Source organism: Microbacterium sp. LWO14-1.2, from assembly GCF_038397715.1.
Lineage (GTDB): Bacteria > Actinomycetota > Actinomycetes > Actinomycetales > Microbacteriaceae > Microbacterium.
The window spans coordinates 1119468-1230685 of the sequence record NZ_CP151633.1 but is presented as its reverse complement, the minus strand read 5'-3'; the positions used below and the strand labels follow the sequence as shown (position 1 = coordinate 1230685).

The following is a 111218-nucleotide window of genomic DNA, read 5'->3' as shown; positions in this document are numbered from 1 at the left end:
CTCGGTCGTCAGCAGATCGCCGACCCCGCCGAAGCTCAGGGTGCCTGAGCGACCGATGAGCAGCGTCTCCGCATCGTGCTTCCGTGCGACGCTCGCGATCTCGGATCCCAGGATGCCCGATCCGACGACCGCGATGCTCCGCGCACGGTCCATCCGGTCGCGGAGCGCGAGGGCGTCGTCCATGGTGCGCAGCGTGAGAGCATCCGGCAGTGCGGGGTGAGGCCGAGGTGCTGTCCCTGTCGCGATGACCAGCTCGTCGAACGCGAGCGGTCCGGCTGTCGTCTCGAGAACGCGCGCTCCCACGTCGAGTCCGGTCGCGGCGCACCCCAGGCGGACCTCGATGCGGTGGGCTGCGAGCTCCTCGGACGTGCGGATGCGCGCGTCGTCCGGTTCCCACTCGCGCGCGAGGATCTGCTTCGACAGCGGAGGCCGGGTGTAGGGGAGGTGCTGCTCGTCGCCGAGCAGGACGATCGCGCCCTCGAAGCCTTCCAGTCGCAGCGTCTCCGCGGCGGTGAGCCCGCTGATCGATGCGCCGACGACGACGACGCGGTCGCGAGCGGCCACGGTCAGGCGAGGGCGATCGCGCGCGCCGGGCAGAGCCGCGCGGCGCGGGTGGCAGCGTCGGCATCCGCCCCCTCGGGCGAGGGGTCGAGCAGGAGGACGATGCCGTCGTCGTCCTGATCGAACACCTCGGGCGCCACCAGGGCGCACTGGCCTGCTCCGACGCATGCGCTGGTCTGAACGACGATGTCCATCCGTACTCCTCGGGTCTGGTCGGTTCGATCGGTGCGGGCCGATCGATGCGGTCAATTCAAGTGCCCGGTCCCTGTTCGTTCCACGTCTCGTGCGCGCAAAACATGGACTGGACGGTCGCTGTCGTCATCTGCGAGTCACAAGACAAACATTTATGTTGTGAATACGAACATCTTGCGTGTACGTTAACCTTCGTCCCTGTTCGACACCTCAGCAGTTCGAAGGAGAACCGATGTCCGACTCCCGACCCGACGCACTGACGCGTCAGGGCGCTCCGATGACGTCTACGCTTCGCACCGGGTCCATCGGCCTCGGCGGAACCCTCATGCAATCGATCGCGCAGATCTCGCCGACGCTCGGCATCTTCTACACGATCGCCTTCACGACGTCCCAGGCAGGGGTGAGCGCGCCGCTCACGTACCTCGCGGCGTTCGTTCTCTGCCTGATGATCGCGATTCCGCTGCGCGGTCTCGCCAGACACCTCCCGTCCGCCGGGGGGTTCTACACCTACGTGTCGAGCGGCATCGGCCCGCGTGCGGGCTTCATGACGGGCTGGTTGTACGCGCTCATGGTGACGATCGTCCCCGCCGCGCTGGCGTCGTTCACCGGCGCGATCCTCCAGGACGCGTTGAGCGCGAAGTACGGCATCGGGATCCCGTGGTGGGTCTACGCGGTCGTCATCCTCGCGATCTGCTTCGCCTGCGCATATCGAGGCATCGTGATCTCGATCAAGTTCCTCGTGGTGATGACGGTCTTCGAGATGCTGGTGGGACTGTCGTTGGCGGCGTGGGGCGTGTTCAACCCCGGCGTGGGCGGCGTGAGCCTCGAAGGGTTCAACCCCGTGAACATCCAGAACGGCTCGGGGTTCTTCCTCGCCGTCGTCCTGTCGATCTTCGCGTTCACCGGGTTCGAGAGCGCCGCCGCTGTGGGCGAGGAGTCCCGCGATCCGAAGCGCATCATCCCGCGAGCGATCATCGGGTCGCTCGTGCTCATCGGGGTGTTCTACGTCGTGACCGCATGGGGCCTGCAGATCGGGTGGGGAGTCGACGACCTCGCCTCCCTCGCGGAATCGCCGACCGCGCCGGCCTTCGTGCTGGCCGACCGCGTCTTCGACGGTGGATCTCTGATCGTGCTGATCGCCCTCGTCAACTCGGGTCTCGGCGTCTGCATCGCGTGCACGACGAGCGCCACCCGCACCGTCTACGGGATCGCCAGGACCGGTGCCCTGCCGAGCGTGCTCGCCACCGTGCAGGAGAAGCACCGGACGCCGGTCGTCGCCGTCTACGTCCAGTCGGCCCTCGCCTTGCTCGTGTGCCTCGCTATCGGCATCCCGATCGGGCCCTACAACCTCTTCAACGTGTTCGGCACCGCCGGGACCTTCGTGTACATCCCGATCTTCGTGCTGATGAATATCGCCGCATACCGGTTCTTCCGCACGCGGCGTCCGGAGGAGTTCAACCCGTGGGCCTACGTGGTCGCGCCGATCGTGTCCACGATCGCGCTGGGGCTGATCGCCTTCTACAGCCTCAACCCGCTGCCCGCGTTCCCGATCTCGCTCGCGCCCTTCATCGCCGTGCTGTACGTGGTGATCGGACTCGCGATCCTGTTCGGGCGCAATCTTCGACCGGGGAAGCGCGCGTGGATGGCTCAGGCCGGAGAGCTCCCTGATGTTGACTGATCTCGAGAAGTGTCACGCACCGACCGAGAGGGCCACACCATGAACGCGGAGCACCGACAGCAGGAGATCCTCGCGCAGCTCGCCGACCAGGGCGAGGTGAGCGTCACCGACCTCAGCGCGCGGTTCGGGGTGTCCGAGATGACAGCTCGGCGCGACATCATCCAGTTGGCGGCGGCCGGGTTGCTCGTCCGCACCCACGGAGGGGCGGTATCCGCCGCGAGCCGCAGCTTCGAGCCGCTTTTCGCCCTCCGCAGTCGCACGAACGCCGATGCCAAGAGACTCATCGGTCAGGCCGTCGCGCGCGAGATCATCGATGGTCAGACGATCGTGCTCGACGGCGGTTCGACCGGAGTCGCGATCGCCGAGGCGCTCGTGGGACGCAACCTGACGGTGTGCGCTCTGAACATCCGGGTCGCCGATGTGCTGTCGACCGACCATGCGACCCGACTGATGATCCCGGGCGGGATGGTGCGGACCGGAGAGTCCAGCATCGTCGGCTCGGATGCCGAGGCGGCGCTGCGGCGCTACCGCTTCGACAGTTACATCATGACGGCGTCGGCGATCGACGTCGGCGCCGGACTGACCGAGTGGAACGTCGAGGATGCCGCGGTCAAGCGTGCGGCGCGGGAGGTCTCTCGCCGCACGGTGGTCGCCGTGGACTCGTCCAAGTTCGGACGCGAGGCGTTCGCCCGCATCTGCGGCCTGGACGAGGTCGACCTCGTGGTGACCGACGCCTCCGTCGCGGGCACCCACAAGAACGAGATCTCGGCTGCGGGGGCCGAGCTGCTCATCGCCTGACCCCGCTGGTGGAATCATGAACACTTCTCTCCCTTCCCACGTCGACACTCTCGTTATCGGCGCCGGCCCCGGCGGGTCCGCCTTCACCGGCGTTCTCGCGGCGGGTACGGACTCGACGGTCCTGTTGGTCGAAGCCGGGCCGGACTACGGCCCGCAGGCCGACGGCCGATGGCCCGCGGACATGCTGGATGCCCGGACCATCCCGCTCTCGCACGACTACGACCTGCACACCACGCGCACCTCGGGTTCCGGGACCCTGGACCTGCCGCGGGCCGCGATCGTCGGGGGATGCTCGGCGCACAACGGGTGCACGGCATCGGTCAGCGCGCGATTCGACTACGACGAATGGGCGGCGAAGGGGAACCCCGGGTGGTCCGCCGCGGAGGTGGAACCCCTGCTCGACCGAGTGCGGGACGCCTTTCGCGTGCGCCGTTACACGATGGGCGAGCTGACGCCGCCACAGCGGGCCTTCGTCGACGCGGGCCTCGCCGCGGGTCTGCCGTTCGCCGACGATCTGGATGACCTCGACGCCGGCGAGGGGATCGGTCCGATGCCCGTGAACGTGGTGGACGGCGTCCGCTGGAACAGCGCCTTCGCGTTTCTCGACGACGTGCGCGACCGGCCGAACCTCACGATCCGCGGTGGGGCGCGTGTACGCCGCCTGACCTTCGACGGCACGCGCGCGACCGGCGCCGAGATCGAGGTCGGCGGCGAGGTCGTGCGCGTCCGCGCAGAGCGTGTGGTCGTCGCCGCTGGGGCCTACCACTCGCCGGCGATCCTGCTGCGGTCCGGTGTGGGGCCTGCGGAGGAGCTTGCCGAGCTCGGGATCGAGACCGTGGTCGATCTGCCCGGAGTCGGCAAGCATCTACTCGACCACGAGTGCGTGCAGTTGGACTTCGCCGGACGCCCCGGCCTCGTCGAGGAGCTCGCCGCGTTGGGTTGGAGCCCCGACGAGCAGACCATCGGCAGGATCCGTTCGAGCCTGTGTGACGACGGCCCCTACGACATCCACGTGTTCATGGTGGCCGGCGCGAACAGCGGGCACCCCGGCCTCCCACCGATCTCCCTCTACGGCGGCGCCATGCGGGCGCGCTCCGAGGGGACTGTCACCCTCGGACCCGATCTCGACGTCGTGAACCCGGTGATCGACCATCGCTACGGCTCCGACCCGGAAGGGCATGATCGCACGGTGCTCGGCGAGGCTCTCGCGCTCCTCGACCGGATGGTGGCGCACCCCGCGCTCGCCGAGATCCTGGGCGAACGCGTGGGGGACGGGGATCCTCTCGACGACATCGTCAACTACTGCCACCCCGTGGGCTCATGCAAGATGGGTCCGCGCGAGGATGCGACGGCGGTCGTCGACAGCTCGGGTCGAGTCCACGGCGCGGAGGGTCTGTACGTCGCGGACGCGTCGATCATGCCCTCGATCACCCGAGGGAACATCAACCTGCCGACGGCGATGATCGGAGCGAACATCGCCCATGGACTGCTGAAGAAGGAGGCGGGTCGATGACGACGGCATCCCCGTTCGAGCTGAACATCCGCGAGCAGCCGGAAGCGCTGCGCGAGCTGGCGAGACGCGGTCCGGAACCGCGACTCGCTGAGATCACCGCCCGTCCGTGGGAGCGGATCGTCCTCACGGGGATGGGCAGCTCCCACACGGTCGGCATCCCGACGTGGCGCGCGATCGCCGCGACGGGACGCCCGGTATGGAATGTCGATGCGGGGCAGCTCCTCGACACCCCCGGGCTCCTCACCCCGGACACTCTCGTGATCGCGACCTCGCAATCCGGTGCCAGCGCCGAAATCGTCGAGCTCCTCGCTCGTGGACGGGGCGGCGCGACTCTGATCGGCATCACGGCGTCCGACGACAGTCCGCTCGCGCGGGCCGCCGATCTCCACCTGCCGCTGCAGAGTGGACCGGAGGCGACCGTCAGCACCAAGAGCTACCTCAATTCGATCGTCACCCATCACCGGATCGCCGCCTCCTTCGGCGCCGTCGATCCGCGCCTCGTCGAGCAGCAGATCGCGTCGGCGGCGGAGCACGTCGAAGCGCAGGTCGATCTCGATCTGCTCGGGGTCGCGGAGGCCGCGCTCACTCCGCCGCGACCACGAGTCGGCATCGTCGGATGGGGCGATGCCGCGGCGACCGCGCTGTTCGCCGCACTGATCATCAAGGAGTCGTCCAAGGTCCCCGTCGAGGGGTTCGTCGGGGGCGAGTTCCGGCACGGTCCGTACGAGCTCGCCGGTCCAGGCTTCACAGGCGTGCTGTTCGGCGCAGGGCGCGACGACGTCGACCGCCCGCTCGGCCGGATCGCTCACGACCTCGTCGCCTCGGGCGCTGATGTGGTCCTCGTGGGAGATCTACATCTCGACGGGGCGACGACCATCGAGACGAACGCCGACGGGTCGATGGCGGCGCTGATCGAGCAGTCGGTCGTCGCGGAACGGCTCGCGGTGGCCTTCGCGCACGGCAACGGTGTCGTCCCCGGTGCCTTCGCCTACGGCAGCAAGGTCACGGCGACTCTGTGAGCACGGTGAGTGAGACGACGGATGTCAGGGTGGGCGTCGACCTCGGCGGCACGGGAACGAGGATCGTGCTCGTGGGTTCGGAAGGGGCGACCGTCGACCGCGTGTCATTCGCTACGGTTGCGGAGCGTGCGGTCGCCGTGCCGAGTCTCGTATCGGCGATCCGCACACTGCTGGCGGGGCGGACTCCCGTGTCGATCGGCATCGGGGCGAGCGGTCCCGTCGACCGGTGCGGCGTGATCCGCAATCCGGCCACTCTCCCCGGGTTCAGCGGCGCGGACCTTGAAGGCGAACTGGGCGACGCGTTCGACGTGCCGGTGTCGATCGACAATGACGCGGTGACGGCCGCCATCTACGAGCAACGACTCGGCGAGGCCGTCGGTGCCGCCGGGACGCTGATGGTCACTCTCGGCACGGGTGTAGGAGTCGCCGCGCTCGACCGAGGCCGCCCGATCCGCGGCACCGACGGTGAGCATCCCGAAGCCGGACACCGTCTCGTCGCCGAGCCGACGCCGCCCTGCTATTGCGGTCGGAGCGCGTGCTGGGAGCAGGCGGTGTCCCGAACCGCGCTGCAGGCTGCTGCGGAAGAGGTGTGCGGTCCCGGTGCAGCCGATGCGCTCGCAGAGCTCGCGAGTCGTGCTCGCGGGGGTCAGGAGCAGGCGCTGTCCGTCTTCGAGTCCTTCGGCAACGCCCTCGGCGCGGGGCTCGCCGACCTTCAGACCGTGGTTCGCGCGAATGTGATCGTCATCGGCGGAAGCGTTGCGCAGTTCGACGACCTTCTGCATGAGGCCGCTCAGCGTGCTTACACGCGAATCGATACGTACGCCCCCGTGCCGGAGATCAGATTCTCCCGGGCGGGGGACGTCGGCGGGGCAATCGGGGCCGCGTTCCTCGAGCCGCGATGGTATCGCCCGGCCACCGGGTGAACGCCGCCACCCTGTCACATACGAACGGGCCCGAGCGCAAGCCCGTGACTGCGGAGGCAGGTCGGTGCCAGGCTGTGATCATGAAGCTCGTCTCGTACGCAGGTCAGCAGCTGGTCACCACCGACGATGTCGCAGACGCCCTCGTGGTGCTGGCGGCGGCGATCGCGAACGAGGGCGAGTCGGAGGCGCTGCAGATTCCGATCATCGTCGACGGCGAGAAGGACACGGCGGAGCTCGTGGTGGGCCTCGGCAACGATGTGCTCGTCGGACCGAGCGCATCGGAGGGCGTCGACCCGGACTTCTCCGAGCATGCCGCCCGCCTCCGCGGACACCACCGGTTCCCGCGACGCGATGCCGACGGCGAGGACCAGCCGCCCATGGAGTGGGGCATCGACGTGATCGACGATCTCGACCTCGACCTGCGCCCCTGACGAGCACCGCCCGCGCGTTCTGAGAAGAGGACCGACATGTCAGCGACGACGGTGTTGTTCATCGGCGGGACGGGGATCATCTCGTCCGCCGCCAGTGCGCTCGCCGCCGAGCGCGGCATGGAGGTGACGCTGCTCAACCGCGGCCGATCGCAGCGTGAACCGGCCGAGGGCGTCGAGGTGCTGACCGCGGACATCGCCGACGACGCGGCTGTCGACGCCGCGCTCGCCGGTCGTGAGTTCGACGTCGTGGCCGACATGATCGCCTTCACCCCCGACCAGGTACAGCGCGACATCGACCGCTTCGAGGGGCGTACGGGGCAGTACGTCTTCATCAGCTCGGCGTCGGCGTACCAGAAGCCGGTCGCGCATCTTCCGATCACGGAGTCGACGCCGTTGCGGAATCCGTTCTGGCAGTACTCGCGCGACAAGATCGCCTGCGAGGACCTGCTGACAGCGGCCTACCGGGAACGAGGCTTCCCGGTCACGGTGCTGCGACCCTCGCACACCTACGACGAGTGGACCATCCCCGCCTTCGGCGGCTGGACCGCGATCGACCGCATCCGGCGAGGCGAGGAGATCGTCGTGCACGGCGACGGGACCTCGCTGTGGACTCTCACCCACTCGCGCGACTTCGCCGTCGGGTTCGTCGGCCTCCTCGGCAACCCGCTCGCGCACGGCGACACGTTCCAGATCACGAGTGACTTCGTCTACACCTGGAACCAGATCTACGGGATGCTGGGGCGCGCCGCCGGCGCCGAGCCGCGCCTCCGGTATGCGACCAGCGAGGCCATCGAGGCAGCGATCCCCGATCGCGCAGGCCAGCTCACCGGTGACATGGCGCACTCCGTCGTGTTCGACAACACGAAGATCAAGCGGCTCGTGCGCGACTTCGCGCCGACCATCGGACTGCACGAGTCGGCCAGTGCGATCATCGACTGGCACGACGCTCACCCCGAGCTGCAGCGCGTCGACCCCGCGATCAACGCCCTCTTCGACAGCCTCCTCGCCTAGTTCGGCGCGAGCACCGCGAGCACGTTGCCGGCCGGGTCGCGGAACCAGGCGATGTCGGGCCCGCGACCCGGCTGGCCGTGCGAGATGCCCTTCGCGTCGGTGCCGAGCTGCGGGTCGTCGTAGATCTTGGTGACCACGCCGCGCGCGTTGAGCTCGTCGACCGCCGCCTCGACGTCGTCCACCGGGAAGTTGAGAACGGTGAAGCTCGCCGGCTCGTGATTCGGCTTCGCGTAGACGAGGATCGATGCGCCGTCGCCGAGCGCGATGTCGAGGAACCCCATCTCGTTTGTCGTCACGTCCATGCCGAGGACGTCGCCGTAGAAGGTGCGGGCGGCGTCGATGTCGTCGACGCTGAATCCGCTGAACGCGTGGGTGCTGTCGAATGCCGTCATGCGTTCAGCATGCGCCTCTGCAGCGGCGGTGTCCACCCTGCATCCGGGTGACCCGCGAGAGGGTGGACACACCGCGAGAACTCATAACTTCCGCATGGAGGTTTCTGCTAGTCTGACCGCGGGCAGAACGAGCTGCCCACCCGCACTACGAAGGAAGGTCACCGTGGCCCTGCCAGAAGCATCGGTCCAGCTCTACACGCTCGCGGCGGAGTTCTCCGCCGACATGGAGGGGTCGCTCGACAAGCTCGCCGCGATCGGCCTGCGCAACGTCGAGGCGTTCGACTTCGTCGGCCGGCCCGACGAGATCCGCGCAGCCCTCGACGCCTCCGGTCTCGCCTCGCCGACCGGGCACGCGCCCCTGCTCTCCGACGAGCTGTGGACCCCGGACGGCTCGATCCCCACCCCCGCGCCCGAGGTCGTCTTCGAGGCAGCGGCGAAGGTCGGCATCAAGACCGTCATCGACCCCTTCGTCGTCACCGACCGCTGGCTGACGCTCGAGGGCGTCACCGACATCGCCGAGCGTCTGAACGCCCTCACCGAGACCGCCGCCGGCTTCGGCCTCGAGGTCGGCTACCACAACCACGCGCAGGAGTTCCTCGCGGAGTTCGACGGGCAGACCGCGTACGAGCGCTTCATCGCCCTCACCGACGAGCGCGTCGCCATCGAGCTCGACCTGTACTGGGCGCTGGTCGGCGGACAGGACGTCACCGCGCTCGTGTCGCTGCTCGGCGACCGCCTCGTCGCCGCCCACGTGAAGGACGGCGTCGCACCCGAGACCAACCCGTTCGCGCCCGGCGCCGAGGCCTTCGGCTCCGACTCCCTCGACCAGCGCCACGCCGGCACGGGCGACGTGCCTCTCGCCGAGGCGCTGCGCGCGGCATCCGACCTGAAGTACGCGATCATCGAGTACGACAACGCCCCGGGTGACGTGTTCGCCGACATCGCAGCGAGCTACGCGTTCCTCATCGAGGGCGGTTTCGCCCGATGAGCGCCGTCGGCATCGGCATCATCGGCGTCGGCGTCATCAGCGACACCTACCTGCAGAACCTCTCGTCGTTCCCCGACACCGAGGTGCTCATCGTCGGCGACCTGCTGGTGGACCGCGCCCAGGCGCAGGCCGAGAAGTACGGCGTCCCCGCGTTCGGCTCGGCGGAGGACGTGCTCGCACACCCCGACGTCGACCTCGTCGTGAACCTCACCATCCCGGCCGTGCACATCGAGGTCTCGCGTGCGGCGATCGCTGCCGGCAAGCACGTGTGGACGGAGAAGCCCCTCGGGCTCGACCGCGACGGCGCGGCCCTGCTGCTCCGCGAGGCGGAGGCGGCCGGACTGCGGATCGGCTCCGCGCCCGACACGCTTCTCGGTCCTGGGTTCCAGGCCGCGCGCCGCGCGATCGAGGCCGGCGTCATCGGGCGGCCGCTGTTCGCCCAGACGACGTTCCAGACGCAGGGCCCCGACCTGTGGCATCCGAACCCCGGCTTCCTCTTCGCCCAGGGCGCCGGCCCGCTGCTCGACATGGGGCCGTACTACTTCTCCGCCCTGGTCAGCCTGCTCGGCCCGGTCGACCGCGTCGCCGCCGTCGGATCGAAGGCGCGCGAAGAGCGCGAGATCCACACCGGACCGCTCGCCGGCACGACCTTCCCCGTCGAGGTGCCGTCGACGATCCAGATCGTGACCGCGTTCGAGGGAGGTGCTCAGGCGCAGAGCCTGCTGAGCTTCGACTCGGCGCTCGAGCGTCACGGGATCGTCGAGATCCACGGCACCGAGGGCACGATCGTGCTGCCCGACCCGAACACGTTCGCCGGACGTATCGCCTACGTCAAGCCGCTCGGTGTGATCCGCGACGGGATGTCGTTCGAGCAGGAGTGGATCGAGATCGAGCACGCGGACATCGAGGTGGGCCGCGGTCTCGGAGCCCTCGACATGGTGCGCGCGATCGCCGAGGGGCGTCCGCACGTCGCCTCGGGCGAGCTCGGCTTCCACGTGCTCGATGTGCTGCTCTCGGCGCAGGACTCCGCCCAGTCGGGCACGACGGTGACCGTCGAGAGCACGGTCGCACCCGTGCCGCTCCTGCCGGAGGGCTTCGATCCCTTCGCCGCCACGCTCTGACGCGTACGGAACCTGCGGGTCCGTCGGCTCACGCCGGCGGGCCCGCTCCGTCGTTCAGTGAGAGTCGCGGCGTCCGGCGAGCAGCGCGTCGAGCATCTCCAGGGCGGCCTCGTGATCGACGGACGGGTCGAGGAGCCACTGGGTCTGCAGGCCGTCCGAGGCGGCGATGACGAGGGACGACACGAGCACGGCATCCAGGTCGTCGCGGATCTCGCCCGACGCCTGCAGCTCGCGTACGCGCTCGGCCATGTGGTCGCGCAGGCGTGAGAAGCGGTGCGTCGCGAACTCGTAGGCCGCGGGGTGTCCCTCTTCGAGCGCGTTGGCGACGAGCGTCGAGTAGAGCTGCACGAGGCCGGGGATGTTGCGGTTCTCCTCGGCGGAGACGCGCATCATCATCGCGGGACTCAGACCGGACGGCTCGGGGTGCTCGGTGTCGTTGCGGCGCTCTGATTCCCGGTACACCGCCACCAGCAGCTCCTCCAGGGAGCCGAAGTAATGCGTGAGCGCGGCGTGCGTGACGCCGACCTCCTGAGCGATCGCACGCAGGCTGGTCCGTCGAGAACCGCGCTTCGCGAACACCTCGATCGCCTTGTCGAGGATCTCCTGCCGCCGGGCGATGCCCTTCGCGTAACGCCCCGGGCTGCGGGGTCCGTCGTCGGAGGGAGCGGCCATGCTCCCGATGATACCCACGCCATGGAGAAAACCTCCGATTGGAGGTTCGCTGCGGGCTAGGGTCGGACCTGGTTCACGAGCTCTCGGTCGGCGGCCAGGCGCGAGACATTGTCGTCGATCAGCGCGCTCGCGCCGATCGGGCGGTTTCCCGCGACGTGCGGGGTGATCTGCAGGTTCGGGGCGTCCCACAACGCATCGTCGGCCGGGAGCGGCTCGGCCTTCGCGACATCGATCGCGGCCGCACGCAGCCGTCCCGACGACAGGGCGTCGATCAGCGCGCCCTTGTCGACGGTCGCTCCACGCCCGACGTTGACGAAGGCGGCACCGGGCTGGAGGGCGCCGAAGACGGCGGCGTCGAACAGGTCGGCCGTATCCGGCGTCGCGGGCAGCAGGGACACGAGGATGTCGGTGTCTGCCAGCACGGCATCCGCATCCGCGTCCGCGTGCACCTCGAAACCCGCCCGCTCACCGGCGCTCCGCGCGATGCCGCGCACCTCGGCGCCGAGCGCGCGCAGCACCGGAGCGAGAGTGGCCGCGATCGAGCCGAAGCCCCAGATCGTAACCCGAGCGCCCGACAGCGTGAACTGCGCCCGCGTGCCCTTCGCGCTCTGCGCCTCGTTGAACTCCTCGTCCCACCGGTGGTCGAGCTGCGCATCGCGCAGGCGGTCGAGGCGGCGGACGACCGCGAGGATCAGAGCGAGCGTGTGCTCGGCGACGGGACCGTCATGCAGCGAACGGCCCGAACAGATGCGCACCTCGGGAGCGAAACCCGACCGCAGCACGACATCCGCCCCTGACGCGAGGGCCTGCACGAGGCGTAGGCGGGGCAGCATCCGTGCGGCCTGTTCGAGCCACGCACCGGAGTTGTGCCAGACGACGAGCACCTCGGCGTCGCGATGCTCCTCCGGGATCTCGCGCTCGATGTCATACACGACGGCGTCGACGTCGCCGCTCAGACGCAGGTCGATGGTGTCGGGGATCAGGATCTTCATTTCGCCTCCGGTCTCACCGTAGTCATGCAGAGGATGCCGCGGGCCCGCGCCACACGGAACGCCGAGCGAGGAGCGGGAAAGGGGTCGTGCGAGGGTCACGGCGTTTCGTCTCGCTTCGCTCGCTCAACGACCCGGGAGGAGCGCTCGCTCAACGACCCGGGAGGGGCGCTCGCTCAACGGCCCGGAAGAGGGCGCTCGCTCAACGGCCCGGGAGGGGAGGGGCTAGGGGAGGGCGGCGATGGCCTGGCGGGCTGCGCCGAGGGCGACGTACTCCCCGGGCTCGGGTACCTCCACGGGCAGTCCCAGCACCGGGGGCGCGATCCGTCGCACGGCCTCCGACTGCGCACCTCCGCCGATGAGCAGTGCGCGTTCGAGCGGGATGCCGAGGGCGCGCAGTGCGTCGAGGCCGGCGCCGAGTCCGCGCAGCATCCCCTCCACCGCCGCGCGCGCGAGGTTTTCGCGCGTCGTGGAGGCGAGCGTCATGCCGCTGAGGGTCGCGGTCGCGTCGGGGAGGTTCGGTGTGCGCTCGCCCTCGAAGTACGGCAGCAGCGTGAGGCCCGCAGCCCCGGGGGCGGCTGCGAGGGCGAGGTCGCTGAACTCCTCGTGATCCACGCCGAGCAGCGCAGCCGTGACATCGACGACCCTGGCCGCGTTGAGCGTGGCGATCAGCGGAAGGAAGAGTCCGGAGGCGTCGGCGAACCCCGCGACCGTGCCCTCGGGGTCGTTCACGGGTTCGCGACTGACGGCGAACACCGTGCCGGACGTCCCGATCGACACCACGACGTCGCCCGGCTGGGCGCCGAGGCCGAGCGCCGCACCGGCATTGTCGCCGGCGCCGGGTCCGACACGGCGACCGTCGGCATCCGTCACCCACTCGTCGGGGCCCAGCACGCGGGGCAGGATCGCATCGTGGCCCAGCGCCGCCACGAGCAGTTCTCGGTCGTACTCGCCGGTCGCGGGGTTCCAGTAGCCGGTGCCCGAGACGTCGGAGCGGTCGGTCACGAGCTCGTCGAGCATCGGGTTCTCGGGTCCGAAGCCGCGCAGACGCCAGGTCAGCCAATCGTGCGGGAGTGCGACCGCGGCGACTCGGGCGGCGTTCTCCGGCTCGTGGTCGCGCAACCAGCGCAGCTTGGTGATCGTGAAAGACGCGACGGGAACCAGCCCGGTGCGCACCGCGAGAGCGGCCGCGCCGAACTCGTCGATCAGGTCGGCTGCCGCACCGGACGAGCGGGTGTCGTTCCACAGCAGGGCGTCGCGGACGACACGGCCCTGAGCATCGAGCGCGACGAGTCCGTGCTGCTGTCCCCCGACCGACCAGGCCGCGATGTCGTCGAGCGAGCCGGCCTCTGCGATCGCCTCCTGCAGTGCATGCCACCAGGCCTCGGGGTCGACGGAGGTCCCGTCGGGATGAGCTGCGCGACCGGTGCGGACGACCGCTCCGGTCGCGCTGTCGACGACGACCGCCTTGCACGACTGGGTCGACGAGTCGACCCCGAGAACCAGGGGCATGGCGATCAGCGGGCGCCGAGGAGGTGCTCGGTGGCGAGCTGCTGCAGTCGCACGAAGCCGAAGCCCTTGCCGCCGAAGTACGCGTGCGCGTCGAAGTCCTCGTAGGCGCTGCGGTCGGCGAGGAAGTCGTCGTACGACTCGCCCTCGGCGAGGGTCGGCGTCGAGAGTTCATCGACGCGGGCGGCCGCGAGGGCCTCCTGCACCTCCGGGTCGGCGCGGAAGGCGGCAGCGCGCTCCTTGAGCAGGAGGTAGGTGCGCATGTTCGCGGCGGCGGAATCCCACACGCCGTTCTCGTCTTCGGTGCGGCTGGGCTTGTAGTCGAAGTGGCGGGGGCCGTCGTACGCGGGCACGCCGCCGGGGCCGCCGTTCTCGAGCAGGTCGACGAGCGCGAACGCGTTGTGCAGGTCGCCGTGGCCGAAGACGAGGTCCTGGTCGTACTTGATGCCGCGCTGGCCGTTGAGGTCGATGTGGAAGAGCTTGCCGTGGTACAGCGCCTGGGCGATGCCCGCGGCGAAGTTCAGGCCGGCCATCTGCTCATGGCCCACCTCGGGGTTGAGGCCGACGAGCTCGGGGCGCTCGAGCGAGTCGATGAACGCGAGCGCGTGGCCGAGGGTGGGGAGCAGGATGTCGCCGCGCGGCTCGTTCGGCTTCGGCTCGATCGCGAAGCGGATGTCGTAGCCCTTGTCGGTCACGTAGTCGCCGAGCAGGTTCACGGCCTCGCGGTAGCGCTCGAGCGCGGCACGGATGTCTTTCGCGGAGTCGTACTCGGCACCCTCGCGGCCGCCCCACATGACGAACGTCTGGGCGCCCAGCTCGGCGCCCAAGTCGAGCTGGCGGAACACCTTGCGCAGGGCGTAGCGGCGCACGTCGCGGTCGTTCGAGGTGAAGCCGCCGTCTTTGAAGATCGGCGCGCTGAAGAGGTTCGTGGTCACCATGGGCACGACGATGCCGGTGGCGTCGAGCGCGCCCGTGAGGCGGTCGATCTGCGTCTGACGTTCGGCGTCGGTCGAGCCGAAGGCGAAGAGGTCGTCGTCGTGGAAGGTGAGACCGTACGCCCCGAGCTCGGCGAGCTTCTCGACCGCGTGCACGACGTCGAGCGCCGGCCGGGTGGGACCCCCGAACGGGTCTGCACCGTTGTACCCGATGGTCCAGAGGCCGAAGGAGAACTTGTCGTCGCGAGTGGGGGTGGGCATGGCTGCTCCTGTGCAGGTCATCGGATAAGTTGTGTTTGACAACATATCTCATGACAGGGGGACCGTCCACCCCCTACAGTGAAGGGATGCCGTCTCCGACGAGTCCCGCCAGCGGAACCCGCCCGCACAATCTCGCGCGCGTGCTGCGGCTCGTCCACGAGGAGGGCGCCCAGTCCCGCGCAGCGCTCACCGAGCGCACGGGTCTCAACCGCTCCACGATCGCCGACCTCGTCGGCGAGCTGGTCCGCCGCGGGCTGGTCGACGAGCGGGTGCCCGATGTACCCGGTCGGGTCGGGCGCCCATCGCCGGTCGTCACGGCATCCGCGCGCGTCGTCGCGATCGCGGTGAACCCCGAGGTCGACGCGATCGAGATCGCCGCCGTCGGGCTGGACCGCAGCATCCTCGTCCGTGAGCGCCTGCCGAACGAGTCCCTGCCGACGCCCAAGGCGGTCGCCGGGGTGATCGCGGAGCGGATCGCGGCCTGGCGCGCCGATGCCCTGGCCGACGGCCGCATCGAGGCCGTCGGCATCGCGGTGCCCGGTCTCGTGCGGGCGAGTGACGGCGTGGTGCGCAATGCGCCGCACCTCGACTGGGTCGACGTGCCGCTTGCCGAGCTCGTACGCGCGGCGGCCGACGTCACGGTCGCGGTCGACAACGATGCGACGCTCGGAGCGATCGCCGAGCACCGCTACGGGGCAGGCCGGGGCATCGACGACCTCGTCTACCTGAACGGCGGTGCCTCGGGTATCGGCGGCGGGCTCATCATCCGAGGATTCCCCGTGACCGGTGCGGGCGGATACGCCGGCGAGTTCGGTCAGAACCGTCCGCGCATCACCGATGATGCCGACCGCCGCACGGCCGACGGCGTGCTCGAAGCGGAGGTGAGTCGGCGTCTGCTGCTCGACGTCGCCGGGCTCGACCAGGCCGACGACGACACGCTCGACCGCGAGCTGACGGCCTCCGACTCCTCCGAGGTCGAGGCGGAGGTCACGCGTCAGGCGCACGTGCTCGCGAGCGCGCTCGCCAACGCGGTGAACGTGCTGAACCCCTCCGTGATCGTGCTGGGCGGATTCCTCGCGACGCTCGCCGACCTGCAGGGCGAACGGCTCGCCGCCGACGTCGCCGCGCTGGCGATGACGGAGAGCGCCGAGGGGCTCGAGATCCGACCCGCCGCCCTGGGAGCGGACCGCCTGCTGATCGGAGCGGCCGAGCTCGCGTTCGCGGAGCTGCTGACCGATCCGGGCGGCCACGTATGAGCGGCCCCGTCGTGAGCGTGGTTGACCTCGCCATCGTGGCAGTGTCCGTGTTCGGCGGCATCGCTTTCACCGTCTGGCGCCTCCGCAGAGGCGACAGGTTCACGGTGTTGCGGCTGCTCAGCGGTGTCGCGGCGAGTGTCTACTTCGCCGCCTTGATCGCTCTCACCTTCCTGCCGCTCGGCCTCGGGCCTTCCGATTACGAGAAGCCGTGGTGGATCTGGATCGATGTCGTGCCGTTCCAAGACATCGTGGACGACCCCGTCGGGTTGACGCTCAACGTGGCGCTCTTCGTTCCGCTCGGTCTGCTGGCGCCGGTGCTTCTGCGCACGTCGACGTGGCTGCGAGCGGCGCTGCTGGGGCTCCTCGTGAGCGGCACGATCGAGATCGTTCAGTTCATCGGGGACGTCACCGTGGGACTCGGCAGAGTCGCTGACATCGATGACCTCATCACGAATGTTCTGGGAACCGTGATCGGTTACCTCGTCCTGCGGCTCGCGATCCGGGTCCCGGCGTTCCGCCGCGTCGCAGGTCTTTTCTCATGGCCGGCGCCGGGAACGAGTGAAGCCGTTGTCGCGGAGGATCCCGCCGATGGCGGAGGCTCGCAGGGTTCGCGCGTCGGCGCTCGAGGCGACGTGGCTCCGTGAGCCCGAACCGCTCTCCCTGACGGGAGCCAGCTCGGGCCTCCTGCGTGCGAATGAGTCGCGAGGGGCGGAGAGCCGATCGCATCGGACACGGATGGTCGGGTCGCGGGCTACGCTCGAGCGGCACGATGGTGAGGAAAGGAGGACCTCATGATCGGAACGCTCAACGCCCTGGTCGATCGGATCGAGGCCGCAGCCGGCACGGAGCTCGATGTCGCGGACTTCGCCCGAGCACACGGAACGACCGAGTACCACCTGCGCCGGATGTTCTCGGCGCTCGCAGGCATGCCGCTCTCGGAGTACATCCGTCGGCGACGCATGACGCTCGCAGGTGCGGAGCTCGTCGCGGGGGCGTCGAGCCTGCTCGACGTCGCTGTGCGACACGGCTACGGATCGGTGGAGGCGTTCGCGCGGGCATTCCGTGCCGTGCACGGCATCTCACCGGCGGACGCGCGCCGAGACGGGGGACCTCTCCGCACACAACCCACGCTCCGGTTCCGCCTGAGCGTCGAAGGGAGAAGTCCGATGGACGTCACCATCACCACCGCACCCGAGCTCGTCCTCGTCGGCCACGCCGTCGAGGTCCCGCTCATCCACGAGGGAGTGAATCCGCACATTCAACAGCACATCGCAGGGATCCCCGCCGAAGAGCACGCGCGGCTCAAGGCGCTCAGCGACGCCGAACCTGCCGGCGTCCTCGCCGTCACCGGCGACACCCCGCCGGACGCGCCGGAGGGCACGATGCTCACCTACCTGCACGGCGTCTCCGTGCAGCCGGATGCCGAGGTGCCGGCCGATCTCGACGCGATACGTGTCGACGCAGGGTCGTGGGCGGTCTTCACCGCGAGCGGTCCATTTCCCGAGACCCTGCAGAACCTCTGGGCGGCGACCGCGACCGAGTGGTTCCCGTCGAACCCCTGGCGGCTGCGGCCCGGACCATCGATCGTGCGCTACCTCGAGTTCACGGGGACGCATGCGTCGTGCGAGCTGTGGCTGGCGGTCGAACCAGCCTGATCGCGAGGGCGGGTGGGTCGGCTGTCGGCCCACCCGTTGTCCGGCCCCCGTGGCACACTGAGCGCATCGCCGACTCAGATCGCCAACCGACGCGGAGGTGCACGATGCCGATCGACCCGAAGAAGACGCTCGACGCATACCGGGCGAAGCGGGGCGAGTTCCGCCTCGTCGAGGTGCCGCCGCTGCAGTACCTGATGGTCGACGGCGCGGGCGACCCGAACACGGCGAAGGAATACAAGGATGCCGTCGCCGCACTCTTCCCGCTCGCGTACACGCTGAAGTTCGCGGCCCGCGCCGAGCTGGACCTCGATGTGGTGGTGATGCCGCTCGAAGGGCTCTGGGATGCCCCCGACAAGGAGTCGTTCACGACCAAGCGCGACAAGTCGGCCTGGCTGTGGACGATGATGATCATGGTGCCCGAGCAGGTGACAGCGGAGATGTTCGCGGCGGCCGTCGACAAGGTCGAGGCCAAGGCGGCGGCGAAGAAGGAGCCCCTGCCGACCCTGCGGTCGGTGCGACTCGAAACCCTCGACGAGGGCCTGAGCGTGCAGACGCTGCACGTCGGGTCGTACGACGACGAGGCCCCCGTGCTGGCCGAGCTGCATGAGCGGTTCATCCCCGAGAACGGCCTGCGCATGACGGCGCGCCATCACGAGATCTACCTCGGCGACGCCAGGCGCGTGGCCCCCGAGCGGCTGCGCACGATCCTCCGGCAGCCGGTCGAACGCACCTGACTGCCGCACGACGCCGTCGGGATCAAGCCCCTCCGGCCCATCGCTCCCACGGCGATATCCTGCATCGATGACGACAGCGAAGTCCGCCGCGCACGAGGCCAGGGGGTCGGACGCCTTCCGACGCGTCGCTCGGGCCGGCTTTGTGGTGATCGGTCTCGTGCACATCATCATCGGCGCGCTCGCCGTGTCGATCGCCTCGGGCGGTGGCGGGGATGCCGATCAGGACGGCGCGATGCAGCAGATCCGATCGACGCCCGTGGGAGGGCTCATCCTGGCTCTCGTCGCGGCCGCGCTCGTCGCCCTCGCGGTGTGGCAGGTCGTGAGCGGCGTCGTCGCCGTCGGCGGCGAGGTGAAGAAGTGGGGGCAGCGCATCAAGCTGTTCGGCATCGCCCTGGCCTATCTCGTGATCGCCGGTCTCGCGACCATCTACGCGTTCGGCGGCACCGCCGAGTCCGAGAAGTCGTCGAAGTTCGTGAGCGAAGTGCTGCTGGGCGCGCCGGGAGGAATCTTCCTCCTCGTCGCCATCGGACTCACGGTGGTCGGCGTCGGCATCGGCTTCGTCGTGAGCGGCTTCACGACCGGTTTCCGCAAGACGCTCGACCTGCCGTCGGGCGCGGGGCGGCCGCCGATCGTCGTGCTCGGGGTGATCGGCTACATCGCCAAGGGGATCGCGATCGCCGTGACCGGCGTCCTCTTCGTGGTGTCGGCTTGGACGCACGACCCCGACAAGGCGGGTGGTCTGGACGCCGCGCTGCGCAGCCTCACCGACCTGCCCTTCGGGCGCACGGTGCTGTGGGTCGTCGGTGCGGGCCTCGCCGTGTACGGCGTCTTCTCGATCGTGCGTGCCCGCTACGCCCGTATGTGACGGCCGTCTCGCTCGGCGGTTCCTCTATCCTGACCCCATGGTGAGAAGAAAACGGCGTCGCCCCTACCGGAAGATCGGACTCGCCCTGCTGATCCCGGGTGCGCTGCTGATCCTCGCATCCATCCCGCAGTTCTTCTTCGGCATACCCGTGTCCGAGGGCGTCGCGCCCGCGGGGCTCTCGCTCGGACCGCTCCTCGTCATCGGCGGCACGGTGCTCTACTTCTCCGAGAAGCCGCAGCCAGGCGAACGCTGGAACGACGACTCCTCGACCTTCCGCTGGCTCGACGTCGGACGGTGACCCGGCGCGACGCTCAGGTCGCGGCGGGCTTCTCGCTCCACAGCAGGAGGAACGCGCCGAGTCCGATCATGAGTGCTCCGCCCGTCGCGCCCATCGCCTCGATGCGCCGCGGCGAGCGCCCGAACCACTGCCTGGCCGAGCTCGCGAGCAGCACCCAGATCGCGTCACACGCGACACCGATCGCGACCACGATCACGCCCAGCACGAGCAGCTGCAGAGGAACGGATCCCGTGTGCAGGTCGACGAACTGGGGGAGGATCGCGAGGAAGAACGCGATCGACTTCGGGTTGGTGATGCCGACGACGAAACCCTCCGCGAGCAGTCGCAGGCCCGAGCGACGCGGCTGCGGTCCCGTCGCGATCGCCGCGGCATCCTTCCGGTGCTGGATGGCCTGGATGCCGAGGAAGACGAGATACCCCGCGCCGAGCACCTTCACGATCGTGAACAGCACGATCGACTGCGCGATCGCCGTGCCCACGCCGAGCGCCACAGCCACGACGAGCAGGATCGAGCCGAGCGCGGTGCCCAGGATGCTGAGGAAGCCGCCGATGCGTCCGAGCGCCATGGCGCGCCCGATCGTGAACAGCACCGTCGGGCCGGGGATCACGACCATGATGAACGCCGCGACGACGAACGTCGCGAGGGTGTCGGCGCTGAACATGGTGCGAGCCTAGCCCGCGATGCCGTCGCTGCCGGCAGGTGAGAAGCTAGAAGGATGAGTACGACGCCCGCCGCCGACGTGATCGCCTCGCCGATCGACAGCCCGCTGACGGATGCCGAGGTGCGGCGCCTTCGCCAGGACTTCCCGATCCTCGGTGTCGAGGTGAACGGGCATCCGCTCGCGTATCTCGATTCCGGTGCGACGTCGCAGCGTCCGCTCGCGGTGCTCGACGCCGAGCGGGAGTTCGCGACGACGCTGAACGCCGCCGTGCACCGCGGGGCGCACACGCTCGCCGGCGAGGCGACGGAGGTGTTCGAGGACGCCCGTGCCACGGTGGCCCGCTTCATCGGCGCCGACGAGGGCGAGATCGTCTGGACATCCAACGCGACCGAGGCCGTCAACCTCGTCGCCTACGGAATCTCCAACGCGTCGCTGGGGCGCGGGGGAGCAGCCGCCGAACGGTTCCGCATCGGTCAGGGCGACGAGATCGTCACGACCGAGATGGAACATCACGCGAACCTCATCCCGTGGCAGGAGCTCGCCGCGCGCACAGGGGCGACGCTACGGGTGATTCCGCTCGACGACGACGGCGCGCTGCGGCTCGTCGCCGCCGCCGAGCTCATCGGCGACCGCACCAAGTTCATCGCCGTCACGCATGTGTCGAACGTGCTCGGCGTGATCAACCCGGTCGAGGAGCTCGTCGCCATGGCCCGCCGGGTCGGCGCCCTCGTGCTGCTCGACGCGTGCCAATCGGCGCCGCACCTGCCACTCGACGTGCGCGCCCTCGACGTCGACTTCGCCGTGCTGTCCGGTCACAAGATGCTCGGCCCGTCGGGGATCGGCGCGCTCTACGGACGCCGGGAGCTGCTCGAGGCCCTGCCCCCGTTCCTCACCGGCGGCTCGATGATCACGACCGTCACCACGACCGAGGCCGAGTACCTCCCCCCGCCGCAGCGCTTCGAGGCCGGCACGCAGCGTGTGTCGCAGGCCGTCGCCCTCGCCGCCGCGATCGACTACCTCTCGGCGGTCGGGATGCCGCGCATCGCCGCCCACGAGGCCGCCTTCGGCCGTCGCCTCGTCGATGGCCTCACCGCGATCGATGGGGTGCGCGTGCTCGGCGCGGGCATCGACCTGCCGCGCGTGGGGCTCGCGAGCTTCGATGTCGACGGCATCCACTCGCACGACGTGGGGCAGTACCTCGACGATCTCGGCATCGCGGTGCGCGTCGGCCACCACTGCGCGCAGCCGCTGCACCGCCGACTGGGCATCACCTCGTCGACCAGGGCGAGCACCTATCTCTACACGACCGAGGATGAGGTGGATGCCGTGATCGCGGGCGTCGCCGGAGCCATCGACTTCTTCCGGAGGGGCGCATGAGCGACCTGCAGAACCTGTATCAGGAGCTCATCCTCGACCACTCGCGCACCCCGCATGGCTTCGGGCTGCGCGAGGAGATCGCGGCGCAGTCGCACCAGATCAACCCCACGTGCGGTGACGAGGTCACCCTGCAGGTGCACCGCGCGCCCGACGGCAGTGTCGAGGCGATCGCGTGGGAGGGGCACGGCTGTGCGATCTCGCAGGCGTCGGCGTCGCTGCTCGCCGAACTCGCGGAGGGGCTCACGGTCGAGGAGCTCGAGGTGCGCATCGACGCGTTCCGCACGGCCATGCGCTCGCGAGGCAAGATCGAGCCCGACGAGGAGCTGCTCGGGGACGCGGCGGCGCTCGGCGGGGTCTCGCGCTACGTCGCTCGGGTGAAGTGCGCGATGCTCGCGTGGGTCGCCGCCGAGGACGCCCTGCAGAAGAGCTGACACGGCTGCGTCGTGACCGGGGTGCAGGATGGGATCATGCCCCTCTCGCTGACCCCGCTCGATCCCGGCCGCTTCGACGACTGGCGCTCGGCGACGAGAGAGCGCCTCATCGCGCTGCGTCAGGACTCGGGGATGCTGGTGGGCGACGACGCGGTCGTGCAGGCCGACGCGTTCCTCGACCAGCTGCTCTCCGACGGTGCCGAGACGCAGACGTCGGTCATCCTGTCGATCCGCGACGGCGATCGGGAGCTGGGCACGGTGTGGCTCGCGTCGATCTCCGGCATCCTCATGATCCTCGACCTGTCATTCGCGGGCCGGCCCACCGTCTCGCAGCAGGATGCGCTGTTCACCGCCCTGGTCGAGATGGGGCGTGGGCACGGAGTCGACCGGCTCAGCATCTCGGTGTACGCGACCGACGCGGCGAGCCGGTCCTTCATCGACGGGCGGGGGTTCGCGTGCGCATCGATCCAGATGCTGCTCGAACCACTCCCCGACCGCGACCGCCGGCCGCGGGTGGGGGTGGAGCCGATGACGGCCGCGCGGTACCCCTCCTTCGCCGCCGCATCGGAAGCGGCCTTCGCGGAGGAGCTCGCCGCCTCGGGCCGGTACTCGATCGACGACGCCCGCGTGGAGTCGCACCGTCAGATGGTGCAGGAGCTGCCCGACGGCGTCGAGACGAAGGGGCAGGAGCTCTTCACCGCGGCGGTCGACGGCGAGGAGGTCGGCATCCTCTGGGTAGGCCTGCGGACCAGGGGCGGTCGACCGCACGCCTTCATCCTCGACATCGAGGTCGCCGAGTCGCAGCGGCGCAAGGGATACGGGCGCGAACTGATGCTCGCCGCCGAGCGGGTGGCGCGAGACCACGGGGCTGACTCGGTCGGACTGCACGTGTTCGGCTTCAACACGGGAGCCATCGCGCTGTACGAGAGCCTCGGCTATCGCCGGGTCGAGGAGCGGCACCTGCTGACCCTGTGATCCGCCCGACGATCGGCGTCATCGGGGAATAGGCGTCGCCCAGACACGTTGGCCCACACATGACCACTCTCGGAATCATCGGTGCAGGACACATCGGCAGCCAGGTCGCGCGCGCGGCCGTGGCCCACGGCTATGACGTCGTGATCGCGAACTCCCGCGGCCCGGAGACGCTCGCCTCTCTCATCGCGGAGCTGGGGGACAGGGCGCGCGCGGCGACCGCCGCGGAGGCGGCTGCGGCGGCCGACATCGCCGTCGTGACCATCCCGCTCGGTCGGATCGACGAGCTTCCGGTCGACGAGCTGGCGGGCAAGATCGTGCTCGACACCAACAACTACTACTTCGAGCGCGACGGCCGTATCGAGGCGCTCGACAAGGGCGAGACCACCACGTCGGAGCTGCTGCAGCGACAGCTGCCCACCTCGCGCATCGCGAAGGCGTTCAACCACATCATGGCCCGCGACATCACGACCGACGGTGCTCCGGCGGGGAGCGAGAACCGCCGCGCCCTCGCGACGGCCGGCGACGACGCGGACGCCGTGGAGTTCGTGACCCGCTTCTACGACGAGCTCGGCTTCGACACCGTCAACATCGGCCCGCTCAGCGAGTCGTGGCGCGTCGAGCGCGACCGCCCCGCCTACGTGGTGCGGCAGAACGCCGAGGAGCTGCGCGCCAACCTCGCCATCGCGAACCGCCTGCCCTGATCTCGATGTCCACGCACCGTGGGATACCAAACTTGTCCCTCCGGTGCGCGGATGAGACAATCCCGATATGGCGGAGGTGGGGGCTGCCGGCGAACTCGAGTCGGTGAGAGTGACGCGTATTCTGCGCGATGACATCGTGCTGGGGAGGCGGGCGTCGGGCTCGCGGCTCGTCGAGCGCGACATCGCTGCGGAGCTGAACGTCTCCCGGTTGCCGGTGCGGGAAGCGATCCGCACGCTCGTGGCCGAGGGCGTCGTCGTCGCACGCCCGCGCACCTGGGCGATCGTGCGCGAGTTCTCCCGGCAGGATCTGCAGGACTACGGCGAGGTGCGCGAGGCGATGGAGACGATGATCTTCGTCTTCGCGGCCGAGCGTCGCACGCCCGAGGGGCTCGCCCGGTTGCGCGCCGCGTACGAGCAGGAGCTCGCAGCCGCCGAGGCCGGCGATGTCGAGGGCGCGCGCATCGCGGCGAGCCTGTTCCACGAGGTCGCCGCGCACCTCGCGGCCAACGACATGATCGGCGAGTTCATCAGCGTGTTCGCGACGCGGCTGCGCTGGCTGTTCGGGCAGCACGACGATCTCGTCGAGACGGCCGAGGAGCATCGCGTGATCCTCGAGGCCGTCGAGGCGCAGGATGCTGACGCGCTGCGGGAGCTGATCCCGCAGCACACCGCGAACGCGGTCGCATCCGCTGCGAAGCGCCTCGACGTCGAGTCCGAGACCGCGTGATCCCGCCCCTCGGATACCCCTAGGGGGTATAGTGGTGTCGTCATCGACGAAAGGATCGACATGACCACGACCACCTACACCGTGACCGGCATGACCTGTGGGCACTGCGAGGGCTCCGTGCGCAGCGAGGTCTCGAAGCTGCAGGGCATCACTGCCATCGACGTGAGCGCGGCCTCCGGTCGACTTGTCGTCACCTCCGAGTCCCCGCTCGACGACAGCGCCGTCCTGGCCGCCGTCGACGAGGCCGGGTACAGCGCCGTCCGCGCCTGATCACCCCATGAGCGAGCAGCTGGCCTCGTACGATCTCGAGATCGGCGGGATGACGTGCGCGTCCTGCGCCGCGCGGATCGAGAAGCGCCTCAACCGGATCGACGGCGTGACGGCATCCGTCAACTACGCCACCGAGAAGGCGCACGTCGAGGTCGCGGGAGGCGTGGTCGCCGACGACCTCATCTCCGAGGTCGTCCGCACCGGCTACACCGCCGCGCTGCCGCGCGAGACCGGGTCCGGCGAGGCGGATCCCGGCTACGTCCTGCTGCGCAGGCGCCTCATCGCGGCCGTCGTGCTCGCCGTCCCCGTCATCGCGATGGCGATGGTCGAGGCGCTGCAGTTCCCCGGCTGGCAGTGGGCGTCGGTCGTCCTCGCCCTCCCCGTCGTCACGTGGGCGGCGTGGCCGTTCCATCGCGCGGCGGTCCTGAACGCCCGGCACCGCACGGTCACGATGGACACCCTGATCTCGGTCGGGGTCTCCGCCGCCTTCCTGTGGTCGCTGTATGCGCTCGTGTTCGGCACGGCAGGCATGTGGGGCATGACGCATCCGTTCCGGTTCACGATCGAGCGCGGTGACGGACTCGGAACGATCTACCTCGAGGTCGCCGCGGGCGTCACCATGTTCCTGCTGCTCGGGCGCTTCCTCGAGCAGCGGTCGAAGCGCACGGCAGGGGCGGCGCTGCGCGCACTCGGCGAGCTCGGCGCGAAAGACGTCGCTGTGCTGCGCGACGGCGTGGAACAGCGGATGCCGCTGGCACGGCTCGTGGTCGGAGACGTGTTCGTCGTGCGGCCGGGGGAGAAGATCGCGACCGACGGCATCGTCAGCGAGGGGTCGTCCGCGGTCGACGCGTCGATGCTGACCGGCGAGTCCGTGCCCGTCGAGGTGCGGCAGGGTGATTCCGTCACCGGTGCGACCGTGAACGTCGGCGGGCGCCTCGTCGTCACGGCGACCAGGGTCGGCGCCGACACCCAGCTCGCGCGCATGACGCGGCTCGTCGAGCAGGCGCAGTCGGGCAAGGCCGAGGCGCAGCGTCTCGCCGATCGGCTCTCGGCCGTGTTCGTGCCGATCGTGTTCGCGATCGCCGCCGTGACGCTCATCGTCTGGTTGCTCAGCGGCGGGGGAGTCTCTGCGGCGTTCACGGCGGCCGTCGCGGTGCTCATCATCGCGTGCCCGTGCGCCCTCGGCCTGGCCACGCCCATGGCGCTGCTCGTCGGTACCGGCCGGGGCGCACAGCTCGGCGTGCTCATCAAGGGCCCCGAGGTCCTCGAATCGACTCGCCGCGTCGACACGATCGTGCTCGACAAGACCGGCACGGTCACGAGCGGACGCATGACGCTCCGCGACGTCATCGCGGCCGACGGCGAGGACGAGGCGCGGGTGCTGCGCCTCGCCGCCGCGGTGGAGGACGCCTCAGAGCACCCCGTCGCTGCCGCCGTCGTACGTGCGGCCGTCGAGCGGTTCGGCGATCTGCCGTCGGTGAGCGAGTTCCGCAGCATCCAGGGCCGCGGCGTCGAGGGATTCGTCGACGGGGTGCGGGTCACGGTCGGCCGGCTCTCGGCGCTCGCGGACGGAGCAGTCGAGTCGCCGCTCGACGGCCGTCTCCGCGAGGCGTTCGCGGCCGCTGAGGAGCGCGCCCACACCGCCGTCGTGGTCGCGTGGGGTGAGCGCGTCCGCGGAGTCCTCGTCGTCTCCGATGTCGTGAAGCCCGACGCTCGCGACGCGATCGCCGGGCTCCGTGCGCTCGGTCTCGAGCCCGTCCTGCTCACGGGCGACAACCAGCGCGCTGCCGAAGCCGTGGCGGCCGAGGTCGGCATCCGCACCGTGCGCGCCGGTGTGCTCCCCGAGCAGAAGGTCGCCGAGGTCGCTGCGCTGCAGCAGCAGGGCAGAGTCGTGGCGATGGTGGGAGACGGTGTCAACGACGCGGCGGCGCTCGCGGCATCCGACCTCGGCATCGCGGTGGGGACGGGAACGGATGCCGCGATCGAGGCGTCCGACCTCACCCTCGTGCGCGGCGATCTGGGCGGCGCCGTGGACGCCATCCGTCTCGCGCGACGAACGCTCGCGATCATCCGCGGCAACCTGTTCTGGGCGCTCGCGTACAACGTCGCGGCGATCCCGCTCGCCGCCCTCGGACTGCTGAATCCGATGCTCGCCGGAGCCGCCATGGCCTTCTCGAGCGTCTTCGTCGTGCTGAACAGTCTCAGACTGCGCCGATTCCGCAGCGCCGCGCCGCACGCGCTCGGCTAGTCGGGACCCTTCCGCCTGGATATATTGTGCGTACGGAATCGTTCCGGAAGTGCGTCGTGTCTGGGGAGCGATATGCGCAGACTCGCGGTCGTCGTCGGAGGGCTGCTGCTCATCGGTGGAGCGGTGATCATCGTGGTCGCAGACCAGCAGCGTGTCACCGCGCTCGCCGAGGTCAGGGCCGCGGTCGTGCAGGCCGAGCAGGACCGCGACGCAGCGAGGTCGGCGAACTACGACCTCGCTGAGCAGCTCACCGGCCTGCGCGCAACGATCGCCGAGCAGGACGCGCAGCTCGCCGACTCCACGGGCTTCCTCCCGTGATGCTGCGCCGCGTGTTCTCGGTGACCGTCGTGGCCGCCGTGCTGCTCGCCGCCGGTGTCATCGGCCGGGCGGACGCGCTCGACGACGCCCGGGCCGACGCCATCGCGCAGCTGCGCGAGATCGCGCAGCAGACGCAGGACGCGCAGATGCGGTCGGACCACCTGCAGGCGCAGATCGAGGTCGCGCAGGACGACACCGCCGACCGCGCAGCGGTGCTCGAGGTGCGCCCCGCCTTCGTGCAGGAGATCGCGTCGCTGAGCGCGGCGATCAGCAGCGCCGAGGGCAAGGTCGACACGGCCGCGCACCGGGCAGCAGCGCAGTCCGCGCAGCAGACCGTGCTCGCCGAGAAGTCAGACCCGGCCGTCGTCGTCGCCGCGACCGCCACAGTGCACGCCCTCACCGAGAAGGTGGGCGAGGAGGTCTCGACCTGGCAGGCGGCGCAGTACGCGCGCCCGATGGGACCCGCCTGGTCGTCGAGCGGACCCGACGGCTACGCGCGCGTGCGCGCCGCGCTGGACAGGGTCGGCGGCGCCGGAGTCGGCCTCTACGAATCGTCATCGTGCGCGGGTGGCACCGCCGCCGCGTGCGCCAACAGCAACGGGTACATCAAGTACCGCGGCGACATCGCCGGATGGAGCGCCGACCGGCTGAACTGGGCCATGGCGCACGAGCTCGCGCACATCTACCAGTTCCAGGTCTGGGGCACTCTCAACGCGTCGGGGACCTACGACGCCCTGTTCGGTGGCGATCCGGAGTTCCTGGCGAACTGCATGGCCGTGGTGCGCGGGTACCCGGGCTCGGTGGGCTGCAACGGCGACCAGCAGGCGTGGGCCTCGGGGATCTGGGTCGGCGTGGTGCGCTGACTCAGGCGCCCCACTCCCGCAGCTCGGCCGTGAGCTGGGCGAGATACTCGGGCGGGCCGGCTTCGGCGAACCAGAGCCACAGCTCCGCCGCGTGGATCGCGTCCCACCGATGCACTTCGTCGGCATCCGCTCCGTAGGCGTCGATCAGCGCCGCGGACGATCGGGGATCCTTGCGCGAGGCGCCCCAGGCGGCGCGGGAGAGCTCCCGGATCGGGTCGCCGACGTGCGCGGCCTCCCAGTCCACGATCGCGGAGATCGCGCCGTCCACGGCGAGGAGATTGCCGTCGCCCCAGTCGCCGTGACAGAACGCCTGCCCGGACGCAGGCGGGATGCCGAGGGGCAGAGGCGGCGCGTCGCCCGCCCGATAGCGCGCGATGATCGCCTCATCGTCCGGTCGCGGGCGAAGACCGGACGGAGGGGAGACGGCGTGCAGTCGCCGGAGGAGGGATGCCGAAGCGCGAAGCCCTCGTAGGCGGGTCTCGGGGTCGGCCTCGTCGAGCCGGATGCCGGGCATCTCCGACATCAGGACGGCGTCGGCGCGATCCTCGATCAGCTGCGGAGTGGGCAGGTGGTCGACGAGCGACAGCGCCTGCAGCGCACTGACCTCGGCGCGGTGGCGCTCGGCATCCGGCAGCCGTTTCTCGACCAGTCGTCGCCCGTCGCGTTCGACGAGACGGACGGTGCCCACCGCACCCTGTCGCATCGTCGCTCCCGTCGCTCGAGCTGCCTTCGGTCGAGCAGGTCGCAGCGACCCGCCTCCGGTCCATTCTGGCCAACCGCCACGGAGGGCGAAACGGGTACGCTCGAAGGGAGGAGGAACGGTGGGACGAACTGCGGATGCCATCGCGGAAGGCGTCGCGATCGCGACCGCTGCGGCGCGCCTCGCCGTGAAGAACCACATCCTCATCGGCACGATCGCCGAGGGCGGCGTGTTCGACACGCACGAGTACATCGCCGACGCGCGCGAGGCGCTGCGGGCGATGGCCGAGGAATCCGAAGAGGCGGAGGAGAACCTCACCGCGCTGCGCAAACGCGCCCGCGGTCGTCACTCCGACCCCTCCGGCACCCACGACTACCGCGACCGCGACGTGCGCAACCTGCGGCGTCGGGCCAAGCAGTCGCACGGTGTCGCCACCCGGCTGCGCGAGATGATGGACGACGAGGCAGCCCTTGGCGCCATCGTCGAGGAGGCCCGCGAGGCCGCCTGGTCGGATGTGCGTCACAACCTCGACCGCCGCCTGCGCGTCGAGGGGATGCGTCCCGACCAGGACCCCGACTACGAGCGCATGCGTGACGCCCGCATGCAGGCGCTGCGCCTCGTCGACCTGCAGGCCCTGTCGTCGCAGCAGCGCGCCCGCGCGAAGCGGAAGAAGAAGCAGGAGAAGGCCGCCGAACACGACGGCTGACCCCTCGATTCGCAATCATCTGACGACTGCTATAAGCTGTTCTACGGCCCGCTGAGCGGTCCAGGAGCGCCCGTAGCTCAATGGATAGAGCATCTGACTACGGATCAGAAGGTTAGGGGTTCGAGTCCCTTCGGGCGCACACTGTGTTGAGACAGTGACGAAACGGCTTCCACTTCGGTGGAGGCCGTTTCTGCGTTAACGCGACCACGGCCCTCGGGGATCGGCTGGTAGTCCTCGCCCGGAAGCAGCTCAGTCACGGGCATTTCGAAGTACTTGGCGACGGCCAAGACCTCATCGATAGTCCAGCTGCGCTGGCCGTAAAGCTTCTTACCCATCGCGGGCTGAGTGATCCCCAGCACTTCGCCCAACGCGGACTGAGTCACGCGTCGGCGTCGCATCGCCAGGTGTACAAGCTCGCCGGTGATTTCGTCAGCGTTCATCGTGCTTCCTTCCGTGCAGCTGCCTTGAGATGGCGTTCGTAGGCTCGCTTGACAGCCCGCGTTGTGTCGTGCCCGCCGACCTTCCATCCGCAGTGCGCGCAGAAGCCCCAGAAGGCCGGGCGGGCCTCGGCGCGGCCCGCGAGCGTGTTGCCGTCGATGAGTCCGCCAGTGTTCCCCGTCTGGAGATGGTGATCTCCGACCAAGTCTTCCGTGGTGTATTCGCCTGCCATGTGGCGACTCTACTACGAACTGGATTATTCAACACGCCGCGATCAATACCGGCGTGTCAATCCGGTTTGGATTGACTCCTGACGTGATCAATACGAATTGGATTGCCGGATGAGTCTCAACGCCTACATCTGGGCCGCTGACCTGCCGCTGAGCCGGTGCAACGGCACGGCGCACCGCGTGCTCCTGAAACTCGCTGACCGCGCCGACGAACTCGGCTATGGCGCGTATCCGAAGCTGGCCAACATCGCCGAGACGCTGGAGTGCTCGACTCGCACCGTCCAGCGGGCCATCCGCGAACTGCTCGCCGAAGGGCTCATCCGCGAAGGCGATCAGAGCTACGTCCAGCACCTCGACCCTCGCTATCGCCCGACCGTCTACGACGTCATGACGTGGGCGCTCCAGTACTCCGAATCCAGGGGTGACAACCGTGTCACCCCTTCCGAATCCAGGGGTGACAGCCACGGGCCTTCAGGGGTGACAACTGGTGTCGCACTAAGAACCGTCCATGAACCTCCTACCAAGACTCTCTCTCCTACCTCACGTACCTAAACGCGCGAGAAAGCGAAAAGACCAATGAGTCACATCCATCGATTCGATCCGGTGTCCGGCTGGTGCCAGGACTGCCAGCTACGCGACGACGGACGCCTCATGAGCTTCGCCGGAGACGAATGGCGACCCGGCCCCGACTACACACCTGAACAACTCGCAGCATTCACGAAAGGCGCTCACCATGCCCGCTCCTGACTCGATCCCGGCTCTCTGGGTCGCGATCCTCTTCGTCCTGATCCTGGCCCTCTGGATCACATTCGACCTTCGCGAGCGGAAGCGCCTGGAACGCGCATACGCAGCGGATGCCGTCGTTGCCGCTGAGAGGGCCGTGTCGATGGCCAGCAGTGGCGAGTGCGCCCGCGCATGGGTGACCGGAGGTCGGCTCCACTTGTGCGCCCGACCCTACGAGCACCAGGGGCCGTGTGACTGTGGCATCTGCCCGGACGGGCTGGACCGATGAGCGCCATGACGACGTCGGAGGCTCACGCGTGCCGCCACACGATCAACCGGCTCACCACGCTGGTGGACTCGGCGCGCGACCTCCGCACCGAAGCGAAGGGGCTAGGGCTCCGCGACACCGCACGGTCGCTCAACGACGCGGCGCGGACGCTGGACGGGGCGCGCACGCGCCTTGTCGAAGACGGGCCGGAGTACCTGGACGCCGCGCGAGCGTTCATCAACGCGGCAGAGAACATGCTCACGGACCGGGCCATCTACATCGGTCGCTTCGCCAACGGGCGTCACTGAGCCATGAGCGCCAAGCATCAGACAGCCGAGTACCGACGCAACGCGTCGGTGATCCGGGGCCGTGTGCGCGCAGCACACAGCGCCGGACGGGATGTCGCGTGCTGGCGCTGCCGTCGACCTATCGCACCTGGCCAGCCGTTCGACGTCGGCCACCTGCCCGGCGCGCTCGGCTCCGCACTGCACGAGCTAGCACCTGAGCACCGACACCGCACGGGCGGATGCGTCGGCAACCGATCCGCAGGAGGACGGCAGGGCGCAGCCATCACCAACAGCCGCAAGCACATCAACGTCCCGACGAAGCAAGAGACATCATGGCCAATCTGATCGCACCAACGTTCGAAGAAAGCGAAGCCGGTTCTTTGAGAGACGTCGCCACCACTACCGCCTCCGGCAGCGAAATCCCCCCCCTGGACTGGGCCGGGCTGGAGCTACCGGAAGAAGTGTTCGAACATCCTCTACTCGATGAGGCCGCATGGGTGGAGCTTCGCGACTCGGGCCGCGATCCCCTCGACGCCTCGGCGCTGCACACCAGCTACCAGGCGCGAGCGGAGTTCCTGGTCGGCGCATGGATCATCAACGAACTCGTGCCGCGCCGCATCGTCGCCGGGGGACTGCTCGGCAACCTCCAGCCGCAGATGCTCCGAACCGCCGACGTTCTCGGGACCGGTGGTCCGCTCGACCCGGACGACATCGCCGATGACGACGGTAGCTTCCTGAACGCCGTGCTGGAGCCGCGCCGATCCTCCAAGACCACCAGCCTGTGGTGCATCCTTCTCGGGCGATGCTGGATGCGCGCGGTCTACATGGCCGGGTACACGATGCTCACCACCGCGAAGAAAGCGGGCGAGCGCTTCAAGCTCGACGTGCGCGACCCCATCACCCGGAAGTGGCGCGACAAGCCGCATCGCGAGAAGGTCATGGGCGTCAAGCTCATGGAGTCCAACGGCTCCCTCGGCATCGAGTTCGCCAACGGCTCGAAGCTCGCGATCCTCTCGCCGAACGGCGATGACGTCCGCTCCGGCGCATACGACATCCTGGTCCTGGACGAAGCGGGCGAAGCGGAACCCGAGATGTGGGACGACATCGTCGGCGCTGTCATCCCCTCCTTCGACACCCGCCCCGGCGCGCAGCTGATCTATGCGGGGACGGGCGGCAAGTACCGCGATGGCTCGCACTTCTGGGCCACGCTCCACAACCCCGCAGCGGGCCGCATCCGCTACGGCGTCCCGGATGACATCGATGAGAAGCAGTTGGACTCCTGGGAGGCTGGGGCCGGAGCGCTCATCGAGCAGTGGCACCCCGGCCTGGACGGCCTCACGAAGCTGTCAATCATCCGCCAGAACTTCCCGATCCTCGGCCCGCTCCGCTTCGGCATGGAGTACCTCGGACACTTCGGCAAGGCGACCGGCAACGACACCGTCATCGGCTCGGAGTGGGGCGAGACGACCGAACGCGGCGCGCTCCCCACCGGAGTCACCCCGCTCTCGCTCGCCTTCGCCGTCCACCCGGGCGGACTCTGGGCATCCATCGCGGTCGCGTGGTACCTGCCCGACGAAGGCGGCGACTTCGCCCGCGCCGCATGGGCGCTCGACGGCGACGACGACCAAGCGCCCCGCGTCGGCGTCAAGATCATCCACCACCAGGAGGGCAACGCCCGGATGGCGGCCACCCTCTGGAAGTACTGGAAGCAGCTCCGGCTACCGATCGTCTACGACGATTCCCCGCAAGAGAAGTCCATCATCCAGGAACTGAACCGGGACGCCCGGCCCCGGCCACAGGCAACCATGATCCGCTTCGGTGAGAAGAGCGTGGCCCACACGAAGCTCATCAACGGACTGCGCCACGGCGACGTCCGCCACTGGGAACAGGGGCCACTAGACAAGGCCGCAGCTGGAGCCGTCAAGCGGACCTCCGGAAAGGCCGTTCTCTTCGGCTCGCCCGCCTCCGATCCGGCGTTCGACATCACGCCTCTGGAGGCGTGCGCCGCCGCGTTCTATAAGCTCCCGGACCCGACCGTCGCGGACGCGTTCGAGCCGATCGTTATGGGGTAGCTACAAAGTTATCCACAGGGTCTTGTTGACATCCTACAAATCGGCCGCTTACCGTTCTCGACATGTCCTGGTTCTCGCGCCTGTTGTTCGGCCCTCCCGCATCGGCGGGCAACGTCCTCGCATCCGGCGCGATCATCCCTCCCTTCGCTCCCACCCCCGAGCTGGCCGCGCTGGTCTACTCCGACATCTACGGGCCGACCGGCCTGGACGCCGTCACCCGCGAAAGCGCCATGACCGTCTCGCCCATCAAGCGCGGGCGAGCGGTCATCGTCGGACGTCTGGCCGACTTGGTGTTCGAGCAGGGCGAAGAGGTCGACGGAGAGTTCATCGCCGACCCCGAGCAGCCCGCATGGCTCACCTCGACCCAGACGCCTCAGACGTGCTGGCACCGCTTCGCCTGGTCGCTGGACGACGTGATCTTCACCGGCTGGTCCCTCTGGATCGTGCAGCGCGACGAAGCCGGGAAGATCACCGACGCGGCCCGGCTCGCTCGCCACCGCTGGACCTTCGACACCGCGTCCCCGACCGGCGTATCCATCGACCAGCACCCCGTCACCGACGACAAGTCCGTGATCCTCTTCGCCGGTCCCGACGACGGACTCCTCATCACCGCACGCGATGCGATCCGGGGCTGGCGCTACATGGAGCGCGCGTGGGTCGGTCGCGTCCGCAACCCTATCCCGCTCATCGTCCTTCACGAGAAGGAAGCCAACGGCGTCAACCAGGCCGAAGCCACGGCGCAGGTGACGGCCTGGTCCAACGCTCGCACCAGCGAGAACGGCGCAGTCGGCTTCCTGCCCGCCAGCCTCGACCTCGAAGTCTATGGCGAAGTCGAAGCCGACCTGTTCGACAACGGGCGCAACGCCGCCCGCATCGACATCGCGAACCAGATGAACCTGCCCGTCTCGTACCTCGACGGCTCCACCGCCACCAGCAGCCTCACCTACGTCACGCAGGAAGGCACCCGAAACCAGATCATCGACGACCTCGAGTACTGGATCGCGCCGTTCGAAGCCCGCCTGACTCAGGAGGACGTGACCGGCAACAAGGCCAAGGTCATCCGCCTCAACCGGTCCAACCTCACCGCCACCCCGAACGACACCCACGGCGCGTCCGCCCGCGCCACCACACCCACGCCTCAGGAGGCAGCAGCATGACCGAGCACGGCGACTTCTCCTACGACCCCACCACGCGCACCATCCGGGGCATTCTGCTCCCGTTCGGCGAACTCTCCCGCACCAGCGTTTCCCAGACGGAACCGGTGATGTTCGGCGCGGACAACATCGACCTCCCGCGCGACCCCGACGTCATCACCCTCAACCGGAACCACAACCGGCACGACCCCATCGGGCGCGCCACGTTCCTGGAGAAGCGTGCCACGGGCGTCTACTCCGAGTTCCGGGTGGCCGACACCGACGAAGGCAACGACTACCTCCGCGACAACATCGACGCGAACGGCAAGCCCAAGCCCGGCGCACTGAGCAAGCTGTCCGCCGAGGTCACCGACTTCGTCCGCGACGGAGCCAAGGCGATCAAGGCACGCCTCACGGGAGCGGCCACGGTCACGGAAGGCGCGTTCGCCGGAGCCGGTCTCTTCGCCATCGCGCCGGAGGCTCTGGCCGACGAAGCCAGCGACACCCTCGCCGAAGCCATCGCCGGATTCCGCGGCGACCTCGCCACCCTGACCGACGCCCTCAACGGCCTGACCGCGAAAGACCCGGAAGCCGCCCCGGCACCCGGCACTGACCCCGACAAGGAAAAGGAAGCACTCATGGGAAACATCGTCCCGGACGGCACCGTGGCCACCACCACGCCCCGCCCCACCCTCGAAGGCCTGTTCGCGGCGCTCACGCGCAACGACGCGGACAGCCTGGCCCCCTACGCCGCAGCGGGTGAACTCTTCGCCCTCCAGACGGTGCAGCAGTCCGGACCCACCACGGTCACCATCGGAGCGGACACACAGGAGACCGGCTACCTCGGCGAGCTCTGGACCCGTGCGCCCTACCAGCGCCGGTTCGTCCCCCTGGTGGACCAGGCCACGCTGACGAACTACACGATGCGCGGCTGGCGCTGGGTGGAGGGCAAGCGCCCCGAGGTCGCCGACTACGCGGGCAACACCCAGGAGGTGCCGTCCAACGCCCTCGACACCGAGCCGGTGGACGTCACCGCCGCGCGTCTCGCCGGAGGCCACCGGCTCGACCGCCGCTTCCGCGACTTCAACGACCAGAGCGTGATCGCGAGCTACCTCGTGAACCAGGCCGAGGACTACAAGCGCAAGACGGACGGCAAGGTGCTCGCCGCCATCATGGCCGCTGGCACCGTCACCGCCCCCGGCACCGTGCCCGCTGGCATCGCCAAGGGACTGGCCGCCGTCGTGGACGGCGCACTCGGCGTCATCGCCACCGAGAACCGCCCCGCGTTCGCGCTCATTGACCCGGCCCTGTGGCGCGACATCGTCCTCACCCCCAAGGACGATGTGCTCGCGTTCCTGAACGCCGGGTTCGGTCTCGAAGAGGGCGACATGGCCGGGTTCAAGCTCATGCCCGCAGCGGTCGGCGCGGGCAAGGTGTTCGTGGGCGCGAAGGAAGCGCTGACGTACTACGAACTCGGCGAGACCCCGATCCGCGTGGACGGCGTCCAGCCGGGCAACGGCGCGGAGGACATCGCCGTGTTCGGCTACTGGGCGACCCTCGCGAACAACGCGCAGGCGATCCGCTCCGTCACGGTCGCGGCCTGAGACTCGGGGGCGTAGACGACATGGCAACGTGGCTCACCGCCGACGACACGGAACTCCAGGTTCTGTGGCCCGATGTCCCGATGGACGACGCGGTCGCGAACCTGTTCCTGAGCGCCGCGAAGGACGCGTGTCTCGCCTACGCCCCCGAACTCATCCCCACCGGGTACGCGCCGGTCACCCTCACCTGGCCGACCGGCTACACCCTTCGCCTCACCCGAGAGGGTGACGTCATCACCGGCGTTCTCACCAGCAGCGGGGGCGCGGCATCGACGGTGATTCGCCCTCTCCCGGCCACGTTCCTCCCGGCCGGGACGGTGCGCGTCCTGGAGTACAACTCGCCGGACGCGCCGACCGCCGTACTCACCATCAACGACGTCCCTGCACTCGGGGGCATCGGCGCGTCCTACTCGGGGCAGATCGCAGCGGGCGAGACGATCACCGCGCAGTGGGTCGGCGACCCCGTGCCCGGCGACGGCATCCCCGATTCGTGGGTGCTCGCTCAGGCGCTCCAGGCCCGCAACCTCTACAACTCGGCGAAGGCTTCGCCGGGCGGAGACATGGATGGCAGCGGCTACGGCATCACCGCCTTCCCGCTCGACTGGCAGGTCCAGCAGCTTCTGCGCCCGCGCCGCGCCGTGGGAGTGATCGCATGAGCGTGCGCAAGGAGATCGAGACGCAGCTGAAAGCGGACTGGGCGGACATCGCCGAACTCGCCGGGGTCCGCGTCATCGCGACCGAACGCGAGCTGGACGACATCACCGTCCCCACCGCGCTCATCCGGGGGAAGAGCTTCGCCCTGACCCCGCAAGCGCCGCTGTCTCACCGCAACGTCGGACTCCTGGTCACCCTCATCTCCCCGCACCTGGACCTGGACCGCGCAGGGGACCAGCTGGACGACATCGTCACCGCCACCCTCGACTACCTCGACGCCCGCTACAGCCACGACGACGCCACCGCAGTCGGCTACGGCGCGCGTCTCGCCTACGACATCCCGTTCACCGTCATCGCCTCAAAGGAGTAACCACCATGGCCAACATCGCAGCCGCCCCGTTCGTCCTGAAGAACGTCACGTGTGGCATCGGAACGGACACCTACGAAGCAGCGCTTCGCACGATCCGTTTCGACCCGACCACGCCCGTCATCAAGTGGCGCGGCCTCACCCCGACGTCCCGGTTCCGGTTCTTCGGAGACCCCGAGTGGACGGCAACGATCACGTTCGCGCAGGACATCGCCTCCGCGGCCAGTCTCTCCAAGCGCCTCCACAGCGCGACTCCCGGAGAGTCCGTGGTGATGACGTTCGATCCCATCGCCGGAGGGGCGACGGTCACCGCCACCATCCTTCTCGTACCCGCCAGCATCGGCGGCGACATCGACACCGTGCCGGAGGCGTCGGTCACGTTCGAAGTTGCGGGCCAGCCCGTCATCGGCGCGTAGGCCCGAACGGGACCGGCGATGCGTTTAGACGTGAGAGCTTCGCGAGAACTCCTCGCGGCGATCTATGCCATCCGTTCACTGGATCGGACGATTGCCAAGCTCAACCGCCAGCAGACGAAGCGCGTCGCCGGTCCCGAGTGGAAGAAAGCCCTGTCAGAGCGGGCCGATACCCGACTGGAGCACCGCGTCATCGTGGACACCGCCGTCGTGTCGGTCTCCGATCAGAACGTGCGCATCCAGTCGGCGGGCAAGGGGCGTCCCCTCACGGGGGGATTCAACCCCAAGACGGACTATCACGCCACGGAGTTCGGCGCTGACCGCGACCGGCGCACCACCTACCGACGCAAGAGCCGCAAGGGCGGAACGCACGAAGTCACGAGACGGGCTGCAACGGCCATGAAACCGCGCAACAGCAGCGGCTACGTGTTCTTCCCCGCCGCCAAAGAAATGATCCCGCGAATGGCGCGCCTGTGGGTACAGACCACCGTGCGCACCATCGCCACAGCCTTCGAAGGGAAGCAGGAGTAATGGCCCTCACCATCGACATCGCCGCCAATTCCCGAGCCGCGCAACGCGATGTCAAAGACCTCTCCAAGGCGCTGGACGACACAGCCGACGCGCTGGAGGACATCACGCGTGACGGCGACAAAGCGGGCGACAAGCTCGAAGCCTCCTTCCGCGACATGGTCCGCTCAGCCGGACGCGCCGACGACGCTGTCCGCAAGATCGGCGACGGCGCTAAACAGTCCTTCGACAAGGCATCAGACGGCGCAGAAGAGTTCGCCGACGAAGCCAACAGCACCGCCCGCGAAGCCGCCGCATCCTTCGACGGTTCCGCCGAGTCCATCGCCGACGCACTCCAGGAAATCGCCGCCAACGCCTTCGCCGGGTTCGGTCCCGCTGGCGCTGTCGCGGGCCTGGCGGCGGCAGCTGGTATCGGACTGGCAGTGGCCGGGTTCGAGAACGTCCAAGAGGCGCAGGAAGAGCTTCAGGCGCTCACCAACGAATGGGCCAACACCTACCTCGAAGAGGGTTCCAAGGTGCTCTCCACCGCGACCATCGTCGCGAAGGGGCTGGAGATTCTGAGCAACCAGCACGCGGAAGTCACGGAGAACGCACGCCTTTGGGGAGTCGCCGAAGAGACCGCAGTTGCGGCCATGGCGGGATCGCCCGCCGCTCTCGATGAGGTAGCCGCCGCCCTGGACCGCAAGCGCGATGCGGCGGCGAAGGATGCTCAGGCGGCGCAGGAACTCGCTCAGGCGAACGGCGGAACGGTGGGCTCACTCACTCCGCTGGAGGTCGAAGTCAACAAGGCCACCGACGCATTCAACCGGCACGTCCAGGCGCAGCGGGACGGCGCGACCGCCGTGGACACCATGTCCTACTTCCTCCGTGACCAGGCAACCGCAGCGAAGGACGCCACTCTCACTGTCGATGAGTTCGGGGACAGCATCTACACGCTCCCTGACGGCAAGCAAATCTACATCGACGCTGAGACAGGACAGGCGACCGAGAACGTCAGCGCGATCGAGAGCAAGATCTACGGCATCCCGGACGGCAACGCCACCGTGTACGTCAACGGGGACACGTCTGACGTCGACCGCAAGCTCCGCATCCTCTCCGGAACCACCATCAAGATCGGCGCGCGGATCGTTACCTCAGGGAACGGCTGGGATCAGTAATGGCCACCACCATCACGCACGGCGGCGGGGCCATCGTCCCCGCCCTGGTCGACGGCTTTGAAGCGGAGAGCGAGACACGCACGCGCGTGCACCGCATCATCGGGCGGCCCGACCCGGACATCACTCTCCGTCCGCTCGACCTCCGTTCGGGTGTCCTGACCCTTCTCTTTGCGACCGGGGCCGCAGCGGCATCCGCCGAGAGCGCGCTGCGCGTTCCGCAGGTGCTCACTCTCAGCGACCCCGAAGTCCCGCAGGTGGCCATGTCATTCGTCGTGGCGGAAGGACGCATGCGGACCCGGCTGGACCCGGATAGCCGTTCTGCGTGGCTCCTGGAAGTCCCCTTCTGTGAGGTCGGTTCATGACGACCGTCAGCCAGCACACCTACACCGCAGAGCTTGCAGGGCTCGGCACTGTCCTTTCGATCACGGGTGGCAACCTCACCCAAGACGCGGGCGCGGTTCCGCACGTCCAGGGAACGATCACGCTCGCCGTGGAGGACGCCGCACTCCTGGACGACCTCGACCCGCGAGACTCCCGCCGCATCATCGTCGGTGCGACCGGAGCATTCGGCAGCGTCACCAATTCCCGGACGTTCAACCTCGGGATCCGCTCCGTGTCGCCGAACCGGGCGGACGGAACCGTCACCGTCGATCTCGCCTCCGATGAGGCGATCCTCAAAGACTTCGCGCAGCTGACTGACGATGCCGGAGCACGAGCGCACCAAGCGTCACTCCGCGCCGTGACGGCGTACGTCCTGGCCAAGATCGGCGCAACCCTGGACCCCGGCCCCGAGGACGCCGACGTCACCGCGTACTGGTCAGTCACGAACCAAGTGACGAACGCGCGACTGGCCAACAATGGCGCCGCGTGGCAAGTAGGTTCCGGGGCATCCGGTGGCGCCCGCGTGGTGATGTCCGCACCGCTCCCGCCCGTGGGAAATACCGCCTACAGCTGGACCGCAGCAGCCGGAGAGTCCAACGTCGTCCCGCTCTCCGCGCGATACCGCGTCACCCCCGGCAAGTGGTATGTGTTCACCGCCTACCTCTGCTCGGGGGTCGCCCGACAGGCGCGGGCCGCTGTGCAGTGGTGGAGCGCGGGCGGGTCAGTCGCATCCGCCACCGCATACGGCGCGTTCATATCGTCCGACGTCACCGCGTTTCGACGCATGCACGTCATCGCGCAGTGCCCGCCCGGAGCGGACGAAGCGGTCCCGTACATCAACACCGTAGGCAACGCGGCCGGGAACCTTCACTACGCCACGATGGCCATGTTCTACGAAGGGGCCGAACTCATCCCGTACTTCGATGGCGGGCTGGCCGACGACGCGCATTACGGCTATGAGTTTCAAGCCGCTGTGCACGCCTCCACCTCGACGCGCGTTCCGGTTATCGAGCGACGTCCCGAGTCGCTGACATGGCGGGCCGGTGTGTCCGCCATGGACTTCATCCAGCCACTACTCATGGCGGCTGGTCTCCGGCTGGTGTGCGACGGCGCGCGTCGCTGGACACTGCGCGGAGAGAGCTACCGGGCGGCGGGCGCGCAGATGTGGCGCTACGGCGTGAACATCGAGAGCGCTGACGAAAGCCTCTCCCGTGATGACGAAACGTGGTTCGACGCCGCGGTCTACATCTACACCTGGACCGACGGCGACGGCATCGAGCAGACCCGCACGGACGCATTCAGCTTGACCAGCACTCCCACGAAAGTACTCCGCCGCGAACTCGCTACCCCCTATCCCGGCCCCGGACGCGCGGAACACATCGTCACCCGCGCGCAGGGCAAGGGGCGAAGCATCACCGTTTCCGGCATCCCCTCTTGGACAGAGCAGACGGACCAGGCGCTCTCCGTCCTCCTGGAGGGAACACCCATCCAGACCGGCATCAGTGCGCGACTCCGGTTCGACTTCGATACCGACACCGTCACTGTCACCAGCCGCACCACCGACACCCCGGCAGGAGCAATCGACCTCCTGCCGGGGACCATCAACGCCCTGGTCGGCACCATCAACGCCCTCTGAAAGGAACCGTCATGCCACTCACCCCGACCCCTGGAGCCGACGCACTCGCGGCGGGCATCGCTCTCGTACCGGGAACCGGCTTCGCGTCCGACCTGGACGAATACATCAACCGGCTCGCCGACGAAGTCGCGCGGCGGACCATGGCGACGCTGTCCGTCGCGAAGGGCGGGACGGGGGCTACGACCGCCGCAGCGGCACGCGCCAACCTCGGCGTGGTGCTCGCGGCCCTCGGGTCCGTGGAGGTCGGCAAAGTCGTCTCCTATGACGCGGCGGGCCGCATCCCGAGCAACTCGCCCTCTGGCCCCGCCGACGTCGCCACCAAGGGTTACGTAGATGCGTTCTGGAACGCGGCCACGCTCTACCTGAACAACGTCGTTGTGCAAGGGCAGCTGTACACGCCCGCTGCAACGCCGGTCACCGCCGGCTATGTCGCGGCCTACATCAACAACGACGGTCGGGTCGGTAAGTCGCCCTCTGCGCGACGGTTCAAGAAGGACATCAGCGACCACGCCTACTCCGTTCGCGACCTTCTCGGCATCCGGCTCCGGACCTACCGACTCCGGGCCGCTGTCTTCGGAGAGGGCTGGGAGGACGCGCCGGTCGAAGTGGGTGTGATCGCGGAAGAACTGATCGACGCGGGTCTCTCCGAGTTCGTCCACTTCGACGCGAACGGGGAACCGGAGACCGTCCATTACGAGCGCCTGGCGCTGGTCGCTATCGGAGCGCTGCAGGAACTCGCCACCACCGTCGCGGACCTTACTGCCCGAGTCGAAGCACTGGAGGCGTGATGGGCGGCGCACCCACCCTAGAGACCGTCCGCCCCGGCGTGACCTTCACCCCACCCGCCGCCGCATCCTTCCGGAGACTCGAAAGCGACCGTGGACGGGCCGTGGACATCAACCGCACCTATGCGGACTGGGATACCCAGATGGCCATGTACGAAGCGTGGGAGGCGTGGGTCGCAGGACGCGGGCCTAAGCCGAACCACTCGCGTGCCGTGCACCCGCGCGAGTCCGACCACACGGCGGGGGTCGGCCTGGACTCCGACGACTGGACAGACCCGGAGTTCGTAGAGCTCGCCGCCGACCACGGATGGATCAGGACGCACGCCAGCGACCCGACCGAACGGCACCACTTCAAGTACCTCGAAGGTCGGGACAACCACCGCAACCGGCCTTCGGCAAGCCCTCAGAGAAGGAGAAAGCACATGGAGCTGTGGAAGATCACGGACGACTACAACGGCAACGGGGGAGGCCCCGGCTGGTGGCTGGTCAACGAAGCCACAAGCGGCTTCCTGTTCACGAACGACGGGCTGCACGTCGGGCGCACGTGGGCGGTCGGTTACGGGCCGGAACGGGCGATGGACCGCTACGCGGCGGCGACGTGCCTGACCGCGCTCGCGCTCACCGTCCCCGCGTCGGTCCGCGCTGAGGTTCCGCCCAACGCTCGAAAGGCCGTGGCGGTATGAGCGAGTCGATCGCGCTCGCGCTGATCGCCGGAACACAGGCGATCCTTGTGGCCGTGATCGGCGTCCTCGGAGTCCGCATCGGGAAGGTCCGCCGAGACACGACGGCCACCCGAGAACAGGTCGTCAACCATCACGAGACGAACTTCCGCGAAGAGAACGACAGCCGTCACGACGAAACGCGGGGATGGTTCCGCGACCTTCGCCGCGACGTCGGCGGCATCCGTGAGGACATCCGGGGACTTCGGGCCGACCACCGCGCGCTCTCGCGGCGGGTAGACACCATCCAACAGAAAGGCACACCATGACCGAACCGCTCACCCGACGCGAGCGCCGCGCCGCCGCACGCGCGACCGCATCCCGCGTACTCACCCCCGCCGTCCGCCGATGGGCCTACGGAGTGGCCGTCGCGGCCATCGGGGTCGCCGTGTTCGCCGGATGGATTCCGGCCACGGCGTCCCCCGTGGCGCTCCCGCTCATCATGGCGTTGCTCTACGTGGACGACTCCGGCGAGCCGCGCTAACCGCTACTCCGCGTTGGCGCGTCGATGGCGCTCGAGTTCAATCTCGTAGCTGCCGTCGGCGCGCCAGAGTGCGTGATGACGCAGACCGCTCACCACGGCGGCGCGAACCACGAAGTACAGCACCGCCCCGCCGATGACGAACGCGGCGAGCCACGTCATGAGGATCATCACAAGATCAGGCGTAGCGGACATCAGCGGCCTCCAGTTCATCCACGAGTGACCGCATGCGCTTGCGGTCAAGCTCAACATATCGCCTAGTCGTGCTCGGGGACGCGTGGCCAAGTAGCTCCTGCACGAGCAGCAGATCACTCCGCAGCGCGTAGGCCCGCGTCCCGAACCGATGGCGGAGCGTGTGCATCGTCCAGCCGTCCGGCATCAGGTTGCGGATGCGCTTGCCGACGTAGGCGGGGGACAGGTGACCGGGTCCCCAGTCGCCGGGGAAGAGGTAGCCGTCCGGCGCGTCCTGAATCATCCGGGCGAGCGAGCCGGGCAGGGGCACCACGCGCTCCTTGTCGCCCTTCCCGTGCACCACCAGCGACCAGCCGACCAAGTCGTCCAGCAGATCGCGCGTGTGCACTTGGGCGACCTCAGACCGGCGCATGCCCGTTTCGGCGGCGAGCCGGAGCATGAGCGTTTCGCGAGCCGGTGCACGCAAGAGTGCTTCCCGGTAGACGGCATCCGGCGCGGGACGCGGTCGCGCCGCCGACGCCTTCACCGGGGGCAGCGCTTCGGCCACCACCTTGTCAACGCGTCCCGTGGCGACTCCCCAGCGCCAGAACGCCAGGAACGTCGCACGGCGCGACCGGCGCGTCTCTCGCGCCCATTCCTGCATCCCTGTGTAGGTGATGAGGTCATCCCCGGTGACCTCCCACGGTGACGCGATGTCGACTCGGCGAGCGAGGTGATACAGGTGATCCCGTCTCGCTCGCCGTGTCGTCTCGGGCTTGCCGCCCGCTTTCTGGTGCGCCAGGAAGTCCGTGACCTCCGCGACCCATGCCTCATTCAGCATGTTCACTCCTCATTGAAACTGCACCCAGCGCCCCACATAAGTAAAGCGTTCGGAATAACTACCGGCTCCGACCCTCGACGTCCGGCCATGCGCTCGTGATGCGAGAGAGGCAGGTGCCGCCCCGCCAGATCGAGCTACCGAGCCGCCCCATCGACCCGCACCGAGCGCACCCGCTGCCGATGCACGCAGCGCAGCGCATCGACTTGACCGTGAGCGGGGCGTAGTCGTCCAGGTCGAACAGGGCGTCAGCCACCGTGTCTCCGAACCTCGACATTCCCGTGCAACAGGCGCATGGGCGTAGTGGGCTCGTGCTTCGGGCAGTAGACCCGGCGGCCTCGGGCGGCGAGGTAGAGCGTCCACCCGGCGTCGAATGCGGGCTGGGCGGCCTTCGTCTCGTCACCCCATCGGACCGGCTCGTAGGTGCGTGACTCCCAGCGAGCGCCGCACTTGTCGCACCGCAGGGTCGCCTTGGCAACGATCGGCTTCACGTAGATGTCACCCATGGTCATGTCTCCGAATCTCGTGGTCGGGTTCCTGGCAGATGTGAGGGCTGTAGCCCTCTTCCATCCCGCACCCTGGGCAGTCGATGACCAGCCAGGGGCCAAGGGTGCGGCGGACCGTCTGCCCGTCCTCAGTCGTCCACTGGTAGCCGGTCCGGGCCTCTTCCGTCGTGTCGATGAGATCGATAAGTTCGGCCTTGGTCATCCGCGAGAGTTCGCGGCGACGCTCCAGGCTCACGCGGTCACCTTCTCGGCATAGCGTTGTTGGGCCGCTTGGCGGGTGATCCCGAGCCCATCGCCGATGTACTGCCATGAGTGGCCCTGTGCCCGCAGCCCGGCGACGGCGCGAGTGATGGCGTCCTCAACCTCATCGCGGAGGGAGGTCAACTCGCCGAGTTGCCAGTCATCTTCCTGGGCCACGCGAGCGCCAGCGCGGCGGATGATGCGTCGGGCGAAATCGAGATATGAGGACGTCTCGATGTCGCGACGGCTCACAGTGCCACCCCGGACACGTTCGCGATTTCAGCGTCAAGCTCCAGTTGACACCAGATTCCGGCGAGGGTGAGCGCCCTATCGGCGGTCCAAAACGGGTCGGTGTCTCCGAAACAGAAGGTTAGGGGTTCGAGTCCCTTCGGGCGCACATCACTCGGAGATCCCCGTCGCGGAAGCGGCGGGGATTTCTGCATCCTGGGGCTGTCTCGCCAGCGCCGTCAGGCGTCGGGCGAGGGCGCGAGGCGGTACAGCACCTGCGGGCGTCCGCGCTTGCCGTAGCGGTGCGCGAGGTCGATCACGCCCGTCTCGACGAGGTGGTCGAGGTAGCGACGGGCGGTCGCGCGCGAGAGCGAGCAGGTCGCTGCGATCTCGGAGGCCGACCGAGACGTGACCGGGTCGAGGGCCGCGATCATGCGCGCCAGCGTGACCTCGGCGAGCCCCTTGGGCAGCCCGCCGGCCTGCTCCGGTGAGGGCGAGGGCGACCGATCGCCCGCTCGGTCGCCCAACCGGATGGTGCCGGTGGCGAGCAGCCGGTCGACCTCGCCCTGGGCGAGCGGCCGGTCGTGCTCATCGGCGTCGCGCGCGCTGCGGCGCGCGACGTACTCCTCCAGCCGTCGACGGAGCACGTCCTGCGTGAAGGGCTTGATGAGGTATCCGACGACGTGAGCCGCGAGGGCCTGCCGCACCGTCACCTGGTCGCGCGACGAGCTGATCACGAGGACGTCGGGTCCCGTCGCGCCGATGACACGGAGCCGGTGCAGCACCTCGACGCCGCTGATGTCGGGCAGGCGCATGTCGAGCAGCAGCAGATCGACGTCGTCGGTGACCTGCGCGAGCGCCGAGGCGCCGGTGCCGGCGGTGCCAGCCAGCTCGAAGCCCGGAGTCTCGGCGATGAATCGACCGTGCAGCGCACGAGCGCCGGGATCGTCGTCGACCACGAGGACACGGATGCCGCTCATCGCACGGCATCCATCTCGAAGTCGAAACGCGCGCCGCCGAGCGACGAGCGCCCCACCTCGATCACACCGCCGCGCGCCACGACCGCGCGACGTACGAGGTCGAGACCGATGCCGCGACCGCCGACGGCGCGGTCCGCCTTCGACGAATAGCCGCGCGCGAACACCCGCTCGACGTCGGCGGGGTCGATACCCGGTCCGTCGTCCTCCACCGAGCCGACGAGTGTGCGTCCGCGCTCCGCCAGGGTGCAGCGCACGCGCCGTGCGCCGGCCTCTCCCGCGTTGCGGCACAGGTTCGCGACGACGAGCAGCACGCCCTCGTCGATCGCGATGTCGTCGTCGACCCCGAGCTCGAGCCGCGTGCCCAGCGCGGTGAGCTCGTTCTGCACGGCCTCGATCGCCACGCCCATGACCGTGGTTCCGCCGACTCCCGGTCGCTCGGTCGTGAGCACCGGGACGATGCCGTCGATGTAGGCGAGCGCGTCGTCGGCGTCGCCGTGCGAGACGAGCCCGTGGATCACGTGGAGCCGGGTGCTGAACTCATGTGACTGCTCCTGCAGGGCGGTGGTGGTGCGCCGCAGGTGCTCGTGCTCGGCCGCCTGCTCGTCGAGACGGCGGAAGCGGCGCTCGATCGCCGCGCCCACGGCCGAGCTCGCGAGGGTTCCGACGACGAGCGCCCCGATGATCCACGGCAGGATGTCGCCGAGCGCCTCGTCGCGACGCGCGGAGAGGCTCGATTCCAGCACGCCGACCGCCACCATGCCGATGACCCGGTCGCCGTCGCCGTAGACGGGCACCTTGGCGCGCAGTGAGCGGCCGGAGGGCCCGGTCTCGGTGCCGAGGAACTCCTCCCCGGCCAGCACCGACTCGTTCGTGGTCGACACGCGCACGCCGCGCTCTGAGGCGAGAGGATGCGTGATGCGCACCCCCTCGTCGTCGGTGATCACGACGTAGTACACCCCGGCGGCCTGCGCGACGATGTCGGCGAGGGGCTGCAGCTCCTCCGTCGCGGCGGCGAGGTCGACCGCGTCCGCCGGGTCGTCCTCATCGCCGCTGTCGACCGTCGACTCCAGCGTGCGCTGCACCTCGGGGAGCACGGCGAGGCTCGCGGCGACCTCGTGCACGCGATCGGCCGTGGAGGCGCGGATGCTGCGCTCCTGGGCCGCGATCGCGACCCCTGCCGTGACTCCGACCGCCGCGAGCACGATGAGACTGGGCAGCACGAGCATCCCGAGGCGCGCGGCGCGGGCGCCACTGCTGCGTCTCATCTCGGCTGCCTCTCCGTCGCTGGATCGCCGCGCTCCGCTCTCCCATGAGCATCTATGAGCACAAAGCCGAGCGCACGCGACGTGCGCTCGGTCCCTTGCCATCCTAATAACCGTCTTGCGGCGACAACGGTGTCCGCACGAGGAGGCGATGATGACGACGAGTTCATCGAGTAAGCGGGTCCTGCCCCGCGTCATAGGCGGCACGATCGCCGCAGCGGCGATCGGCATCGCCGCGTTCGGTTCCATCACGTCGGCAGCTGCCGGACAGGACATCCATGCGTCGATGACCATCATCGCGCCGGCCGCGGCCGGTGGCGGGTGGGACGGTGTGGCCCGCGAGCTGCAGCAGGCGCAGAAGGCGAACGGGCTCGTCAACAACGTCCAGGTCGTGAACATGCCGGGCGCGGGCGGCACGATCGCCCTCGGCAACGTCTCGGTGCTCGAGGGGCAGCCGAACAACCTCCTCGTCGGAGGGACAGGCCTCATGGCGGCGACGATCCAGTTCGGCTCAGCGGCCACGCTCGACGACGTGACGCCCCTCGCCGTGGTCGTCGAGGAGTACGACGTGATCGTGGTGCCCGCCGACTCCCCGTACGAGACGCTGGACGACCTCGTCGAGGCGTGGAAGGCCGATCCGAAGGGCGTGCCGTGGACGGGTGGCGGCTCATTCGACCAGCTCGTCGTGACCGACCTCGCGCTCAGCGCGGGCATCGCCCCGCTGGACACGACCTACATCTCGTCGGACGGGGGAGGGGAGGCGATCCAGGCCCTCCTCAACGGCACGGCCAAGGCCGCAGCCGGCGGCTACCCCGACAACATCGATCAGATCGAGTCGGGCCGCCTGCGCGTGCTCGCCCTCGTCGCGGAGGAGCCGGTCGACGGCATCGACATCCCGACCGCGGCCGAACAGGGCTACGACGTCTCGCTCACCAACTGGCGCATGCTCGCCGCCCCTGCGGGCCTCGATGACGAGCAGGTCGACGGTCTGCGCGAGCTCATCGCCGACTCGATCGTGACTCCGGAGTGGAAGGACGCCATCGAGCGCTACCGCTGGACGGAACGGGTCATCACGGGGGAGGAGCTCGACGCCTTCCTCGAGGACGAGCACTCCCGCATCGAGCAGCTGTACGAGGAGATGGGGCTGTGATGTCATCCAACAACCCGACAGCGGTGTCGGCGGTCGTCGGACAGCGGCTGGCGTTCGGCGCCGGCCCCGGACGCACGGCGGCCCTGCTGAAGAACCTCACGATGCCGGCCGTGCTGGTCGCGTTCGCGACCTACCTGCTCGTGGGCATCATCACGATGAAGGTGCCGGAGGGCACCGCTTTCCCCGGTCCGCAGTTCTTCCCGATGCTCATCACGGCGGGGCTGTACCTGTTCGCGGTCGTGCTCGTCGTCGGCGCCGTGCGCGAGCTCCGCGCGGACGACACCGCGGCCTCCGTCTCGGACGCGCCGGTCACCCCGGCATCCGCAGCCGCTCCCGAGGAGCCGGCCGTGCAGCGCACGGTCCGCGTCGACGTGAGGTCTCTCGCCTGGGTGGTGGGCTCGTTCCTCGTCTTCGCGCTCGTGCTGAACATCCTCGGCTGGATCATCGCCGCAGGGCTCCTGTTCTGGTGCATCGCACGCGGCTTCGGCTCGACCCGCTGGCTGTTCAGCCTCGTGGTCGGTCTGACCGTGAGCTCGCTCTCGTACATCGCGTTCGACATGGCGCTCGGCATGTCGCTGCCCTCGGGCATTCTCGGATGGGGGTTCTGACATGGACGTGCTGCAGCTTCTCGCGGAGGGCTTCGCCGGCGCGCTGACGTGGCAGAACCTCGTCTGGGTGCTGATCGGATGCCTGCTGGGTACCGCGGTCGGCGTGATGCCGGGCCTCGGCTCCTCGATGGCGGTCGCGCTTCTGCTGCCGGTGACCTTCTCGCTCGAACCCACGGCGGCGTTCATCATGTTCGCCGGCGTGTACTTCGGCGGCCTGTTCGGTGACTCCACCATGGGCATCCTCATGAACACGCCGGGGCAGGCGTCGGCGATCGCCTCGACGATCGAGGGCCACAAGATGGCGAGGAACGGCCGGGCGGCCCAAGCGCTCGCGACCGCCGCGATCGGCGCGTTCATCGGCGGCTTCATCGGGTCGATCGTCGTGGTCTTCCTCGCTCCGGCCCTGGCCGACTTCTCCAGCCGGTTCGGACCAGCGGAGTTCTTCGCGCTCGCGGTGTTCGCGTTCGTCGCCACGTCGTCGGTCGTCACCGACAACGTGATCAAGGGGCTGACCTCGCTGTTCATCGGTCTCGGGATCGCCGTGATCGGCGTCGACGGCGTCTCGGGGGCCCCGCGCTTCACCATGGGATCGCCGAACCTCTTCGACGGCGTCTCGCTGGTCACGGTGACCGTGGCGATCCTCGCGCTCGGAGAGGTCATCTACGTCGCCTGCCTGGAGCGGCACATGAAGGACAGGGCCCTCATCAAGCCGTCTGGTCGCCCGTGGCTCAGCCGCAGCGAGTTCAGGGAGGCCGCTCCCGCCTGGTTCCGCGGCACCGCGATCGGCCTCCCGTTCGGCGTGGTGCCGGCCGGCGGATCGGAGATCCCGACCTTCCTCGCCTACGGACTCGAGAAGCGTCTCGACGCCCGACGCGCGCGCCCGACCTTCGGCACGGGGGCGATCCGCGGTCTGGCAGCCCCCGAGGCCGCGGGCAACTCGACCACCAGCATGGCGATGGGTGCTCTGCTCGCCCTGGGCCTGCCGATCTCGGCGACCGCCGCGATCATGCTCGCCGCGTTCCGCCAGTACGGGCTGCAGCCCGGTCCGCTGCTGTTCGAGCGGGCGCCCGAGCTCGTATGGGCGCTGCTGGCGAGCTTCTTCATCGCGATGATCGTGCTGCTCATCCTGAACCTGCCTTTCGCGATGCTGTGGGCCAAGCTGCTGCTGATCCCGCGTCCCTACCTGTACGCGGGCATCACGCTCTTCTGCGCCCTCGGCATCTACGCGACGAGCGGCTCGGTGTTCGACCTGCTCATGCTGCTGGGGATCGGTCTGCTCGGGTTCCTGATGCGGGCGCTCGACTACCCGCTCGCCCCGCTGATCATCGGCATGGTGCTCGGACCGCTGGCGGAGACCAGCCTGCGGGATGCCGCGATGAGCGCCAACGGCGACTTCTCGGTGCTCGTGCAGGGGCCGATCTCGCTCACCCTGTACGCGATCCTGGCCGTCGTCCTCGTGCTGGCGGTGCGCGGGCGCATCGTGGCGCGTGCTCAGGCGAAGGTCGAGGCGAAGAAGGTGTCCGTCGAAGCCTGACCCACGAGGGAGAACGCCTCGGACGCCGTATCGTCCGAGGCGTTCTCGTGTCTCCCCCGGCCTCAGCCGAGCAGCACGACTCCGAAGCCCGCGACGACCGCCCGCAGCTCGTCGAGATAGCGTTGCGCCTGCTCCGTGAGCGGGATGGCGGAGTGGCCGATCCAGCCGATCTCGATGCGCTCGTCGACGTCGAGCGGGATCGCGACGATCTCGGGGTCGAGGTCGTCGCTGATGATGCCCGTCGAGATCGTGTACCCGTCGAGGCCGATCATGAGGTTGAAGATGGTCGCGCGATCCGAGACGCGGATCTCCTGCGCGCTCGACAGGGTCGAGAGGATCTCCTCGGCGAAGTAGAACGAGTTGTTCGCACCCTGGTCGAAAGTGAGACGGGGGAGGCCGGCGAGATCGTCGAGGGTCACGCGATCGCGCGCCGCGAGCGGGTTCTTGCGCGAGATGAAGATGTGCGGATCGGCGAGGAAGAGGGGATGGAATGCGAGGCCGGAGTCGCGCAGCAGCTTGTCGATGACGCTGCGGTTGAAGTCGTTGCGGTAGAGGATGCCGAGTTCGCTGCGCAGGGTGCGGACGTCTTCGATGATGTCCCACGTGCGGGTCTCGCGAAGGGAGAACTCGTACTCCGCCGCTCCGCTGGCCTTGACCATGCGCACGAAGGCGTCGATCACGAACGAGTAGTGCTGTGCCGAGACGCCCAGCAGGCGACGCGACGGCGGCCGACCGAGGTACCGCTGCTCGAGCAGCGCGACCTGCTCGGTGACCTGTCGTGCATACCCGAGGAACTCCGCGCCGTCGGCCGTGAGGGTGACGCCGCGGGCGGAGCGGAGCAGCAGGGTGCGCCCGGCCCGCGTCTCGAGGTCCTTCATGGCCGCCGACATCGTGGGCTGCGAGACGTAGAGCAGATCGGCGGCCGCGCTGATCGACCCCTCCGCCGCGACCTCGACGAAGTAGTGGAGCTGCTGCAGCGTGATGCCGCTGGATCCGCGTGCCATAGGTAGAGACTATATCCGCGCATAGCTGGCGCGAGTTACCCGATAGTCCGCTTTCCGCCGCACGATGGATGCACAGACTTCCGCGCGGCCGATCCGGTCGCTCAGCCAGCAGATGGGCCGCTCATGGCGAACGACTTCACGTTCCACATCACCACCACGCGCTTCGACGAGGACTACACGCCCTCCGACGACTCGCGCACCACGACGAACTTCGCGAACCTCGCGCGCGGCGAGCACCGCCGGCAGAACCTCCGCAACGCGCTCACGATGATCGACCGGCGCTTCAACGACCTCGCGCACTGGGACAACCCGACCCGCGACCGGTACACGCTCGAGCTCGAGATCGTCTCAGCCGGCCTGGAGTTCACCGCCGACGGCGAGGACAAGCGGTTCCCGCTGCTCGAGGTCCTCGACATCCAGATCGTCGACCGGCAGACCGGACGACGTCATCACGGCATCGTCGGCAACAACTTCTCGTCGTACGTCCGCGACTTCGACTTCAGCGTGGTGCTCCCGGCGGCGACGGAGGCGGCGGGCCGGTTCACCGTCCCCGACGACTTCGGCGACCTGCACGGCAAGCTGTTCCGGCACTTCCTCGACTCCGAGGCGTACCGCGAGCGCTTCACGACCTCGCCGGTGATCTGCATCAGCGTGTCGACGAGCAAGGAGTACCGCCGCACCGAGAACCACCACCCCGTCCTCGGCGTCGAGTACGTGCAGGACGATGAGGGATCGCTGACCGACGCCTACTTCGGGAAGATGGGGCTGCGGGTGCGGTACTTCATGCCTCCGGGGAGCGTCGCACCGCTCGCGTTCTACTTCGAGGGCGACCTGCTCACCGACTACTCCAACCTGCAGCTGATCGGCACCATCAGCACCATGGAGACGTTCCAGAAGATCTACCGCCCGGAGATCTACAACGCGAACTCCGCCGCCGCGAGCATCTACCGGCCGACGCTCGACCAGCAGGACTACTCGTCGACCCAGATCGGGTACGACCGCGAGGAGCGCAACCGGCTCGCACGCTCGCAGGGCCGGTACACCGAGGAGCACTTCGTGAAGCCGCATCGCGACGTGCTCGCGCGGTGGGCCGCCGCCGACGACACGGCCACGGCCGCGTGACCCGGAGGCGCATCGTGAACTCCCTCCTCCCCACCTCGATCGTGGGCAGCCTCCCCAAGCCGTCCTGGCTCGCACAGCCCGAGACGCTCTGGTCGCCCTGGAAGCTCGAGGGCGACGCTCTCGTCGAGGGCAAGCAGGATGCTCTGCGCAGCGCCGTGCAGGAGCAGACCCGCCGCGGCATCGACGTCATCAGCGACGGCGAGCAGACCCGCCAGCACTTCGTCACGACGTTCATCGAGCACCTGAGCGGCGTGGACTTCGACCAGCGCGAGACGGTGCGCATCCGCGACCGGTACGACGCGAGCGTGCCCACGGTCGTCGGCGCGGTGAGCCGCGAGAAGTCGGTGTTCGTCGATGACGCGAAGTTCCTCCGCCAGCAGACCGACCAGCGGATCAAGTGGGCGCTGCCGGGGCCGATGACCATGATCGACACGCTGTCGGACCGGCACTATCGCAGCCGCGAAAAGCTCGCCTGGGAGTTCGCGACGATCCTCAATCAGGAGGCCCGCGAGCTCGAAGCGGCCGGCGTCGACGTCATCCAGTTCGACGAGCCCGCCTTCAACGTCTTCTTCGACGAGCTGAAGGACTGGGGAGTCGCGACGCTGGAGCGCGCGGCCGAGGGGTTGCGCGCCGAGACCGTCGTGCACATCTGCTACGGCTACGGCATCAAGGCGAACACCGATTGGAAGGCGACGCTCGGACCGGAGTGGCGCCAGTACGAGGAGTCGTTCCCGCTGCTGCAGAAGTCGATCATCGACACCGTCTCGTTGGAGCGCGCGCACTCGCGCGTGCCCCTCGACCTGATCGAGCTCATCCGAGGAAAGAACGTCATGCTCGGTGCGATCGACGTCGCGAGCGAGACCGTCGAGACTCCCGAACAGGTCGCCGACACCCTGCGCGAGGCGCTCGCCTTCGTGGATGCGGACAAGCTCGTGCCGAGCACGAACTGCGGCATGGCTCCGCTGCCCCGCGGAGCGGCCCTCGCGAAGCTGAGCGCGCTGAGCGCGGGCGCCGCGATCGTGCGGGACGAGCTCGCTGCCTCCTGACGCCGCCCGGGGCGGGCGATGCCCTTCCCGCCCCGCACCGGGCGGCGGATGCCGTCAGTCGAGCAGGCTCGTGATCGCGGGGTCACGACGCGCGACCTCGGCCGCGGTCGCGACGATGACCTCGCGCATGGCGGCGACGGCGACCGCGGGCGTGACGTCGGCGCGGTGCGCGAGGCTCACGGTCCGCCGCATCATCGGGTGCGTGAGCCGCACCGACCGCAGCGCTGGCTGATCGAGCAGCACCATCGCGGGTACGACCGCGACGCCCACTCCGCGTTCGACGAAGCGGAGCACGGCATCCATCTCCGCCCCCTCGAGCACGTGGTTGGGCGTGAGTCCGGCCGAGCGGAACGCGGCATCCGTCGTCGCACGCAGCTCGTAGGTCTCGTCGAGCGCGATGAGCGGCAGCGTCGCGAGGTGTTCGAGGCCGATGGCCGGGGTCACCGCGACGGGAGGCTGGGATGCCGCGGAGACGACGACGAGTTCCTCCGTGAGCAGCTGCATGCGGCTGAGGCTGAAGCCGGAGGGGGGCGGTCCGTCGGACTCGGTGATGAGGGCGATGTCGACGGCTCCGACCGCGAGCTGCTCGACGAGCAGACGTGATCCGCTCTCGACGAGGTGCAGATCGACGCCGGGGTGCGAGGCGTGGAACGTGCTGATGGCCTCGGCGACGAGGCTGATGCAGAGGGTGGGCGGCGCTCCGAGCCGCACCCGACCACGGCGGAGGCCGGCGAGCTCGCCCATCTCCTCGCGGATCGCCTCGGCCTCCGACAGCATCCGCTGCGCGCGGGGGAGCAGCGCCTCGCCCGCCGCGGTCAGGTTGATGTGACCGCGTGCGCGGTGGAACAGCTCGGCTCCGAGCTCACGTTCGAGCGTCGAGATCTGCCTGCTCAGCGAGGGCTGTGCGAGATGCAGGTGCTCGGACGCGCGGGTGAAGTGCCCCAGGCGGGCCACTTCGACGAACCCCCGCAGTTGCTCCAGATTCATGCCTGCAGTCTATCGATACCAGTAGAACAATGCATTGGAGTTATTAGGGCGGCCTAACTAGCGTCGAAGGCATGAGTACACGTGAACGGCAGATCTCCACCACGGTCCTCGTCATCGGGACGGGCGGGTCGGGCCTCCGCGCGGCGATCGAGGTCGCCGAGCACGGCGTCGACGTCCTCGCCGTCGGCAAACGCCCCCGGCAGGACGCGCACACGTCGCTCGCGGCCGGAGGGATCAACGCCGCGCTCGGGACCATGGATGCCGACGACACCTGGCAGCAGCACGCCGCCGACACGATCAAGGAGAGCTACCTCCTCGCCAACCCGCACACGGTCGAGGTCGTGACGCAGGGGGCCGAGCGCGGCATCCGTGATCTCGAACGCTGGGGCATGGAGTTCGCGCGCGAGGACGACGGACGCATCTCGCAGCGCTTCTTCGGCGCGCACACCTTCCGCCGCACCGCGTTCGCGGGCGACTACACCGGTCTCGAGATCCAGCGCACCCTCGTCGCCAAAGCCGAGCAGCTCGACGTGCCGATCCTCGACAACGTCTACATCACCCGACTCCTCGTGCGCGACAATGTCGTCTTCGGCGCGTACGGCTTCGACCAGGCCGACGGCACGCGCTACCTCATCCACGCGGATGCCGTGATCCTCGCCGCGGGCGGCCACAACCGCATCTGGCGACGCACCTCGTCGCGCCGCGACGAGAACACCGGCGACTCGTTCCGCCTCGCGGTCGAGGCCGGCGCCCGACTGCGCGATCCCGAACTCGTGCAGTTCCACCCCTCCGGCATCATCGAGCCCGAGAACGCGGCGGGCACCCTCATCTCCGAAGCTGCGCGCGGCGAGGGCGGCATCCTGCGCAACGCGCTCGGGGAGCGGTTCATGGAGAAGTACGACCCCGAGCGGATGGAACTCTCGACCCGCGACCGCGTCGCGCTCGCCGCGTACACCGAGATCGCCGAGGGGCGCGGCACCGAGAACGGCGGCGTCTGGCTCGACGTCTCGCACCTGCCGCGCGAGATGATCATGACCCGTCTGCCCCGCGTCTACCAGACGATGATGGAGCTGCAGATGCTCGACATCACCGCCGAACCGATCGAGATCGCCCCCACCGCGCACTACTCGATGGGCGGCGTGTGGGTGCGCTCGGAAGATCATCAGACCGACGTCGACGGCCTCTACGCGATCGGCGAGGCGTCGAGCGGACTCCACGGCGCCAATCGTCTCGGCGGCAACTCGCTCATCGAGCTTCTCGTGTACGGGCGCATTGTCGGCCAGGCCGCGATGGCGCACGCCGCCGGGCTCGACGCGCAGAAGCGCTCAGCGGACGCCGTGGCGCAGGCTCGCGCAGAGATCGACGACCTGCTGGCCGCCGACGGACACGAGAACGTCCGCGCACTGCAGCGCGCGATCCGCAACACAATGACCCAGCACGCCGGGGTGGTGCGTTCGGAGGAGGGGCTGCGCGCCGGTCTCGCCGACCTCGACATGATCGAGGGGCGCATGGAGGACATCGGCATCCATCCCGACATCGCCGGGTTCCAGGATCTCGCGCACGCCTTCGACCTCAAGGCCTCGGCGATCGCGGCCAGGGCGACGCTGGAGGCCGCGCGGGAGCGGCGTGAGACCCGCGGATGCCACAACCGCAGCGACTACCCCGACACCGACCCGACGCTGCAGGTGAACCTGGTGTGGAGCCCGGGCACGGGTGTGACGCACGAGCAGATCCCGCCGATCCCGGACGAGATCGCCGAGCTCATGCGCGACGTCGACACGACGGGCAAGCTCGTCGAATAGCTCCCCGCACTCGTCCCGGTCGCATCGCGTGCCGTCCCCGCGCCCTCGGAGCGGCACGATCTGCGACCGGAACGCGGGCCCTGGGGTGGGGTAGGAGCCGCCTCAGTCGCCCTGGTCCGTCTGCGGACCGTCGATGACCCCGATCCCGACCGCCTGATGGTCGGGTTCGGGGTCGTCTCGCTTCGGGGCCTTCGGCTCCTCGCCGGGCGACTTCTCGGTGCTGGGCTCTTCGAGCTCCTCGGTGCTCGGCACCTCGTCAGGGTCGGCGTCCTCGGGCGACTCCGCCTGCTCCGGGGTCTCCGCGCGGCCTTCGGTCCGATTCTCCGAGTCGCTCTCGTCGTCGGGGGAGACCGCCGTAATCTCGCCGGCGTCGCCGGAGGACGGGGTCGGCGTGGGCGCCTGAGCCTCGCCGTCGAGGTCGGCGGCCGGATCCTGCTCGGGTGTGGTGTCGCTCATGATCATCCCTTTCGCGTGGGTGGACGGATTCAGGATGCCGCGGGCTCGCCGTCGCGGGAAGGGGCTTGACGACCGCATCCGTCCGACGACGTACGCTGGTCAGGTGACAGCGTACGTCTCGGCCTTCGACCTCTTCTCCATCGGAGTGGGGCCTTCCAGCTCCCACACGGTCGGACCGATGAGGGCGGCTCTGGAGTTCGCCAGGCGGCTCACGGCGACCGGCGCGATCGATCGCGTCTCGCGCGTCGGCTGCACCCTGTTCGGGTCGCTCGGCGCCACCGGCATCGGCCACGGCACGCCGGATGCGGTCGTCGCCGGACTCCGCGGTCTCGAACCCGAGACCTGCGATCCGGCTGCCGTGCGCTCCGCGTGGACGGACTTCCCCGAGGGCGGACGGCTGCTGCTCGACGGCACGCACGAGGTGGCGTTCGCGAAGGACGACATCGTGTTCGCCCCGCGCACGCGCCTGCCCGGTCACCCGAATGCGATGACGATCACGGCCTGGGATGCCGCGGGCTCGACCGTCGCTGAGGAGACCTACTACTCGGTCGGCGGAGGCTTCATCCGCCGCGACGGGGAGGAGGCGAAGCTCGCCACGGCCCCGCTGCCGTACTCGTACGCCGACGCGGCATCGCTGCTGGCACTGTGCGACGAGTACGGCCTCTCGATCGCCGAGGTCGCACGACTCAACGAGACCGCGGTGCGCAGCGAGGAAGAGGTCGCGGCAGGGCTCGACGCCATCTGGGACGCGATGTCGGGCTGCGTCGACGCGGGGCTCCACAGCGACGGCATCCTGCCCGGCATCCTCAAGGTGAAGCGGCGGGCGAACCTGATCAGGGAGCAGCTCGAAGAGGTCGAATCCGAGGGGCACCGCGAGCTCCCGGGTGAATGGCTGGGTGCCTTCGCGCTCGCGGTGAACGAGGAGAACGCCGCAGGCGGACGCGTCGTCACGGCTCCGACGAACGGTGCGGCCGGCATCCTCCCCGCCGTCGCGATGTACTGGTGGCGGTTCCTCGCCGATTCCGGCCTCGGCGCGGGCAACGCCGTCACACCCTACGGCGAACTCGTCGGCAGCGCCCTGCTCGGCTTCGGCGCGGAGGCGTCGCTCGTCGCGGTCGGCGCGATCGAAGACCCCGACGCGGTCGCCGAGGCGAACCGTCGCCGCGGCATCCGTCGTTTCCTGCTCACCGCGACCGCGCTGGGCTCGCTGTTCAAGGCCAACGCGTCGATCTCGGGAGCCGAGGGCGGATGCCAGGCCGAGGTCGGGTCGGCGTGCGCGATGGCCGCGGGCGGACTCACCGCCGTCATGGGCGGCACGAACCGGCAGATCGAGAACGCCGCCGAGATCGCGATGGAGCACCACCTCGGGCTGACGTGCGATCCGATCGCCGGCCTCGTGCAGATCCCGTGCATCGAGCGCAACGCGATCGCCGCATCGACGGCGGTGACCGCCGCGCGCCTCGCTCTGCGTGGAGACGGCAGTCACTACGTGTCGCTCGACGCGGTCGTCGAGACGATGCGGCAGACCGGCATGGACATGTCGACGAAGTACAAGGAGACGAGCGAGGGCGGCCTCGCGGTCAACGTCATCGAGTGCTGACCGGGCCGAACCCGGAGATGCCGATGTCTGCGGTCGCACGTAACGTCGGAGCATGGAGTCGATCTGGGAGCCGGGCAGCAGACGGAAGCGCGAGCAGCCCATCGTGGCGGTCCGCGCAGCGGACGATGCACCCGAACCCGATGGTCGCTGGCCCACGAGCATCGCGGCGGTCGCGCAGGTACTCCGCGAGGGGGTCGACCTCGACCCCGGTGTGACCTTTCTCGTCGGTGAGAACGGCAGCGGCAAGTCGACGATCGTCGAGGGGATCGCCGTCGCCTACGGACTCTCGCCGGAGGGCGGTTCGCGCCAGGCGGCGCATCGCACCCGGCCGACCGAGTCGCCGCTGTCGGAGTGGCTCCGGCTGCAGCGCGGGGTGGGGGCGAACCGCTGGGGGTTCTTCCTGCGCGCCGAGACGATGCACTCGTTCTACACCTACCTCGAAGACAACCCGTCGACGAGCGGACCGGATGTGCCGTTCCACGAGATGAGTCACGGCGAGTCGTTCCTCGCGCTGCTCGAGAGCCGCTTCGACGAGCCCGGCTTCTACTGCCTCGACGAGCCGGAGGCGGCGCTGTCGTTCCAGTCGACGCTCGCGCTCATCGCCGTGCTGCAGCGCATCGTCGATGAAGGCGGGCAGGTGCTCTGTGCGACGCACTCGCCGGTGCTGGCCGCTCTGCCGGGGGCGAAGATCCTGGAGGTCGGGGAGTGGGGCATCCGTCCGGCGGAATGGCAGGATCTGGAGCTCGTGAACCACTGGCGCTCGTTCCTGCAGGACCCGCCCCGCTACCTGCGACACCTCCTGGCCTGAACGTCCTCGCGCACGGCCCGTTCCGCGGGTCGTTGTGCGAGCGGATCTCTCTTGCGGGTCGTTGAGCGAGCGGATCTCTCTTGCGGGCCGTTGAGCGAGCGGACCTCTCTCGCGGGTCGTTGAGCGAGCGGATCTCTCTTGCGGGTCGTTGAGCGAGCGAAGCGAGACGAAACGCCCTACCCCGACTCCCGCGCGGTGCGGTTCTTCGTCCATCGGGTCGGTGCGGCGGCCCACGGGTCCTCCGGCCAGGGGTGCTTCGGGTACCGCCCGCGCATCTCGGCCCGCACCTGCGCGTAGGGACCGGACCAGAACGAGGCGAGATCGTCGGTCACGGCGAGCGGACGACCGGCCGGGGAGAGCAGGTGGAACAGCACCGGGACCCTCCCGTCGACGAGCCGCGGGGTCTCCGCCCACCCGAAGCACTCCTGCAGCTTGACGGCGACGACGGGGCGGGCCGACTCCTCGTCGACCGCGGGATAGTCGATGCGGATGCGGGATCCTGTCGGAACCTCCAGCCGCTCCGGTGCGAGCTCCTCGAAGCGGGTCGCCGCCGGCCACGGCAGCAGTCTGCGCAGCGCGGTCGCGAGGTCGATCCGAGCCGCAGGAGTTCCGCCGGCGAGCGCGTCGAGCTCGGACGCGAGCCAGCTGTCGAGAGACGCGAGCAGTCCGGCATCCGTCACCTCGGGCCACGGGTCGCCGAGCTCGCGTCGCAGCAGAGCCAGCCGACGACGCAGCGCGTCGGCCGTCTCCGACCAGGTGAACACCGAGAGGCCGTCGCGGCGGAGCGCCCGCCGCACGGCATCCCGTCCCTCGTCGATCGTCGGACGGACGGGGGCCGACGACCGCAGGATCGCTCCGATGCGGCGTTCGCGTCTTGCCTGCACGCGGCCACCGACGAACTCCGCTTCGACGCGGTCGGTCATGAGGTGGCTCGCGGCGATTTCGCGCTGCGGCTCGGTGAGGACCGCCGCGGCGCGGACGAGCGCGCCGGACCCTGCCGCCGCGCGGCCGCCGGCTCTGGTGACGTCGGCGACGGCGATCCACTCGGACGCCGCGAGCGTGCCGCGCACCCCGGCGCGGGTGCCCGACGCGAGCAGGAACGTCGCGCCGTCGGCCGTGCGCTCCACCCGCTGAGCGATGCGCTCGGGGAAGGCGAGGGCGATCACCAGTCCCGTGCCGTCGAGGTCGGAGCGGATGCCGGGCGTCGGCGGCACCAATCGCTCGAGGCGATCCGCGTCGCGCCGCCAGCGACGGGCCTCCGCCGTGCGACCACCGCGCAGGGCGAGCAGAGCCTGCGCGACATCGGCTTCGGCGACGCGCACGTCGCCTCCGAGCAGCGCGACGACCTCCGCCGCGAGCGATGCCCCCACGACGGGGCTGCCGTCGCGCAGGGCGCGGGCGAGTCGGGGGTCGGTGGGGACGCGTACCAGTGCACGGCCCTCGGGGGTGGCGCGTCCGTCGTCGTCGACCGCGCCGAGGCCGTGCAGCACCGTGATCGCATCGGCGAGGTTGTCGGCGGGCGGCCGGTCGACCATCCGCAGTCCCGCCCCGCCCGGCGCGCCCCAGCAGGCGAGCAACAGGGCGGCATCCGCGAGGTCTGCCACCGCGATCTCGGGGGCAGGGCGAGCGGGCGCGGCAGCGTACGTGCGCTCGTCGACGCAGCGGATCACCGTTCCCGGACTCTGCCGCGTGGCGCGTCCAGCTCGCTGCACGCAGGAGGAGCGGGGAGCCGCGGTCGTCACGAGACCGGTCATGCCTCGGGCGGCATCACGCTGAGGGTGTCGAGCCAGACAGCTGTCGACCACCAGTCGAACCCCGGGAACGGTGAGCGACGACTCCGCGAGCGAGGTCGACACGATGATGCGCGGGGGTGCGCCCGGTGCGCGGCCGCGGATCACGGCATCCTGCTCCGCCGCGGGGATCTGCCCGTGCAGCTCGCGCACGTCGAACCCGTCGGCGGCGGCACTGATGCGGCGCGCGATCTCGCTGACCTCGCGCGCGCCGGGCGCGAAGACGAGCACGTCGGCTGCGGGGTCGTCGTGTCGGAGATCGCGGGCAGCGGATGCCGTGATCTGCGCGACATGATCGAGGAATGCCCACGTGACGCCACGCTCGTCGAGGCGGGGCGCGGAACTCGGCGCCCAGCGCTCGGTGAGAGGGAAGGCGGGCACGTCATGGTCGACGACCGGGGCGGGCGCGTCGTCCGTGCCGAGCACGGCGGCGAAGCGCACGGCATCGAGCGTGGCCGACATGGCGACGACAGCCAGGTCGTCGCGCAGCTCGCGCACCTCCGACAGGAGTCCGATCAGCAGGTCGGTCTCGAGGGCGCGCTCGTGCACTTCGTCGAGGATCACGGCATCCACTCCGTCGAGACCCGGGTCGTCGAGCATGCGGCGCAGGAGCACGCCCGCGGTGACGAACTCGATCCGTGTCGACGGACCGACCGCGCTCTCGCCGCGCACCGTGAACCCGACGCGCTCGCCGAGGGCTGAGCCGTCGAGATGCGCGAGCCGACGCGCGGCCGCTCGGGCGGCGACGCGGCGCGGCTGGGTGACGATGACGCGTCCGCCCGACCGGCTCGCCAGCAGCGGCGGCACGAGCGTCGTCTTGCCCGTGCCGGGAGGGGCGCTGACGACCACGGTCTGACTGCCGTCGAGAGCATGCGACAGGTCGTCGACAGCCGCCGCGAACGAGAGTCCCGCGCCGATGGCGGCGAGGTCGAAGGCGGCGGTCACCCCTCCAGTCTGCCGCGTTGCGGTGATGCAGGTGGCGGGAGGTGCGGGAGGTGCGGGTGGTACGGGCCGGAGTGACGCACCCCATGAAACAGCGGATGCGGCGACCGGCTCGGCCGCGGCATCCGCTGTTCTCGTGCTGTTACTCCGCGGCGGGAGCCGGCGGGGCCGGCGGCGGAGGCGTGGTGGGCTTCGGCGCGCGCTTCGCGGGAGCGGATGCGGATGCCGCGGCCACCCCCTCGCCGATGCCGCGACCGACGGCCTGGCCCTGGATGATCGAGGCGAGGTCGAGTCCGGTGGCGGAGCTGACGCTGTCGAACACCGACTTGAGTGCCTTGGCGCTGTCGGCGCCCACGAGGTCGGAGGCGCCGTCGCCGTTGCCGCCGATGATCGAGACGCTGCCGATCGTCGAGTAGCCCTTCGCGAACTCGGCCATGATGGCCGGGAGGGTCTCGAGCACGCGCTGCGAGAGGAAGGCGTCCTGGTTCGACGCGATGGCCTTCGCCTCGGCCTCGACTGCGGCGGCCCGCGCCTCACCCTCGGCGCGGATGGCGTCGGCCTCCGCGTTCGCGCGCAGACGACGTGCCTCGGACTCGGCCTCGGCCTGGGCGCGCAGCGCGTCGGCCTCACCGGTCGCGCGGGCGATGGCGGCTGCAGCCTCACCGTCGGCCTTCGCCTTGTCGGCCTGGGCCTGCTGCTCGGCGATGCGGGTGCGGGCCTCGGCCTGCTTCACCTGCTCGATCGCGGCCGCCTCTGCCGCGCGCTCACGCGTGTACAGCTCGGCCTGGGCGCGGGTCTCGGCCTCGTACCGCTGTGCGTCGGCGACGCGCTTGACGTCGGCGTCGAGCTGAGCCTGCCGGTTCTCGGCCTGCTGCTGCAGAACGGCCTGCTCGGCCTGGGCGCGGGCGAGCTGCTCGGCCTGCTCCGCCTCGGCACGTGCACGACCGATGCCGGCGTTGGCGTTGGCCGTGTTGGTGTCGAGCGCGGTCTGCTCGACGAGGTTCGCCTCCTGGTTGGCGATGTTCTTCTGATTGATCGCGCGGTCGGCGTTCGTCTGCGAGATCTCGGCCGACTGGCGCTTCGCCTGGATCTCGGGAGCACCCAGCGACTGGATGTAGCCGACCTTGTCGGTGATGCCCTTGATCTGGAAGGAGTCGAGGATCAGGCCCTGTTCGGCGAGCTCCTGCGAGACGTCGGCGGCGATCTGGTCGGAGAACTTCTTGCGCTCGCGCATGAGCTCGACCACGGAGAGCGTCGCGACGATACCGCGGAGGGCGCCTTCGAGCTGCTCGGTGGTGAACTGCTCGATCGCCTTGTCCTGCGAGGCGAATCGCTCGGCGGCGCGGCGCACGAGGATCGGGTCGGAGCCGATCTTCACGATCGCGACGCCGTCGACGTTGAGGGTGACGCTGTCGAGCGACTGCGCCTCGGCGTTCAGCGACACCTGCCGCGAGCGCAGCGAGATGATCTCGTGGCGCTGGGTGATGGGGTTGACGAGCGACTTGCCGTTCACGATGACCGTGACGGGCGACTCCGACATCTCGTCGCGCGTCGTGCCGTCGGTGCCGATGACGGCGCGGGCGACCTTCTGCTTGCGACCCGAGATGACGAGTGCCTCGTCGGCTCGGGCGACCTTGATCCAACTGCGTGCGAACAGCAGCAGGATGAGCAGGATGACGACGGCGGCGACGACCGCGATCCCGACGATGACGAGGATGCCGACGATTCCGGCGATCTCCATGGATGACCTCCCTGGTCCCCCCGAGGGGGTGGTCCGCGGTCCCGGCGCGAGATGCCGGGACTCGGTTCCACCCTGCCAGAGATCGGCTCGTGCCCGCGCGGGGAGAATTCCCCTGGGGACGATCACGGTTGCGAAGGAGATCGCACGTATCGAAGGAGCCCAAGCCGCGGATGCTCCTTCGTTACGCGAGATCTCCTTCGTTGCGCGCGGCGACGAGGGCAGGAGGATGCTGCGTCGCGGACGGCGGAGACGGACGCAGGATGCTGCGCGTCAGCGCCCGCGGAGCTTCTGCGCCAGGTCGCGCAGGGTGCGCAGCTCGGCATCCTCGAGCACCGACATGCGGGCCGCGATCGATCGGCCATGCACGGTGGCGACGCTGCGGAACGCCCTCGCCCCGGCATCCGTCGCTCTGATCAGCGCGCCGCGACCGTCATCGGGGTCGGGGCACTTCTCGACGAGTCCCCGCGTGACCATGCGGTCGACGAGGCGCGAGACGCTCGGCTGGCTGATGAGCATGTTGGCGGTGACGTCGCGAAGACGCGCTGACATGTCGGGGGAGCGGGTGACCGTGAGGAGCACGTCGTACTCGGCCTGTCCGAGGTCGGAGTGGTCGAAGTCGGCGTTCATCTCGGTGAACAGCTCGTGCTGTGCGCGGAACAGGCTCTCCCAGGCCTCGAGGGCGAGCTTGCGATCGGTCATGGGAAAAGAGTACGGCAACAGTAAAGGGCCGGTCGGAGAGGCTCCCGACCGGCCCTTGTCCCTTGCACCAAGAGTGTCCTGCAATCACATGAGGTGGATGCCACAGCAAACATTCACCGTGCGATCACTCTATAACGGCGAGATAACGAATGCAACGGTTTGGTCACGGAAATCTGAAGCGAGTCCTTGACGTCATGCGGTTTCGGCGCGCCGGCGTCGAGGAGGGAGCAGATGCATCGCGGCGAAGGCCAGGATGCCGAGGGACGGGATGAAGACACCGCCCTCCGGCTGATACCCGTTCGCCTCCGGGAACAGATCGTCGGCCGGGAGATGGAGCGGACCCGCGCCCCCCACGAAATACGACAGGACGAGACCTCCCACCCCGAGGAGGAACGCGGAGATCTAAGATCGCGGGATGGTGCCGTTCGAGGTCGTCGTCAGGGGCGAGCTGTTCCGAGTGAGCGAGAGACGTCAACCCGACGGCGCCGGGAGCTACGACTTCTCGTGGCTCAACGGCCCGGCAGGCGGGACCTACGGATTCACGGTGGCGCCGTCCTCCGGTCAGATGACGGCGACGGCACTCGTGATGCAGGCGCGGCAGTTCGTCGACGCATTCTACGGACCGGGCGGCATCGGCGAGACCGACTTCCCCGATCACCTCCCGGCCGAGGCGGAGGCGGAGAGCACCACCTGAGAGCGAGCCGCGCGGCGGGAGAGGCAGGACGACCACGAGTACCCCGACCAGCAACGCCACCGCGGTCGCCGGACCCATCATGGCGGCGGAGACGACCGCAGACAGGAGGAAGACGCCGAGCGCCGAGCCCCAAAATGCGTCGTATACCCTCATCCGTCCTCCCCGCTCACCCTAGCGACGGTCGTCCGGTCGCCTCGCTATCGTGATCAGATGAGCGACGACGCGGATGCCGAGGCCGAGGCGGCGTCCGCACGCCGCCGCACCTGGGTCATCGGCGGCATCCTGCTCCTGCTGTCCGTCCTCGTCCTCGTCGTCGCGCGAGGCCCTCTGGCTGCCATCGCTCCGGCGAAGGACTGGCTGTTCGCGGCGGCGGGGGTGATCTTCGCCGTCGGGCTGGGACGCGCCGGCAGCGTGACCGGGCGCGGGATCATCGGCACCGCCTCGACGATCCTGTGCGTCATCGCCCCGTTGACGCAGGCCTTCTGGTTCGGTCTGGTGCCCGACACACTCGATCCGCACGCCGAAGAGGATCTGAGGACACTGGTGTTGATGGCGTACCTCGCCGTCGTCACCGTCCTCGCCCTCATCTCGGTCTTCTGCATCGGCCTGGCCGCGGTCATCCCGTCACCGTGGCACTGGGCCCCGGCGTGGGTCGTGGTATGGACTCCGGTCGCTTACCTCGCTGGTCTGTTCGTGTTCTCGTCCCAGTCCCCGGAAGCGAGCCTCGGGGCCTATCTGGCGTCTTACGGCCCTGCTGCCGGCACGGCATTCCTCGGCATCCTGAGCATCGTGCTCGGTCTTCGTGCGTCGCCTGCCGCGTCTGAGAGCCCAGCAGTCGAACAGACGCTCGGCGGCCTGGAATCATCGGACCGATGACCGGCCAGGTCCACCCACCTGCAGACGGAAGCTGAGAAGGCCGGGTTCGCCGAGACGCCCTCGTGGGACGACCGCGCACAACTGATCTGCATGGTCCGCGACGTGTGAACCGCCTCCCCGCGGCGAGAATCGACGCCCGGGTATCGTCGGACGGATGAACGAGCGGATGGCGGCGACGATCCGGCTCCTGGACCGCGTGAACGCCGCTCACCCGTGGTCTCACAACGCGGCGTTCACGCCGTTCGTCCTCCGGCACGCTCGGGCGGTGCGGCGCGGTGGCGGCACGCGCGCTCTCGACATCGGATGCGGTACGGGCGCCCTCCTTCGCAGGCTCGCCGGGATCCTCGACGAGGTTGTGGGCGTCGAGCCCGACCCCGCGACAGCCGCGCGTGCACGGAGAGCCGTCGCTGACCAGCCCCGCGCGACGGTGATCGAGAGTGCGTTCCGTCCTGCCGAGTTCGGCGACGAGACCTTCGATCTCGTCACGCTCGTCGCCGTGCTCCACCACCTGCCGCTCGCGGGGACTCTCGAAGCGGTGCGACCCCTGCTGCGTCCTGGCGGGCGGCTGGTCGTCGTCGGTCTCGCGCGGGAGACACGCTCCGACGTCCTCCGGTCGGCCGTTTCCGCGTTGCTCACACCGGTGATCGGCCTGATCCGGCATCCTCGTCGTGCGTCCGCTCCGCCGGAAGGCATGCTCGCTCCGACGTCGGAGTCGCGGGAGACCTTCGACGAGATCGCGGCGGTCGCCCGCGGCATCCTTCCCGGTGTGCGGATGCGGAAGCGGCTGTTCTGGCGGTACACCGCCGTCTGGATCTCGGACTGACGCCTTCCCTCGTCGGCTCCTGAGCGTCACACTGGGGCGATGGAGTACCGCGGAGTGGTCCCGTCCGATGCGCCCGATCCCCGCATCGAGGCCGAGGCGAGGGTACGCGGACTCGCCTTTCCGGTGATGCAGCTCGAGCCGCAGCCCTCGCTGACCCGACTGCGGATGCCGGGGTTCGTCGACTCCGGCGACTCGCGTGCGGTGTCGTTCACCTACACGCTGTGGCGCTACCCCGACGATCACTCCGACCCGCGCAACGAGATCGAGCTCGACGACGACACGCGCCGCTCCATCGACGAGGAGCCTCCCTGGGGGAGGCCGCCCTGGCTCGTCGAGCAAGTGCAGATGTTCAAGTACCCCATGCTGTGGGAGGCCGTGCGCACGAGCTGGCACGCCGATCCTGACGCCTCTCGCGTCTCGCTGCCCGATCAGCTCGTCGACCACACGAACCACATCCTGCGCAACAGGTTCCGCGAGGAGCTCGGCCTGCCGGTCGCGCCGGTCACCTATGAGCGCGACGACGAGAAGTGGCGGGCATCCGTGACCGCCGTCGCCCCCGCCGGAGTGATCGTCGACGGGACAGAGCGGTCAGCACTGCACATCGACACCGATCCGTTCGTCTACGCGGTCGGCTTCGTCATCGACCCGCATGTCATCTGCACGACCGTCGTCGCGCGCGACGACCTGGCCTTCTTCCGTCTTGCGCTGACGACGTTCCCCGAGTAGTCAGCGATCTGCGGCTCAGCCCTCCGGGTAGGGACTGACCCAGTCCGTGACGAGGTCTGCGTTCAGCGTGATGACGTCGCCGGGCTGGATCGCGTCGCCGCCTTTGTAGCCGTTCAGCATCCCGAGTGCCATGCCGTTGTAGATGCAGAAGCGTTCTCCGATCACGGTTTCCACGTCACCGGGCGCGACCGTGTAGGTGGCGATCCGTCCCTGGTCGTCGAACCCGACGGTACCCAGCGCGTAGTCCCGAGGTCCGAGGTCGACGAGGTCGACTCCGAGGTGCTCGGCGTGCGGAGGCGCACCGTCATCGCTGCCGAGGAAGATGTAGCCGGATTCGGGACACCCCGGGAGAGCGTTCTTCGGGATGCTCGTGCCGTGGCCAAGGTACTGGTAACCGTCGCCGAGCTCCGCCATCATCGCGGCTTCCTCGTCCAGGGGCGGGCTCGCACTGGGCGTAGGACTCGGCGTCGATTCCGCAGCCCCGGACGTTGTCGCGTCCCACGCGACAGACGAAATCATCACGGCTGCGACGCCGATCGCCGCGATGACGGCGACGACGCCGACGCTCCACGCCACAGTGGTCCCGGTCCTCATGCTCGACAGCATGACAGAGCCAGGGCGCACGGCGCGAGAGTGCGGACGCGCGTGGTCGAGTGATCAGGCCGGGGCCGAGGCTCCCCTGTCCGTCTTCGCGGCCCCGACCGCCCAGACGAAGTCCGGCACCCGGCCGTTGACCGCGTGGTCGCCGAGCTGCCGGGCCTTGAAGATCCACGGGTTGTGCGACGCCACGGTACGGGCGTTGCGCCAGTGTCGGTCGAGCGCCGTGCCCGAGCGCACGGCCGAGGCCCCGAGAGTGTCGAAGAGGCGGGTTGCGGCGCGCGGCACCAGGTCGGTGAGCACGATCTGCGCGTGGGCCGACCGCAGCTCGGCGGCGACCACGGCATCCTGCGCCTCCGGGGTGCCGAGGCTGTCGGCGGCGTGCTGCACCTCGCGGGCGACGTCTAGCACCAGAGCCCTGGCCGTCGCAGTCGTCGCGGTGAGCTCGCCGACGATCTGCAGCACCTGCGGATCGTCGGCCACCCGGTCGGCTGTTCCGTGGCTGTAGACCCGGGTGCGCGCCCGCAGCTGCGTCACGGTGTCGCGCTCGACGGCGGCCGCGATGCCCGCGAGCACCGAGAGCAGGGTGAGCTGGTACACGGCCGTCTGGAACGGGAACCGTGCAGTGAACGGTTCGACATCGTCCTCGTCCACCGAGGCGTCGTCGAACACCGCGGTGCCGGTACCGGTCAGCGGCTGGCCGAAGCCGTCCCAGTCGTCGGACACGGCCACGCCGTCCTGCTCGCGCCGGATCAACGCCGTCACCGTGGTGCCGTCGAGGTCGACGGTAGCGTCGATCCACTCCGCGAAGATGCTGCCCGTGGTGTAGAACTTGCGGCCGTCGACGCGCCAGGTACCGTCGGCTCTGCGCGAGACGCGGGTCGCGTTCGTGCCCACGGTCGCGGCTCCGTTCTCCGACCAGGCGTTGCCGACCAGCTCTCCCCGCGCGAGGCGGTCGAGCCAGAGGTCGCGGCGTGCACCAGGGGGAGAAGCGAGCACGTGCTCGACGTAGGCGATGTGACCGCGGAAGATCTGCGGCAGGTTGGAGTCCGCCGCGGCGAGCTCGATCAGGATTTCCGCGAACGACGGCCAGTCCAGCCCGTCGCCGCCGAGCTCGACCGGGAGGCGCAGACGCCCGAAGCCCGCGGCGCGGAGCGCCTCGACCTCGGAGCGGGGGAGTCGGTGCTCCTGCTCCCTCTCGACGGTGCCCTCGGCGATCTCCGCGAACAGCGGACGCAGGCGTTCGCGCGCCGCATCCAGTCGCGCCCTCTGCGCGCCCATCAGGTGTAGAGCGAGATCGGCTGCAGCTCGCCGTTCAGCGTCCACGCGCCGACCTCGAGCTTCTTGTAGTCGACCGGGTCGTGCAGCGAGTGCGTGCGGATGTTCCGCCAGAACAGGTCGAGCCCGACGTCCGCTCGGGCCGAGCTCGACCCGGTGATCTCGAAGATGCGGTCGGCGACCTCGAGGCCCACCTCCGTCGACACCACCTTGACCTTGGCGATCTCGATGGCGAGTTCCCCGCGGCGCTCGGCCGTGACGCCGGAGCCCTCGTCGACGACCTCGTCGAAGAGACGGCCAGCCCGGTCGGCCAGGGCCTCGACGGCGGCGATGCGCGAGGCGAACTCGCCGACCACGCGCTGCACGAACGGGTCGTCCCGGTAGGTGTCGGCCTGGCTCAGGAACCAGGCACGCGGGCGGGCTCGCACGATGTCGAGGCCTCGCGCGAGCGCCCCCTCGGCGATGCCGAGGTAGAGGTTGCCGAAGGCGAGCTGGATGCCGGGGGTGATGAGCGTCGAGAACGGCTCGTCGCCGAGTTCGCCCAGCACATCGACCGGCTCGACCCGCACGTTCTCGAACCGGACGGAGCCGCTCGCCGAGAGGCGCTGCCCGAGAGCATCCCAGTCGCCGAGATAGCGGATGCCGTCGCGATCGTGGTCGAGCACCACCAGCTGCACCGTGCCGTCGAGGTCGCCGCCCCGCACGGCGGCCGCGGCCAGGACGACGTCTCCGGCCGAGGCGCCCGTCGAGAAGCGCTTCACGCCGTCGAGGCGGTAGCCGTCGCCGTCGACGGAGAGCTCGAGGTCGGGGTCGGTCGGGTTGACCGAGTCGCCCCACACCCAGCGGCCGGCGATCGTCTTGCGGTGCCACTCCTCCTGCACGGACGGGTCGGCGGCGAAGCCGATGTTCCCCGAGTTGATGTAGTGGTACGCGAGCACCTGGGCGACGGACGCGTCGGCCCGCGACAGGATGCGGATCACGAGGAACGCCGTCTCCCAGTGCGCTCCGCCGCCGCCGAACTCCGCCGGCTGCAGAAGGTTCACGAGGCCGGCGTCGCGCAGCAGGTCGAGTTCGACCGTGGGGTCCTGGTTCGCCCTATCGCGCTGCAGGGCGTCGGTCGCGAGCTCTGCGGCGACGCGCTCGGCGACCGCGCTCCAGTGCGCGCGCTCCGCGGCATCCGCCGTGCCCGCCCAGAGGCTGCGGTTCGAGGTCTCTGCGATGACGCTCATCGGGCGTCCTCCTTCTCGGTGAGGTCGGTCAGGTCGGTCAGGTCGGTCAGGTCGGTGGGGTCGAGCGGCTCGCCGATCGTGCCGTCGAGGGCGCTCGTCGCCCCGGCGTAGGCGCCGCGGTAGGCGTGGGCCGGGTGCCAGTCCGGTACGACGGGCGAACCGTCGCCGCGCAGGCGTCCGCGCAGGGTGCCGTCGGGATATTCGTCCCAGACACGACCGCGACGGCGCAGTTCGGGGACGAGGTGCTCCACGATGTCCTCGAACGTGCCGGGGGTGATGACGTAGGCGAGGTTGAAGCCGTCGACGCCGCCGACCTCGACCCATCGCTCCAGTTCGTCGGCGACGGTCTGCGCGCTGCCGACGATGACGGGGCCGATCCCGCCGATGCCGACGTAGTGGGCGATGTCGCGAGGCGTCCACTGCCGCTCCGGGTCGGCCTTGGTGAAGATCGAGAGTGCGGAGCGCGCGGCATCCGTGTCGACGTAGGTGAGCGGCACGTCGGGATCGAACTGCGACAGGTCCAGACCCGACCAGCCGCCGTAGAGCGCCAGTGCGCCCTCGAGCGAGACGTACTGACGGTACTCGTCGAGCTTGGCCTGCGCCTCCTCGTCGGTCGCAGCGACGATGACCGTCGCGAGCGTGAGGATCGACACCGAGTCGCGCGGACGACCGAGTGCCTCGGCGCGGGCGCGGATGTCGTCGGTGACGGGGCGGGTGACCTCGGGTCGCAGCCCGTTGATGAAGATCGCCTCGCCGTGCCTGGCCGCGAACTCGCGGCCACGTGGCGAGGCTCCGGCCTGGAAGATCACCGGGGTGCGCTGCGGACTCGGCTCGGCGAGGTGGATGCCGGGAACCCGGTAGTTGCGCCCCTCGTGCCCGATCGGGTGCACCCGCGACGCGTCCGTGAAGACGCCGGATTCGCGGTCGCGCTGCACCGCGTCGTCCTCCCACGACCCCTCCCACAGCTTGTAGGTGACGTCGAGGAACTCCTCGGCGATCTCGTAGCGGTCGTCGTGGGCGATCTGCGTGTCGAGGCCGAGGTTGCGCGCCGCCGAATCGAGGTAGCTGGTGACGACGTTCCACCCCACGCGGCCGCGGGTGAAGTGGTCGAGGGTCGAGAACCGTCGCGCGAGGGCGTACGGCTGCTCGTAGGTGGTGGCGACCGTGACGCCGAAGCCCAGGTGCTCGGTCGCGTGCGCCATCGCGGAGATCTGCACCACCGGGTCGCCGAGCGGCACCTGCGCGGCATCCCCGAGCGCCGCGGCCGCGGAATCGCGATAGACGTCGTACGTACCGAGCACGTCGGCGATGAAGAGCGCGTCGAAGGTCCCGCGCTCCAGTGTCTGGGCGAGGTCCACCCAGTAGTCGAGGTCGTGGTACCGGTCGGCCTGATTGTCGGGGTGCCGCCACAGTCCCGGCGCCTGGTGGGTCACGCAGGTCATGTCGAAGGCGTTCAGGATGATGCGGCCGGGCACGGTGCTCCTCGGGAGGGTAGGGATGCCGCGACACTAGCCATTCCGTGCGGTCGCCCGCGCGCACGATGACGTTCCTGGTCGCTCCGCGACGAACTGTTACGGCGGCGATGCGCGCGCCGCCGATCCCTCTCTAGCGTGAGCGCCGATCCGCTTCCCGACCCGATGCCTGAGGAGCCCCCATGTCCCTTCTTCCGAGCCGTCGCGCTCGCCGTCTGCTTCTCGGCGTCGCCGGCGTCACGGCAGCGACCATCGCCATCGCCGGCTGCGCGTCGCAGTCGCCGGACGCGGGCGGCTCCGGTGCGGACGGCGACTTCTCCGGACAGTCGCTCAACGCCCTGCTGATCACCTCGCACGAGGGAGCGGGCAACTGGCTCAAGGAGCACTTCGAGGAGGAGACGGGCGCCGAGGTGAACCTCACCATCGTGCCCTACGACGAGATCGGCTCGACCCTCGCCCTCGACCAGCAGTCCGGCGCGAACACCTTCGACGTCGCCGCGCCCTGGTACGTGTCGATCGGCGATCTCGCCGAGGGCGGCTCGATCCAGGACCTCACGGACTGGATCGACGAGACGCCGTCGCTCGAGACCGACGACTTCATCCCATCGATCAACGACACGTACACGCTCGTCGGCGACCGCCGCTACGGCCTGCCGTTCGACGGCGACACGCACGTGCTGTTCTACAACACCGAGATCCTCGAGCGGAACGGGATCACTGAGCCGCCGGCGACGTGGGACGAGTACCTCGCCGACGTGAAGACCATCACCGAGAACGAGGGCGCGGACGGCGTCTACGGGTCGGCGATCTTCGGACAGAAGTCGCCGCTGATCCTCGGCGCGGCCTTCGCCAACCGCCTCGCCGGCTTCGGCGGCGAGTTCGTCGACGAGGACGGGAAGCCCACCATCAACTCGCCGGAGGCCGTCGCGGCCGCGCAGGCCCTGGTGGATGCCGTGCCCTACGCATTCCCGACTCCCGCCGAGACCGACTTCGGCGTCGGGAACGGCGCCTGGTACGACGGCAAGGTCGGCTTCATCGAGAACTGGACGGACCTGGGTGTGGGCTCCGAGACGAACCCCGACTCGAAGGTCGCGGGCAAGTGGGGCGTCACGACCCTGCCGGTGGGCGGCGACAACACCGAGCCGAAGGCGTCGCTCGTCGCCGGCTTCACGTGGGTGATCGCCGCGAACACGCAGAAGACCGACCTCGCGAAGGCGTTCATCGAGTACGCCGCGTCGAGCGACGTGAACTCCGAACTCATCGTCGCCGACCCGCAGACCGGCATCGACCCGAACCGCGAGTCGTCGCTGGAGAGCGCCGCCTACGGCGAGACCTACCCCGACCTGCAGCGCGTCAACCGCACGACGCTCAGCGGATCGCTCGCCTGGCCGACGGGGGAGAACGCCTCCCAGGCCGCGCAGATCCTCACCAACGAACTCGCGAAGCTCATCGCGGGCGACGGCGGCTCGGCGCAGGAGACGCTCGACCGCGTGCAGGCCGAGTGGGAAGACATCCTTGGCTGACACTCTCGCCGCGCCTGCGCTCACGCGTTCCGCCCGCCCGTCCGGCCTCGCGCCGCGACGGGCGGGTCGGCGCGCGTCGGCATCCGTCGCCCTGTTCACCGCGCCGACGATCCTGTCGATCATCGTGCTGGGGGCGTACCCGCTGCTCTTCATCCTCGCCGCGGCCTTCAGCGACTCGACCCTGGGCCGGCCCTTCCAGGAGTGGGTGGGCACGGCGAACCTGGAGAGCATCCTGACGGACGCCGACGTCGTCGCCTCCTTCGCGCGGACGGTCGGCTACGCCCTCGTCGTCGCGGTCGCGAGCGCCGTGTTCGGGGTGGCCATCGCCGTCGCGCTGGAGCGGGCGACGCGGTCGGGAGCGGTCGTGCGCACCCTGCTCCTGCTGCCGCTCATCACTCCGCCGGTGGTCGTCGGCACTCTGTGGAAGCTCGTGTTCAACCCGGGCGGCGGTCTGCTCGCGACCGTGCTCCCCGACGTCTCGCTCGCTCCGCTCTCGACGACGGCCTGGGCGCTGCCCGCGATCGGCCTCGCCGATGTGTGGCAGTGGACGCCGCTCATCGTCATCCTCGTCTACGCCGCACTGCTGACGCAGGACCCCGCCGTCCGCGAAGCGGCCTCGCTCGACGGAGCCCACGGCATCCGCCTCTTCCAGCACATCACGTGGCCCGCGATCGCGGGAACGGTCGTGGCGGCCTTCTTCATCCGCCTCGTCATCGCGCTCAAGGTGTTCGACCTCGTGTTCGTGATGACCTCGGGCGGGCCGGGCCAGGCGTCGACCACGACGACCTATCTCATCCAGCAGGTCGCGCTGAAGGAGTTCGACATCGGCCGGGCGTCGGCCATCACGATCGTCTTCGCGGTCATCGTCACGGCCGTCACGCTCGTCGTCGCCGGCTTCGCTCGGAAGGCCCGTCATGAGTGAGCGTCGCGTGCGCCCCCGTCCTGTCGCGAGCACCGTGCTGTTCGTCGCGCTCGCCGTGACGCTCGTGCCGCTGCTGTATCTCTTCTCGGTGTCGCTCATGGGGCGGGACGAGACCGTCGCCGGGGTGCTGTGGAGTGCCGACCCGCACTGGTCGAACTGGGGCGACGTGCTCGCGACCGACATCCCCCGGTCGATCCTCAACTCGGTGCTCGCGGCCCTCGGCGGCGCTCTTATCTCGCTGGCCTTCGCGGTGCCTGGCGCCTGGGCGATCGTGCGGCACAACGCCGGCGGTCGCACGCTCGGCGCGACCCTCATGAGCCCGTGGCTGCTCCCGCCGATCGTCGCGGTGGTGCCGCTGCTCACGCTGCTGCGCGTGATCGGCCTGAACAACACCCTGGTCGGTCTGACCCTCGTGTACGCGCTCGTGAACGTGCCGGTCGCGGTGTGGCTGCTGGAGGGCTTCGTCCGCCGACTGCCCGTCGAGATCGAGGAGGCGGCCCGCATCGACGGCGCGGGATCCGCACGCCTGCTGTGGTCGGTCGTCGTGCCGCTGCTGCTGCCGAGCCTCGTCGCGATCGGCATCATCGTCGCGATCCTCAACTACAACGAGTTCCTGCTGGCGACGTTCCTCACGCAGAGCGTCGACGCGCAGACGTTCCCCGTCGCGCTCTCGCTGTTCTACGGCGACCGCACGCCGCACTTCGGCAAGATCGCCGCAGCGTCGTTCATCGGGGTGATCCCGGTGTTCGCGGCGGCGGTGTTCTTCCAGCGCTGGCTCGTCGGAGGGCTCACCGCGGGCGCGGTGCGCTGAGCGACGACGTCAGCCGCGGACGGGGGATGCCGTCAGCCGCGGACGGGCGACGCGGTCAGGGCGTCCCGTCCGCCTCGGCGAGGAATCGTGCCTGGCGCAGCCACTGCTCGCCCAGGCCGCCTTCGTGCTCGTTGAAGGGGTAGTCGACGATGTCCGCGGCGCCGGCCCAGCTGTTCCGGGCGGCGTACACGGTCGAGGGCGGGCAGGTCTGGTCGAGCAGCGCCACCGAGAAGAGCGCGGGAGCGGTCGCGCGCTTCGCGAAGGTGACGCCGTCGAAGTACGAGAGCGTCGTGAAGACCTGGTCGACCTGGTCGCGGTGCACCGAGAGGTACCGCACGATCTCCTGGTAGGGATCGCGCCCCGTCATCCCGACGGCACGCTCGAAGTGGCACAGGAACGGCACGTCGGGCATCACCGCGACGAGACCGTCGGCGAGTCCCGCGACGGCGATGGCGATGCCGCCGCCCTGGCTCGTGCCGGTGACCGCGACGCGGTCGGGATCGAGTCCGTCGATGCCGCGCGCGGCGTCGACCGCGAGCACGCCGTCGGTGAACACGCGCCGGTAGTAGTAGTCGGCGGGGTCGAGGATGCCCCTGGTCATGTAGCCCGCGACGGACGGGCCGGTGCCGTGCGGGTCGGGGGTGCTGCCGCCGGTTCCCCAGCCGGACCCCTGACCCCGGGTGTCCATGAAGAGGTGCGCGTAGCCGGAGGCGGCCCACGCGATGTGCTCGTGGGGGAGGCCGCGTCCGCCGTTGTAGCCGTTGTACTCGACGACGACCGGCAGTGGCTCCTCGGCCCCCGCGGGGCGGGTCAGCCAGGCGGAGATCGGATCCCCTTCGTATCCCGAGAACGTCACGTCGAAGACCTCCACGGTGCGCAGTGGCGAGTCGACGCGGGTCAGGCGTGCGGGTTCGGCCTTGGCGCGGGAGGACGCGAGCGTGGTGGTCCAGAACTCGTCGAAGTCCGCGGGCTCCGCGACGTCGGGGCGATACGCGCGCAGCTGTTCACGGTCGAGATCGAAACGGGGCATGACAGCATCCTGGCAGAGTCGCCGACCCCGATCGGTCAGGAGCGGGGCGGGCCGGAGGAGTCGCGCACGATCAGCTCGTGCGTGGTCGTCACGGTGCGCGGCTCGTCGCTCTCCGGCCGGAGGATGAGCGACACCGCGTGCTGTCCCATCTCGAACATCGGGATGCGCGCGGTGGTGAGAGCGGGGGCCACGTCGGCGGCGACGGCGATGTCGTCGAAGCCGACGACCGAGAGGTCGTCTGGCACGCGGATGCCGTGCTGTCGGAGTTCGCTGAGGATGCCGATGGCCATGGCGTCGTTCAGGCCGACGATCGCCGTGAGCCCCCGATCGAGGAGGTCGCGGGCGCCGACCATGCCGCCCTCGCGGGTGAAGGCGTGCGAGACGACGGCGAGTTCGGCATCCGCGTCGGTCAGGCCCTCGCGCAGACCGGCGATGCGGTCGGTCACGGTGTTGAGCTCGAGGGGCCCGGCGACCACGCCGATGCGGCGGTGGCCGAGGTCGGCGAGATGGCGCCCGATCGAGACCCCTGCACCGTGGTTGTCGGGCAGGACGGAGTCGATGGCGAGGTGGTGCCTGCCGATCGCCGCCGCCCGGCCACCGGCCTGCGCGAAGTCGGCCAGGGCCGTCGTCATCCGCTCCTCGTGCGCGGGGTCGGAGTATCCGGACCCCGCGATGATGATCGAGCCGACGCGTTGCCGCCGGAGGGACTGCACCTGCGCGAGCTCGCTCTCGGGCGTGCGGTCGGCCTGGGCGATCTGCACCGAGCGGTTCTCGAGCGTCGCGCTGCGGATGACGCCGCTCGCGATCTCGGAGAAGTAGGGGTCGCCGATCTCGTGGACGAGCAGGCCGATGGTCGGCACGAGTCCGCCGGCGAGGCCGCGGGCGTGCAGATCGGGTTCGTAGCCGAGCTCTTTCGCGATGCGGCGCACGTGCTCGGCGACGGACTGGGAGATGCCCGATCCGCCGGTCATCGCCCGTGAGGCGCTGGCGAGCGACACCCCTGCGGCCTGGGCGACGTCGATCAGGCGCGGTGTGCCGGTGCTGCGCTTCATGAATACCTCCCCCAGGGAGCTCATCCGACGCGGCTCGCGTTGAGGGTTGCTCTCGACGTTTCTCTCACAGTATATTGACGGAAGCGCTTACGAAAGCGCTTTCGCTTACGATGACGTAGGAGACACGCGCATGACTGCACGCCGCCAGAGTCGACGGATCGCCGGCGCGATCGGTACGGCCACGATCGCCGCACTGCTTGTTTCGGCCTGTTCCGGAACCGGGGACCAGTCGGGCGGTGAGGGCGGAGAGGACCCCATCGTCATCGGCATCTCGCTGCCCCTCACCGGCGACTTCTCGGAGCCGGGCAAGGGGGTGGAGCGCGGCTACGAGGCCTGGCGCGACATCGTCAACGAGAACGGCGGGCTCCTCGGACGCCCGGTCGAGCTGAAGATCCTCGACGACCAGTCCAACGCCGACCGGGTCGTGTCCGATTACGAATCGCTCATCGCGCAGGACGGCGTCGACCTCGTGTTCGGCCCGTTCTCCACCCGCCTCGTCGTCCCCTCCGCGCGCGTCGCGCAGGAATACGGCATGCTCTTCGTCGAACCGGCCGGCGCGGCGGAGGAGGTGTTCGAGCAGGGCTTCGACAACCTCTTCTACGCCGCACCCGCGATCGCGAACGACCACTACAACAACCTCGCCGAGTATCTCCTCGCCCTTCCCGAGGACCAGCGACCCGAGACCGCCGCGGTCGCCGCGATGGACGACCCCTTCGCTCAGGGCACGGCCTACGGCCTCCGCGACAAGCTCGAAGAGGCCGGCGTCGAGATCCTCGTCGACGAGGTCTACCCGCCGAACACGACGGACTTCTCGACCATCGCCGCCAAGATCGCCCAGTCCGACGCCGACATCGTCATCGGCGGCACGCAGTACCAGGATGCGGTCAACCTGATCATCGCGCTGCAGCAGCTGAACTACCAGCCGGAGCTCGCGGCGTTCTCCACCGCCCCCACCAACCCGGAGTTCGCCGCCGCGATCGGCGGGGCGACCGAGGGCATCCTCGCGCCGACCGGCTACTCGCCCAAGTCGCAGTTCCCCAGCAACGTCGAGTTCGTCGAGAAGTACACCGAGATGCACGGCAACCCGCCGTCGGAGGACGAGGCGAACGCCTACACGACCGGTCAGGTCGTCGCGGCAGCCGTCGAAGCCGTCGGCTGCGCCGAGCAGGGAGAGTGCCAGCAGGAGCTCATCGACTGGCTCCGCGACAACGAGGTCGAGACCGTGGTCGGCCCGCTCAGCTGGGACGAGACGGGCAAGCCCACCGGTGCGCACCTGATCCAGCAGTGGGTCGGCGGCGAGATCCTCATCGTTCTCCCCGAGGACGTCAAGGAGACCGAGTTCCTCTTCCCGAAGCCGACGTGGTGATCCGCAGATCGTGAGCGGATCCCTCCTCCTCCAAAGCCTCATCCTCGGTGTGCTGCTGGGCGGGCTCTACGCCCTCCTGGCCGCCGGGCTCACCCTCTACTTCGGCATCATGCGAGTGGTGATGATCGCGCACTCCGCGTTCCTCATCCTCGCCGCCTACCTCGCGTGGTGGTTCAACCGGGAGACCGGCATCGACCCCCTCGTGTCGCTCGTGGTCACCGTGCCGCTGTTCTTCCTCACCGGCGTCGTGATGCAGCGGCTGCTCGTGTCGAGGCTCAAGCCGCTGACCCTCACGATGATGTCCGTGCTGCTCACCTTCGCGGTCGCGCTCATCATCGAGGGCGCCCTCGGCTTCTTCTTCACCGGCACGCAGCGGCGCATCCCGCTGCCGTACGCGAGTGCGAGCCTCGAGGTGTTCGGCGCGCAGGTCCCGGTGGTGAAGCTGATCGCCTTCGGCCTCGCGGCGGTCGCGCTCGCCGGTCTGTTCGTGCTGCTGAAGTACACGAAGTTCGGACAGGCGCTGCGCGCCACGATCCAGCATCCGGAGGCCGCGCGTCTGGTCGGCATCAACACCGACCGGGTGGCGGGGTACGGGTTCGGGCTCGGGCTCGCGACCGCCGCGATCGGCGGCACGGCGCTCTCGCTCGACGCGACGATCTACCCGTCGCTGCACTGGCACTGGATCGGCCCGCTCATGGCCATCATCGTGGTCGGCGGTCTCGGCAGCATCCCCGGTGCGGCCATCGCCGCGCTGGTGCTCGGCGTCGCGCAGAGTCTGCTGCAGCTGCCTCTCGGGCCGACCTGGGCGCAGACGGTGTTCTACGTCGCCCTGTTCGCCACGCTCATGTTCCGCCCGCAGGGATTCTTCGGAGGTCGTCTTGCCCAGCGTTTCTAGCCGCGAACCGATCGCGACCGAGACGGTCGTCATCGCTCCGCCCGCGCCCGTCCGCCGCCCGGCGGCCAAGTGGGTGCGCCTCGTGCTCCTCGTCGTCGGCGCAGCCCTCGTGCTGTCGTTCCCGACGATCGCTCCCAACCCGTACATCCTGTCGGCCGGCGTGGTGATCCTGAACTACGCCGTGCTGTCGACCGGGTGGAACTTCATGGGCGGCTTCACCGGGTACATCTCGCTCGGGCACGCGGCCTACTTCGGCCTCGGCGCCTACGGGACCGGGCTCCTCATCAAGTACGTCGCCCTGCCTGGCTTCGTGGCCTGGATCCTCGCCACGGTGCTCGTCGCGGTCGTCGCCATCCCGATCGGCATCGCCGCCCTGCGCGTGCGAGGGGCGTCGTTCGTGATCGTCTCCATCGCCTTCGTGCTCATCATGCTGCTGGTGTTCCAGAGCTGGCGCGACGTCACGGGCGGCTCCGAGGGACTCAACGTCCCCCGGCCGTTCCCCGGCATGCTGCGCCCGGAGCACCACCGCGTGTTCTTCTACCTCTTCGTCGCCGTGCTCGCCTTCGCCCTGCTCACCTGGTGGATCATCGACCGGTCGAAGTTCGGCACGGCGTTGAAGTCGATCCGCGAGGACGAGGACAAGGCGCAGTCGCTCGGCGTCCCGACAACCCGCTACAAGCTCATCGCCTACATCCTGTCCGCGTTCTTCGTGGCACTGGGCGGCGGCCTGTACGCACTGTGGTTCGGCGACCTCGACCCGATCTTCCAGTTCTCGATCCTGATCGGGTCGTACATGGTGCTCATGGCGCTGCTCGGCGGGGTGCGCAACCTGTTCGGCCCGCTGCTGGGCGCTGTGGTCGTCGGCATCGCGCTCGAGTACTTCAAGCTCGAGTTCGGCGACACGCAGTTCCACCTCATCGCCACCGGCATCCTGCTCGGCGTCGTCGTGCTCTTCATGCCCGACGGCGTGATCCCTGCCGTCGGATCGCTCTTCCGGCGCAGGTCCGACCAGGCGTCGATCCGCGAGGTCACCGCGGCGGAGCTGCTGGAGCAGAACGAGAAGCGCACGGCGGATGCCGCGAACAAGGAGACGTCAGCATGAACGCCGCCACCACCACGCTCGAGAGCCTCAGCACCGTCGAGATGACCAAGCGGTTCGGCGGCGTCACCGCCGTCGACGCGGCGTCCGTCCGCTTCCAGGAGGGCAAGGTCAACGGCCTGATCGGACCGAACGGGTCGGGCAAGACGACGTTCTTCAACTGCGTCACAGGCATGATCAAGCCGGACTCGGGCGAGGTGCGCTACCGGGGCCAGTCGATCGCCAGGAAGTCGCCCGACCGCATCGCGCGGGCGGGAATCGGACGCAGCTTCCAGCTGTGCCGTGTCTTCCCGCGGATGACCGTGATGGAGAACCTGCTCGTCGCGGTGCGGAGCACGAGCATCCGTCAGCAGCTGCGCTCGGCGCACGATCCCGACGAGCTGGAACGAGCACGCGGATGGCTGCGTCGCGTCGGCATCGACCACCTCGAGCACGCCGAGGCGCGCAACCTCAGCTACGGCCAGCAGAAGCTCCTCGAGCTCGCGGGCGTGCTCATGGGCGAGCCGGACACGATCATGCTCGACGAGCCGGCCGGCGGCGTGAACCCGGCGCTCATCGGTCGCATCGCCACGCTCGTCCGCGAGCTCAACGAGGAGGGCAAGACCTTCATCATCGTCGAGCACAACATGGAGATGGTCATGAGCCTGTGCGATCACGTCGTGGTGTTCGACCGCGGCCGACCGATCGCCGAGGGCACCCCCGAGATCATCCAGCAAGATCCGCGCGTCCTGGAGGCCTACCTTGGAGTCTGAAGCGAAGAACCTGCTCGAGCTGCGCGACATCGAGGCGGGCTACGGCCGCGCCGCGCTCGTGCTCCGAGGGCTCACGGTCGAGGTGCCGCCCGGTTCGGTCGTCTGCCTCGTCGGTCCCAACGGCGCGGGCAAGTCGACCGTGCTGAAGGTCGCGAGCGGGATGCTGAAACCGCGATCGGGGCGCATCTCGGTCGACGGGCGCGACATCACCGGCGACGGTCCGCAGTCGATGCTGCGCAACGGCCTCGCGCACGTGCTGCAGGGGCACAGCGTGTTCCGCGAGATGACGGTCGGCGAGAACGTCATGCTCGGCGCGTTCACCCTCAAGGACCAGAAGGTCATCCAGGAGCGCGTCGACTTCGTGCAGAACCTCTTCCCGATCGTGGGGGAGCGGTGGAAGCAGCTCGCGGGCCTCCTCTCGGGCGGACAGCAGAAGCAGGTCGAGTTCGCACGGTCGCTCATGGTCAGCCCGAAGGTGGTGCTGCTCGACGAGCCGTCGATGGGCCTCGACCCGAAGACCACCGAGAAGGTGTTCGAGCAGGTGGTCAGGATGCGGGATGCCGGCACCGCCGTGCTGCTCGTCGAGCAGAACGCCCGGCGCGCACTCGAGACCGCCGACATCGGCTGCGTGCTCGACCTCGGGCGCGTGCACATCTCGGGTCCGGCATCCGAGCTGCTGGCCGACCCCACGCTGGCCGCGCTCTACCTCGGAGGGAAGCCCGCCGCCAACCACTAGTCCGTCATCCGCAGGTCCGTCACCCACGAGGCCCGTCGGGCGGTCCGTCCGTCCACCTGCCCCGATCGCCCGCTCCGCTGCAGTGCCGCCCCGGAGCGAGGCATCAGTCACCCCGGCACGACACCGCACGACGACGACGTTGAGAGGTCTCCGATGCAGGAACGAAGCATGCGATCGATGAGCACGAACCGACGGACGGGCGGTGCTCCGCCGACCCGCCGAGCACGCAGACCCGTGGCCGCCGGAGCGGTCGCCGCGATCATGGCGGGTGGGCTGCTCGCCGCATCCCCGGCCGCGGCCGCCGAGCCGTTCACCGAGCTGATCGACTTCGAGGACTACCAGCGCACGACCCTGAACGGTCAGGACGGATGGGTCGCCTCGACCGCGCCGCAGGTGGTCGCCGATCCGCTGAACGGCAACAACCAGGTGGTCGAATCGGTCGGCGGAGGGCAGCAGGCCTACCGGGAGATCCCGGCGATCGCCGAGGGCGACACCGGCACGCTGTTCTTCCGTTTCCTGCGCATCGGCAGCGTCGACACCTCGTTCGGCCTCACCGACGTCGACGCTCCGAACGACTACACCCACAGCCGCGCCTACGTGAACAACCAGAACGACGACGTGCTGCGCGTCCGTGACGGAGGGGCGTTCCAGCCCGCCGGCGTGTGGTCGCGTGACGCCTGGCAGTGCGTGTGGATCGTCGCCGACAACGCGAACGACCAGGTCGCCGTCTACAGTCAGGGCGGCCCGTACGAGCAGATCACCCGTTTGCCGGAGGGCACCGAGGAGCAGTTCGGGTTCCGTCAGGCCGTCGACGGCTCGCTCGACCGCTTCTTCTGGAAGAACGGCTCATCGAGCGCCGGTCGCCTGCTGCTCGACGACGTCGCGGTCGACACCGCCCGCGAGAACCTCGCGATCGCCACCGGCAATGACGGCGACTGCGCACCGGGGGAGACGCCGGCTCAGCCGCTGCTCAACCCGCTGCCCGACCCCCAGCTCGCCTCCCTCGGCATCGAGGTCACGGAGCTCGCGCAGCTGCCGGCGTCGCAGACCACCCCGGCCACGCAGGATCCGCGTCTCGTGCGGCACAACCGCATCACGCACCTCGACGAGGTGCCGGACGGATCGGGTCGCCTGATGGTGCCGGACAACAACGCGATCCTCTACCTCGTCGACAAGGCGTCGGGCGAGTACGTGCCGTATCTGAACGTGCGGGATCAGTTCGTCGACAACTTCCACAACAGCGCGGGGCTCGGCACCGGGCTCGGCGCCGCGGAGTTCCATCCCGACTTCGCCGACAACGGCCTGTTCTACACGGTGCACACCGAGGGCGGAACGGCGCTGACCGAGGATGCCCCCGACTTCCCCGCCTACGGCAACACGCAGTTCCACAGCGTCATCACCGAGTGGAAGGCCACCGATCCCTCCGCCGAGACCTTCGCGGGTACCCACCGCGAGATCATGCGCATCCCCTTCGGCGGCCGCGTGCACACCGTGCAGCAGATCGCGTTCAACCCGACCGCCGAGCCGGGCAGTGCCGAGCACGGCATCCTGTACATCCTCGTCGGAGACGGCGGCAACGGCGTCGGCAACGGCAACCCGCAGGACCTCGCGACGCCGCAGGGCAAGGTGCTGCGCATCGACCCGACCGGATCCGACAGCGCGAACGGCGAGTACGGCGTTCCCGCCGACAACCCGTTCGTCGGACAGGCCGGAGCCCTCCCCGAGATCTATGCGCTGGGGCTGCGCGACCCGCACCGCATCAGCTGGGACCCCGAGGGAGACCACACCATGTACCTCGCCCACATCGGCGAGTGGCAGGTCGAGTCGATCTACGCCGTCGAGCCGGGCGACAACTTCGGATGGTCGGTGCGGGAGGGATCGTTCCTCGCCGAGAACCGGCAGATCTTCCCGCTCCCCGCCGACGACGCGCAGTACGGATTCACGTACCCGGTCGCGGCGTACGACCACAATCGCGATCCAGGTCAGACCGGTGACGCCGGAGTCGCGGTGAACGGCGGGTTCGTCTACCGCGGCGACATCGCCGAGCTGCAGGGGCGCTATCTGTTCACCGATCTCGTGCGCGGCTGGGTGCTCTCGACGCAGGCCGACGAGATGGTCCGCAACGACGGCGACATCGACGACCTGGCGACGATCGAACAGCTGCGGGTCTTCGCCGACGGCGTCGAGACGACGTTCCAGGAACTCGTCGGCGACACGCGCGTCGACCTGCGGTTCGGATCGGATGCCGACGGCGAGCTGTACCTCGTGTCGAAGGCCAACGGGAAGATCTGGAAGGTGACCGGTGCGCGCGATGCGGGCGCCCCGGCTTCGCCGTTCGTGCTTCCCGAGCTGGCGCCGAACGTCGTGACCCACCACGACTTCGACCATGCCGACACCGCGAACCCGACGGTCGAGGTCGACCAGGGGCGCTCGGGCACCGACATCGCGCTCATCAACGGCGGTGTGGAGATGCGCGTCGCCGACAGCGCGTACCCCGGCGCGGGCAGGGCCCTGCAGACGCAGCAGATGAGTCCGCGCACCGCGTCGAACGACGACTGGAAGGCGGGCGTCTACGACTCCTCGGGTGTCGACTCGCTCTCGGCGTTCGCCGGGGCCGAGCAGGTGTCGGTGATGGGATGGTTCAAGCCGACCGGCGACCACCCGGCGCCGAACTCGAACACCGCGAACCCCGACGACGTCTACAACGCGATCGGACTCGCCGGTGTGCTCACCGGAACCTCGGACGGACATGCGGTGCGTGCTCTGCTCGAAGTCATCACGGTCGACGGCGAGCTCAAGCTCGTCGCCCTCGGTCGCCGGGTCGACGGGGGAGGGTCGTGGACCTTCGCGGCCGACCTGCCCTGGGACGAGATCCTGAAGAAGGGGCAGTGGGTGCACCTCGCCGCGACGTTCGACTTCGCCGCCGGCGAGATGAAGCTGTTCATGAACGGCGAGGAGCTGGCGGGCCGGTACACGGCATCCAACCCCTGGGGTGGGGGCGCGACGTCCGACACCGCACCAGCAGGCATCAAGATCGGCGGCAGCTTCCCGCAGAACACGAGGGAGGCGAACCCGTTCCACGGACGCATGGACGACGTGATGCTGCTCGACACCGTGCCGACGGCCGAGCAGATCGCCGCGCAGTACGCGCTCTACGGCGCCGCGCCGAGCGAGCCGCCGGCGCCCGCCCCGTGCACGCCGGACGGCGAGGTCATCACCGACGTCATGGATGCCGCGAACTGGGCGCCGCGCACCCCTGCGAAGTGGGACTTCCCCGGCGACGAGATCGTGCTCACGGAGCCGGGAACCGACCCGGGCGACGGCATCCGCCGTCCCTTCGAGTACGCCGTGCTGACCGAGGGCGACGAGCTCGGCTCGTTCGACCTCACCGCGCAGGTGCGTCTCGACGAGAAGGCGTCGGTCAACAACCGCGACGTCATCGTCGTCTTCGGCTGGCAGTCCGACACGGAGTACTACTACGCCCACCTGTCGAAGGACAACACGATCTACCCGCACAACGGCATCTTCAAGGTCGACGGGGCCGACCGCGTCCGCATCGACGATCAGTGGAACGGCACGATCGGCGCTCCACCGGCGGTGACCGACGAGGAGTGGCACGACGTGCGGCTCATCCGGTGCGCCGACACCGGTCAGGTCGCCGTCTACCTCGACGGTCTGCCGTCGCCGCTGCTGACCGCGACCGACACGACCTTCCCCACCGGGCGAGTGGGCTTCGGCTCGTTCGACAACGTCGGTCGGCTGCGCGACCTGACGGTCACCGCGGCGACTGTCGACGACGTCGCCCCCGGCGTCACCGTCAAGAGCGAAGCGGGCGCGACGGTCGGACGCGACGGCGTCTACAGCAGGGTGTCGTTCAAGCTCCACGACGAGGGCCGGATCGACCGCCTGACGCTGAACGGTGTGGAGAAGGACCTCACGGATGCCGTCTGGTCCGACCTCAACGGCGTGGTCCCCGGGGCCTTCGGTGCCGTCGAGGGATCGAACACCCTCGTGCTGTCCGACCTCGCCGGCAACGCCACGACCGTCACCTTCACGCTCGACGTCACTCCGCCCACCGTCACGGTGAAGGGCGGAGCGACCCCGACCGGGGCCTACAGCGCGGTGTCGTTCAAGCTGCACGATCCGGGCAAGGTCGACCTCGTCGTGGTGAACGGTGCCGTGAAGAACCTCACGGATGCCGTCTGGTCGGACGTGAACAACGTCGTCGCCGGGTCGATGGGCGCCGTGGCCGGCGACAACACGCTCGTGGTGCGCGACGTCGCCGGCAACGCGACCACCGTCCGATTCACTCTGACGGTGTAGCGCGTTCCGTCTCGCTGCGCTCGCTCAACGACCCCGGGTCTCTCCCCGCGGGTCGTTGAGCGAGGCGCGCAGCGACGTCCCCTTCCCGCGGGTCGTTGAGCGAGGAGCGCAGCGACGAGACGAAACGCGGTCAGCTCCGCGGGTACTCGACGCCCGTGAGCTCTTCCGACAGCGTCCAGATGCGGCGAGCGTCGTCCTCGCTCCGCAGTCGCGAGTACAACGGCTGCTCGGCGGGAGCGCCGCCGAGGTGAGCGGGTCCGCTCGGACCGCAGAACGCTCCGCCACGCGCGTCGGGAGACACGGCGGCGTAGAGCGCGGGCAGCGCGGCGGACTCCGGAGTCCCCAGCAGGATGCCGCGCGCCGACAGCCAGCGGATCAGGCGCACGTCGAAACCGTCCTCGGCGCGGCCGAGTTCCGGGCGGGCGGCGAGCAGGCTCGTCGGCGCGACGCCGGGATGCGCGAGGTTGCTGGTGATACCCCAGTCCCGCGCCCGGCTGCGTCGTTCGAGTTCGAGGCCGAACAGTCCGAACGCGATCTTCGAGTGGCTGTAGGCCCGGCCGCCGCGATACGACGTCTCCCAGTTCGGGTCGTCCCAGTTGATCGCCCCCTGGTTCGCCGAGACGCTGATCTGGGTGGTCACGCGCGCCCGGCCCTCGCGCAGGAGCGGCAGCAGGTGCGCGACGAGCGCGAAGTGCCCCAGGTGGTTCGTGCCGAACTGCAGCTCGAAGCCGTCGGCCGTGGTCTGACGCTCCGGAGGCGTCATGACGCCCGCGTTGTTCACCAGCAGGTGGATGGGTGCGCCCTCGGCACGCATGGCGGCGCCGAACGACTCGACCGACTCCAGTGACGAGAGGTCGAGCGGCAGTGTGCGCACCTCTGCGGCGGGGGTGTCGGCGCGGATCGAGCGCACCGCGGCATCCCCCTTCGTGCTGTTGCGCACCGGCAGGATCACCTCGGCGCCCGCTCGTGCGAGCCGGGTGGCGATGCGCAGGCCGATGCCGTCGCTGCCGCCGGTGACGACGGCGCGTCGGCCGGTCAGGGAAGGAAGGGTGATGTCGATGGTGCGTCGTGGCATGGTGTGCTCCTCGGTGTCTTCGTCCACTCTCGCGAGGTGACGACGCCGTATCCAGGACATGACGATCAGTGGATGCCGGGAGCGCACCGTGTGAGGATCGATCAGACGAACCAGGGGGACACATGCCGATCGACCGCGACGCGCTCGCCGAGTTCCTGCGCCACCGCCGCGAGGTGCTGCAGCCGGAAGACGTCGGTCTGCCGCGGGGGAGCCGCCGTCGCACCGCGGGCCTCCGCCGGGAGGAGGTCGCGGCGCTCAGCCATATGTCGCCGGACTATCTCGCGCGGCTCGAGCGGGGCAGCGGTCCGCAGCCGTCGGAGCAGATGCTGTCGTCGATCGCGCAGGGACTGCACCTGACGCTCGATGAGCGCGACCACCTGTTCCGTCTGGCCGGGCATCGTCCGCCGCAGGGCGGGGCCGGCTCGGAGCACATCAGCCCCGGCATGCTGCGCATCCTCGACCGGCTCGAAGACACCCCGGCCGAGATCGTGACCGAGCTGGGCGAGACGCTGCGGCAGACGCCGCTCGGCGTCGCGCTGACCGGAGACACGGCCGCTCTCACCGGCCCGCCGCGCAGTCTCGGGTTCCGGTGGTTCACCGACGCGCGCACGAGGGCGCTGTACCACCCCGACGACCACGACTTCCTCGTGCGGCTCTGGGCCTCCGGCCTCCGTGAGCTGGTGTCGCTGCGGGGTCCGCAGTCGCGGGCGGCCGAGTACGCCCGCCTGCTCGCCGAGCGGAGTGCGGAGTTCCGCGCGGCGTGGGAACGACAGGAGGTCGGCATCCGCCCCCGCGACACGAAGCGATTCGTGCACCCGGACCTCGGCGAGATCGAGCTCACCTGCCAGACGCTCGTCGACCCGGTGCAGTCGCACCTGCTGCTCGTGTACACGGCTGTGCCCGGCACGGAGAGCCACGAGAAGCTGCAGCTGCTCTCGACGCTCGCGCCGCGTACGACTCGCTGAGGCGCACCTGCCCCGGTCGCAGTCCGTGCCGCCGAGATGCGATCTCGACGGCGCAAACTGCGACCGGGGTGCGGAGACCGCGCGTCAGCGGATCGCGTAGACCGCGCCGCCGACGATGATCGACACCGCCGTGGTCCAGAGGATGATCGCAGCGGCCTGCCAGATGAGCACGCGGCCCTTGCCGACGCCGGCGGCGGCGAGCATGGTCGCGGTGAAGTGGGTCGGCAGCAGCAGGGGGCCGAGCAGGCTCACGCCGGGAACGCCGTAGCGCTCGAACGCGCGCTGGAACTTGGCGCGGCGCGCGGAGCCGCGGTCGGTCTCGGCATCCACCTCGGCGAGCGAACCGCCGCCGGCCGCGACGGCCTCGCGGTTGCGCGAGCGGGTGACGATCGCCTTGCGGGCCCCCGCGCCGGCGATCACGAGGATCGCGACGCAGAGGAAGTTGCCCGCCATGGCCGCGATCGCCGCGACGACCGGGTGGATGCCGCCGATGATGCCGATCGCGGCCGCGCCCTCGCCCTCGATGAAGGGGATCGCGCCGGCGAGCGCGACGATGAGCGGCTGCACGAGTTCGGGGACCTGCGCGACGAGGTTCTGGAACGTCTCGACGAGGTTCATGATGGGCTCCTGTGGCTCTGGGGAGGCGGTGTCTCCGCCCTGATGACACCAGTCCATCGCGTCCGCGGATGTTGCGGCAGTGTCGCACCGTCACCGGTTTCCGGACGGTTCGCACGCGGCATCCATGACAACTGTCACGCCCCTATGGTGGGAGGGGTGAGCAGCCCTTCCGCCGTCGCCGGTCCGCTCGGCGACCCGCCTCCCGGCGAGCGCGCGCTGGCCCGCGGCATCACCGCGACCTGGTGGTACACGGTCACCGCCGTCGTCTTCATCGAGCTGTTCCTCGTGTTCGCCTGGGCGCTCCGTGTGCTCGCGACCCCCGTCGACCCGATCGCGATCGTCGTGGTCGGCATCGGCGGCATCGTCTGGCTGCTGTCGACGGTGGTGCTGCTGTCGGCGTATCGGCACCGGGTCGAGAACGGGCCGGGATTCCCGTGGGCGCGGATCGCCGCGCCGCTGCTCGTCGCCGTCGCCTACGGGGTGGCGGCCGGTCTCGCCGCCGACAGCTGGCTCTTCGGGGTCATGCCCGTCGCCCAGTCGGTCGTCCTGCTGAACTGGCAGCGCGGTGTGCGGGTGCGGGTCGTGGGCCTCGCCACTCTCGTGATGATCGGCTTCGCGTTCATCGACGGTGCGCGCGGCGCTCTGGGCGGTGGCGTCTCCGACTGGGTCCCCACGCTCTACGCGATCGTCATCCCGGCGATGTCGGTGTCGTCGCTGTGGTGGTGGGACGTGCTCGTCACCCTCGACCGGGCGCGCGCGTCGGAGGCCCGCCTCGCCGCGACGCAGGAGCGTCTGCGCATCGCGACAGACGTGCACGACCTGCAGGGGCATCACCTGCAGGTCATCGCGCTGCAGCTGGAGCTCGCCGAACGGCTGATGGCGCGCGACCCGGACGCCGCACTGGACCAGCTCCGTGCCGCCCGCGCCAGCGTCGACGACGCCAGACAGGGCACGCGCGACCTCGCCACCCGGTTCCGGTCGGTGCCGCTCGGCGACGAGGTCGCCAACGCCCGCGACCTGCTGAGTGCCGCAGGCATCGCCGTCGAGGCGGAGATCGCACCGGATGCCGGTGAGGCACCGGCATCCGCGCTCGGTCCCGTGATCCGCGAGACGACCACGAACGTGCTCCGGCACGGCGCGGGACGCCGCGCGCGGCTCACCTTCGCGCGGGCGGGGGACGAATGGCGGTACGAGGTGGTGAACGACGTCGACCCCGCCGCACAGCGCGAGCACACGGGGTCCGGCCTCGACGGCGTGAAACGGCGCATCACCGAGGCCGGTGGCACGCTCGAGGTGCGAGACGAGGGCGGCGAGTTCGCGGTCGTCGTCACCGTGCCGGCGACGGACGATCCACAGGGAGGGCGGCGATGATCCGGGTGCTGCTCGCCGACGACGAGGGGATGATCAGGTCAGCGCTCGCCGCGCTGCTGCGACTCGAGGGCGACATCGACGTGGTCGCCGAATGCGAAGACGGCGAGCAGGCGGTCGCCGAGGCGCTGCGGCTCACCCCCGACGTGTGCCTGCTCGACCTGGAGATGCCGGGTCTCGACGGCGTCGAGGTCGCCGAGCGTCTGAACCGATCGATCGCCACCCGCTGCGTGGTCGTCACCCGGCACGCGCGTCCCGGCGTGCTGCGGCGAGCGCTCGCTTCGGGTGTCTCGGGGTTCCTGCCGAAGTCGCGCGGCGCCGACGAGGTCGCCGACGTCATCCGCCGCGTGGCTGCGGGGGCGCGCTACGTGGACCCCGAGATCGCGGCCGATGCGCTCAGCGACGAGCGCTCGCCCCTCACCGACCGCGAGCTCGACGTGCTGCGTGCCGGCAGACGAGGGGAGACGACAGGGCAGATCGCCCGCGCCCTGTCACTCGCGCCGGGGACCGTGCGCAATCACATCTCCGCCGTGCTCGCGAAGCTCTCGGTCGCCACGCGTCAGCAGGCCGTACTCCTCGCCGAGGAGCGCGGCTGGATCTAGAGCGCACGTCCGCTGCGACGCGGCGATACGTTGGTCCGATGAGCGAGAACGTCCAAGAGTATTGCGACTGGTGCTTCGGTGGGCTGACCGAGACCGCCCGTGAGAAGTCGCGTTGGTTGGGGCTGGCGTCCGAGAAGGTGTGGGCGTGTTCGGACTGTCTGGCGGCCGGCCGGTATCAGCTGCCGCCTGAGTCCTGGATGGGTCGCGAGGACGAGTGGCTGGCGAACGACGAGTATGTGCTGAGCGAGGACGACCTCACCGCGATCGTCAACGCGCTCAACGAGGTGCTCCACGGACCGGAGGCCATCGAGGACTGGGAGTTCTCCTCGCGGGTCGGTGTCTCGCGGTCGGCCGCGCGCCAGACGTTGCGGCGGATCGCTCAGTCGCCGGGATACCGCGCGACGATGTCGCCGGCCTAGAAGTCATCGCCGCCGCTGTGACGGTCTCCGCGATCTGCCGCGCCCGCTCGCGCAACATCGCCGAAACCTCGCATGGCTAGCGTGGGCACAGCGATGAGGGAGAGGGACAGATGGGCGTGACCATCCACCGTGTCGACTGGGAGCACGCGGATGCCGTGCGGCTGCGCGCTGCACAGCGTCGGGAGCTCGACGAGCGGTACGGGAGCGACGATCACGAGCCCGGCATCATCCCCTCCGCGGACGACGTCCCGGTGTTCCTCCTCGCGCGGGACTCCGCGGGGGAGGCGATCGTCTGCGGCGGCCTCCGCCCCCTCGACGAACCCGGGCTCGGAGACGCGGTCGCCGAGATCAAGCGCATGTACGCGGCGCCGGAGGCGCGGGGCACCGGTGCTGCCGCATCCCTGCTGCGCGGTCTGGAGGACGAGGCGCGCAGCCTCGGCATCCGTCGTCTCGTGCTCGAGACGGGTGAAGCGCAACCCGATGCCGTGCGGTTCTACACGCGCGAGGGATACACGGCGATTCCGCTGTACGGGCACTATGTCGGCAGTGGCCTGTCGCTCTGCTTCGCGAAGGACCTCACGCCCTGACCAGGCTCAGAGCGGCGGTCCGACGATCGCGGCCGAGTCGGGGCCGAGGGTGATCCGGTCCTCCTGCAGGCGGGAGTCCGCGGTCTCCAGCAGCACCGAGTCACCGGGGCGGATCTCGAAGTCGACGTCTGTGCCGGTGAGGTTCACGAGCACGGCCACTGCACCCCTGTCGATGCGGAACGCCCGGGCGTCCGGGGCCGCGTCCGCGTGCTCGACGGCGGCCAGCGTGTGCGTCATGTCGGGATCGGTGAGCTCGGATCGCTCGCGTCGCAGCGCGGTCAGTCGGCGGTAGAGCGACAGCAGGCGCGCGTGCGCGGGATCCTCCTGCTCCTCCCAGCGCAGATGCGAGCGCTCGAAGGTCGCCGGATCCTGCGGGTCGGGAACCTGCGCCGGATCCCAGCCCATCTTCGCGAACTCGGCGATGCGTCCCTCAGCGGTCGCCCGGCCGAGTTCCGGTTCGGGATGCGAGGTGAAGAACTGCCACGGAGTCGACGCGCCCCACTCCTCGCCCATGAACAGCATCGGCGTGCCGCGGGTGGTGAGGGTCAGCACCGCGGCGACCGCGAGCCGCTCGGGAGACAGCGTCGCCGACAGGCGGTCTCCGGCAGCACGGTTGCCGATCTGGTCATGGTCCTGCGCGAACGTGACCAGGCGCCACGCGGGAACCGTCTCCGGGATCCGCGAGCCGTGGTTCCGCTCCCGGAACGACGAGTAGGTGCCGTCGTGGAAGAACCCGCTCTGCGACACCTTCACGAGCGCCTCGGGATCGGCGAAGTCCTCGTAGTACCCCGCGGTCTCGCCGGTCAGCGCGACGTGGGCGGAGTGATGCCAGTCATCCGACCACTGGGCGGTGAGGCCGTAGCCCCCGGCCTCGCGGGGCAGGATCAGCGTCGGGTCGTTCATGTCCGACTCGGCGATCAGCGTCAGCGGGCGGCCGAGATGCGCCGAGAGCGCATCGACCCGCTCCGCGAGCTCACGCAGCAGGTGCGTCGGGCTCGAGTCGTGCAGGGCGTGCACGGCGTCGAGGCGCAGGCCGTCGACGTGGAAGTCGCGCAGCCACATCAGCGCGTTCTCGATGATGTACTCGCGCACCTCGTGCTCGTCGAGGTTCACGGACGCGCCCCACGTGTTGCTCTGGCCGTCGCGCAGGTACGGACCGAACTCGGGCAGGTAGTTGCCGCTCGGGCCGAGGTGGTTGTACACGACGTCCTGGATCACGGCGAGGCCGCGTTCGTGCGCAGCCTCCACGAACCGCTGATACGCGGCAGGGCCGCCGTACCCCTCGTGCACGGCGTACCAGAGCACGCCGTCGTAGCCCCAGTTCCACTGGCCGTTGAAGGCGTTGACCGGGAGCAGCTCGACGTGGGTGACGCCGAGACCTGCGAGGTGGTCGAGCCGCCCGATCAGCGCGTCCAGCGTGCCGTCCGGCGTGAAGGTGCCGACGTGCAACTCGTAGATCACGCCACCGGCGAGCTGGCGACCGGTCCAGTCGGAGTCGTCCCATTCGAACAGGCCCGTGTCGAACACCGCCGAGGGACCGTGCACGCCGCCCGGCTGACGCAGCGAACGGGGGTCGGGGCGCAGGGCGTCGCCGTCGCCCAGCACGAACCCGTATCGCTCGCCCTCGGGGAGGTCGAGCGACGACACCCACCAGCCCTCGCGGCGATCGTCGCGGGCGAGCTCGTGCTCGCCGATCACGGCGCCGCCCGGCGTCAGGCGTCGCAGGCGCACGCGCTCGGCCCGGGGAGCCCAGACGCCGATCATCGCTCGTCCACCAGCAGTGCGACGGGGTAGGTGTCGAGCAGCTCGGCGACCCGCACGGGCCCCGGCTCGATGCGACGCCCTGTGAAGACGTCGGTCGCGGGCAGGTCGCGGCGCAGCAGCACCGTGTCGCCCCATCCGCCGCGCCGCTCGAGCGCGACCGGCAGACGCGTCGCGACGGCGAGCACGCCGCCGCGGTCCATCGCGACCACGTGATCGGATGCCGGCCCTGCGGCGACGCCCGCGCGGTACCGGTCGAACAGCTCGGGGTTGTCGCGGCGGAGCCGCAGTGTGCGCGAGGTGACGAGCATCTTCGCGAGCCCGGAGTCGTCGACCGGGGGCAGCGCACCGCGAGCCACGTCGGCGTCGAGGCTGCGCAGCATCCTCTCGCGCTCAGCGAAGTCGACGGGGCGGCGGTTGTCGGGGTCGACCAGCGAGTGGTCCCACAGCTCGGTGCCCTGATAGACGTCGGGCACGCCGGGTGCGGCGAGCTGCAGCACCTTCGCGGAGAGCGAGTTGCTGCGCCCGTGGCCGACGATCTCGCCGACGAATCCGTCGAGGATGCCGCGGGCCGCGCCGTTCGCCGCCTCGGCGATCGCGACGACGCCCTTCTCGAACTCCTCGTCCGGATGCTGCCAGGTGGTGCCCTCTGCGGCTTCGCGCGCGGCCTTCAGCCCGTACTCTCGCAGTCGCTCGGTCGAGATCGGCCACGCGCCCACGGCCGCCTGCCACAGCAGGGAGTCGAACGGTCCGTGTCCGGTCGACGCGACGGTGCGGAGATCCGACAGCACTTCGGCCCATCGATCCGGGATCTCGGCGAGCACGGCGAGGCGCGCTCGTACGTCCTCCGAGCGCTTCGTGTCATGCGTCGACAGCGTCGTCATCGAGTGCGGCCAGGACGCCAGTCGAGCGCGTTGCGCCTCGTGGAACGCCTCGACCGACAGCGACGCGATCGACGGGTCGGCGCCGACCTCCGTCAGCGTGCCCAGCCGGGTGAACCGGTAGAACGCGGTGTCCTCGACACCCTTCGCCATGACCGCGCCGCTCACCTGGGGGAAGCGCTCCGACACCTCGAGCGCCGTGTCGAAGAGCAACGGCGTCAGTTCGCCGATCGCCTCCGCGAGATCGGGTCTGCGGGCGACCGCCGCGTCGATGGCGTCCTGCAGGTGCTCGCGTCCCGCGGGGAGGTACGACCGGTAGACCGGGAATCCGGCGATGATCTCGGCGAGGGCGTACTTCGCTGCGACGACGCCGTGCGGCAGCGACCGCACGAGCCGGTGCACCTCGGACTGCAGGATGGTCTCGGCGACCATGCGCTTCGTCGACACGGTGAGGTCGTGCCAGTCCTCCAGCACGGGCAGACCCGAATCCTCGCGCAGGCGGGCGTCGAGCACGTCGAGCTGTGCGACGCCGTCGCCGTCGACGAGGACGCGGTCGATCTCGGCCAGCGCGTCGTACCCCGTGGTCCCGTCGGTGCGCCACCACGACGGCAGCTCCTCACCCGGTTCCAAGATCTTCTCGACGAGCGTGTAGGCCGCGCCCGTGGCATCCGCGAGGCTCTCGAGGTAGCCGGCCGGATCGACGAGCCCGTCGGGGTGGTCGACCCGCAGACCGTCGGCGAGACCGTCGGTGATCCAGCGCACGATCTCGCGGTGCGACTCCTCGAACACGTCGGGGAGCTCGACGCGGATGCCGGCCAGTTCGGGCACCGCGAAGAACCGGCGGTAGTTCAGCTCGGCGTTCTGGTCCTCCCAGAACCGCAGCTCGTAGTTCTGCGCGTCGAGCAGCGCAGGCAGGTCATCGGCGAGATCGCCTGTGCCGGGGGCGAGGGGCAGCACGTGCTCGAAGTAGTGCAGGGTGCCGTCCGGCGCGTCGTCCGCCCGGGTCGTGTCGACGACGATGTCGCCGGCCGCGAGCACGTCGTCGACGGGCGAGCCGAGGATCGGCAGACGGATGCGACCGTCGCCCAGGCGGCGGTCGACGTCGAACGCGACGGCGTGCCGCGATGCGCGGCCGAGACGCAGCACGTCCCACCACCACGGGTTCTCGCGGGGACTGCCGACGCCGACGTGGTTCGGCACGATGTCGACGAGGATGCCGAGGCCCGCTGCGCGCGCCGCGGCGGCGAACCGGTCGAGGCCCTCCCGCCCGCCGCGCGACTCGTCGACGCGCGAGTGGTCGACGACGTCGTAGCCGTGGTCCGAGCCCGGGGTCGCAGCCAGCAGAGGCGAGAGGTACGCCCACGACGCACCGAGCGCCGACAGGTACTCCGTCGTCGCCGCGGCGTCGTCGAGCGTGAATCCGGCGCGGATCTGCAGGCGATACGTCGACAGCGGACGCCGCGTCATCGAGGGAGCTCCGGGGTCGGCGCCGGAGCCGGAGCCTCGGCGCGCTCGGTCTGCATGCGCAGCGACGCTTCGACGGAGTCGTCGGTCGGCGGCTCCTCCTCCGCGGCCTCGCGCAGCACGAGCAGCGAGGTCGCCTCGAGCGTGACCGCCGAGCTGGGAGCGAGCCCGGTCTCGCCTGCGCGCTCGCCGAAGGTGTCGACGACCACGTCCCAGCCGCTGCCCAGACGCTCGTCGGGGAGCACCGCGTCGACGGCATCCGTCCCGCTGTGGAAGTAGACGAGGAAGTTCTGATCCGACACCGGCTGGCCCCGGCGGTCCTTCTCGCGGATGCCGTGGCCGTTCAGGAACACGCCGACCGCGAGGCCGAAGCCGTTGTCCCAGTCCTCCGGCTCCATGCGGCGGCCGTCCGGTCGCAGCCAGACGACGTCGGGCGTGCGCTCGCCGTCCTCCGAGCGCACGGGGCGCCCGTCGAAGAAGCGGCTGCGACGGAACGTCGGGTGATTGCGACGCAACCGGGCGAGCGCGGCGGTGAACTCGATGAGCGGGTGGTCGGCCGCTTCCCAGTCCACCCAGGTGATCTCGTTGTCCTGCGCGTAGCCGTTGTTGTTGCCGTGCTGGGTGCGGCCGAGCTCGTCGCCGTGCGCGATCATCGGCACGCCCTGCGACAGCAGCAGGGTCGCGAGGAAGTTCCGCTGCTGTCGGGCGCGGAGCCGGTTGATGCCCTCGTCGTCGGTCGGACCCTCGACGCCGTTGTTGGACGACCGGTTGTGCGATTCGCCGTCGTTGTTGTCTTCGCCGTTGGCCTCGTTGTGCTTCTCGTCGTACGACACGAGGTCGCGCAGGGTGAAGCCGTCGTGGGCGGTCACGAAGTTGATCGACGCGACGGGGCGGCGGCCCGAGTGCTCGTAGAGGTCGGCGGACCCCGTCAGGCGCGAGGCGAACTCGCCGAGCGCCTGCGGCTCTCCGCGCCAGAAATCGCGCACGGTGTCGCGGTATTTGCCGTTCCACTCCGTCCACTGCGGGGGGAAGTTGCCGACCTGGTATCCACCGGGACCGACGTCCCACGGTTCGGCGATGAGCTTGACCTGCGAGACCACCGGATCCTGCTGCACCAGCTCGAAGAACGCCGCGAGGCGGTCGACGTCGTAGAACTCCCGGGCGAGGGTCGATGCGAGGTCGAAGCGGAAGCCGTCGACGTGCATCTCGGTCACCCAGTAGCGCAGCGAGTCCATGATGAGCTGCAGCGCGTGCGGGTTTCCGGCGTTGAGACTGTTCCCCGTGCCGGTGTAGTCGGTGTAGTAGCGGCGGTCCTCTTCGAGGCGGTAGTACGCCTCGTTGTCGATGCCCTTCATCGACAGCATCGGACCCAGGTGGTTGCCCTCGGCGGTGTGGTTGTAGACCACGTCGAGGATCACCTCGATGCCCGCCGCGTGCAGCGCGCGCACCATGGCCTTGAACTCCTGCACCTGCTCGCCGTGCTGACCGCTCGACGCGTACTCGTTGTGCGGCGCGAAGAAGCCGAGGGTGTTGTACCCCCAATAGTTCGACAGGCCCTTCTCCTCGAGGATCGAGTCGTGCACGAACTGGTGCACGGGCATGAGCTCGATGGCGGTGATGCCGAGGTGCACCAGGTGCTCGATGACGGCGGGGTGCGCGATGCCGGCGTAGGTGCCGCGGAGATCCTCGGGCACGTCGGGATGCTGGATCGTCAGGCCCTTCACGTGGGCTTCGTAGATGACCGTCTGGGCGTAGGGGGTCTTCGGCAGACGATCGCCGGCCCACTCGAAGAACGGGTTCACGACCACGCCCTTCACCATCGCCGCCGCCGAGTCCTCGTCGTTGCGGGAGTCGGGCTCGCCGAAGTCGTATCCGAACAGCGGCTGGCCCCAGTCGAGCCGGCCGGAGACGGCCTTCGCGTACGGGTCGAGCAGGAGCTTGTTCGGGTTGAAGCGCTGCCCCTGCGCGGGGTCGAACGGTCCGTGCACGCGGTAGCCGTAGAGGCGACCGGGCTGGATGGACGGCAGGTAGCCGTGCCACACGAAGGCGTCGACCTCTTCGAGCTCCACGCGGTGCTCGGTGCCGTCCTCGTCGAACAGGCACAGCTCGACCCTCTCGGCTCCTTCGCTGAACAGCGCGAAGTTCGTGCCCTGACCGTCGAACGTCGCCCCGAGGGGATACGGCGACCCGGGCCAGACCTCGAGGCTCACAGAGCGCGCCGAACAGACGCTGCGCGGTGCAGGACCGTCTTCACCGCTTCGTGGAAATCGTGCACCTGCGCCACCTCCTCCGCGCGGGGGTACGGCACTCCGACGTAGCAGACGAAGACCGGGGCGACGTGCTCGATGTATCCGACGGGACCCTCATGCAACACAACGTAGCGGTCGATGTCGACGCGCTCATACAGGGGCTCGGGAGCGGGGGCCGGCGGCGGGGGGACATCCCGCGTCTGCGTGCGTTGGTCATGTGCGGTGGGGGTGTTCGCAGACATGAGTGCTCCCGGTTCTGTAGTTGGTGAGCCTCACGCTACGAGTTCGGGACGAGAAGGAATATCCCATTGCCTTGGAGCGACACACGCGCTATACCTCGTGGTCAGGCGCCGAGGAGCGGGCCGGGCTGTGGCGCCGACCTCGGCGGAGGGCGTCGATCGTGAAACCACCGACGGCGCACCTGCGACAATGGAGATCCCGTGCCGATCCCGAACCGAGGAGCTCCCGTGCAGTACATCTCCACCCGAGGCGGCATGCAGCCGCTGCCGTACTGCGAGACGCTGCTCGAAGGCCTCGCACCCGACGGCGGTCTCGCCGTGCCCGAGGTGATGCCGACGGTCGACGGGGAGACGCTGGAGCGCTGGCGCGCCCTCACCTACCCGCAGCTGGCGACCGAGGTGCTCGGACTGTTCGCCACCGACATCCCGCGCGAGGATCTCGCCCGGATGACGGCGGCCGCCTACGCGCCGTTCCCCGAGGAGGTCGTGCCGCTCCGCGAGATCGACGGCGGCCTCACGCTGGTCGGACTCTCCGAGGGCCCGACGCTGGCGTTCAAGGACCTCGCCATGCAGTTCCTCGGCCAGGTCGTCGAGTACGCGCTGGAGCGCAAGGGCGCCGTGCTGAACGTGCTCGGTGCGACCTCGGGCGACACCGGATCAGCCGCCGAGCACGCGCTGCGCGGCAAGGACCGCATCTCGGTCTTCATGCTGTCGCCGCAGGGGCGCATGAGCACGTTCCAGCGTGCGCAGATGTTCTCCCTCGACGATGACAACATCCACAACATCGCGATCGACGGCGTCTTCGACGACTGCCAGAACCTCGTCAAGGCACTCGCTGGCGACCTCGACTTCAAGCGGACGCAGCACCTGGGAGCGGTGAACTCGATCAACCTCGCCCGCATCACCGCGCAGGTCGTCTACTACTTCTGGGCGTGGTTGCGGGCGACGGACGCCGGGGGCTGGACCGAGGTGTCGTTCACGGTTCCGTCCGGCAACTTCGGCAACATCCTCTCCGGGTTCTTCGCGAAGGAGATGGGTCTCCCGATCCGCCGCCTCGTGCTGGCCGCGAACGAGAACAACGTGCTCGACGAGTTCTTCCGCACGGGCGTGTACCGTCCGCGGAGCGCCGCGCAGACCCTGGCGACGTCGAGCCCGTCGATGGACATCTCGAAGGCCTCGAACCTCGAGCGGTTCATCTTCGAGCTCGTCGGCCGCGATGCCGCCCGCGTGGTGAGCGCGTGGAACGACCTCGACACGCAGGGCCACTTCGACTTCACCGCCGATCTCGCGCGCTTCGTCGACGAGTACGGCATCGTCAGCGGCACCTCGACGCACGACGATCGGCTCGCGACGATCCGCTCGGTCTACGAGACGTCGGACGACGTGATCGACCCGCACACGGCCGACGGTGTGAAGGTGGCCCGCGAGTACGTCGAGTCGGGTGTCCCCATGCTGGTGCTCGAGACGGCGAAGCCGCAGAAGTTCGCCGACACGATCCGCGAGGCGATCGGCATCAAGCTCGACTACTCGGACGAGCTCCGCGAGATGCTCGACGCCCCGCAGCACGTGACCGAGATGGCCGACGACGAGCAGGCCCTGCGCGCCTTCATCGTGGAGAACGCGCTGCACTGAACGCTGCTGCCTGGCCGCGGCTCCGTCATTCGGGGTCGCCGTGCAGCATCCACGCGATGCCGAAGCGGTCGACGAGCATCCCGAACGTGCCTCCCCACGGCGGGGTGTCGAGCGGCATCGTGACCGTCGCGCCCGCGGACAGCGCGTCCCACACCTCTTGCGTGCGCGCCTGGGTGTTGCCGCTCAGCGAGACCGAGATGCCGGCTGGAGCCTCGTACGTCATCCCGTTCGGTGTGTCCGACGCCATGAGCACGAGGTCGTCATCGGTCGTGAGCTGGGCGTGCATCACGAGGTCCGCCTGGTCCGGGTCCTGCACCATGTCGGGAAACTCCCCGAAGGTGGTGATCTCGAGATCACCCCCGAGCACATCCCGATAGAACTCCATCGCCTGCCGCGCTTCGGTGCGGAACGAGAGATACGGATTCAGGTTCGCCATGACTGCTCCCGGGTCTGTTCGGGCCGGATCGGTCCGGTCTACGAACATCGTCCGCCCGGGTGGCCAGGCGCGCAAGAGCCCCTGCTAGGGCAGAGCCTTGACCGCCGCGGTGAGCACCTGCGGCACGGTGGGCACGCCCTCCGCGCGGAACACCTGCGTTCCCTCCGCATCGCGGATGATGACGGTGGGCGTGAAGCGGATGTCGAGCGCTTCCGCGGCGTCGGGGTCGAGGGCCACGTCGATCTCGGTCACCGTCGCGTCCGGAAGATAACGGGTCGCTTCCGCGAGCACCGCGCGGGTGCGCGCGCAGGCGCCGCAGAACGCGGACGTCACCAGAGTCAGCTCCATGCTCGTCGTCCTCTCACACAGGGGAGAACAGGGTGCCGCCCGCGGCTGTTCCCGATGCAGTCACGCCTGCGCGGTCGCGCGCGGATGCAGGAAACCGGATGCGGCGCCGAGAGCCGCCCCGACCACGGTGTCGACGATGCGCTCGCCGGCCACGCCCATCGAGCCGATGTCGCCGGTGGCAGCCCCCGTGAGGAGGAGCACGAGCGGGGTGATGAAGACGAGCGCGAGCGCGTAGTGGCGTACGACGACGAGTTCGATCGCGAACTGCAGAGCGCCGAGCAGCAGCGCCAGCCACAGCCCGCTCGGGTGCAAGAGGGCGAGCAGCGCATACAGGCCAGCGCCGACGAGCGTGCCCAGCATCCGATGCAGACCCCGCTGCACGGCCGCCCGGCGGGCTGCGGCGATGCCGATCACCGCGACGGCCGACCCGACGATCCAGTAGGTGCGGGCCGGGTCGACGACGAGACCGAGGAGCACGCCGAGCACCGCCACGATGGCGACGCGGAGAAGCAGCAGGCGCGAGTCGGCGTCGAGCGACGGCCCGGGGAGCAGCTCGCGCAGCGGACGCGCACTCTCAGACCGCGCGCGGGGTAGCAGCAGCGGTGCCATCGCCACCGTGTACGAGAAGGCGCACCCGCCGGCGAGGGCGGCCAGGTAGACGAGCGGTGCCACGGGAGAACTGGCGGCGACATGGGCGGAGAGCCCGAACACGAGCACGAAGAACAGAGGGCCCGGCGGCCCCAAGCGGAAACCGAACGACAGCGCGGCGCTGGCGATCGCGACGACCACGACACCGATGCTCACCAGCCAGGGGCTGCCCGACGCGGCGACGCCGAGCGCTGCGCTGGCGATGAGGCCGATGGCGACGAACGGAAGCACGCGTGCCCGGTCGATCGTCGGCGCCGAGCCGGCGAACAGCACCGTGAACGCTCCGGATGCCGCGATGTAGCCGAGTGACGGCTGACCGAGCAGCGTCATGATGGCTATCGGTGTGGCGATTCCCAGTGCGGCCTGTGTGGCGAGGGGCCATCGCGGGCCGCGGGACGGGGCGAAGGCGAACAGGCTCACTCCTCGATTCTCTCGCGTTCCGGAACGAGTCTCCGCCGATACCATGGCCCTCGTGACAGATCCCCGCCCCGGAATCGCCGACCGCCTCTCGCGGATGATCCAGCTTCCGACGGTGTCGGCCGAGCTCGATGCGCGCGGGATGCAGCCCTTCGAGGACTTCGTCGCCCTCCTCCGTGAGCTCTACCCGTTGACGCACGAGGCTCTCACCGTCGAGCGGCACACCGACCTCGGGCTGCTCCTTCACTGGCGGGGACGCGCGGGGCGCCCGGAGGACCCCGTCGTGCTCATGGCGCACTACGACGTGGTGCCGGTCGACGAGAGCGACGCCTGGACCCACCCGCCCTTCGCCGGTGTCGTCGCCGACGGTGTCGTCTACGGGCGCGGCGCACTCGACGACAAGGGGCCCCTCATCGTCGTGCTCGAAGCCGTCGAGAACCTCCTCGCCGACGGGTTCACCCCTGCTCGAGACGTCTACCTCTCGTTCGGCGGCAACGAGGAGACCTTCGGTCGCGCGGCGGAGGAGATCGCCCGCGTGCTCCGCGACCGCGGCATCGTCCCGTGGCTCGTCGTCGACGAGGGAGGTGCGGTCGTCGACGCCCCGCTGCCCTTCGTGCCCGGTCGCGCCGCGATGATCGGTGTCGGCGAGAAGGGTGTCATGACGCTCAGGCTCTCTGCCCGCGGCGACGGCGGCCATGCTTCGGCGCCGCCGGCACTGACGGCCGTGCGCCGTGTCGCGAGAGCGGTGGACCGCCTCGGGCCGACGACCTTCCGGCCGCGGGTCTCGACGGCGATCGTGCGGATGCTGACCCGGTTCGCCGCCGAGACGCCGGGCGCCGCCCGGCACCTGCTGCGGCTGCTGGGCTCTGCGCCCTGGCTGACGGGGCGGGTGTTCGCGGCGCTCGGAGGAGAAGCCGCGGCTCTCGTGCGCACCACTGTGGCGCCGACCATGCAGTCCGGCGGCACGGCCGCGAACGTCCTGCCCTCGCAGGCGTCGGCGACCGTGAACCTCCGTATCGCGCTGGGGGAGACGACGCAGCAGACCGTGCTGAGGGTGCGCCGCCGCATCCGCGATCCGCTCGTCACGGTCACGGTGGTCGACGCCAGCGAGCCCTCGCCCGAGTCGGCGGTCGACAACGCGCAGTTCGCTCTGCTCGCCGACGCGCTCGCCGTGTCCCACCCCGGCATCCCCGCCGTGCCGTACGTGATGATGGCGGCGACCGACTCCCGGCACTTCCACCGCTTCGCCCCGGCCGTCTATCGTTTCGCGCCGCTGGAGATGTCGAACACGCAGCGGGCCTCGATCCACGGGGTCGACGAGCACGTCGAGATCGCGGCTCTCGAGCGCGGCGAGCGCTTCCATCGCGCGCTGCTCGAACGGCTAGGGTGATCTCACCCGTCCCCGGACGCTCCCGCGACCGGACCCGCCTTGTCACCGAGGAGTCGCGATGACGCGCACCCGCACCCTGGGCACTCTGGCCTCCGTCGTCGGCTTCCTCGCCTTCGTCGAGTTCACCAGCGGTGTGCTGCAGGGGTACTACACCCCGATGCTCAGCGACATCGCGCGGCACCTCGGCATCCATGACGCCGACGTCAACTGGCTCGAGGGCACGCAGCTGATGCTGTCGGCGCTCGTCGTGCCGGCGTTCGCGAAGCTCGGCGACATGGTCGGCCACAAGCGGATGCTGCTGATCTCCACCGCGCTGACCGCTGCCGCCGCGATGGTGCTGCCGTTCACCGATTCGTTCGCCGTGTTCCTCATCGGGTGGACGCTGATGGGCTTCTACGTCGTGTGGCTGCCGCTCGAGATCGCGCTGATCTGGTCGCGTGCCCGTCGTCTGGAGGGCCGCGCCTCGATCACCGCGAAGGCCGCAGGACTCCTGGTCGCCGCACTCGAGGCGGGGGCCATCATCGGAGCGCTCGCCGGTGGCGCGCTCATCGATGTGCTCCCGCTCACCGTCGTGCTGCTCATTCCCGCGCTGCTCATCGTGGTGTGCTTCTTCGTCATCCTGTTCGGGGTGACCGAGTCGCCGGAACCGGTCGGCGGCGTCTTCGACACCGTCGGCGTGATCCTCATCTCGCTGGCGCTCATCTGCTTCACGGGGGGACTCAGCCTGCTGCGGCTGGAGGGCGGCCTCGTCAACCCGCTGTCGTGGGGCGTGGTGCTGCTCGGCATCCTGCTCGTGATCCCGTTCGTGCTGTGGGAGCTCCGCACCGACGACCCGCTGATCGACGTGCGCATGTTCCGCTCGCCGGCTCTCGGACCGGTCTTCCTCACCGCAGGACTCTTCGGCGTCAGCGTGCTGGGTGCCCAGGCACCTCTGTCGACGTTCGCGCGGACCGATCCGGACATGTACGGGTACGGCCTCGGAACCACGGGATTCGCCACCTCTCTGATCATCGGCATCTACCTGATCGGCATGATTGTCGGCGCCCTGCTGTTCCCGGTGATCGCCCGTGCGCTCACCCCGCGCATCACGCTCATGGGCGCCTCGGTGCTCGTCGGCGTCGGATTCCTCCTGTTCCTGCCGTTCCACGCCGCGTACATGCAGGTGGTCGCGAACATGATCGTCGTCGGTCTCGGGTCGGGAGCGCTGGTGGCGGCGCTGCCCGCTGCGGCGGCGTCGGCCGCTCCCGCGACACAGACCGGCGTCGCCACGGGGCTCACCAACTCCGTCAAGACCGTCGGCGGCGCGATCGCGTCGTGCGTGTTCGGAATCGCCCTCCTGGGCGGCGCCACCGGCGCGGTCGAGGGCACAGCCGGATCGTTCGCCGGTTACGTGACGGTGTGGGTCGTGTGCGGCGTGACCGCCCTCGCGGCAGCCGTACTGCTCGCTTTCGTGCCGAAGACCGCTTTCACCGACAGGACGGATGCCGAGGCTGCCGCCGCGCCCGTGCTCTGAAGGGGTGGACGACGTCGCCCGTCGTCCACCCCTCCGTTCAGTCGCCCTTCACATTCACGAGCTGCCGCAGCGTGTGCCGGATCGAGACCAGGCTCGCCGCATCCGCCATCACCCGGTCGATCGGCTTATAGGCCTGCGGGATCTCGTCGACGAACGCGTCGGTGTCGCGGAACTCGATGCCCGTCATCGCCTCGCGCAGCTGCTCGTGGGAGAAGGTGCGCCGGGCCGCTGACCGTGAGTACTCGCGGCCTGCGCCGTGCGGCGAGGAGTTCAACGACTGCGGATCCCCGAGGCCCTCGACGACATACGACGCGGTTCCCATCGATCCGGGGATGAGGCCAGGCCGACCGAGGTCGGCCTGGATCGCTCCCTTCCGAGACACCCAGACCTGCTTGCCGTAGTGCTTCTCCGACTCGGTGAAGTTGTGGTGGCAGTTGATCCTCTCCTGCTCCTGCACCGGCGAGCCGAGGAACTCCGAGACCTGGCGGATCACGCGGTCCATCATCTCCTCCCGGTTCAGCAGGGCGAAGCGCTGAGCCCACCGCAGTTCCCTGATGTACCGGGTGAACTCGGGCGTGCCCTCGACGAGGTAGGCCAGGTCGGGGTCGGGGAGATCGATCCACCACTGTCTCGCGAGGCGCTGCGCGACGCCGATGTGGTGGCCGGCGATCCGGTTGCCCACTCCCCGCGATCCCGAGTGCAGGAACAGCCACACGCGGTCGAGTTCGTCCACCGAGACCTCGATGAAGTGGTTGCCGGATCCGAGCGTGCCGAGCTGCAGGCGCCAGTTCCCGGCGTACGTCGCAGGGTCGAACCCGTTCTTCTCGGCGAGCTGCTCGAGCTCGGCGACCCGGGGCTCGGCGGTCGCGACGATCTTGCGGTTGTAGCGACCGGCGGACAGCGGGATGGCGCGTTCGATCTGCTCCCGCAGCTCGGCGAGGTCGCGACTGTCGAGGTCGCTTCTCGTGAACGCGGTGCGGACGGCGATCATGCCGCATCCGATGTCGACGCCGACGGCGGCGGGGATGATCGCGCCGAGCGTCGGGATGACCGAGCCGACCGTCGCCCCCTTTCCGAGGTGAGCGTCCGGCATCAGCGCCAGGTGCGGGTGGATGAACGGCATGCGAGCCGTGGTGTGCGCCTGATCGAGCGTCTTCTCGTCGATCAGAGACGCCCACGACAGCAGCCGTGCGGAGAGCCTCTCCATGATTCCTTTCCTTGTGAGGTGTCCAGTCACAGGTCAGGGGTCTCCCACACGGAAAACGCCCCGGACCTGACGGTGCGGGGCGTTGCGAGAGCGGATGCTGTCACACGGCGCGCGCCGGAGGGTACGACTCGTAGCGGTCATCGTGCTTCTGCTGAAACAACGACACCGCTGCGATGGGAAGATTCCGCAGAGCGGTCATCCGGCGTCTCCTCGGCTGGCGTGCTGGGCCGATCGGCGCAGCTTTGCCACAGTAGGGGACGACACGCCCGGGCGTCAAATGTCCGGTACCGGTGTCACTCGCGATCGAGACCGAACGTGCGCTTCACGAGGGCCTGCACATCGCGATCGATGCCGTCGATGCGGGTGACCAGGACGTCGATGCGGCTGTCGACCACCTCCCGATCAGGCGAGTCTGACGTGGGGCCGGCGCAACGGATTCCGAGATTCCACGAGCCGTGGACAAGCCGCGAGATCGGCTGTCGGTGCAGAGGAAGTGCGCGCGTCAGCCCGCCCTCGGCGGGTCGTGCGTGAACTCGATGCGCCCGGTCCGTCAGCCCGCCGCGTCGGTGTCAGTGGGGTGCGTGGTACTCAGCTTCGCCGTGCTTCCAGTAGCCCTTGACAACCGCGTTCCGGGCGTCGACGCCCCAGCGTTCCAACAGAGCGCGCCCGGGCTTCACGACCGACTGCTCGGCGGCGACGAAGACGAACGGGTCGGAGCCGACGGCATCCGCCTCGGTCAGCCCGTCGAGGAAGGCGATCAGGGCCGAACCGGATGCGGCAGCTCCGCGGTGGAGCCACTCGACTTCGACCGGTGCGTCGATGTCGATCTCCCGCCCGGCCGAGACGGTCTCGATGACGATGCGCGCCGGCGTCGTGTCGGGGATGAGCGCGGAGAAGCGACGGATCGCCGGGATGGCCGTCTCGTCGCCGACGAGGAACCATGAACCGGGCTGTCCGTCGATCACAGCGGAGCCGCGAGGGCCGCCCACGCCGATGGAGGAGCCGAGCGGCGCGGTCGCGGCCCAGGGTGCGGCTATGCCGGTGTCGCCGTGGACGGCGAACTCGATGTCGAGCCAGTCGTCTCCCCATGCGAGCGGCGTGTATTCGCGACTCGGCGCGGCGCGCATCTCCTCGACGGATCCCACAGGACCCGCGGGGAAGAACAGGCGCATGTGGTCGTCGGAACCGAGTGAGGCGAAGCCGTCGAGATCGCTGCCGGTCACTCGCACACGCACGTAGTCGGGGGCGAGCCACTCACGAGAGGACAGGGTGACGGTGCGGAACCGCAGGTCGAGCCCGCGGCGCTCGATCGAGAAGCCGGATTGCGTGTCGCTCATAAAGTAAGGCTAACCTATCTTCGAAGGAGTTAGGCCAGCCTTACTCCGCCCATTCCGCGCCGCTCGTGCGCGACGCCCAGCAGAACAGGAGCCTCTCCATGTCCATGCCCAGAACGCTCTCCGCAGCATCCTTCGGTCTCGTCGCCGTGCTCGCACTCGGCGGCTGCGCCGCCTCCGCCGACGCCCCTGACGCCGCGGAGACGACGGCGGCCGACGACTACTATCCCGTCACCGTCACCGACATGGCCGGCAACGAGGTCACGATCGAGAGCGCGGACAGCGTCGCGATCACGGACAACCGCTTCTTCCAGCTGGCCGCCGACTGGGATCTCCCCGTCACGGTCGCGCCGCTCGACCTGTTCAGTCCCGAGAACCCCCTCAAGGACTCCTCGGACATCCTGAACATCGGACTCCACACCGAGCCCGATTTCGAGCAGATCGTCGCGGCGGATCCCGATCTCGTCATCAACGGCTACCGCTTCAGCAGCGAGGAGAGGGCACAGGGCGTGAAGGATGCCGCGCCCGATGCGGCGTTCGTCGAGATGACCGGGCCGGAGGACCAGTCGGCCGACGAGTACGTCGTCGACAGCATCACGCTCATGGGTGAGATCTTCAACCGCACGGCCGAGGCGGAGGAGCTCATCGGTCGGTTCCACACCGCGCTCGATGATGCCAAGGCCGCCTACGACTCCGAGAAGACCGTCATGGGCCTCGTCACGTCCGGCGGCGAGATCAACTACTCGAACCCGAAGGACGGGCGCGGAGCGAGCATCTTCTTCGATCTGGTCGGGATGACGCCGGCGCTCGACGCCGAGGGTTCCGCCGACCACACCGGCGACAACGTGTCTCTCGAGGCCCTCGCGCAGGCGAACGCCGACTACCTGCTCGTGCTCGACCGCGATGCGGCTGTGTCGGAGGAGGGGCAGACGGTGGTTCCGGCGCGGGAGCTCATCACGGGGTCGGCCGCCCTCGCGAACGTTCCCGCCGTGCGCAACGAGGCGATCTCGGTCATGCCGGCCGATTACTACCTGACGGAGGACGTGTTCGCGTACATCGCGGTCCTCGACGGGCTCACCGAGCTGTTCGAGTCCGCCTGACGCGCTGATTCCGACCGCGCGCTGCCACCGTGCCCCAGGCGTGGTGGCAGCGCCCTGTCCGGAGGGAAACCTTGACTTCGACGACACCCGCCGAGCCCGCACCTCGCCGCATCACGAACGTCGACGCGGTGGCGGGAGCGTCCGTGCGGGGGCGGCGACGCTCGCGCTGGGGGCGCATGTGGCCGCTGCTGCTCGCCCTCGTCCTGACGGCCGGGCTCATCGGCCTCTCGCTCTTCACGGGCGTCGCCGACATCACGGCCCCCGACGGCGACGGCGGCGAGTTCCTGTGGATCACGCGTATCCCGCGCACCGCGTCGCTCGTGCTGGCGGGGGCGAGCATGGCCATGGCCGGTCTGGTCATGCAGCTCATGACCCAGAACCGCTTCGTCGAACCGACGACGGTGGGCACGACGGAGTGGGCGGGACTCGGCCTCCTCGTCACGTACATCCTGCTGCCGGAATCCGGGATCGTCGGGAAGATGGCGGTGGCGATCGTCTTCGCATTCGCCGGCACATTGGTGTTCTTCGTCTTCCTGCGTCGGGTCACGCTGAAGTCCTCGCTGATCGTGCCCATCGTCGGCATCATGTTCGGCGCCGTGGTGAGCGCGATCTCGACGTTCCTCGCCCTGCGCTTCAACCTCCTCCAGGTGATCGGGGGATGGTTCCTGGGGCGCTTCACCGGCATCGAGGTCGGCCGCTACGAACCGCTCTGGATCGTGCTGGGAGTCTCGATCATGGTGTGGATCGCCGCCGACCGATTCACCGTCGCCGGGCTCGGCCGCGACATCGCGACGAACGTCGGCCTCCACTACGAGCGCGTCGTGCTGCTGGGGGTGGGACTGGTCGCCATGACGACCGGCGTCGTGACGGTGGTCGTCGGCGCCCTGCCCTTCCTCGGCCTCATCGTCCCCAACCTCGTGGCGATGGTGCGCGGAGACGATCTCCGCTCGAATCTGCCGTGGGTTTTCCTCACCGGGATCTGGATCGTCACGCTCTGCGATCTGATCGGACGGACGATCATCATGCCGTTCGAGGTCCCCATCTCGCTCGTGCTCGGCGTCGTCGGCTCCGCCGTCTTCATCGCGATGCTCCTGCGCACGAGGAGGATCCGTGTCAGCTGACCTCGGCATCCGTCCGTCCGCGAGGACCACGCGATCCTTCGCCGACCCCGCGCACCGCCGGCGGTACCGGTTCGCCCTCGCGGCGCTGATCGTGGGCGCGGTCGTCATCACCGCTCTCCTGCTGTGCTGGGACAACCCGTACGTGCCCTTCAGCGAGCGGTGGCTGCGGATCTCTCGGATGCGCGTCTCGGGTGTGCTCGTCGTCGCAGTCGTCACCTTCTGCCAGGCTTTCGCGACCGTCGCGTTCCAGACCGCCACGAACAACCGCATCATCACTCCGTCGATCATGGGGTTCGAGTCGCTGTACGTCCTCATTCAGACCGCGATCGTCTTCTTCTTCGGCGTCGCGGGGGTCTCGGGCTTCGATCCGTTCACCCGCTTCCTGCTGCAGTCCGCGCTCATGGTGGTGTTCGCGGTGCTTCTGTACTCATGGCTGCTGTCCGGGCGCTTCGGGAATCTGCACGTGATGCTGCTG

Annotated in this window: 113 protein-coding genes and 1 tRNA gene (2 of these 114 cut by a window edge); 74 read left to right on the top strand and 40 right to left on the bottom strand. The window is 69.5% G+C overall.

Features of this window, described 5'->3' with window-relative positions; translation table 11 throughout:
• On the bottom strand, window positions 1-564 hold the start of the coding sequence (locus tag MRBLWO14_RS06045; protein ID WP_341935557.1) for an FAD/NAD(P)-binding oxidoreductase. It extends 645 nt beyond the left edge of the window; 564 of the gene's 1209 nt are visible here — the first part of the coding sequence; its start codon is at window positions 562-564; its stop codon lies off the left edge, out of view.
• Between the two features lie 2 nt (window positions 565-566).
• The gene (locus MRBLWO14_RS06040; protein WP_341935556.1) at window positions 567-755 is read right to left on the bottom strand and encodes a ferredoxin; all 189 of its coding nucleotides are present in this window, start codon (window positions 753-755) and stop codon (window positions 567-569) included.
• 230 nt (window positions 756-985) lie between these two features.
• Between MRBLWO14_RS06040 and MRBLWO14_RS06035 the strand changes: the two genes are divergently transcribed.
• The 7 genes from MRBLWO14_RS06035 to MRBLWO14_RS06005 all read left to right on the top strand — a co-directional run bounded on the left by MRBLWO14_RS06035 (window position 986) and on the right by MRBLWO14_RS06005 (window position 8126).
• Entirely contained in the window at window positions 986-2431 is a 1446-nt protein-coding gene (locus MRBLWO14_RS06035) for an APC family permease (RefSeq protein WP_341935555.1), read from the top strand.
• Between the two features lie 39 nt (window positions 2432-2470).
• A complete protein-coding gene (locus MRBLWO14_RS06030; protein WP_341935554.1) occupies window positions 2471-3229 on the top strand; it encodes a DeoR/GlpR family DNA-binding transcription regulator in 759 nt (252 codons plus the stop codon).
• 16 nt (window positions 3230-3245) lie between these two features.
• Window positions 3246-4742, top strand: a complete 1497-nt coding sequence (locus tag MRBLWO14_RS06025) for a GMC family oxidoreductase (protein WP_341935553.1) — start codon at window positions 3246-3248, stop codon at window positions 4740-4742.
• A complete protein-coding gene (locus MRBLWO14_RS06020; RefSeq protein ID WP_341935552.1) occupies window positions 4739-5761 on the top strand; it encodes an SIS domain-containing protein in 1023 nt (340 codons plus the stop codon). The genes MRBLWO14_RS06025 and MRBLWO14_RS06020 overlap by 4 nt, the downstream gene beginning before the upstream one ends.
• Window positions 5762-5766: 5 nt before the next feature.
• Complete coding sequence (locus MRBLWO14_RS06015; RefSeq protein WP_341935551.1) at window positions 5767-6684, top strand: ROK family protein; 918 nt, start codon at window positions 5767-5769, stop codon at window positions 6682-6684.
• An 80-nt stretch (window positions 6685-6764) separates the two neighbouring features.
• Window positions 6765-7115: a hypothetical protein gene (locus MRBLWO14_RS06010; RefSeq protein WP_341935550.1), complete on the top strand. Its 351-nt coding sequence runs from the start codon at window positions 6765-6767 to the stop codon at window positions 7113-7115.
• Between the two features lie 36 nt (window positions 7116-7151).
• Window positions 7152-8126 carry an NAD-dependent epimerase/dehydratase family protein gene (locus tag MRBLWO14_RS06005; protein WP_341935549.1) on the top strand — a complete coding sequence of 325 codons (975 nt, stop codon included), beginning with the start codon at window positions 7152-7154 and terminating at the stop codon, window positions 8124-8126.
• Here MRBLWO14_RS06005 and MRBLWO14_RS06000 read toward each other — a convergent pair.
• Window positions 8123-8518 (bottom strand): VOC family protein, encoded by a 396-nt coding sequence (locus tag MRBLWO14_RS06000; RefSeq protein ID WP_341935548.1) that lies wholly within the window; start codon window positions 8516-8518, stop codon window positions 8123-8125. The genes MRBLWO14_RS06005 and MRBLWO14_RS06000 overlap by 4 nt on opposite strands.
• Before the next feature lie 163 nt (window positions 8519-8681).
• On the opposite strand from MRBLWO14_RS06000, the gene MRBLWO14_RS05995 reads away from it, so the two are divergent.
• Window positions 8682-9506 (top strand): sugar phosphate isomerase/epimerase, encoded by an 825-nt coding sequence (locus MRBLWO14_RS05995; RefSeq protein ID WP_341935547.1) that lies wholly within the window; start codon window positions 8682-8684, stop codon window positions 9504-9506.
• Window positions 9503-10627, top strand: coding sequence for a Gfo/Idh/MocA family oxidoreductase (locus MRBLWO14_RS05990; RefSeq protein ID WP_341935546.1), 1125 nt, complete (start codon window positions 9503-9505; stop codon window positions 10625-10627). The genes MRBLWO14_RS05995 and MRBLWO14_RS05990 overlap by 4 nt, the downstream gene beginning before the upstream one ends.
• Before the next feature lie 54 nt (window positions 10628-10681).
• Here MRBLWO14_RS05990 and MRBLWO14_RS05985 read toward each other — a convergent pair whose 3' ends face one another.
• From MRBLWO14_RS05985 to xylA, 4 genes are all read right to left on the bottom strand, one after another.
• Window positions 10682-11299, bottom strand: coding sequence for a TetR/AcrR family transcriptional regulator (locus tag MRBLWO14_RS05985; protein WP_341935545.1), 618 nt, complete (start codon window positions 11297-11299; stop codon window positions 10682-10684).
• Between the two features lie 56 nt (window positions 11300-11355).
• On the bottom strand, window positions 11356-12291 hold the full coding sequence (locus tag MRBLWO14_RS05980) for an NAD(P)-dependent oxidoreductase (protein ID WP_341935544.1): 936 nt from the start codon (window positions 12289-12291) through the stop codon (window positions 11356-11358).
• 222 nt (window positions 12292-12513) lie between these two features.
• The gene (gene xylB / locus MRBLWO14_RS05975) at window positions 12514-13800 is read right to left on the bottom strand and encodes a xylulokinase (RefSeq protein ID WP_341935543.1); all 1287 of its coding nucleotides are present in this window, start codon (window positions 13798-13800) and stop codon (window positions 12514-12516) included.
• A 5-nt stretch (window positions 13801-13805) separates the two neighbouring features.
• The gene (gene xylA / locus MRBLWO14_RS05970) at window positions 13806-14993 is read right to left on the bottom strand and encodes a xylose isomerase (protein ID WP_341935542.1); all 1188 of its coding nucleotides are present in this window, start codon (window positions 14991-14993) and stop codon (window positions 13806-13808) included.
• A gap of 86 nt (window positions 14994-15079) precedes the next feature.
• Here xylA and MRBLWO14_RS05965 point away from each other — a divergent pair, with 86 nt between their 5' ends.
• The 6 genes from MRBLWO14_RS05965 to MRBLWO14_RS05940 all read left to right on the top strand — a co-directional run bounded on the left by MRBLWO14_RS05965 (window position 15080) and on the right by MRBLWO14_RS05940 (window position 19801).
• Complete coding sequence (locus MRBLWO14_RS05965; protein WP_341935541.1) at window positions 15080-16249, top strand: ROK family transcriptional regulator; 1170 nt, start codon at window positions 15080-15082, stop codon at window positions 16247-16249.
• Between the two features lie 11 nt (window positions 16250-16260).
• The gene (locus MRBLWO14_RS05960; RefSeq protein WP_341935540.1) at window positions 16261-16893 is read left to right on the top strand and encodes a VanZ family protein; all 633 of its coding nucleotides are present in this window, start codon (window positions 16261-16263) and stop codon (window positions 16891-16893) included.
• A 147-nt stretch (window positions 16894-17040) separates the two neighbouring features.
• The gene (locus tag MRBLWO14_RS05955) at window positions 17041-17904 is read left to right on the top strand and encodes a GyrI-like domain-containing protein (protein WP_341935539.1); all 864 of its coding nucleotides are present in this window, start codon (window positions 17041-17043) and stop codon (window positions 17902-17904) included.
• Window positions 17905-18008: 104 nt separating this feature from the next.
• Window positions 18009-18638, top strand: a complete 630-nt coding sequence (locus tag MRBLWO14_RS05950; RefSeq protein WP_341935538.1) for a GyrI-like domain-containing protein — start codon at window positions 18009-18011, stop codon at window positions 18636-18638.
• Window positions 18639-18705: 67 nt separating this feature from the next.
• Window positions 18706-19503: a DUF1206 domain-containing protein gene (locus MRBLWO14_RS05945; protein ID WP_341935537.1), complete on the top strand. Its 798-nt coding sequence runs from the start codon at window positions 18706-18708 to the stop codon at window positions 19501-19503.
• Between the two features lie 37 nt (window positions 19504-19540).
• A complete protein-coding gene (locus tag MRBLWO14_RS05940; protein WP_341935536.1) occupies window positions 19541-19801 on the top strand; it encodes a hypothetical protein in 261 nt (86 codons plus the stop codon).
• A gap of 13 nt (window positions 19802-19814) precedes the next feature.
• Here the strand turns inward: MRBLWO14_RS05940 and MRBLWO14_RS05935 are convergent, their stop codons facing one another.
• Window positions 19815-20462: a LysE family translocator gene (locus tag MRBLWO14_RS05935; RefSeq protein ID WP_341935535.1), complete on the bottom strand. Its 648-nt coding sequence runs from the start codon at window positions 20460-20462 to the stop codon at window positions 19815-19817.
• A gap of 54 nt (window positions 20463-20516) precedes the next feature.
• Here MRBLWO14_RS05935 and MRBLWO14_RS05930 point away from each other — a divergent pair, with 54 nt between their 5' ends.
• The 9 genes from MRBLWO14_RS05930 to MRBLWO14_RS05890 all read left to right on the top strand — a co-directional run bounded on the left by MRBLWO14_RS05930 (window position 20517) and on the right by MRBLWO14_RS05890 (window position 28372).
• On the top strand, window positions 20517-21839 hold the full coding sequence (locus MRBLWO14_RS05930) for a SufS family cysteine desulfurase (RefSeq protein ID WP_341935534.1): 1323 nt from the start codon (window positions 20517-20519) through the stop codon (window positions 21837-21839).
• On the top strand, window positions 21836-22270 hold the full coding sequence (gene sufU / locus MRBLWO14_RS05925) for a Fe-S cluster assembly sulfur transfer protein SufU (protein WP_341935533.1): 435 nt from the start codon (window positions 21836-21838) through the stop codon (window positions 22268-22270). The genes MRBLWO14_RS05930 and sufU overlap by 4 nt, the downstream gene beginning before the upstream one ends.
• Window positions 22271-22306: 36 nt before the next feature.
• Window positions 22307-23245 carry a GNAT family N-acetyltransferase gene (locus MRBLWO14_RS05920; protein WP_341935532.1) on the top strand — a complete coding sequence of 313 codons (939 nt, stop codon included), beginning with the start codon at window positions 22307-22309 and terminating at the stop codon, window positions 23243-23245.
• Window positions 23246-23304: 59 nt separating this feature from the next.
• Complete coding sequence (locus tag MRBLWO14_RS05915; protein ID WP_341935531.1) at window positions 23305-23946, top strand: NAD(P)-binding domain-containing protein; 642 nt, start codon at window positions 23305-23307, stop codon at window positions 23944-23946.
• A 67-nt stretch (window positions 23947-24013) separates the two neighbouring features.
• Entirely contained in the window at window positions 24014-24673 is a 660-nt protein-coding gene (locus MRBLWO14_RS05910) for a GntR family transcriptional regulator (protein ID WP_341935530.1), read from the top strand.
• A 60-nt stretch (window positions 24674-24733) separates the two neighbouring features.
• Entirely contained in the window at window positions 24734-24943 is a 210-nt protein-coding gene (locus tag MRBLWO14_RS05905; RefSeq protein ID WP_341935529.1) for a heavy metal-associated domain-containing protein, read from the top strand.
• 7 nt (window positions 24944-24950) lie between these two features.
• Window positions 24951-27191 (top strand): heavy metal translocating P-type ATPase, encoded by a 2241-nt coding sequence (locus MRBLWO14_RS05900; RefSeq protein ID WP_341935528.1) that lies wholly within the window; start codon window positions 24951-24953, stop codon window positions 27189-27191.
• 72 nt (window positions 27192-27263) lie between these two features.
• Window positions 27264-27509, top strand: coding sequence for a hypothetical protein (locus tag MRBLWO14_RS05895; RefSeq protein ID WP_341935527.1), 246 nt, complete (start codon window positions 27264-27266; stop codon window positions 27507-27509).
• Window positions 27509-28372, top strand: coding sequence for a hypothetical protein (locus MRBLWO14_RS05890; protein ID WP_341936170.1), 864 nt, complete (start codon window positions 27509-27511; stop codon window positions 28370-28372). Before MRBLWO14_RS05895 ends, MRBLWO14_RS05890 begins: the two co-directional genes overlap by 1 nt.
• Before the next feature lies 1 nt (window position 28373).
• Here MRBLWO14_RS05890 and MRBLWO14_RS05885 read toward each other — a convergent pair whose 3' ends face one another.
• Complete coding sequence (locus tag MRBLWO14_RS05885) at window positions 28374-29075, bottom strand: aminoglycoside phosphotransferase family protein (protein WP_341935526.1); 702 nt, start codon at window positions 29073-29075, stop codon at window positions 28374-28376.
• Between the two features lie 118 nt (window positions 29076-29193).
• Here MRBLWO14_RS05885 and MRBLWO14_RS05880 point away from each other — a divergent pair, with 118 nt between their 5' ends.
• Both MRBLWO14_RS05880 and MRBLWO14_RS05875 read left to right on the top strand, forming a co-directional pair.
• The gene (locus MRBLWO14_RS05880; RefSeq protein ID WP_341935525.1) at window positions 29194-29778 is read left to right on the top strand and encodes an asparagine synthase; all 585 of its coding nucleotides are present in this window, start codon (window positions 29194-29196) and stop codon (window positions 29776-29778) included.
• Window positions 29779-29844: 66 nt separating this feature from the next.
• A tRNA-Arg gene (locus MRBLWO14_RS05875) sits at window positions 29845-29917 on the top strand.
• On the opposite strand, the gene MRBLWO14_RS05870 is transcribed toward MRBLWO14_RS05875, so the two are convergent.
• Together MRBLWO14_RS05870 and MRBLWO14_RS05865 are read right to left on the bottom strand one after the other, a co-directional pair.
• A complete protein-coding gene (locus MRBLWO14_RS05870; RefSeq protein ID WP_341935524.1) occupies window positions 29883-30218 on the bottom strand; it encodes a helix-turn-helix transcriptional regulator in 336 nt (111 codons plus the stop codon). The two genes, MRBLWO14_RS05875 and MRBLWO14_RS05870, sit on opposite strands and share 35 nt — an antisense overlap.
• Window positions 30215-30448, bottom strand: a complete 234-nt coding sequence (locus MRBLWO14_RS05865; protein WP_341935523.1) for a hypothetical protein — start codon at window positions 30446-30448, stop codon at window positions 30215-30217. The genes MRBLWO14_RS05870 and MRBLWO14_RS05865 overlap by 4 nt, the downstream gene beginning before the upstream one ends.
• 109 nt (window positions 30449-30557) lie before the next feature.
• Between MRBLWO14_RS05865 and MRBLWO14_RS05860 the strand changes: the two genes are divergently transcribed.
• The 16 genes from MRBLWO14_RS05860 to MRBLWO14_RS05785 all read left to right on the top strand — a co-directional run bounded on the left by MRBLWO14_RS05860 (window position 30558) and on the right by MRBLWO14_RS05785 (window position 43654).
• Window positions 30558-30998 (top strand): helix-turn-helix domain-containing protein, encoded by a 441-nt coding sequence (locus MRBLWO14_RS05860; RefSeq protein WP_341935522.1) that lies wholly within the window; start codon window positions 30558-30560, stop codon window positions 30996-30998.
• Between the two features lie 456 nt (window positions 30999-31454).
• Window positions 31455-31745, top strand: coding sequence for a hypothetical protein (locus MRBLWO14_RS05855; RefSeq protein WP_341935521.1), 291 nt, complete (start codon window positions 31455-31457; stop codon window positions 31743-31745).
• Window positions 31746-31963: 218 nt separating this feature from the next.
• Window positions 31964-33796, top strand: a complete 1833-nt coding sequence (locus MRBLWO14_RS05850) for a hypothetical protein (RefSeq protein ID WP_341935520.1) — start codon at window positions 31964-31966, stop codon at window positions 33794-33796.
• A 62-nt stretch (window positions 33797-33858) separates the two neighbouring features.
• Window positions 33859-34953 (top strand): hypothetical protein, encoded by a 1095-nt coding sequence (locus tag MRBLWO14_RS05845; protein ID WP_341935519.1) that lies wholly within the window; start codon window positions 33859-33861, stop codon window positions 34951-34953.
• Window positions 34950-36533, top strand: a complete 1584-nt coding sequence (locus MRBLWO14_RS05840) for a hypothetical protein (protein WP_341935518.1) — start codon at window positions 34950-34952, stop codon at window positions 36531-36533. Before MRBLWO14_RS05845 ends, MRBLWO14_RS05840 begins: the two co-directional genes overlap by 4 nt.
• Before the next feature lie 20 nt (window positions 36534-36553).
• Window positions 36554-37186, top strand: a complete 633-nt coding sequence (locus MRBLWO14_RS05835) for a hypothetical protein (RefSeq protein ID WP_341935517.1) — start codon at window positions 36554-36556, stop codon at window positions 37184-37186.
• Window positions 37183-37554 carry a hypothetical protein gene (locus MRBLWO14_RS05830; protein WP_341935516.1) on the top strand — a complete coding sequence of 124 codons (372 nt, stop codon included), beginning with the start codon at window positions 37183-37185 and terminating at the stop codon, window positions 37552-37554. Before MRBLWO14_RS05835 ends, MRBLWO14_RS05830 begins: the two co-directional genes overlap by 4 nt.
• A gap of 5 nt (window positions 37555-37559) precedes the next feature.
• Window positions 37560-37967, top strand: a complete 408-nt coding sequence (locus tag MRBLWO14_RS05825) for a hypothetical protein (RefSeq protein WP_341935515.1) — start codon at window positions 37560-37562, stop codon at window positions 37965-37967.
• Between the two features lie 18 nt (window positions 37968-37985).
• Window positions 37986-38495 carry a hypothetical protein gene (locus MRBLWO14_RS05820; RefSeq protein ID WP_341935514.1) on the top strand — a complete coding sequence of 170 codons (510 nt, stop codon included), beginning with the start codon at window positions 37986-37988 and terminating at the stop codon, window positions 38493-38495.
• Window positions 38495-39649 carry a hypothetical protein gene (locus tag MRBLWO14_RS05815; RefSeq protein WP_341935513.1) on the top strand — a complete coding sequence of 385 codons (1155 nt, stop codon included), beginning with the start codon at window positions 38495-38497 and terminating at the stop codon, window positions 39647-39649. The genes MRBLWO14_RS05820 and MRBLWO14_RS05815 overlap by 1 nt, the downstream gene beginning before the upstream one ends.
• Window positions 39649-40011 (top strand): hypothetical protein, encoded by a 363-nt coding sequence (locus tag MRBLWO14_RS05810; protein ID WP_341935512.1) that lies wholly within the window; start codon window positions 39649-39651, stop codon window positions 40009-40011. Before MRBLWO14_RS05815 ends, MRBLWO14_RS05810 begins: the two co-directional genes overlap by 1 nt.
• Window positions 40008-41666 carry a hypothetical protein gene (locus MRBLWO14_RS05805; RefSeq protein WP_341935511.1) on the top strand — a complete coding sequence of 553 codons (1659 nt, stop codon included), beginning with the start codon at window positions 40008-40010 and terminating at the stop codon, window positions 41664-41666. Before MRBLWO14_RS05810 ends, MRBLWO14_RS05805 begins: the two co-directional genes overlap by 4 nt.
• 11 nt (window positions 41667-41677) lie before the next feature.
• A complete protein-coding gene (locus MRBLWO14_RS05800) occupies window positions 41678-42454 on the top strand; it encodes a tail fiber domain-containing protein (protein WP_341935510.1) in 777 nt (258 codons plus the stop codon).
• A 101-nt stretch (window positions 42455-42555) separates the two neighbouring features.
• Entirely contained in the window at window positions 42556-43134 is a 579-nt protein-coding gene (locus MRBLWO14_RS05795; protein ID WP_341935509.1) for a hypothetical protein, read from the top strand.
• On the top strand, window positions 43131-43439 hold the full coding sequence (locus MRBLWO14_RS05790; RefSeq protein ID WP_341935508.1) for a hypothetical protein: 309 nt from the start codon (window positions 43131-43133) through the stop codon (window positions 43437-43439). Before MRBLWO14_RS05795 ends, MRBLWO14_RS05790 begins: the two co-directional genes overlap by 4 nt.
• Window positions 43436-43654: a hypothetical protein gene (locus MRBLWO14_RS05785; protein ID WP_341935507.1), complete on the top strand. Its 219-nt coding sequence runs from the start codon at window positions 43436-43438 to the stop codon at window positions 43652-43654. The genes MRBLWO14_RS05790 and MRBLWO14_RS05785 overlap by 4 nt, the downstream gene beginning before the upstream one ends.
• Before the next feature lie 3 nt (window positions 43655-43657).
• Here the strand turns inward: MRBLWO14_RS05785 and MRBLWO14_RS05780 are convergent, their stop codons facing one another.
• The 7 genes from MRBLWO14_RS05780 to MRBLWO14_RS05750 all read right to left on the bottom strand — a co-directional run bounded on the left by MRBLWO14_RS05780 (window position 43658) and on the right by MRBLWO14_RS05750 (window position 47879).
• Window positions 43658-43822 (bottom strand): hypothetical protein, encoded by a 165-nt coding sequence (locus MRBLWO14_RS05780; protein ID WP_341935506.1) that lies wholly within the window; start codon window positions 43820-43822, stop codon window positions 43658-43660.
• Window positions 43823-43829: 7 nt separating this feature from the next.
• The gene (locus MRBLWO14_RS05775; RefSeq protein WP_341935505.1) at window positions 43830-44663 is read right to left on the bottom strand and encodes a tyrosine-type recombinase/integrase; all 834 of its coding nucleotides are present in this window, start codon (window positions 44661-44663) and stop codon (window positions 43830-43832) included.
• A gap of 245 nt (window positions 44664-44908) precedes the next feature.
• Window positions 44909-45172 (bottom strand): hypothetical protein, encoded by a 264-nt coding sequence (locus MRBLWO14_RS05770; protein ID WP_341935504.1) that lies wholly within the window; start codon window positions 45170-45172, stop codon window positions 44909-44911.
• Window positions 45159-45401, bottom strand: a complete 243-nt coding sequence (locus MRBLWO14_RS05765) for a hypothetical protein (protein WP_341935503.1) — start codon at window positions 45399-45401, stop codon at window positions 45159-45161. The genes MRBLWO14_RS05770 and MRBLWO14_RS05765 overlap by 14 nt, the downstream gene beginning before the upstream one ends.
• Complete coding sequence (locus MRBLWO14_RS05760) at window positions 45398-45658, bottom strand: hypothetical protein (RefSeq protein WP_341935501.1); 261 nt, start codon at window positions 45656-45658, stop codon at window positions 45398-45400. Before MRBLWO14_RS05760 ends, MRBLWO14_RS05765 begins: the two co-directional genes overlap by 4 nt.
• Window positions 45659-45873: 215 nt before the next feature.
• Window positions 45874-46614 (bottom strand): response regulator, encoded by a 741-nt coding sequence (locus tag MRBLWO14_RS05755; RefSeq protein ID WP_341935500.1) that lies wholly within the window; start codon window positions 46612-46614, stop codon window positions 45874-45876.
• Window positions 46611-47879, bottom strand: coding sequence for an ATP-binding protein (locus tag MRBLWO14_RS05750; protein ID WP_341935499.1), 1269 nt, complete (start codon window positions 47877-47879; stop codon window positions 46611-46613). Before MRBLWO14_RS05750 ends, MRBLWO14_RS05755 begins: the two co-directional genes overlap by 4 nt.
• A 151-nt stretch (window positions 47880-48030) precedes the next feature.
• On the opposite strand from MRBLWO14_RS05750, the gene MRBLWO14_RS05745 reads away from it, so the two are divergent.
• The 3 genes from MRBLWO14_RS05745 to MRBLWO14_RS05735 are packed head-to-tail and all read left to right on the top strand — an operon-like array spanning window position 48031 to window position 51168.
• Complete coding sequence (locus MRBLWO14_RS05745; protein ID WP_341935498.1) at window positions 48031-49026, top strand: tripartite tricarboxylate transporter substrate-binding protein; 996 nt, start codon at window positions 48031-48033, stop codon at window positions 49024-49026.
• A complete protein-coding gene (locus MRBLWO14_RS05740) occupies window positions 49026-49634 on the top strand; it encodes a tripartite tricarboxylate transporter TctB family protein (protein ID WP_341936169.1) in 609 nt (202 codons plus the stop codon). Before MRBLWO14_RS05745 ends, MRBLWO14_RS05740 begins: the two co-directional genes overlap by 1 nt.
• A 1-nt stretch (window position 49635) precedes the next feature.
• A complete protein-coding gene (locus tag MRBLWO14_RS05735) occupies window positions 49636-51168 on the top strand; it encodes a tripartite tricarboxylate transporter permease (protein WP_341935497.1) in 1533 nt (510 codons plus the stop codon).
• Between the two features lie 62 nt (window positions 51169-51230).
• Here the strand turns inward: MRBLWO14_RS05735 and MRBLWO14_RS05730 are convergent, their stop codons facing one another.
• Window positions 51231-52172 (bottom strand): LysR family transcriptional regulator, encoded by a 942-nt coding sequence (locus tag MRBLWO14_RS05730; protein ID WP_341935496.1) that lies wholly within the window; start codon window positions 52170-52172, stop codon window positions 51231-51233.
• Between the two features lie 123 nt (window positions 52173-52295).
• Here MRBLWO14_RS05730 and MRBLWO14_RS05725 point away from each other — a divergent pair, with 123 nt between their 5' ends.
• The gene (locus tag MRBLWO14_RS05725) at window positions 52296-53294 is read left to right on the top strand and encodes a putative oxygenase MesX (protein ID WP_341935495.1); all 999 of its coding nucleotides are present in this window, start codon (window positions 52296-52298) and stop codon (window positions 53292-53294) included.
• Between the two features lie 14 nt (window positions 53295-53308).
• The gene (locus tag MRBLWO14_RS05720; RefSeq protein WP_341935494.1) at window positions 53309-54340 is read left to right on the top strand and encodes a methionine synthase; all 1032 of its coding nucleotides are present in this window, start codon (window positions 53309-53311) and stop codon (window positions 54338-54340) included.
• Between the two features lie 54 nt (window positions 54341-54394).
• Here MRBLWO14_RS05720 and MRBLWO14_RS05715 read toward each other — a convergent pair whose 3' ends face one another.
• Window positions 54395-55327, bottom strand: coding sequence for a LysR family transcriptional regulator (locus tag MRBLWO14_RS05715; RefSeq protein WP_341935493.1), 933 nt, complete (start codon window positions 55325-55327; stop codon window positions 54395-54397).
• 71 nt (window positions 55328-55398) lie between these two features.
• Here MRBLWO14_RS05715 and MRBLWO14_RS05710 point away from each other — a divergent pair, with 71 nt between their 5' ends.
• Window positions 55399-57129 carry an FAD-binding protein gene (locus MRBLWO14_RS05710; RefSeq protein ID WP_341935492.1) on the top strand — a complete coding sequence of 577 codons (1731 nt, stop codon included), beginning with the start codon at window positions 55399-55401 and terminating at the stop codon, window positions 57127-57129.
• A 102-nt stretch (window positions 57130-57231) separates the two neighbouring features.
• Here the strand turns inward: MRBLWO14_RS05710 and MRBLWO14_RS05705 are convergent, their stop codons facing one another.
• Entirely contained in the window at window positions 57232-57585 is a 354-nt protein-coding gene (locus MRBLWO14_RS05705; RefSeq protein ID WP_341935491.1) for a hypothetical protein, read from the bottom strand.
• A 103-nt stretch (window positions 57586-57688) separates the two neighbouring features.
• On the opposite strand from MRBLWO14_RS05705, the gene MRBLWO14_RS05700 reads away from it, so the two are divergent.
• Together MRBLWO14_RS05700 and MRBLWO14_RS05695 are read left to right on the top strand one after the other, a co-directional pair.
• Entirely contained in the window at window positions 57689-59185 is a 1497-nt protein-coding gene (locus MRBLWO14_RS05700; protein WP_341935490.1) for an L-serine ammonia-lyase, iron-sulfur-dependent, subunit alpha, read from the top strand.
• Between the two features lie 52 nt (window positions 59186-59237).
• Complete coding sequence (locus MRBLWO14_RS05695; protein ID WP_341935489.1) at window positions 59238-59993, top strand: AAA family ATPase; 756 nt, start codon at window positions 59238-59240, stop codon at window positions 59991-59993.
• 176 nt (window positions 59994-60169) lie between these two features.
• Here the strand turns inward: MRBLWO14_RS05695 and hrpB are convergent, their stop codons facing one another.
• The 3 genes from hrpB to MRBLWO14_RS05680 all read right to left on the bottom strand — a co-directional run bounded on the left by hrpB (window position 60170) and on the right by MRBLWO14_RS05680 (window position 65165).
• Window positions 60170-62728: an ATP-dependent helicase HrpB gene (gene hrpB, locus MRBLWO14_RS05690; protein WP_341935488.1), complete on the bottom strand. Its 2559-nt coding sequence runs from the start codon at window positions 62726-62728 to the stop codon at window positions 60170-60172.
• A gap of 139 nt (window positions 62729-62867) precedes the next feature.
• Window positions 62868-64466: an SPFH domain-containing protein gene (locus MRBLWO14_RS05685; protein ID WP_341935487.1), complete on the bottom strand. Its 1599-nt coding sequence runs from the start codon at window positions 64464-64466 to the stop codon at window positions 62868-62870.
• A gap of 270 nt (window positions 64467-64736) precedes the next feature.
• Entirely contained in the window at window positions 64737-65165 is a 429-nt protein-coding gene (locus MRBLWO14_RS05680) for a MarR family transcriptional regulator (RefSeq protein WP_341935486.1), read from the bottom strand.
• Window positions 65166-65580: 415 nt separating this feature from the next.
• Here MRBLWO14_RS05680 and MRBLWO14_RS05675 point away from each other — a divergent pair, with 415 nt between their 5' ends.
• The 4 genes from MRBLWO14_RS05675 (at window position 65581) to MRBLWO14_RS05660 (ending at window position 68284) form a co-directional block, all read left to right on the top strand.
• Window positions 65581-65859: a hypothetical protein gene (locus tag MRBLWO14_RS05675; RefSeq protein WP_341935485.1), complete on the top strand. Its 279-nt coding sequence runs from the start codon at window positions 65581-65583 to the stop codon at window positions 65857-65859.
• Between the two features lie 210 nt (window positions 65860-66069).
• Complete coding sequence (locus MRBLWO14_RS05670) at window positions 66070-66735, top strand: hypothetical protein (protein WP_341935484.1); 666 nt, start codon at window positions 66070-66072, stop codon at window positions 66733-66735.
• Between the two features lie 154 nt (window positions 66736-66889).
• Window positions 66890-67558, top strand: coding sequence for a class I SAM-dependent methyltransferase (locus MRBLWO14_RS05665; RefSeq protein WP_341935483.1), 669 nt, complete (start codon window positions 66890-66892; stop codon window positions 67556-67558).
• A 39-nt stretch (window positions 67559-67597) separates the two neighbouring features.
• Window positions 67598-68284: a hypothetical protein gene (locus tag MRBLWO14_RS05660; protein ID WP_341935482.1), complete on the top strand. Its 687-nt coding sequence runs from the start codon at window positions 67598-67600 to the stop codon at window positions 68282-68284.
• 15 nt (window positions 68285-68299) lie between these two features.
• On the opposite strand, the gene MRBLWO14_RS05655 is transcribed toward MRBLWO14_RS05660, so the two are convergent.
• The 4 genes from MRBLWO14_RS05655 to MRBLWO14_RS05640 all read right to left on the bottom strand — a co-directional run bounded on the left by MRBLWO14_RS05655 (window position 68300) and on the right by MRBLWO14_RS05640 (window position 72863).
• A complete protein-coding gene (locus MRBLWO14_RS05655; RefSeq protein WP_341935481.1) occupies window positions 68300-68878 on the bottom strand; it encodes a hypothetical protein in 579 nt (192 codons plus the stop codon).
• A gap of 63 nt (window positions 68879-68941) precedes the next feature.
• Window positions 68942-70162: an acyl-CoA dehydrogenase family protein gene (locus MRBLWO14_RS05650; protein WP_341935480.1), complete on the bottom strand. Its 1221-nt coding sequence runs from the start codon at window positions 70160-70162 to the stop codon at window positions 68942-68944.
• A complete protein-coding gene (locus tag MRBLWO14_RS05645) occupies window positions 70162-71388 on the bottom strand; it encodes an acyl-CoA dehydrogenase family protein (protein ID WP_341935479.1) in 1227 nt (408 codons plus the stop codon). The genes MRBLWO14_RS05650 and MRBLWO14_RS05645 overlap by 1 nt, the downstream gene beginning before the upstream one ends.
• Window positions 71385-72863 (bottom strand): LLM class flavin-dependent oxidoreductase, encoded by a 1479-nt coding sequence (locus tag MRBLWO14_RS05640; RefSeq protein WP_341935478.1) that lies wholly within the window; start codon window positions 72861-72863, stop codon window positions 71385-71387. Before MRBLWO14_RS05640 ends, MRBLWO14_RS05645 begins: the two co-directional genes overlap by 4 nt.
• A 179-nt stretch (window positions 72864-73042) precedes the next feature.
• Here MRBLWO14_RS05640 and MRBLWO14_RS05635 point away from each other — a divergent pair, with 179 nt between their 5' ends.
• Genes MRBLWO14_RS05635 through MRBLWO14_RS05625 form a run of 3 tightly spaced genes read left to right on the top strand, consistent with a single transcriptional unit; the run spans window position 73043 to window position 76116 of the window.
• Window positions 73043-74383 (top strand): sugar ABC transporter substrate-binding protein, encoded by a 1341-nt coding sequence (locus MRBLWO14_RS05635; RefSeq protein WP_341935477.1) that lies wholly within the window; start codon window positions 73043-73045, stop codon window positions 74381-74383.
• Window positions 74376-75305: a sugar ABC transporter permease gene (locus tag MRBLWO14_RS05630; protein WP_341935475.1), complete on the top strand. Its 930-nt coding sequence runs from the start codon at window positions 74376-74378 to the stop codon at window positions 75303-75305. Before MRBLWO14_RS05635 ends, MRBLWO14_RS05630 begins: the two co-directional genes overlap by 8 nt.
• The gene (locus MRBLWO14_RS05625; protein ID WP_341935474.1) at window positions 75298-76116 is read left to right on the top strand and encodes a carbohydrate ABC transporter permease; all 819 of its coding nucleotides are present in this window, start codon (window positions 75298-75300) and stop codon (window positions 76114-76116) included. The genes MRBLWO14_RS05630 and MRBLWO14_RS05625 overlap by 8 nt, the downstream gene beginning before the upstream one ends.
• A 55-nt stretch (window positions 76117-76171) precedes the next feature.
• Here MRBLWO14_RS05625 and MRBLWO14_RS05620 read toward each other — a convergent pair whose 3' ends face one another.
• Together MRBLWO14_RS05620 and MRBLWO14_RS05615 are read right to left on the bottom strand one after the other, a co-directional pair.
• Window positions 76172-77146: an acetylxylan esterase gene (locus MRBLWO14_RS05620; protein WP_341935473.1), complete on the bottom strand. Its 975-nt coding sequence runs from the start codon at window positions 77144-77146 to the stop codon at window positions 76172-76174.
• Window positions 77147-77181: 35 nt separating this feature from the next.
• Window positions 77182-78198 carry a LacI family DNA-binding transcriptional regulator gene (locus MRBLWO14_RS05615; protein WP_341935472.1) on the bottom strand — a complete coding sequence of 339 codons (1017 nt, stop codon included), beginning with the start codon at window positions 78196-78198 and terminating at the stop codon, window positions 77182-77184.
• A 130-nt stretch (window positions 78199-78328) separates the two neighbouring features.
• On the opposite strand from MRBLWO14_RS05615, the gene MRBLWO14_RS05610 reads away from it, so the two are divergent.
• The 6 genes from MRBLWO14_RS05610 (at window position 78329) to MRBLWO14_RS05585 (ending at window position 87369) form a co-directional block, all read left to right on the top strand.
• Window positions 78329-79564, top strand: coding sequence for an amino acid ABC transporter substrate-binding protein (locus tag MRBLWO14_RS05610; protein ID WP_341935471.1), 1236 nt, complete (start codon window positions 78329-78331; stop codon window positions 79562-79564).
• Between the two features lie 10 nt (window positions 79565-79574).
• The gene (locus MRBLWO14_RS05605; protein ID WP_341935470.1) at window positions 79575-80459 is read left to right on the top strand and encodes a branched-chain amino acid ABC transporter permease; all 885 of its coding nucleotides are present in this window, start codon (window positions 79575-79577) and stop codon (window positions 80457-80459) included.
• Window positions 80443-81561, top strand: coding sequence for a branched-chain amino acid ABC transporter permease (locus MRBLWO14_RS05600; RefSeq protein ID WP_341935469.1), 1119 nt, complete (start codon window positions 80443-80445; stop codon window positions 81559-81561). Before MRBLWO14_RS05605 ends, MRBLWO14_RS05600 begins: the two co-directional genes overlap by 17 nt.
• Window positions 81558-82310: an ABC transporter ATP-binding protein gene (locus MRBLWO14_RS05595; protein WP_341935468.1), complete on the top strand. Its 753-nt coding sequence runs from the start codon at window positions 81558-81560 to the stop codon at window positions 82308-82310. The genes MRBLWO14_RS05600 and MRBLWO14_RS05595 overlap by 4 nt, the downstream gene beginning before the upstream one ends.
• Window positions 82300-83046, top strand: a complete 747-nt coding sequence (locus tag MRBLWO14_RS05590; protein ID WP_341935467.1) for an ABC transporter ATP-binding protein — start codon at window positions 82300-82302, stop codon at window positions 83044-83046. Before MRBLWO14_RS05595 ends, MRBLWO14_RS05590 begins: the two co-directional genes overlap by 11 nt.
• Before the next feature lie 177 nt (window positions 83047-83223).
• The gene (locus tag MRBLWO14_RS05585; protein ID WP_341935466.1) at window positions 83224-87369 is read left to right on the top strand and encodes a PQQ-dependent sugar dehydrogenase; all 4146 of its coding nucleotides are present in this window, start codon (window positions 83224-83226) and stop codon (window positions 87367-87369) included.
• Window positions 87370-87499: 130 nt separating this feature from the next.
• Here the strand turns inward: MRBLWO14_RS05585 and MRBLWO14_RS05580 are convergent, their stop codons facing one another.
• Window positions 87500-88444: an SDR family oxidoreductase gene (locus MRBLWO14_RS05580; RefSeq protein ID WP_341935465.1), complete on the bottom strand. Its 945-nt coding sequence runs from the start codon at window positions 88442-88444 to the stop codon at window positions 87500-87502.
• Window positions 88445-88566: 122 nt separating this feature from the next.
• Here MRBLWO14_RS05580 and MRBLWO14_RS05575 point away from each other — a divergent pair, with 122 nt between their 5' ends.
• Window positions 88567-89409 carry a helix-turn-helix transcriptional regulator gene (locus MRBLWO14_RS05575; RefSeq protein ID WP_341935464.1) on the top strand — a complete coding sequence of 281 codons (843 nt, stop codon included), beginning with the start codon at window positions 88567-88569 and terminating at the stop codon, window positions 89407-89409.
• Between the two features lie 84 nt (window positions 89410-89493).
• Here the strand turns inward: MRBLWO14_RS05575 and MRBLWO14_RS05570 are convergent, their stop codons facing one another.
• Entirely contained in the window at window positions 89494-90027 is a 534-nt protein-coding gene (locus MRBLWO14_RS05570) for a small multidrug efflux protein (protein ID WP_341935463.1), read from the bottom strand.
• 156 nt (window positions 90028-90183) lie between these two features.
• Between MRBLWO14_RS05570 and MRBLWO14_RS05565 the strand changes: the two genes are divergently transcribed.
• From MRBLWO14_RS05565 to MRBLWO14_RS05550, 4 genes are all read left to right on the top strand, one after another.
• A complete protein-coding gene (locus MRBLWO14_RS05565) occupies window positions 90184-91398 on the top strand; it encodes a histidine kinase (protein ID WP_341935462.1) in 1215 nt (404 codons plus the stop codon).
• Window positions 91395-91997 (top strand): response regulator transcription factor, encoded by a 603-nt coding sequence (locus tag MRBLWO14_RS05560; RefSeq protein ID WP_341935461.1) that lies wholly within the window; start codon window positions 91395-91397, stop codon window positions 91995-91997. Before MRBLWO14_RS05565 ends, MRBLWO14_RS05560 begins: the two co-directional genes overlap by 4 nt.
• 38 nt (window positions 91998-92035) lie before the next feature.
• Window positions 92036-92416 carry a hypothetical protein gene (locus tag MRBLWO14_RS05555; RefSeq protein ID WP_341935460.1) on the top strand — a complete coding sequence of 127 codons (381 nt, stop codon included), beginning with the start codon at window positions 92036-92038 and terminating at the stop codon, window positions 92414-92416.
• Between the two features lie 110 nt (window positions 92417-92526).
• On the top strand, window positions 92527-93003 hold the full coding sequence (locus MRBLWO14_RS05550; protein WP_341935459.1) for a GNAT family N-acetyltransferase: 477 nt from the start codon (window positions 92527-92529) through the stop codon (window positions 93001-93003).
• Between the two features lie 6 nt (window positions 93004-93009).
• On the opposite strand, the gene treZ is transcribed toward MRBLWO14_RS05550, so the two are convergent.
• Genes treZ through glgX form a run of 3 tightly spaced genes read right to left on the bottom strand, consistent with a single transcriptional unit; the run spans window position 93010 to window position 99319 of the window.
• Window positions 93010-94767, bottom strand: coding sequence for a malto-oligosyltrehalose trehalohydrolase (gene treZ / locus MRBLWO14_RS05545; protein WP_341935458.1), 1758 nt, complete (start codon window positions 94765-94767; stop codon window positions 93010-93012).
• Window positions 94764-97112: a malto-oligosyltrehalose synthase gene (gene treY / locus MRBLWO14_RS05540; RefSeq protein ID WP_341935457.1), complete on the bottom strand. Its 2349-nt coding sequence runs from the start codon at window positions 97110-97112 to the stop codon at window positions 94764-94766. Before treY ends, treZ begins: the two co-directional genes overlap by 4 nt.
• Window positions 97109-99319: a glycogen debranching protein GlgX gene (glgX, locus tag MRBLWO14_RS05535; protein WP_341935456.1), complete on the bottom strand. Its 2211-nt coding sequence runs from the start codon at window positions 99317-99319 to the stop codon at window positions 97109-97111. Before glgX ends, treY begins: the two co-directional genes overlap by 4 nt.
• Window positions 99320-99825: 506 nt before the next feature.
• Here glgX and thrC point away from each other — a divergent pair.
• On the top strand, window positions 99826-101229 hold the full coding sequence (thrC, locus tag MRBLWO14_RS05530) for a threonine synthase (RefSeq protein ID WP_341935455.1): 1404 nt from the start codon (window positions 99826-99828) through the stop codon (window positions 101227-101229).
• Between the two features lie 25 nt (window positions 101230-101254).
• Here the strand turns inward: thrC and MRBLWO14_RS05525 are convergent, their stop codons facing one another.
• The 3 genes from MRBLWO14_RS05525 to MRBLWO14_RS05515 form a co-directional block, all read right to left on the bottom strand.
• The gene (locus tag MRBLWO14_RS05525) at window positions 101255-101665 is read right to left on the bottom strand and encodes a VOC family protein (RefSeq protein ID WP_341935454.1); all 411 of its coding nucleotides are present in this window, start codon (window positions 101663-101665) and stop codon (window positions 101255-101257) included.
• An 84-nt stretch (window positions 101666-101749) separates the two neighbouring features.
• Window positions 101750-102013: a thioredoxin family protein gene (locus MRBLWO14_RS05520; RefSeq protein WP_341935453.1), complete on the bottom strand. Its 264-nt coding sequence runs from the start codon at window positions 102011-102013 to the stop codon at window positions 101750-101752.
• Window positions 102014-102073: 60 nt separating this feature from the next.
• Window positions 102074-103081 carry an FUSC family protein gene (locus tag MRBLWO14_RS05515; protein WP_341935451.1) on the bottom strand — a complete coding sequence of 336 codons (1008 nt, stop codon included), beginning with the start codon at window positions 103079-103081 and terminating at the stop codon, window positions 102074-102076.
• A gap of 43 nt (window positions 103082-103124) precedes the next feature.
• Between MRBLWO14_RS05515 and MRBLWO14_RS05510 the strand changes: the two genes are divergently transcribed.
• Window positions 103125-104468 (top strand): M20/M25/M40 family metallo-hydrolase, encoded by a 1344-nt coding sequence (locus tag MRBLWO14_RS05510; RefSeq protein ID WP_341935450.1) that lies wholly within the window; start codon window positions 103125-103127, stop codon window positions 104466-104468.
• Window positions 104469-104526: 58 nt separating this feature from the next.
• Window positions 104527-105981: an MFS transporter gene (locus MRBLWO14_RS05505; protein ID WP_341935449.1), complete on the top strand. Its 1455-nt coding sequence runs from the start codon at window positions 104527-104529 to the stop codon at window positions 105979-105981.
• A gap of 37 nt (window positions 105982-106018) precedes the next feature.
• Here the strand turns inward: MRBLWO14_RS05505 and MRBLWO14_RS05500 are convergent, their stop codons facing one another.
• Window positions 106019-107188: an RtcB family protein gene (locus MRBLWO14_RS05500; protein WP_341935448.1), complete on the bottom strand. Its 1170-nt coding sequence runs from the start codon at window positions 107186-107188 to the stop codon at window positions 106019-106021.
• A gap of 569 nt (window positions 107189-107757) precedes the next feature.
• The gene (locus MRBLWO14_RS05495) at window positions 107758-108525 is read right to left on the bottom strand and encodes a siderophore-interacting protein (protein WP_341935447.1); all 768 of its coding nucleotides are present in this window, start codon (window positions 108523-108525) and stop codon (window positions 107758-107760) included.
• 98 nt (window positions 108526-108623) lie between these two features.
• Between MRBLWO14_RS05495 and MRBLWO14_RS05490 the strand changes: the two genes are divergently transcribed.
• The 3 genes from MRBLWO14_RS05490 to MRBLWO14_RS05480 all read left to right on the top strand — a co-directional run.
• A complete protein-coding gene (locus MRBLWO14_RS05490) occupies window positions 108624-109622 on the top strand; it encodes an ABC transporter substrate-binding protein (RefSeq protein ID WP_341935446.1) in 999 nt (332 codons plus the stop codon).
• A 176-nt stretch (window positions 109623-109798) separates the two neighbouring features.
• Window positions 109799-110743 carry an iron chelate uptake ABC transporter family permease subunit gene (locus MRBLWO14_RS05485; protein WP_341936168.1) on the top strand — a complete coding sequence of 315 codons (945 nt, stop codon included), beginning with the start codon at window positions 109799-109801 and terminating at the stop codon, window positions 110741-110743.
• Window positions 110733-111218: the 5' end (the start) of an iron chelate uptake ABC transporter family permease subunit gene (locus MRBLWO14_RS05480; RefSeq protein ID WP_341935445.1), read on the top strand. Its footprint extends 546 nt past the window's final position; 486 of the gene's 1032 nt are visible here — the first part of the coding sequence; the start codon lies at window positions 110733-110735; the stop codon falls past the right edge of the window. Before MRBLWO14_RS05485 ends, MRBLWO14_RS05480 begins: the two co-directional genes overlap by 11 nt.

Coding starts and splice junctions, on each gene's coding strand:
- MRBLWO14_RS06040 (WP_341935556.1), bottom strand. CDS start 755: ATGGACATCGTCGTTCAGACCAGCGCATGCGTCGGAGCAGGCCAGTGC.
- MRBLWO14_RS06035 (WP_341935555.1), top strand. CDS start 986: ATGTCCGACTCCCGACCCGACGCACTGACGCGTCAGGGCGCTCCGATG.
- MRBLWO14_RS06030 (WP_341935554.1), top strand. CDS start 2,471: ATGAACGCGGAGCACCGACAGCAGGAGATCCTCGCGCAGCTCGCCGAC.
- MRBLWO14_RS06025 (WP_341935553.1), top strand. CDS start 3,246: ATGAACACTTCTCTCCCTTCCCACGTCGACACTCTCGTTATCGGCGCC.
- MRBLWO14_RS06020 (WP_341935552.1), top strand. CDS start 4,739: ATGACGACGGCATCCCCGTTCGAGCTGAACATCCGCGAGCAGCCGGAA.
- MRBLWO14_RS06010 (WP_341935550.1), top strand. CDS start 6,765: ATGAAGCTCGTCTCGTACGCAGGTCAGCAGCTGGTCACCACCGACGAT.
- MRBLWO14_RS06005 (WP_341935549.1), top strand. CDS start 7,152: ATGTCAGCGACGACGGTGTTGTTCATCGGCGGGACGGGGATCATCTCG.
- MRBLWO14_RS06000 (WP_341935548.1), bottom strand. CDS start 8,518: ATGACGGCATTCGACAGCACCCACGCGTTCAGCGGATTCAGCGTCGAC.
- MRBLWO14_RS05990 (WP_341935546.1), top strand. CDS start 9,503: ATGAGCGCCGTCGGCATCGGCATCATCGGCGTCGGCGTCATCAGCGAC.
- MRBLWO14_RS05985 (WP_341935545.1), bottom strand. CDS start 11,299: ATGGCCGCTCCCTCCGACGACGGACCCCGCAGCCCGGGGCGTTACGCG.
- MRBLWO14_RS05980 (WP_341935544.1), bottom strand. CDS start 12,291: ATGAAGATCCTGATCCCCGACACCATCGACCTGCGTCTGAGCGGCGAC.
- xylB (WP_341935543.1), bottom strand. CDS start 13,800: ATGCCCCTGGTTCTCGGGGTCGACTCGTCGACCCAGTCGTGCAAGGCG.
- xylA (WP_341935542.1), bottom strand. CDS start 14,993: ATGCCCACCCCCACTCGCGACGACAAGTTCTCCTTCGGCCTCTGGACC.
- MRBLWO14_RS05965 (WP_341935541.1), top strand. CDS start 15,080: ATGCCGTCTCCGACGAGTCCCGCCAGCGGAACCCGCCCGCACAATCTC.
- MRBLWO14_RS05955 (WP_341935539.1), top strand. CDS start 17,041: ATGATCGGAACGCTCAACGCCCTGGTCGATCGGATCGAGGCCGCAGCC.
- MRBLWO14_RS05950 (WP_341935538.1), top strand. CDS start 18,009: ATGCCGATCGACCCGAAGAAGACGCTCGACGCATACCGGGCGAAGCGG.
- MRBLWO14_RS05945 (WP_341935537.1), top strand. CDS start 18,706: ATGACGACAGCGAAGTCCGCCGCGCACGAGGCCAGGGGGTCGGACGCC.
- MRBLWO14_RS05940 (WP_341935536.1), top strand. CDS start 19,541: ATGGTGAGAAGAAAACGGCGTCGCCCCTACCGGAAGATCGGACTCGCC.
- MRBLWO14_RS05935 (WP_341935535.1), bottom strand. CDS start 20,462: ATGTTCAGCGCCGACACCCTCGCGACGTTCGTCGTCGCGGCGTTCATC.
- MRBLWO14_RS05930 (WP_341935534.1), top strand. CDS start 20,517: ATGAGTACGACGCCCGCCGCCGACGTGATCGCCTCGCCGATCGACAGC.
- sufU (WP_341935533.1), top strand. CDS start 21,836: ATGAGCGACCTGCAGAACCTGTATCAGGAGCTCATCCTCGACCACTCG.
- MRBLWO14_RS05920 (WP_341935532.1), top strand. CDS start 22,307: ATGCCCCTCTCGCTGACCCCGCTCGATCCCGGCCGCTTCGACGACTGG.
- MRBLWO14_RS05915 (WP_341935531.1), top strand. CDS start 23,305: ATGACCACTCTCGGAATCATCGGTGCAGGACACATCGGCAGCCAGGTC.
- MRBLWO14_RS05910 (WP_341935530.1), top strand. CDS start 24,014: ATGGCGGAGGTGGGGGCTGCCGGCGAACTCGAGTCGGTGAGAGTGACG.
- MRBLWO14_RS05905 (WP_341935529.1), top strand. CDS start 24,734: ATGACCACGACCACCTACACCGTGACCGGCATGACCTGTGGGCACTGC.
- MRBLWO14_RS05900 (WP_341935528.1), top strand. CDS start 24,951: ATGAGCGAGCAGCTGGCCTCGTACGATCTCGAGATCGGCGGGATGACG.
- MRBLWO14_RS05895 (WP_341935527.1), top strand. CDS start 27,264: ATGCGCAGACTCGCGGTCGTCGTCGGAGGGCTGCTGCTCATCGGTGGA.
- MRBLWO14_RS05890 (WP_341936170.1), top strand. CDS start 27,509: ATGCTGCGCCGCGTGTTCTCGGTGACCGTCGTGGCCGCCGTGCTGCTC.
- MRBLWO14_RS05885 (WP_341935526.1), bottom strand. CDS start 29,075: ATGCGACAGGGTGCGGTGGGCACCGTCCGTCTCGTCGAACGCGACGGG.
- MRBLWO14_RS05870 (WP_341935524.1), bottom strand. CDS start 30,218: ATGAACGCTGACGAAATCACCGGCGAGCTTGTACACCTGGCGATGCGA.
- MRBLWO14_RS05865 (WP_341935523.1), bottom strand. CDS start 30,448: ATGGCAGGCGAATACACCACGGAAGACTTGGTCGGAGATCACCATCTC.
- MRBLWO14_RS05860 (WP_341935522.1), top strand. CDS start 30,558: ATGAGTCTCAACGCCTACATCTGGGCCGCTGACCTGCCGCTGAGCCGG.
- MRBLWO14_RS05855 (WP_341935521.1), top strand. CDS start 31,455: ATGAGCGCCATGACGACGTCGGAGGCTCACGCGTGCCGCCACACGATC.
- MRBLWO14_RS05850 (WP_341935520.1), top strand. CDS start 31,964: ATGCGTCGGCAACCGATCCGCAGGAGGACGGCAGGGCGCAGCCATCAC.
- MRBLWO14_RS05845 (WP_341935519.1), top strand. CDS start 33,859: ATGTCCTGGTTCTCGCGCCTGTTGTTCGGCCCTCCCGCATCGGCGGGC.
- MRBLWO14_RS05840 (WP_341935518.1), top strand. CDS start 34,950: ATGACCGAGCACGGCGACTTCTCCTACGACCCCACCACGCGCACCATC.
- MRBLWO14_RS05835 (WP_341935517.1), top strand. CDS start 36,554: ATGGCAACGTGGCTCACCGCCGACGACACGGAACTCCAGGTTCTGTGG.
- MRBLWO14_RS05830 (WP_341935516.1), top strand. CDS start 37,183: ATGAGCGTGCGCAAGGAGATCGAGACGCAGCTGAAAGCGGACTGGGCG.
- MRBLWO14_RS05825 (WP_341935515.1), top strand. CDS start 37,560: ATGGCCAACATCGCAGCCGCCCCGTTCGTCCTGAAGAACGTCACGTGT.
- MRBLWO14_RS05820 (WP_341935514.1), top strand. CDS start 37,986: ATGCGTTTAGACGTGAGAGCTTCGCGAGAACTCCTCGCGGCGATCTAT.
- MRBLWO14_RS05815 (WP_341935513.1), top strand. CDS start 38,495: ATGGCCCTCACCATCGACATCGCCGCCAATTCCCGAGCCGCGCAACGC.
- MRBLWO14_RS05810 (WP_341935512.1), top strand. CDS start 39,649: ATGGCCACCACCATCACGCACGGCGGCGGGGCCATCGTCCCCGCCCTG.
- MRBLWO14_RS05805 (WP_341935511.1), top strand. CDS start 40,008: ATGACGACCGTCAGCCAGCACACCTACACCGCAGAGCTTGCAGGGCTC.
- MRBLWO14_RS05800 (WP_341935510.1), top strand. CDS start 41,678: ATGCCACTCACCCCGACCCCTGGAGCCGACGCACTCGCGGCGGGCATC.
- MRBLWO14_RS05790 (WP_341935508.1), top strand. CDS start 43,131: ATGAGCGAGTCGATCGCGCTCGCGCTGATCGCCGGAACACAGGCGATC.
- MRBLWO14_RS05785 (WP_341935507.1), top strand. CDS start 43,436: ATGACCGAACCGCTCACCCGACGCGAGCGCCGCGCCGCCGCACGCGCG.
- MRBLWO14_RS05780 (WP_341935506.1), bottom strand. CDS start 43,822: ATGATCCTCATGACGTGGCTCGCCGCGTTCGTCATCGGCGGGGCGGTG.
- MRBLWO14_RS05775 (WP_341935505.1), bottom strand. CDS start 44,663: ATGCTGAATGAGGCATGGGTCGCGGAGGTCACGGACTTCCTGGCGCAC.
- MRBLWO14_RS05770 (WP_341935504.1), bottom strand. CDS start 45,172: ATGACCATGGGTGACATCTACGTGAAGCCGATCGTTGCCAAGGCGACC.
- MRBLWO14_RS05755 (WP_341935500.1), bottom strand. CDS start 46,614: ATGAGCGGCATCCGTGTCCTCGTGGTCGACGACGATCCCGGCGCTCGT.
- MRBLWO14_RS05750 (WP_341935499.1), bottom strand. CDS start 47,879: ATGAGACGCAGCAGTGGCGCCCGCGCCGCGCGCCTCGGGATGCTCGTG.
- MRBLWO14_RS05745 (WP_341935498.1), top strand. CDS start 48,031: ATGACGACGAGTTCATCGAGTAAGCGGGTCCTGCCCCGCGTCATAGGC.
- MRBLWO14_RS05740 (WP_341936169.1), top strand. CDS start 49,026: ATGTCATCCAACAACCCGACAGCGGTGTCGGCGGTCGTCGGACAGCGG.
- MRBLWO14_RS05735 (WP_341935497.1), top strand. CDS start 49,636: ATGGACGTGCTGCAGCTTCTCGCGGAGGGCTTCGCCGGCGCGCTGACG.
- MRBLWO14_RS05730 (WP_341935496.1), bottom strand. CDS start 52,172: ATGGCACGCGGATCCAGCGGCATCACGCTGCAGCAGCTCCACTACTTC.
- MRBLWO14_RS05725 (WP_341935495.1), top strand. CDS start 52,296: ATGGCGAACGACTTCACGTTCCACATCACCACCACGCGCTTCGACGAG.
- MRBLWO14_RS05715 (WP_341935493.1), bottom strand. CDS start 55,327: ATGAATCTGGAGCAACTGCGGGGGTTCGTCGAAGTGGCCCGCCTGGGG.
- MRBLWO14_RS05710 (WP_341935492.1), top strand. CDS start 55,399: ATGAGTACACGTGAACGGCAGATCTCCACCACGGTCCTCGTCATCGGG.
- MRBLWO14_RS05705 (WP_341935491.1), bottom strand. CDS start 57,585: ATGAGCGACACCACACCCGAGCAGGATCCGGCCGCCGACCTCGACGGC.
- MRBLWO14_RS05695 (WP_341935489.1), top strand. CDS start 59,238: ATGGAGTCGATCTGGGAGCCGGGCAGCAGACGGAAGCGCGAGCAGCCC.
- MRBLWO14_RS05685 (WP_341935487.1), bottom strand. CDS start 64,466: ATGGAGATCGCCGGAATCGTCGGCATCCTCGTCATCGTCGGGATCGCG.
- MRBLWO14_RS05680 (WP_341935486.1), bottom strand. CDS start 65,165: ATGACCGATCGCAAGCTCGCCCTCGAGGCCTGGGAGAGCCTGTTCCGC.
- MRBLWO14_RS05675 (WP_341935485.1), top strand. CDS start 65,581: ATGGTGCCGTTCGAGGTCGTCGTCAGGGGCGAGCTGTTCCGAGTGAGC.
- MRBLWO14_RS05670 (WP_341935484.1), top strand. CDS start 66,070: ATGAGCGACGACGCGGATGCCGAGGCCGAGGCGGCGTCCGCACGCCGC.
- MRBLWO14_RS05665 (WP_341935483.1), top strand. CDS start 66,890: ATGAACGAGCGGATGGCGGCGACGATCCGGCTCCTGGACCGCGTGAAC.
- MRBLWO14_RS05660 (WP_341935482.1), top strand. CDS start 67,598: ATGGAGTACCGCGGAGTGGTCCCGTCCGATGCGCCCGATCCCCGCATC.
- MRBLWO14_RS05655 (WP_341935481.1), bottom strand. CDS start 68,878: ATGAGGACCGGGACCACTGTGGCGTGGAGCGTCGGCGTCGTCGCCGTC.
- MRBLWO14_RS05650 (WP_341935480.1), bottom strand. CDS start 70,162: ATGGGCGCGCAGAGGGCGCGACTGGATGCGGCGCGCGAACGCCTGCGT.
- MRBLWO14_RS05645 (WP_341935479.1), bottom strand. CDS start 71,388: ATGAGCGTCATCGCAGAGACCTCGAACCGCAGCCTCTGGGCGGGCACG.
- MRBLWO14_RS05635 (WP_341935477.1), top strand. CDS start 73,043: ATGTCCCTTCTTCCGAGCCGTCGCGCTCGCCGTCTGCTTCTCGGCGTC.
- MRBLWO14_RS05625 (WP_341935474.1), top strand. CDS start 75,298: ATGAGTGAGCGTCGCGTGCGCCCCCGTCCTGTCGCGAGCACCGTGCTG.
- MRBLWO14_RS05620 (WP_341935473.1), bottom strand. CDS start 77,146: ATGCCCCGTTTCGATCTCGACCGTGAACAGCTGCGCGCGTATCGCCCC.
- MRBLWO14_RS05615 (WP_341935472.1), bottom strand. CDS start 78,198: ATGAAGCGCAGCACCGGCACACCGCGCCTGATCGACGTCGCCCAGGCC.
- MRBLWO14_RS05610 (WP_341935471.1), top strand. CDS start 78,329: ATGACTGCACGCCGCCAGAGTCGACGGATCGCCGGCGCGATCGGTACG.
- MRBLWO14_RS05595 (WP_341935468.1), top strand. CDS start 81,558: ATGAACGCCGCCACCACCACGCTCGAGAGCCTCAGCACCGTCGAGATG.
- MRBLWO14_RS05585 (WP_341935466.1), top strand. CDS start 83,224: ATGAGCACGAACCGACGGACGGGCGGTGCTCCGCCGACCCGCCGAGCA.
- MRBLWO14_RS05580 (WP_341935465.1), bottom strand. CDS start 88,444: ATGCCACGACGCACCATCGACATCACCCTTCCTTCCCTGACCGGCCGA.
- MRBLWO14_RS05575 (WP_341935464.1), top strand. CDS start 88,567: ATGCCGATCGACCGCGACGCGCTCGCCGAGTTCCTGCGCCACCGCCGC.
- MRBLWO14_RS05570 (WP_341935463.1), bottom strand. CDS start 90,027: ATGAACCTCGTCGAGACGTTCCAGAACCTCGTCGCGCAGGTCCCCGAA.
- MRBLWO14_RS05560 (WP_341935461.1), top strand. CDS start 91,395: ATGATCCGGGTGCTGCTCGCCGACGACGAGGGGATGATCAGGTCAGCG.
- MRBLWO14_RS05555 (WP_341935460.1), top strand. CDS start 92,036: ATGAGCGAGAACGTCCAAGAGTATTGCGACTGGTGCTTCGGTGGGCTG.
- MRBLWO14_RS05550 (WP_341935459.1), top strand. CDS start 92,527: ATGGGCGTGACCATCCACCGTGTCGACTGGGAGCACGCGGATGCCGTG.
- treZ (WP_341935458.1), bottom strand. CDS start 94,767: ATGATCGGCGTCTGGGCTCCCCGGGCCGAGCGCGTGCGCCTGCGACGC.
- treY (WP_341935457.1), bottom strand. CDS start 97,112: ATGACGCGGCGTCCGCTGTCGACGTATCGCCTGCAGATCCGCGCCGGA.
- MRBLWO14_RS05525 (WP_341935454.1), bottom strand. CDS start 101,665: ATGGCGAACCTGAATCCGTATCTCTCGTTCCGCACCGAAGCGCGGCAG.
- MRBLWO14_RS05520 (WP_341935453.1), bottom strand. CDS start 102,013: ATGGAGCTGACTCTGGTGACGTCCGCGTTCTGCGGCGCCTGCGCGCGC.
- MRBLWO14_RS05510 (WP_341935450.1), top strand. CDS start 103,125: ATGGCCCTCGTGACAGATCCCCGCCCCGGAATCGCCGACCGCCTCTCG.
- MRBLWO14_RS05505 (WP_341935449.1), top strand. CDS start 104,527: ATGACGCGCACCCGCACCCTGGGCACTCTGGCCTCCGTCGTCGGCTTC.
- MRBLWO14_RS05500 (WP_341935448.1), bottom strand. CDS start 107,188: ATGGAGAGGCTCTCCGCACGGCTGCTGTCGTGGGCGTCTCTGATCGAC.
- MRBLWO14_RS05495 (WP_341935447.1), bottom strand. CDS start 108,525: ATGAGCGACACGCAATCCGGCTTCTCGATCGAGCGCCGCGGGCTCGAC.
- MRBLWO14_RS05490 (WP_341935446.1), top strand. CDS start 108,624: ATGTCCATGCCCAGAACGCTCTCCGCAGCATCCTTCGGTCTCGTCGCC.
- MRBLWO14_RS05485 (WP_341936168.1), top strand. CDS start 109,799: ATGTGGCCGCTGCTGCTCGCCCTCGTCCTGACGGCCGGGCTCATCGGC.